The organism is Shewanella eurypsychrophilus (assembly GCF_007004545.3).
GTDB lineage: Bacteria > Pseudomonadota > Gammaproteobacteria > Enterobacterales > Shewanellaceae > Shewanella > Shewanella eurypsychrophilus.
On sequence record NZ_CP045503.2, the window covers coordinates 5712227 to 5827569 of the forward strand.

The 115343-nt window shown below is 44.4% G+C and carries 104 protein-coding genes, 1 tRNA gene and 3 rRNA genes (1 of these 108 cut by a window edge); 42 read left to right on the top strand and 66 right to left on the bottom strand.

The genetic code is table 11. From position 1 onward, the window contains the following. The 6 genes from FM038_RS24610 to FM038_RS24635 all read right to left on the bottom strand — a co-directional run. On the bottom strand, window positions 1-799 hold the beginning of the coding sequence (locus tag FM038_RS24610; RefSeq protein WP_142873364.1) for a formate dehydrogenase subunit alpha. Its footprint begins 2051 nt before the window's first position; only the first 799 of its 2850 coding nucleotides appear in the window; the start codon lies at window positions 797-799; the stop codon falls past the left edge of the window. Between the two features lie 63 nt (window positions 800-862). Continuing rightward, window positions 863-1063: a twin-arginine translocation signal domain-containing protein gene (locus tag FM038_RS24615; RefSeq protein WP_142873363.1), complete on the bottom strand. Its 201-nt coding sequence runs from the start codon at window positions 1061-1063 to the stop codon at window positions 863-865. Between the two features lie 153 nt (window positions 1064-1216). After that, entirely contained in the window at window positions 1217-1903 is a 687-nt protein-coding gene (locus FM038_RS24620) for a TorD/DmsD family molecular chaperone (protein WP_142873362.1), read from the bottom strand. A gap of 10 nt (window positions 1904-1913) precedes the next feature. After that, window positions 1914-3599 (bottom strand): 4Fe-4S binding protein, encoded by a 1686-nt coding sequence (locus FM038_RS24625; RefSeq protein ID WP_142873361.1) that lies wholly within the window; start codon window positions 3597-3599, stop codon window positions 1914-1916. 205 nt (window positions 3600-3804) lie between these two features. After that, complete coding sequence (locus FM038_RS24630; RefSeq protein ID WP_142873360.1) at window positions 3805-4434, bottom strand: DUF3306 domain-containing protein; 630 nt, start codon at window positions 4432-4434, stop codon at window positions 3805-3807. Further along, window positions 4424-4903 (bottom strand): DUF3305 domain-containing protein, encoded by a 480-nt coding sequence (locus tag FM038_RS24635; RefSeq protein ID WP_142873359.1) that lies wholly within the window; start codon window positions 4901-4903, stop codon window positions 4424-4426. The genes FM038_RS24630 and FM038_RS24635 overlap by 11 nt, the downstream gene beginning before the upstream one ends. A gap of 359 nt (window positions 4904-5262) precedes the next feature. Here FM038_RS24635 and FM038_RS24640 point away from each other — a divergent pair, with 359 nt between their 5' ends. Next, window positions 5263-6102, top strand: a complete 840-nt coding sequence (locus tag FM038_RS24640; RefSeq protein WP_142873570.1) for a formate dehydrogenase accessory sulfurtransferase FdhD — start codon at window positions 5263-5265, stop codon at window positions 6100-6102. A gap of 66 nt (window positions 6103-6168) precedes the next feature. Continuing rightward, entirely contained in the window at window positions 6169-7074 is a 906-nt protein-coding gene (locus FM038_RS24645; RefSeq protein ID WP_142873569.1) for a helix-turn-helix transcriptional regulator, read from the top strand. A gap of 491 nt (window positions 7075-7565) precedes the next feature. Here FM038_RS24645 and FM038_RS24650 read toward each other — a convergent pair whose 3' ends face one another. The 3 genes from FM038_RS24650 to FM038_RS24660 all read right to left on the bottom strand — a co-directional run bounded on the left by FM038_RS24650 (window position 7566) and on the right by FM038_RS24660 (window position 10018). Further along, complete coding sequence (locus FM038_RS24650) at window positions 7566-8351, bottom strand: hypothetical protein (protein ID WP_142873358.1); 786 nt, start codon at window positions 8349-8351, stop codon at window positions 7566-7568. A gap of 90 nt (window positions 8352-8441) precedes the next feature. Then, entirely contained in the window at window positions 8442-8915 is a 474-nt protein-coding gene (locus tag FM038_RS24655) for an MAPEG family protein (protein ID WP_199242719.1), read from the bottom strand. Window positions 8916-9256: 341 nt separating this feature from the next. Next, a complete protein-coding gene (locus FM038_RS24660) occupies window positions 9257-10018 on the bottom strand; it encodes a TetR/AcrR family transcriptional regulator (protein WP_142873357.1) in 762 nt (253 codons plus the stop codon). A 225-nt stretch (window positions 10019-10243) separates the two neighbouring features. Between FM038_RS24660 and FM038_RS24665 the strand changes: the two genes are divergently transcribed. The 4 genes from FM038_RS24665 (at window position 10244) to FM038_RS24680 (ending at window position 14241) form a co-directional block, all read left to right on the top strand. Continuing rightward, window positions 10244-10852 (top strand): thioredoxin domain-containing protein, encoded by a 609-nt coding sequence (locus FM038_RS24665; RefSeq protein WP_185965805.1) that lies wholly within the window; start codon window positions 10244-10246, stop codon window positions 10850-10852. 1 nt (window position 10853) lies between these two features. Then, the gene (locus FM038_RS24670) at window positions 10854-11468 is read left to right on the top strand and encodes a disulfide bond formation protein B (protein WP_142873355.1); all 615 of its coding nucleotides are present in this window, start codon (window positions 10854-10856) and stop codon (window positions 11466-11468) included. Between the two features lie 175 nt (window positions 11469-11643). Further along, entirely contained in the window at window positions 11644-13422 is a 1779-nt protein-coding gene (locus tag FM038_RS24675) for an aryl-sulfate sulfotransferase (protein WP_142873354.1), read from the top strand. A gap of 48 nt (window positions 13423-13470) precedes the next feature. Continuing rightward, on the top strand, window positions 13471-14241 hold the full coding sequence (locus tag FM038_RS24680; protein ID WP_142873353.1) for an outer membrane protein OmpK: 771 nt from the start codon (window positions 13471-13473) through the stop codon (window positions 14239-14241). 234 nt (window positions 14242-14475) lie between these two features. Here FM038_RS24680 and rlmF read toward each other — a convergent pair whose 3' ends face one another. Next, the gene (gene rlmF / locus FM038_RS24685; RefSeq protein ID WP_142873352.1) at window positions 14476-15738 is read right to left on the bottom strand and encodes a 23S rRNA (adenine(1618)-N(6))-methyltransferase RlmF; all 1263 of its coding nucleotides are present in this window, start codon (window positions 15736-15738) and stop codon (window positions 14476-14478) included. 69 nt (window positions 15739-15807) lie between these two features. Then, window positions 15808-16263, bottom strand: coding sequence for a flagellar basal body-associated protein FliL (locus tag FM038_RS24690; protein WP_223292964.1), 456 nt, complete (start codon window positions 16261-16263; stop codon window positions 15808-15810). Between the two features lie 101 nt (window positions 16264-16364). Here FM038_RS24690 and FM038_RS24695 point away from each other — a divergent pair, with 101 nt between their 5' ends. After that, window positions 16365-16928 (top strand): chorismate--pyruvate lyase family protein, encoded by a 564-nt coding sequence (locus FM038_RS24695; RefSeq protein WP_142873351.1) that lies wholly within the window; start codon window positions 16365-16367, stop codon window positions 16926-16928. A 77-nt stretch (window positions 16929-17005) separates the two neighbouring features. Here FM038_RS24695 and FM038_RS24700 read toward each other — a convergent pair whose 3' ends face one another. The 4 genes from FM038_RS24700 to FM038_RS24715 all read right to left on the bottom strand — a co-directional run bounded on the left by FM038_RS24700 (window position 17006) and on the right by FM038_RS24715 (window position 23361). Beyond that, window positions 17006-19924, bottom strand: a complete 2919-nt coding sequence (locus FM038_RS24700; RefSeq protein WP_142873350.1) for an immune inhibitor A domain-containing protein — start codon at window positions 19922-19924, stop codon at window positions 17006-17008. Window positions 19925-19947: 23 nt separating this feature from the next. Continuing rightward, the gene (locus tag FM038_RS24705) at window positions 19948-20280 is read right to left on the bottom strand and encodes a hypothetical protein (RefSeq protein ID WP_142873349.1); all 333 of its coding nucleotides are present in this window, start codon (window positions 20278-20280) and stop codon (window positions 19948-19950) included. Window positions 20281-20473: 193 nt separating this feature from the next. Further along, entirely contained in the window at window positions 20474-22627 is a 2154-nt protein-coding gene (locus tag FM038_RS24710) for an MGH1-like glycoside hydrolase domain-containing protein (protein WP_142873348.1), read from the bottom strand. Between the two features lie 128 nt (window positions 22628-22755). Further along, the gene (locus FM038_RS24715) at window positions 22756-23361 is read right to left on the bottom strand and encodes a YhgN family NAAT transporter (protein ID WP_142873347.1); all 606 of its coding nucleotides are present in this window, start codon (window positions 23359-23361) and stop codon (window positions 22756-22758) included. A 277-nt stretch (window positions 23362-23638) separates the two neighbouring features. On the opposite strand from FM038_RS24715, the gene FM038_RS24720 reads away from it, so the two are divergent. Together FM038_RS24720 and FM038_RS24725 are read left to right on the top strand one after the other, a co-directional pair. Further along, window positions 23639-25198 carry a metal transporter gene (locus FM038_RS24720; RefSeq protein ID WP_142873346.1) on the top strand — a complete coding sequence of 520 codons (1560 nt, stop codon included), beginning with the start codon at window positions 23639-23641 and terminating at the stop codon, window positions 25196-25198. A 153-nt stretch (window positions 25199-25351) separates the two neighbouring features. After that, window positions 25352-26113: an NRDE family protein gene (locus tag FM038_RS24725; RefSeq protein ID WP_142873345.1), complete on the top strand. Its 762-nt coding sequence runs from the start codon at window positions 25352-25354 to the stop codon at window positions 26111-26113. A 45-nt stretch (window positions 26114-26158) separates the two neighbouring features. Here the strand turns inward: FM038_RS24725 and FM038_RS24730 are convergent, their stop codons facing one another. After that, a complete protein-coding gene (locus FM038_RS24730; protein WP_142873344.1) occupies window positions 26159-26581 on the bottom strand; it encodes a YybH family protein in 423 nt (140 codons plus the stop codon). 111 nt (window positions 26582-26692) lie between these two features. Here FM038_RS24730 and FM038_RS24735 point away from each other — a divergent pair, with 111 nt between their 5' ends. Both FM038_RS24735 and FM038_RS24740 read left to right on the top strand, forming a co-directional pair. Next, a complete protein-coding gene (locus FM038_RS24735) occupies window positions 26693-27244 on the top strand; it encodes a lysophospholipid acyltransferase family protein (RefSeq protein WP_142873343.1) in 552 nt (183 codons plus the stop codon). 110 nt (window positions 27245-27354) lie between these two features. Further along, a complete protein-coding gene (locus FM038_RS24740) occupies window positions 27355-27981 on the top strand; it encodes a LysE family translocator (protein WP_142873342.1) in 627 nt (208 codons plus the stop codon). A 51-nt stretch (window positions 27982-28032) separates the two neighbouring features. Here the strand turns inward: FM038_RS24740 and FM038_RS24745 are convergent, their stop codons facing one another. Continuing rightward, complete coding sequence (locus FM038_RS24745) at window positions 28033-29289, bottom strand: mechanosensitive ion channel family protein (protein ID WP_142873341.1); 1257 nt, start codon at window positions 29287-29289, stop codon at window positions 28033-28035. A gap of 197 nt (window positions 29290-29486) precedes the next feature. Here FM038_RS24745 and FM038_RS24750 point away from each other — a divergent pair, with 197 nt between their 5' ends. Together FM038_RS24750 and FM038_RS24755 are read left to right on the top strand one after the other, a co-directional pair. After that, a complete protein-coding gene (locus FM038_RS24750; RefSeq protein ID WP_142873340.1) occupies window positions 29487-30023 on the top strand; it encodes a porin family protein in 537 nt (178 codons plus the stop codon). A gap of 243 nt (window positions 30024-30266) precedes the next feature. After that, window positions 30267-30929 (top strand): DUF3157 family protein, encoded by a 663-nt coding sequence (locus FM038_RS24755; RefSeq protein WP_142873339.1) that lies wholly within the window; start codon window positions 30267-30269, stop codon window positions 30927-30929. 136 nt (window positions 30930-31065) lie between these two features. Here the strand turns inward: FM038_RS24755 and hutH are convergent, their stop codons facing one another. From hutH to hutC, 3 genes are all read right to left on the bottom strand, one after another. Beyond that, complete coding sequence (gene hutH, locus FM038_RS24760; protein ID WP_142873338.1) at window positions 31066-32598, bottom strand: histidine ammonia-lyase; 1533 nt, start codon at window positions 32596-32598, stop codon at window positions 31066-31068. Between the two features lie 2 nt (window positions 32599-32600). Further along, on the bottom strand, window positions 32601-34277 hold the full coding sequence (gene hutU / locus FM038_RS24765; protein ID WP_142873337.1) for a urocanate hydratase: 1677 nt from the start codon (window positions 34275-34277) through the stop codon (window positions 32601-32603). Window positions 34278-34409: 132 nt separating this feature from the next. After that, window positions 34410-35111 carry a histidine utilization repressor gene (gene hutC, locus FM038_RS24770; RefSeq protein ID WP_142873336.1) on the bottom strand — a complete coding sequence of 234 codons (702 nt, stop codon included), beginning with the start codon at window positions 35109-35111 and terminating at the stop codon, window positions 34410-34412. 219 nt (window positions 35112-35330) lie between these two features. Between hutC and hutI the strand changes: the two genes are divergently transcribed. Then, window positions 35331-36557 (top strand): imidazolonepropionase, encoded by a 1227-nt coding sequence (gene hutI / locus FM038_RS24775; RefSeq protein WP_142873335.1) that lies wholly within the window; start codon window positions 35331-35333, stop codon window positions 36555-36557. Between the two features lie 1041 nt (window positions 36558-37598). On the opposite strand, the gene FM038_RS24780 is transcribed toward hutI, so the two are convergent. The 5 genes from FM038_RS24780 to FM038_RS24800 all read right to left on the bottom strand — a co-directional run bounded on the left by FM038_RS24780 (window position 37599) and on the right by FM038_RS24800 (window position 43463). Continuing rightward, entirely contained in the window at window positions 37599-38162 is a 564-nt protein-coding gene (locus FM038_RS24780; RefSeq protein ID WP_142873334.1) for a porin family protein, read from the bottom strand. A gap of 199 nt (window positions 38163-38361) precedes the next feature. After that, complete coding sequence (locus tag FM038_RS24785; protein WP_142873333.1) at window positions 38362-38841, bottom strand: hypothetical protein; 480 nt, start codon at window positions 38839-38841, stop codon at window positions 38362-38364. 279 nt (window positions 38842-39120) lie between these two features. Next, complete coding sequence (locus FM038_RS24790) at window positions 39121-41499, bottom strand: FtsX-like permease family protein (protein ID WP_142873332.1); 2379 nt, start codon at window positions 41497-41499, stop codon at window positions 39121-39123. After that, window positions 41489-42196, bottom strand: coding sequence for an ABC transporter ATP-binding protein (locus FM038_RS24795; RefSeq protein ID WP_223292965.1), 708 nt, complete (start codon window positions 42194-42196; stop codon window positions 41489-41491). Before FM038_RS24795 ends, FM038_RS24790 begins: the two co-directional genes overlap by 11 nt. After that, entirely contained in the window at window positions 42189-43463 is a 1275-nt protein-coding gene (locus FM038_RS24800) for an efflux RND transporter periplasmic adaptor subunit (protein ID WP_142873331.1), read from the bottom strand. The genes FM038_RS24795 and FM038_RS24800 overlap by 8 nt, the downstream gene beginning before the upstream one ends. A 166-nt stretch (window positions 43464-43629) precedes the next feature. Here FM038_RS24800 and FM038_RS25355 point away from each other — a divergent pair, with 166 nt between their 5' ends. Next, window positions 43630-43764 (top strand): hypothetical protein, encoded by a 135-nt coding sequence (locus tag FM038_RS25355; protein ID WP_272877521.1) that lies wholly within the window; start codon window positions 43630-43632, stop codon window positions 43762-43764. A gap of 67 nt (window positions 43765-43831) precedes the next feature. Then, window positions 43832-44311, top strand: a complete 480-nt coding sequence (locus FM038_RS24805) for a hypothetical protein (RefSeq protein WP_142873330.1) — start codon at window positions 43832-43834, stop codon at window positions 44309-44311. Window positions 44312-44370: 59 nt separating this feature from the next. On the opposite strand, the gene FM038_RS24810 is transcribed toward FM038_RS24805, so the two are convergent. Continuing rightward, a complete protein-coding gene (locus FM038_RS24810; RefSeq protein ID WP_142873329.1) occupies window positions 44371-45570 on the bottom strand; it encodes an alpha/beta hydrolase-fold protein in 1200 nt (399 codons plus the stop codon). A 255-nt stretch (window positions 45571-45825) separates the two neighbouring features. On the opposite strand from FM038_RS24810, the gene mtnC reads away from it, so the two are divergent. Beyond that, window positions 45826-46503 (top strand): acireductone synthase, encoded by a 678-nt coding sequence (gene mtnC / locus FM038_RS24815; protein WP_142873328.1) that lies wholly within the window; start codon window positions 45826-45828, stop codon window positions 46501-46503. Between the two features lie 153 nt (window positions 46504-46656). Beyond that, window positions 46657-47100 carry an acyl-CoA thioesterase gene (locus FM038_RS24820; protein ID WP_142873327.1) on the top strand — a complete coding sequence of 148 codons (444 nt, stop codon included), beginning with the start codon at window positions 46657-46659 and terminating at the stop codon, window positions 47098-47100. A gap of 86 nt (window positions 47101-47186) precedes the next feature. On the opposite strand, the gene FM038_RS24825 is transcribed toward FM038_RS24820, so the two are convergent. The 5 genes from FM038_RS24825 to FM038_RS24845 form a co-directional block, all read right to left on the bottom strand. Continuing rightward, the gene (locus tag FM038_RS24825; RefSeq protein ID WP_142873326.1) at window positions 47187-47594 is read right to left on the bottom strand and encodes an acyl-CoA thioesterase; all 408 of its coding nucleotides are present in this window, start codon (window positions 47592-47594) and stop codon (window positions 47187-47189) included. Window positions 47595-47990: 396 nt separating this feature from the next. Continuing rightward, window positions 47991-49787, bottom strand: a complete 1797-nt coding sequence (locus FM038_RS24830) for an AMP-dependent synthetase/ligase (RefSeq protein WP_142873325.1) — start codon at window positions 49785-49787, stop codon at window positions 47991-47993. A 129-nt stretch (window positions 49788-49916) separates the two neighbouring features. Continuing rightward, entirely contained in the window at window positions 49917-51236 is a 1320-nt protein-coding gene (locus FM038_RS24835) for a hypothetical protein (RefSeq protein WP_142873324.1), read from the bottom strand. Continuing rightward, window positions 51233-52090: an ABC transporter ATP-binding protein gene (locus FM038_RS24840; RefSeq protein ID WP_142873323.1), complete on the bottom strand. Its 858-nt coding sequence runs from the start codon at window positions 52088-52090 to the stop codon at window positions 51233-51235. Before FM038_RS24840 ends, FM038_RS24835 begins: the two co-directional genes overlap by 4 nt. Window positions 52091-52121: 31 nt before the next feature. Further along, window positions 52122-52490 carry a GntR family transcriptional regulator gene (locus FM038_RS24845; RefSeq protein WP_142873322.1) on the bottom strand — a complete coding sequence of 123 codons (369 nt, stop codon included), beginning with the start codon at window positions 52488-52490 and terminating at the stop codon, window positions 52122-52124. Between the two features lie 160 nt (window positions 52491-52650). Between FM038_RS24845 and FM038_RS24850 the strand changes: the two genes are divergently transcribed. From FM038_RS24850 to FM038_RS24865, 4 genes are all read left to right on the top strand, one after another. Then, entirely contained in the window at window positions 52651-54189 is a 1539-nt protein-coding gene (locus tag FM038_RS24850; RefSeq protein ID WP_223292966.1) for an alpha/beta hydrolase, read from the top strand. Beyond that, on the top strand, window positions 54182-54916 hold the full coding sequence (locus FM038_RS24855; protein WP_142873320.1) for an ABC transporter ATP-binding protein: 735 nt from the start codon (window positions 54182-54184) through the stop codon (window positions 54914-54916). Before FM038_RS24850 ends, FM038_RS24855 begins: the two co-directional genes overlap by 8 nt. 76 nt (window positions 54917-54992) lie before the next feature. After that, window positions 54993-56153: an ABC transporter permease gene (locus FM038_RS24860; protein WP_142873566.1), complete on the top strand. Its 1161-nt coding sequence runs from the start codon at window positions 54993-54995 to the stop codon at window positions 56151-56153. Window positions 56154-56227: 74 nt separating this feature from the next. Beyond that, complete coding sequence (locus FM038_RS24865) at window positions 56228-56464, top strand: hypothetical protein (protein WP_142873319.1); 237 nt, start codon at window positions 56228-56230, stop codon at window positions 56462-56464. Window positions 56465-56537: 73 nt separating this feature from the next. Here FM038_RS24865 and FM038_RS24870 read toward each other — a convergent pair whose 3' ends face one another. The 9 genes from FM038_RS24870 to FM038_RS24910 all read right to left on the bottom strand — a co-directional run bounded on the left by FM038_RS24870 (window position 56538) and on the right by FM038_RS24910 (window position 66224). Next, window positions 56538-57551, bottom strand: a complete 1014-nt coding sequence (locus tag FM038_RS24870; RefSeq protein WP_142873318.1) for a GlxA family transcriptional regulator — start codon at window positions 57549-57551, stop codon at window positions 56538-56540. 407 nt (window positions 57552-57958) lie between these two features. Beyond that, entirely contained in the window at window positions 57959-59617 is a 1659-nt protein-coding gene (locus FM038_RS24875) for a methyl-accepting chemotaxis protein (RefSeq protein ID WP_142873316.1), read from the bottom strand. Between the two features lie 364 nt (window positions 59618-59981). After that, window positions 59982-60515, bottom strand: a complete 534-nt coding sequence (gene mog, locus FM038_RS24880; protein ID WP_142873315.1) for a molybdopterin adenylyltransferase — start codon at window positions 60513-60515, stop codon at window positions 59982-59984. A gap of 184 nt (window positions 60516-60699) precedes the next feature. Continuing rightward, entirely contained in the window at window positions 60700-61170 is a 471-nt protein-coding gene (locus FM038_RS24885) for an NlpC/P60 family protein (protein ID WP_223292967.1), read from the bottom strand. A 283-nt stretch (window positions 61171-61453) separates the two neighbouring features. Then, complete coding sequence (locus FM038_RS24890; protein ID WP_142873314.1) at window positions 61454-62500, bottom strand: hypothetical protein; 1047 nt, start codon at window positions 62498-62500, stop codon at window positions 61454-61456. Window positions 62501-62757: 257 nt separating this feature from the next. Then, window positions 62758-63942: a BaiN/RdsA family NAD(P)/FAD-dependent oxidoreductase gene (locus FM038_RS24895; protein WP_142873313.1), complete on the bottom strand. Its 1185-nt coding sequence runs from the start codon at window positions 63940-63942 to the stop codon at window positions 62758-62760. A gap of 114 nt (window positions 63943-64056) precedes the next feature. Continuing rightward, window positions 64057-65076 carry an NAD(P)H-dependent glycerol-3-phosphate dehydrogenase gene (gene gpsA / locus FM038_RS24900; RefSeq protein WP_142873312.1) on the bottom strand — a complete coding sequence of 340 codons (1020 nt, stop codon included), beginning with the start codon at window positions 65074-65076 and terminating at the stop codon, window positions 64057-64059. 107 nt (window positions 65077-65183) lie between these two features. Beyond that, window positions 65184-65678 (bottom strand): protein-export chaperone SecB, encoded by a 495-nt coding sequence (gene secB, locus FM038_RS24905; protein ID WP_142873311.1) that lies wholly within the window; start codon window positions 65676-65678, stop codon window positions 65184-65186. Window positions 65679-65789: 111 nt separating this feature from the next. Continuing rightward, on the bottom strand, window positions 65790-66224 hold the full coding sequence (locus tag FM038_RS24910) for a rhodanese-like domain-containing protein (protein ID WP_142873310.1): 435 nt from the start codon (window positions 66222-66224) through the stop codon (window positions 65790-65792). Window positions 66225-66432: 208 nt separating this feature from the next. Between FM038_RS24910 and gpmM the strand changes: the two genes are divergently transcribed. Genes gpmM through FM038_RS24930 form a run of 4 tightly spaced genes read left to right on the top strand, consistent with a single transcriptional unit; the run spans window position 66433 to window position 71177 of the window. Next, a complete protein-coding gene (gene gpmM, locus FM038_RS24915) occupies window positions 66433-67977 on the top strand; it encodes a 2,3-bisphosphoglycerate-independent phosphoglycerate mutase (RefSeq protein ID WP_142873309.1) in 1545 nt (514 codons plus the stop codon). Between the two features lie 58 nt (window positions 67978-68035). Then, complete coding sequence (locus tag FM038_RS24920) at window positions 68036-69121, top strand: murein hydrolase activator EnvC family protein (protein ID WP_185965804.1); 1086 nt, start codon at window positions 68036-68038, stop codon at window positions 69119-69121. Window positions 69122-69153: 32 nt separating this feature from the next. Further along, window positions 69154-70371, top strand: coding sequence for a S41 family peptidase (locus FM038_RS24925; protein WP_142873307.1), 1218 nt, complete (start codon window positions 69154-69156; stop codon window positions 70369-70371). A gap of 44 nt (window positions 70372-70415) precedes the next feature. Then, a complete protein-coding gene (locus tag FM038_RS24930; RefSeq protein WP_142873306.1) occupies window positions 70416-71177 on the top strand; it encodes a divergent polysaccharide deacetylase family protein in 762 nt (253 codons plus the stop codon). A 19-nt stretch (window positions 71178-71196) separates the two neighbouring features. Here the strand turns inward: FM038_RS24930 and FM038_RS24935 are convergent, their stop codons facing one another. The 7 genes from FM038_RS24935 to ccoG form a co-directional block, all read right to left on the bottom strand. Beyond that, window positions 71197-71652, bottom strand: coding sequence for an Rrf2 family transcriptional regulator (locus FM038_RS24935; protein WP_142873305.1), 456 nt, complete (start codon window positions 71650-71652; stop codon window positions 71197-71199). A 21-nt stretch (window positions 71653-71673) separates the two neighbouring features. Continuing rightward, a complete protein-coding gene (locus FM038_RS24940; protein WP_142873304.1) occupies window positions 71674-71925 on the bottom strand; it encodes a YkgJ family cysteine cluster protein in 252 nt (83 codons plus the stop codon). 822 nt (window positions 71926-72747) lie between these two features. Beyond that, window positions 72748-72824 (bottom strand) — tRNA-Asp (locus FM038_RS24945). A gap of 104 nt (window positions 72825-72928) precedes the next feature. Beyond that, a 5S ribosomal RNA gene (gene rrf / locus FM038_RS24950) occupies window positions 72929-73044 on the bottom strand. 148 nt (window positions 73045-73192) lie between these two features. Further along, window positions 73193-76097 (bottom strand): 23S ribosomal RNA (locus FM038_RS24955). Window positions 76098-76421: 324 nt separating this feature from the next. Further along, window positions 76422-77968 (bottom strand): 16S ribosomal RNA (locus FM038_RS24960). The 16S, 23S and 5S rRNA genes sit together here with 1 tRNA gene alongside, the layout of an rRNA operon. 607 nt (window positions 77969-78575) lie before the next feature. After that, window positions 78576-80006 carry a cytochrome c oxidase accessory protein CcoG gene (gene ccoG / locus FM038_RS24965; RefSeq protein ID WP_142873303.1) on the bottom strand — a complete coding sequence of 477 codons (1431 nt, stop codon included), beginning with the start codon at window positions 80004-80006 and terminating at the stop codon, window positions 78576-78578. Window positions 80007-80094: 88 nt separating this feature from the next. Between ccoG and FM038_RS24970 the strand changes: the two genes are divergently transcribed. The 9 genes from FM038_RS24970 to fliB all read left to right on the top strand — a co-directional run bounded on the left by FM038_RS24970 (window position 80095) and on the right by fliB (window position 87501). Beyond that, a complete protein-coding gene (locus FM038_RS24970; protein ID WP_142873302.1) occupies window positions 80095-80448 on the top strand; it encodes a hypothetical protein in 354 nt (117 codons plus the stop codon). 122 nt (window positions 80449-80570) lie between these two features. Beyond that, complete coding sequence (locus tag FM038_RS24975) at window positions 80571-81476, top strand: 1,4-dihydroxy-2-naphthoyl-CoA synthase (protein ID WP_142873301.1); 906 nt, start codon at window positions 80571-80573, stop codon at window positions 81474-81476. A gap of 168 nt (window positions 81477-81644) precedes the next feature. Further along, the gene (locus tag FM038_RS24980) at window positions 81645-81845 is read left to right on the top strand and encodes a DUF2061 domain-containing protein (RefSeq protein ID WP_142873300.1); all 201 of its coding nucleotides are present in this window, start codon (window positions 81645-81647) and stop codon (window positions 81843-81845) included. A 463-nt stretch (window positions 81846-82308) separates the two neighbouring features. Next, window positions 82309-83118: a phosphate ABC transporter substrate-binding protein gene (locus FM038_RS24985; RefSeq protein WP_142873299.1), complete on the top strand. Its 810-nt coding sequence runs from the start codon at window positions 82309-82311 to the stop codon at window positions 83116-83118. Window positions 83119-83223: 105 nt separating this feature from the next. Beyond that, window positions 83224-84129, top strand: coding sequence for a phosphate ABC transporter permease subunit PstC (gene pstC / locus FM038_RS24990; RefSeq protein WP_142873298.1), 906 nt, complete (start codon window positions 83224-83226; stop codon window positions 84127-84129). Next, window positions 84129-84989 (top strand): phosphate ABC transporter permease PstA, encoded by an 861-nt coding sequence (gene pstA, locus FM038_RS24995; protein ID WP_142873297.1) that lies wholly within the window; start codon window positions 84129-84131, stop codon window positions 84987-84989. Before pstC ends, pstA begins: the two co-directional genes overlap by 1 nt. A 14-nt stretch (window positions 84990-85003) precedes the next feature. After that, the gene (gene pstB, locus FM038_RS25000; protein WP_195873171.1) at window positions 85004-85753 is read left to right on the top strand and encodes a phosphate ABC transporter ATP-binding protein PstB; all 750 of its coding nucleotides are present in this window, start codon (window positions 85004-85006) and stop codon (window positions 85751-85753) included. A gap of 137 nt (window positions 85754-85890) precedes the next feature. Beyond that, a complete protein-coding gene (locus FM038_RS25005) occupies window positions 85891-86169 on the top strand; it encodes a hypothetical protein (protein ID WP_142873296.1) in 279 nt (92 codons plus the stop codon). A 135-nt stretch (window positions 86170-86304) separates the two neighbouring features. Further along, window positions 86305-87501: a flagellin lysine-N-methylase gene (gene fliB / locus FM038_RS25010; protein ID WP_195873172.1), complete on the top strand. Its 1197-nt coding sequence runs from the start codon at window positions 86305-86307 to the stop codon at window positions 87499-87501. Window positions 87502-87573: 72 nt separating this feature from the next. On the opposite strand, the gene glmS is transcribed toward fliB, so the two are convergent. The 19 genes from glmS to mioC form a co-directional block, all read right to left on the bottom strand. Next, complete coding sequence (glmS, locus tag FM038_RS25015; RefSeq protein WP_142873295.1) at window positions 87574-89403, bottom strand: glutamine--fructose-6-phosphate transaminase (isomerizing); 1830 nt, start codon at window positions 89401-89403, stop codon at window positions 87574-87576. Between the two features lie 51 nt (window positions 89404-89454). Next, window positions 89455-90225: a DeoR/GlpR family DNA-binding transcription regulator gene (locus FM038_RS25020; RefSeq protein WP_142873294.1), complete on the bottom strand. Its 771-nt coding sequence runs from the start codon at window positions 90223-90225 to the stop codon at window positions 89455-89457. A 204-nt stretch (window positions 90226-90429) separates the two neighbouring features. Beyond that, window positions 90430-92577: a TonB-dependent receptor gene (locus FM038_RS25025; protein WP_142873293.1), complete on the bottom strand. Its 2148-nt coding sequence runs from the start codon at window positions 92575-92577 to the stop codon at window positions 90430-90432. A gap of 274 nt (window positions 92578-92851) precedes the next feature. Further along, on the bottom strand, window positions 92852-94234 hold the full coding sequence (gene glmU / locus FM038_RS25030; RefSeq protein ID WP_142873292.1) for a bifunctional UDP-N-acetylglucosamine diphosphorylase/glucosamine-1-phosphate N-acetyltransferase GlmU: 1383 nt from the start codon (window positions 94232-94234) through the stop codon (window positions 92852-92854). Between the two features lie 348 nt (window positions 94235-94582). Then, on the bottom strand, window positions 94583-94939 hold the full coding sequence (locus tag FM038_RS25035; protein ID WP_142873291.1) for a DsrE/DsrF/TusD sulfur relay family protein: 357 nt from the start codon (window positions 94937-94939) through the stop codon (window positions 94583-94585). A 663-nt stretch (window positions 94940-95602) separates the two neighbouring features. Beyond that, window positions 95603-96031 carry a F0F1 ATP synthase subunit epsilon gene (locus tag FM038_RS25040; RefSeq protein WP_142873290.1) on the bottom strand — a complete coding sequence of 143 codons (429 nt, stop codon included), beginning with the start codon at window positions 96029-96031 and terminating at the stop codon, window positions 95603-95605. A gap of 59 nt (window positions 96032-96090) precedes the next feature. Then, entirely contained in the window at window positions 96091-97467 is a 1377-nt protein-coding gene (gene atpD / locus FM038_RS25045) for a F0F1 ATP synthase subunit beta (protein ID WP_142873289.1), read from the bottom strand. Window positions 97468-97502: 35 nt separating this feature from the next. Further along, window positions 97503-98363 carry a F0F1 ATP synthase subunit gamma gene (gene atpG / locus FM038_RS25050; protein ID WP_142873288.1) on the bottom strand — a complete coding sequence of 287 codons (861 nt, stop codon included), beginning with the start codon at window positions 98361-98363 and terminating at the stop codon, window positions 97503-97505. Window positions 98364-98411: 48 nt separating this feature from the next. Next, window positions 98412-99953 carry a F0F1 ATP synthase subunit alpha gene (atpA, locus tag FM038_RS25055; RefSeq protein WP_142873287.1) on the bottom strand — a complete coding sequence of 514 codons (1542 nt, stop codon included), beginning with the start codon at window positions 99951-99953 and terminating at the stop codon, window positions 98412-98414. A 14-nt stretch (window positions 99954-99967) separates the two neighbouring features. Continuing rightward, window positions 99968-100501: a F0F1 ATP synthase subunit delta gene (gene atpH / locus FM038_RS25060; protein ID WP_142873286.1), complete on the bottom strand. Its 534-nt coding sequence runs from the start codon at window positions 100499-100501 to the stop codon at window positions 99968-99970. 16 nt (window positions 100502-100517) lie between these two features. Next, a complete protein-coding gene (gene atpF, locus FM038_RS25065; RefSeq protein ID WP_142873285.1) occupies window positions 100518-100988 on the bottom strand; it encodes a F0F1 ATP synthase subunit B in 471 nt (156 codons plus the stop codon). 37 nt (window positions 100989-101025) lie between these two features. After that, entirely contained in the window at window positions 101026-101277 is a 252-nt protein-coding gene (gene atpE, locus FM038_RS25070) for a F0F1 ATP synthase subunit C (RefSeq protein WP_011639455.1), read from the bottom strand. 66 nt (window positions 101278-101343) lie between these two features. After that, entirely contained in the window at window positions 101344-102180 is an 837-nt protein-coding gene (atpB, locus tag FM038_RS25075) for a F0F1 ATP synthase subunit A (protein WP_142873284.1), read from the bottom strand. Window positions 102181-102192: 12 nt separating this feature from the next. Next, on the bottom strand, window positions 102193-102576 hold the full coding sequence (locus tag FM038_RS25080; protein ID WP_142873283.1) for an ATP synthase subunit I: 384 nt from the start codon (window positions 102574-102576) through the stop codon (window positions 102193-102195). Between the two features lie 225 nt (window positions 102577-102801). Further along, window positions 102802-103689, bottom strand: a complete 888-nt coding sequence (locus FM038_RS25085) for a ParB/RepB/Spo0J family partition protein (protein WP_142873282.1) — start codon at window positions 103687-103689, stop codon at window positions 102802-102804. Between the two features lie 15 nt (window positions 103690-103704). Next, a complete protein-coding gene (locus tag FM038_RS25090; RefSeq protein WP_142873281.1) occupies window positions 103705-104493 on the bottom strand; it encodes a ParA family protein in 789 nt (262 codons plus the stop codon). 90 nt (window positions 104494-104583) lie between these two features. Next, a complete protein-coding gene (rsmG, locus tag FM038_RS25095) occupies window positions 104584-105204 on the bottom strand; it encodes a 16S rRNA (guanine(527)-N(7))-methyltransferase RsmG (protein ID WP_142873280.1) in 621 nt (206 codons plus the stop codon). 119 nt (window positions 105205-105323) lie between these two features. After that, window positions 105324-107216 (bottom strand): tRNA uridine-5-carboxymethylaminomethyl(34) synthesis enzyme MnmG, encoded by a 1893-nt coding sequence (gene mnmG, locus FM038_RS25100; protein ID WP_142873279.1) that lies wholly within the window; start codon window positions 107214-107216, stop codon window positions 105324-105326. Window positions 107217-107673: 457 nt separating this feature from the next. Further along, complete coding sequence (mioC, locus tag FM038_RS25105; RefSeq protein WP_142873278.1) at window positions 107674-108114, bottom strand: FMN-binding protein MioC; 441 nt, start codon at window positions 108112-108114, stop codon at window positions 107674-107676. Window positions 108115-108657: 543 nt separating this feature from the next. Here mioC and FM038_RS25110 point away from each other — a divergent pair. From FM038_RS25110 to FM038_RS25140, 7 genes are all read left to right on the top strand, one after another. Further along, window positions 108658-109215, top strand: coding sequence for an NAD/FAD-utilizing enzyme (locus tag FM038_RS25110; protein WP_142873277.1), 558 nt, complete (start codon window positions 108658-108660; stop codon window positions 109213-109215). A gap of 236 nt (window positions 109216-109451) precedes the next feature. Beyond that, window positions 109452-110906 carry a c-type cytochrome gene (locus FM038_RS25115; RefSeq protein ID WP_142873276.1) on the top strand — a complete coding sequence of 485 codons (1455 nt, stop codon included), beginning with the start codon at window positions 109452-109454 and terminating at the stop codon, window positions 110904-110906. Further along, complete coding sequence (locus FM038_RS25120; protein ID WP_142873275.1) at window positions 110903-112693, top strand: cytochrome c oxidase subunit I; 1791 nt, start codon at window positions 110903-110905, stop codon at window positions 112691-112693. Before FM038_RS25115 ends, FM038_RS25120 begins: the two co-directional genes overlap by 4 nt. Then, window positions 112693-113373, top strand: coding sequence for a cytochrome c oxidase subunit 3 (locus FM038_RS25125; RefSeq protein WP_142873274.1), 681 nt, complete (start codon window positions 112693-112695; stop codon window positions 113371-113373). The genes FM038_RS25120 and FM038_RS25125 overlap by 1 nt, the downstream gene beginning before the upstream one ends. A gap of 11 nt (window positions 113374-113384) precedes the next feature. Further along, window positions 113385-114089 (top strand): heme-copper oxidase subunit III family protein, encoded by a 705-nt coding sequence (locus tag FM038_RS25130; protein ID WP_142873273.1) that lies wholly within the window; start codon window positions 113385-113387, stop codon window positions 114087-114089. A 138-nt stretch (window positions 114090-114227) separates the two neighbouring features. Next, the gene (locus tag FM038_RS25135) at window positions 114228-114587 is read left to right on the top strand and encodes a cytochrome C oxidase subunit IV family protein (protein WP_142873272.1); all 360 of its coding nucleotides are present in this window, start codon (window positions 114228-114230) and stop codon (window positions 114585-114587) included. 44 nt (window positions 114588-114631) lie between these two features. After that, the gene (locus tag FM038_RS25140) at window positions 114632-115318 is read left to right on the top strand and encodes an SCO family protein (RefSeq protein WP_142873271.1); all 687 of its coding nucleotides are present in this window, start codon (window positions 114632-114634) and stop codon (window positions 115316-115318) included. The last annotated feature ends 25 nt before the right edge of the window (window positions 115319-115343 follow it).

Below are 115343 nucleotides of genomic sequence, written 5' to 3' on the forward strand. Positions count from 1 at the left end.
CATCAGACTTAGCTGCTGTACGGGTGAAACGTGGATCAACAACGATGATTTTCGCACCGCGTTCTTTACCTTCTAAAATATGCTGCATCGCAACAGGGTGAGCTTCACATGGGTTAGACCCAATGAACATCATTACCTTAGAGTTACGCATATCGTTGAAAGAGTTAGTTTGCGCACCATAGCCCCAAGTGTTTGCAACACCGGCTACAGTGGTAGAGTGACAGATTCGAGCTGAGTGATCGATATTGTTAGTACCCCACATCGCTGCGAATTTACGGTACATGTAAGCTTGCTCGTTTGAGAACTTAGCACTACCCATGAAGAATACCGAATCAGGACCAGATTCCTTGCGGATCTGCAATGCCTTATCGCCTACTTCTTCAATCGCTTGATCCCAAGAGATCTTCTTCCACTTGCCGCCTTCCAGCTTCATTGGATATTTAAGACGCTTCTCACCATGACCGTGCTCACGTAGTGAAGCACCTTTCGCACAGTGACCACCAGCGTTAAATGGGTGATCGAATGCAGGCTCTTGTCCTGTCCACACACCATTTTGAACTTCAGCATAGATACCACAACCCACTGAACAGTGAGAACAAATAGTACGCTTTACTTCAGTCGGTGCATTATGAGGCACCTCTTTAGCTTCAGCTTTACGCATCATACCTGCGCCAAGCATTGATACCGCTGCAATTCCACCAGTTGCAAGACCTGCAGACTGAAGGAACTGACGACGGTTTAGACCTAAGGCTGGCTTGCTAGCCGTTTTTACCTGGCCTGTATTGCGAGTTAGTCGCATCACACACTCCTAATCTTATTGATTTAATATTGATAAATTATTTATCAGATCAAAAAGCTACTATTACTTACCACGCAAAGATGCGTAGTAGCTGCGTACATGGTCAGTCTCTTGGTAGCCGTCATTTTTAGCTGTAGTAGGTACTACATCCGCTGATGCCGCTAGCGCTTGACCACTGACAGTAGCAACTGCTCCAGCCGCACTACCTACTGCTAAAGCCTTTAGCAATTGGCGACGACCCATATCGGAAGCTTGCTTCTTCATAGTGTCTCCTAGTTTTCACTCGGTGTTTAAATTTGGGTCAACAATTTGATGACCCGACTATTTTTGAAGTTTGACCTTCAGTTTTCTTGTCTATCCGCTCGACATATTGACACTCGAGCAGACTGACATGATTTAGTGACTCAAACTCGCAGCTTACGACGCGAGTTCTTGCTTGCTAGATTCAACTTCACTCTTTTCCACTTCAGTGTTTACCGCCTCAGAACCAGGACAATTAACAGGAATATCTAGCTGTAACTGTTCAAATTCGTTAGCTTCTGCCTCAAAGAAGGCTTTCGCTAACTGGGCAACTGTCGCATAAAATGCCGCACTGGGTGTGTCGGCTAATGTGGTGCAGAAACGTGCTATCCAGCTACTGATATGACGCTGATAAAAACCAAGCTGACGATAGCCAGGCGCTTCAAGGATCAAACAGCCCATCACTTCACAAAGTGCAGCAACATGATCTTCAGGCTCTTTGACATTCTCTTCGCGTTCGAAACCAAGCTGCATCAGGTCCTGACGCAACATAGCCAGCGGCTTATCCATCAATGAACCTGTCATAAACCAGCTGGCATACGGCATAATTTCACCGCTACCTACACCGTAGAAGATATTGAAATATTCCTCTTCTAACTGTGCACTCGTGAATTGATTTGAGGCTAGCTTGATCGCTGACCACGCCTTGGTCATCTCGCTAGCGTCACTGACATCCAGTTCAAGGTTGGCAAGAAACTGCAATAACTCTGCGCTTGGTTGGCTACGTAGTAGCGCAGCCAATAGCTGATAGATGTCGGCTCTTAACTGATCGTTTTCTGATACTTCTCTTACTAATTCGGTCATAGCTACACTCTTATCGCAATTGCTTTTCTGGGTCTTGAAGGATGTCTTCAAACATATCTTTCACGCGGCAGTCACTACACATCTCTAATCGCTCAGTGTTAGCGCTAAATGCGCTATGTCCGCCGATCACTGCTTGCATGCGCTCAATCATAGATTTTGTCGCAAAAGGAGTTCCACAACGAATGCAATCGAATGGTTCCTCTTCTTTCAAGGTTTTACAGGCTTGGCGCTCTTCTTTATCGAAATTCATCTGCGAGGTCAGACTGATGGCATTCTCAGGACAGGCTTTTTCACACAATCCACATTGCACACAATCTTGCTCAAGGAAGTTTAATGCTGGTTTATCACCGCCATCGGTCAAAGCTTGTGTTGGACAGGTCGACACACAAGAGAGACATAAGGTACAGCTGTCAGAATTAACGCTGACTTTACCGTAAGGCAGGTTACTTTGAGTCAAACAGCCCTCTACTGAAGCCGCTTGCTCATTTAAGTGATCAATCGCTGCGTACAAGGTATTACGCTTAGTCGTCGAAGCAAATTCACCGGGTACAATCACCGGCCAATCTGAGCTGATAGCGATTAAATCTGTTAGAGAATTGATACTCGATTCATCAATCAGAGTGATCCGCTGTGGCTGGCCCATCTCATTAAGAATGTCATTAGCTAGCTTTAGCTCGCCTTGTAGCATTTGCGTCAAGGTTGGCGCTGTCGCTGCAGTGTTAAGCACTAATATTTGGCGTGCTCCCCATGCGAGTGACGACATCCAATGGTCAATACTAGCAACCGTGATCTCTTCCATAGCGACCGGAATAATGGCGCCAGGTAAGTCATTGGTTATCAGTGCCGCACCGTTAGCTTCATCATGAAACAGAATCACTGGAGCGACTTGTGCCTGCTCTCTGAAACGGGTGACTAGCTTGTGTAGGTATGAATGCATCGCTTGTGGCGTAGGCAAGTCATAGCTGATGGCGCCTGTAGGACAGGCATTAGTACAACTACCCGCACCATGACAAAGATAAGGGTCAATCTCGATCATCTTATCGATGCTTTGAATCGCATCGGCTGGACAGAAGTTTAAACAACGGTTACAGCCATCGATACCGTTACGGGTATGGGCACAGATTTCGCTGTTCACTTTTACGTAGCGTGGCTTATCAAACTCACCAATCAAGTCAGGCAGCTGACTAATAGCATCAGCCAGCTTAGCTTCGTCCTGACCTACGTAGAAGTAGCCAGGTGGTAACATTTCTAAGTTGATACAAGGAGACTGACTCAAGTCTAAAATAAGATCGAAGTGCGCTTTGCGAATCGCCACTAAGCTCAAGTCAGTTGCAGTGTCATCAGTATCATTGCCTGAATCGACTTTAACCTGGAACTGTCCAAGAAAACCTTTAATCTCGATAAGCTTGTTATAGAAGCTCTCAACATCTTCGGCAGCAGTCATTACTTTTTCAAGATGGTCTTCATCTTGGCTGGTAATTGACTCATTGGCCAGAATGGCAAGCTTGCCCATATTTGACAATTTACCCGCCGCTAAACGAGCCAGATCTTCTGGCCCAATAACGAGTACATTGCCCTCAGTGGTGTAGCTGACGGTTGGCGGGATCAGGTTTTGCAGCACCTGAGTATTCGCCAACACTTGCTGCCGAACTCCTTGAAGTTCAACTTGGGGATCATTTTTCAAATTTATGCTCACGTTGCGTTCCTGAACAGTTTGGCTGTTGCCATCGGCTGATCGCTATACTCTTATTACATGTCGGTTAGCGTTTCATGTTCAACCCTTTGGCTTCATCAGGGCCAAGGTTTCATACCGATTATTGCTAAACTCTTTCGCTTTATAGCTAAAGTAATTAGCAATTCACATACCAATTCTGTGGTTATTAAACTTCTCTAAAATGACGTTAAACGACCGCTTCCTTTGTCTCACCTTCGGAATCTGGTGCATTTTGGGGCATGTCATCATTTTCGATGTCCAAAATGTCCTCAGGTGCTTCACTATTTAAATTGGTCTCATCTAACTGAGTATTTGACGCTATGTCGCTATCACTCTTGGCAGCCTCATTGGCCAGATCTTGCTCTTTTTCCTCTTCCTCTTTCTTAATCACATGACGGAAGATTTTTTTAGCAATCTCAGCCGACTGCTCAGCACTGAGCTTAGGTTGATTGCTGTAATCAAGAGCATACTCAAGCAAGCCGTCGATCTCGTTATATTGCGGCTGCTTCCATAAGGCTTTTAAGGCTGCAGCTTTAGCTGTTGGGTCCACATTGGCCCCCATAAAGCTAGCAAAACTGCCACCCACTTCAATTTTGTCCGGATCTGGCAGGTCTTCTGCCGTCAGTACCTTGCCGTCTTCAGCGGTCTCAGACGATTGCTCTTGCTGAGATTGAGCAACCTCTAGCTCACTAAACGCTTGCTCATCTGTTTCAGCCTGTGTTCTCGCTGTGGCATTTTCTTCGGCCAATCTTTCGTCTTCAACTTGTTGACGACGTTGATTCCAACGAGATAGTAATCCGCTCGATTTATCGCTCATTAGCTGCTCTACTCAAAATTCTGTTTGCACTTGGTCCTTCATTCTTACGGCGATTAACATGCTTACGACGATGCGCACATATCTCCACTTCACCATGACGAGTAATAAAGGCTTCGATCCAACAAGCGAGCGCTTTTGGCATGGGTAGATTCAAAACAGGTGTATCACCTTCGAGACATCCTGCTGCGACATTTTGGTCGGCAGAGATCATTGCAGGCACCCAAGTACCATCTTCGAGTTCGTCACACACTATGTACAACATGGCGTTGTCCATATCTAGGTTTAATCGATAGCTTGCTCGCTCATCTTTATGTAACTCGAGTAGCACGATTTTTGAGTTTTCTGGGGCTTCATGGGTCGCGGGTAAGATTTGATCTAACTCCCAGCTCACTGAGGTCCAGCGCCCGACTAACTTTTCGATTCTCTTAAGAGAAACATGCATGGGCCATTCGCTTTCGGTATGTTTCATTCAGTCTCCACCTTACTTATAGCGGGCTTGTCTATTCGATAACGCCCCAGGCTGATAGCGAGTTCTTAGCAATGTTTGCTTGAATACTCGTTCAATATCTACTTAGATATCTACTAATACCCATTAACAAAGCAATATTTGTGCCAGCGAAATATTAATAGTAATTTGAGCTAGATCATCAATTCCACACTAAGAGTAGGACATTTTGTCCACGCCAGCAGATTAAGTAGGACATAAATGGGCATTTTAGCAGTCCGTAATGAGAGAGATCACGCATTCATCCAAGGGTTCAGCGTCTAGGTACAATAATTGCTAAGCTGAATGAGCCAATTTTTAATGATGAGTGATAAACCTTGAGCATGCACAAGCCAACCTTGATAAAAACAGCCACTGAGGTGCCGTTAACCATTGCCGTTAAAGCAATTAATGAAAGCGGTGAATTGGTAGACAAGCATATCGCCTGCGAGCGACCATTGACCGTCTACCTTAACTGGCAGCCGATTGTCACCTTAATGACCTTAGGTGCTAGAGCCGAAGCACTGGCCCTTGGTTATCTTAAAAATCAAGGCTTTATCTCTGAGCTAGAAAAGCTTGAATCTGTGATTGTCGACTGGGAAGTCAGTTCAGCTGCGATTATCACCAAAGAAAGCACCGCCGATTTAGATGAAAAACTATCGGAAAAAACCGTCACCTCGGGTTGCGGTCAAGGGACTGTTTATGGCGGTTTTATGGATGGTCTCGATGAGATTAATCTACCAACACCACAAATCAAACAGAGCACCATATACAGTCTGCTAAAAAATATCAGCGAGTATAATGAAACCTATAAGAATGCCGGCGCGGTACACGGTTGTGGTTTATGTCGTGGCGATCAGATCGTCGATTTCGTCGAGGATGTTGGCCGTCATAATGCGGTAGACACCTTAGCCGGTGAAATGTGGTTAAAAGAGACTGTTGGTGAAGACAAACTCTTCTACACAACGGGCCGTCTCACCTCTGAAATGGTGATAAAAGTCGCCAAGATGGGCATTCCAGTGTTGTTATCCCGCAGTGGTGCAACTCAGATGGGGCTAGAGCTGGCGCAGCAGCTGGGGATCACCATGATTGCCCGTGCTAAGGGTAAGCACTTTCTTATCTACAATGGTGCCGACAATGTAGAGTTAGATGCAATACCGCCAAAGCGACCTGAAAAACAGTAAAAACAATAATTTTTGATACCTATTGGCTAAAAATAAAGCCAAGGTTAGCACTTAATGGAAACAGCAATGACAGAGCCGAGTAAACTCGTCTACATGAGCGCCAAACAGGTCGCTGAGTATTTAGACCTTAACGAAAAAAAGGTCTATGCCATGGCGAACGACCGCATTCTTCCCGCCACAAAAGTGACCGGCAAGTGGCTTTTTCCTAAGATATTGATCGATCGCTGGGTGATGGACTCCTGTCATAGCGGCATGCTGTCAGACAGGATGCACATCACCGGCAGTGATGACCCACTATTATCTATGCTGGTCTCTCGGCTGATGACTCAGATAGGTAAAAGCGATCTGATCAGCTATAGCTCCACCGGATCTCGCATGGGATTGGACTTATTGTCCCGTGGCTATGCCGATGTTTGTACCTTGCACTGGGGCAGTGTCGAAGAACGTAATATTCGTCATCCAGCTCTGCTAAAGGGTTATCCCAACCATCTACAATGGGTGATGATCCACGGCTACACACGTAAACAAGGCTTGATGATGCGTGCTGAGATGCACCAACTCTGCCAAGAAGAGGACAAGATCATTTCCCTTCCGCTACGTTGGGCAGACAGGCAAGCTGGCGCAGGCAGCCAGCAGCACCTTGAGCATTGGTTAATGAAACAGGGCGCGGCTTTGTCTCACCTTAATGCCAATGTCACCGCCTACAGCGAACGAGAACTCGCTGCCTACATCGCCCGCGGTGATGCCGATATCGGTTTCGGCTGTCAGTCTGTCGCGATGGAGAGTGGCCTATGCTTCGTACCTCTGATCACTGAGTCATTCGATTTCGTGATGCCACAGGGGATCTACTTCAGGCGCCAGCTGCAGCATCTGTTCGATATGATTTCGAGCACTCAGACTAGGCAGTTGGCCGCAACGTTAGGCGGTTATGATCTGACGGATTGTGGCAAGTTGCTTTGGAATCCTTCGTAATCGGATTGTCAGTTAACAATTTTCTAAGTAACTTCTGTTAGCGTCTGACTTTATGGCTATTTAATTGGGTCGATGTGAACATTGACCCTTTTTGTCCTTTGCTTTCAATCGAAGCATTTTCGGTACTTAATAAGCGATGATAAAATCATAACCTTACTTTTATCTATCACCTGCCGTGGGCTTAAGTGCAGACACTTCTGCGAGACGCCGTGAACACATCCTTGTGGGCTCTACGATTTCATCCCTGAAATCGAAGCTCGCAGCCGCATCTACACCGGGTTATCAATCTCTTCGACTTGGCACTATTAACTGAATTGTTAACGATTACTGAAATCACTTTCTAGCGTCTAGCTTTTGAAGTATTTGATTGGGTCAATTTGTACATGACCCTTTTTGTAACCTATCACCTGCCATGTGTGCCGTGCATAGTCTTCTATGTCTGAAACATTATCGGCCATGTTTTGGAAGCTCGCAGCCGTAATGACACTGAGTTATACTTTTTGTGTTTCAACCAGCTTTTGAAATTCTTTCGCGATCAAAATATGGCCAGCACCATTAATTTTTTTAAAGTCATAATCAAAACTTGCTTGAACTGATGATAGTTGAAAACATATGTGCACAAGGTTTATATCCATTTCAGCCTTGTAGTGATGTAAATCAATCATCAATGAAATATATTTATTAGCATAATATTTAACGAACATTTTATCCTCAGACATCTCACTCAATTCCAGCAAAGCTAAAGAGTAACGTGTTAGCCGAAGTGTTAAATTTTGTGTCATTGTACGATAGACTCCATCAGACTCCTTGATCCCAAGCTTTGTTAAATGGGAAATAAATTCGTCTATCGAGAGTTCAGGATTAGCACATCGACTAAAATAATCGCATGCAGCACCTAAGTTCGCGTGATGTGATAGTTTATTTTGTAATACAACTATCACATCTTTAGGAGCTATTTTCTTAGCTAGAATGTCCTTAATTTCGTCTTCACAGCGAAACAGTTCATTTGTTAACTGACCATAAATAAATGCTAATCTCGTTCTATGTATATTTTTCACTACAGCCCAAATAGAGAAAACAGCGACTGCAGCAGAAAGTAGTTTTATAGGGAAAGAATACAAAGTAAGAAAAAATGAAAAACCAGCGGAAGTAAAATCAAAAACAAGCTCTTTTTCTGAAAAAACGATTAACATGGAGCTAAGTAAAACAGAAATAGAAAGCAGAGCTATACATCCTAAAAGAACTACATCTATTACCTTCATAGCATTTTTGTTCATCAATTCCTCTTTAAATATACTCTGAGAATTAAGTTACTGTAACCTACTGTTAATAAACAGCATACCAACCATATTCCTTGTTATCAATACTCAACTTAGCGACAAACCAACTAGGCCAGCCAATTGATAGATAACAATCGTGATCATCAGTAACACACTTGGGTAGAAGGTTAAGGCAAAACCAAAGGCTCTGGCTGGTGCGCCATGGGCATAACCTTTGAAGAAGGCAATGCGGCCGATGGCAAACAGTAGCGAACAGAGGGGAAGCACTGAAAACCAGGCTGTGGGCATGGTGAATGTCCAGATGCTGTAAACCATGACTGTCATCAACAACTGCTCTAGGGTATTTTGCAGCAAGCTCTGCAACACACTCGCTTCATGGCTCGCATTCGATAAGGCGCAGCCATCGATATCTTCGGGGCTAAAGAAGCGGTATTTTGCCAAGCGGCCAATAGATGCAATAAGAAAAACCACAGGCAAGATCAACGATTGCCCCAGCACAGCTAGCTTATTACCTGTGTCCTCTATTTGCGCATAAGAGAAAGGGTCAAAAACAATCCCCATCGCAATAACGACAACAGCCCCATAGCTGCAGCCATCCCCTTAAACACCCCAAACTGCTTAACAGACAACGCCATACCCACTCCTTCCTTTTCTTCCCAAAACTGAACAAAGTAAAGAATTCACACTCTTTGCTGGAAGCGATAGATAACAGCAAGATGAGAACCTTATATATGCTACCAATGTCATTGCTAGAATGAAAAATAACGGCTGAATAAGCCGATGAGTGGTGCAATCACTTATCTAAAATGGCTACAACCCGTATCTTCGGGTGAGTCAATCCAGCTAACTCAAACGCGGTGAGAGTAGACTCCATATCGATAATGATATGGAGTCCGTTATACCTAGATATCTAGAGTATCATTAAGAGTATCATACGCTGTCCTGCAGTTAAGCGAGTCATCACCTATAGACACCCCTGTTATGCATGAGACATCCTGAATCATCCCATCATACGAGTCACACTTAGTATCAAGCCTCCAGTCGAGCAGATCTAGGATTGAGCATAAGAGGTTATATATAGATCTCAATCTGCAATTATGCCCATTCTGTCGTAAGAACCTGTTCTGCCCCACGACTATCCCACCTCGCTCTACTAGCCTTATATGGAAGATACATTCCTGTATCTCTTGTTTACTGGCATTAAGCTCTCCACTTCTTAAGGCCGACCTCCACACATCCTCGACCTGAGTCTTTATTTTCATAAACACCACATTAATATCACCCTCTATCTCTTGCCCTGCATGCTCGTAAATATGGGGATTGACGCCTAAGAAATTAATACAGAGATCACCTTTGCTAGAATTCCAGCACTTAATGTTTTCATACATCAATATATAGAGGATCTTCTCCCTCGAGGAGAGATGTTTCTGGGATATGATCTGCTCATAATGATGAATACTGTCAGTTACCGACTTAGTAAACAGTGCGGCTATGATGTCCTCTTTAGATTTAAAGAAACCATAGAGTGTTTTCTTGGAGCAACCAACCAGTTCTGCGAGAGAAGACATTCTAAACGAACATAATCCCTTCTCAATAACAGACTTCTCAGCCTCCTCGAGAATAGCGGACCTAACCCTATCGTACTTACTTAAGTCATTGTTCATAAAGTCCCTTATAACTTTATCAATCTAGATGGTTACACAAAAAATCCTTTCCCATAGCCAGAATATATCTGAATCGTGAGCCTCGTTGTTAAGAGGTTAAATATGTGATTTACCTCCTCGAAAATGAGAACAAAATGTTCTCATTTATAGCGTCATTTCTCACAACGACCGTTTTTTCGATTGGCTAATATGCCCTCCAGACAAAGTAAATACATCGAAGGGCACATGAAAACCAAACTACTCACACTAGCCGCCGCAATGTTCATCACGTTCTCCGCATCAGCTGTGGACATCATTGAACTGGATACGCCATCACTAGATAACACCGTTCAGAAGGTTTATTCCGTCTACTGTCCGTTTTGTTATAAATACGAAAAGGCTGTTACGCCGAATCTAATAAAGAACCTACCTTCAGGGACTACTTTTCAGGCCATCTGCTTGGAAAACAAAGGGGCGCTTGGTGTGGAGTCCTGCGAGGTTCTAGCCGCCGCACAGGTACTTAGCCATAAGAAGTACAAGGCAGCCAAGCTGGCTATGTATGCGGCCGTCCATGACCAAAAGTTAAAGAATGTGAAAGGTTCAGGCGCTATTAAGGGCGACTTAGCAGCTATCGGGATGAAGGCTGCGGGAATGTCTCAAGCTGAATTCAAGAAGGCGCTTCATACCGACAAAGCACAAGACAAGCTGGCATACGACAGAACGATCGCTCTGACCATCGCCAAGAAAAAGGGTATCCCAGCCATCGTCGTTAACGGTAACAAGATGATTGATACCAAGACAGTTGGGTCTCTCAAGGCTCTCGATAGTGCAATTGAGCAGTACCTAGGGGAATAACATGCTGAACAACTTAAAACAGTGGTTCGCAGACCTTAAAGCTTATCCGCTACTCACGTTAGAGCAGACGCAAGAAGGCCGTGCAGTCTGGGCAGTAATGGCTGGTGCGTGCGTATTCCTTCTCGGTTCGGCGATGGGTTTCTTCCAGGTGTTTCTTGAGATGGACCCTTGTGAAAACTGCGTATACATCCGCTTCAGCCAGTTCTGCATCCTGATCGCTGGTGTACTGATGGTTATCACACCGAAGAACAAGATGATTAAGATTCTAGGCCTGGCGCTTGCCTGGTATGGCATCGTCTACGGCCTAGATAAGGCAATAATATTGGCTGGCCAACACGTCTCAAGCCACGCAGCGGATGCTGGTCTGGACCTATTCCAATCAGGCCAGGGCGCTAATGCGTGCTCCCTAGAACCTACATTCCCACTTGGATTACCACTTCATGAGTGGCTGCCATTTGAGTTCGCACCATCAGGCATCTGCGGAGAGGACGATTGGACTCTTCTCGGTCTTAACATGGCTCAATACTGCATCATCTCTTACACAGTATTCATAGCCTGCGCCCTTCCTCTAACCATTGCGTTTATCACTAAAACACTAAGGGAAAAGAACAGATAAAAAAGCTCATTGCAGTACTAGCATTCCCGACCTTGCTGAGCATGAAGATGGGCGTATTACATGTTTAATTGTGACCGTCTATTTAACTGAATACATAGAAATAAATGACAAGTCAGTTTGTCGTTTTATAGGTTAAAACTAAAAAATACGGGTTAGATCCCGAAGGATGATAAGAATGATTAAGAAGACGATGATAGCAACGGCCATAGCGGCAGTATCTCTAGGTGCATCAGCAGCAGGCTTTAAGCCAGCACCAGCAGCGGGAGAGCTGGGCGCGGTGCTAGTGGATCCATATGGGACATCTCCATTAACGGCGTTGATTGACCTGAAAAGCAAGAGACCGACGAACGTAGTTGTCACCGTAAAAGGTAAAGGCCGTAAAGGTGTAGACATCACTTATCCAGTGGGTCCACAGACTCTTAATACCCACGATGGTATCCCAGTCTTCGGCCTATATGCTGACTACAGCAACACCGTAAAAGTGACCTATAAGTTAGACGGTAAGAAGGTATCTGAGAACTATAAGGTTTTGACTGGCACAATCACTAACAAGTACATGGATAACCGAAATATAACGACGATGCAGGAGATCCAAGTTAAGAAGGTTGCTTCTGGCTTCGAAGATCGTCTGTACTTAGTAAATAGCTCGACCTATAACCATCAGGGATCAGACCTACATTGGTCAGGTCAGAAGTCTAAAGATGCCAGCCTCTTCGCAGGTTCGCCAGCGATGGGGGCACTACCTTTCGAAATGCCTCCAATCAACTATGTAACTGATACTCAAGGTGAAATTCGTTGGTGGCTCGATCAGGATGCCACCTATGATGCGACTAACTTAGATATCAACAAGCGCGGTTACCTAATGGGCCTTCATGACACAGGTAACGGCGATATTACATTCGTAGCTGGTCAGCGTTACGGTACGTTTAACCTACTAGGCCAGATTGAAACTAAGCGCCTACCACGCGGCTATATCGATGCTTCTCATGAGCATAACATCATGCCTAACGGCCATAGCTTAGTGCGTGCCGCCAAGGCTAACTATGTGAACAAGCATGGTGATACCGTCCACACTGTACGTGACCATATCTTAGAGATAGACGCCGACGGAAATTTGGTTGATGTCTGGAACCTAACAGAAATCCTCGATCCTAATCGCGACGCGCTGCTATCTGCGCTTGATATGGGTGCGGTATGTCTGAACGTCGATATGGATCATATGGGCCAAAAGGCCGGCGAAATGAAGGTCGATGCCCCTTATGGCGATATTCCTGGCATTGGTGCTGGACGTAACTGGGCTCACGTAAACTCAATTGAATATGATCCGAGCGATGACTCTATCATCCTGTCATTCCGCCATCAGGGCGTTGCCAAGGTTGGTCGTGACAAAGAGGTCATCTGGATCCTAGCGCCTCATGAGGGTTGGAACAAAGAGCTTTCTAAGAAGCTTCTTACTCCTGTCGATGAGAATGGCAAGAAAATAACGTGTACCGACAAGGGTGTTTGTGAAGGCGACTTCGATTGGTCTTACACGCAGCATACTGCATGGCTTAATGAAACCAACGGTAACGTAACGGTACTCGATAATGGCGACGGCCGCGCCCATGACCAACCTCCAATGCAAGAGATGAAGTACACCCGATTTGTCGAATATAAGGTCAATACTGACAATATGACGGTTGAGCAGGTGTGGTCTTACGGTAAGGAACGTGGATTCGACTGGTACAGTCCTATCACCTCTAATGTTGAATATATGGCAGACCGCAACACTATGTTCGGCTTCGGTGGTTCAGTTCACTTGACAGTACCTGGGGCTAGAACTATCGGTAAGATCAACGAAATCGACCACGATACCAAGCAGGTTATGGTTGAGATTGATGTCTTATCAGAAAAAGCTAACACACCTCACTACAGAGCAATCATCGTTAATCCGACTAGCCAATTCGGTAAGTAAATCAATATTGCAAGGGGCTTTCTAGCCCCTTTCTATAAGGTTTTTATAATGAATAAATTACTAAAAATAGCAGTACCGACCTTATTAGCTTGTGCGTGTGCCTCGTCGATGGCTCAAGCTGAGGTGTTTGTTCAGAAGACTATGGTAAGCACTGGGTATGAAGCTCTTGTCGGTGATGCAGCTGACAATAATCCTACACAACAGGATCAGATATTTGCTCGCGTAGCAAGCGTAACGGTTGCCGACTGGGGCTCCGCGATTGGCTGGCTGAAATTCGAAAACTTTGCTGAAGGTGCCGAGGCTGGCAACGGTGAGTCCTATGTAACCACTAAAGCATGGATGAAGGTCGATAAGAATATAGGTGACACTCCATTTAATCTGTGGATACAGTCATTCACTATCGGTAATCAAGCTACTTTCGAGGAGAACCTATATCTAGGAGCTTCTTACGATGTAGGTCTTGGCCCTGTCAAAGGTACTGTAGGTTTAGGCGCACAGTATGCGTATGGCCACATGAGCCAAGGCCCTGCTAATGGGTACTCTTTCGCTTCGATGTCTGGGTACGCATTAGTCCTGCAACTAGGGATGCCGATGACAAAAGAGCTATCTGCAAAGCTCTACTATGAAGGGCAATTCAACCGTAGTGAGGAACACCAAGCTTTAGGGTACGACGATACAGGCTTTCAGGCGGCTGTAGGCGCAGTCTATAAACTGCCGTTAGGTTTTACGACTGAGCTAGTATATAAATATCGTGATAACTGGGGAGGTCTGAAGGATACTGGCGGCCTACTTTTTGCGGAGGTTAGTTACTCGTTCTAGAGTGACTGTCGCGTCTCGGTGCTCCCATAGGCGCGACACTCTACTTGAGTGAACTATAATGAGACCACAATATCAATCTCTAACTATGTGGCCATATTATCTATGCTACTTCAGCGCGTAGTCCCCCAGCAATTAAGAAGGGAATAGAACTCCACGACGTCCATTCTTTTAAATGAGTAAGCGAAGTTTAATAATAAACCATTCAAAGATTAAGAACCCACTCAACCCCGACTCTTAGCTACGGTATTTGGCCCATAACGCCTGCTGTTTGGGCGTGAGGTAACTCCAAGCCAGCACTCTTGTAAGCTTATTGCCTTGGGCCATATCTATAGTCTTAACCGTAACCGCGCCTGCTTTTTCGAGGGCGGCGTAGCTAGGTTTTAGGTTTTCTTTCTTCGATACTAGGCTGGTAAACCATAGGCATTGGGTCTTAAAGTCAGCGCTCTCGCGGATCATATTGAGCAGAAACTGCTTCTCACCGCCGTCACACCAGAGTTCGGCTTTCTGGCCACCGAAGTTAAGCCCCTTGGTGCTTTGCTTGTCTTTGCTGACTGTGGACTTTGCAGGCTTAGGCTCGTGTCCTTTAGCTGCACGGTTAGCAGCCAAGTTGTTAAGTTTACGCTCACTGCCTGCACTCGCTTCAGCCAGTGATGAGTGAAAAGGAGGGTTGCATAGAGTGATATCAAAGCGATCTTCGGGCTGAATAATTCCAGCAAATACTTTTTGATGATCGGTTTGCAGGCGAGTTTTAAATTTCTTCTGCAAACTTGGATTGCCGCTGATAATGACTTCCACATTAGCAAGAGAAAGCGGGTCAACATCACTGGCGGTAAACTGCCAACCATAAGCTTGAATGCCTAAAATCGGATACACACCGTTAGCGCCCGTGCCGATATCTAACGCCTTAATTTTAGGGCCTGTGGGGATTTTGTGCGTTGTGGCTACCGCTTGAGTAAACGCATCATTTACCCTGGGGACATTTTGTCCATTTTGGCTTCCAACTGATGATTCTTGGCTTTCTTGCTGAATATTTCCGGCAAGCAGATCTGCCAGATAATGAATATAATCGACACGGCCAGGAATGGGCGGACAGAGAAATCCTTGGGGTATATCCCAAAAGGTAATTTGGTAATCCGCCTTAAGCAGGGCCAAATTGAGTGCTTTAACCGCTTGTGGGTCAGCAAAGTCGATAGAAAGATTGCCATAAGGGTTAGGCCTTACAAACTCCTTTAACTCCGGACTCGCTTCAATCAGTCTGTCAAAGTCATAGCCGTCTTTATGCAGGTTTCTCTGATGCAGACCTTTCTTATCGGTAACCTTTGCAGGTTTTAAACCCTGCTCACCTCGTCGAACTTGCTGTTTGTGAGAGCTAGACTTGGTATGAGACGATTTGGGTGGCTTGCGTTGAACCGAAGCACTCTTAGCGCTCTTGAGTTTAGAATGAGTCTTAGCGCTGACATTCGATTTAGCTGGCTGGTTTGACGTTGATTTTGTCATAGGATCTCAGCCGTTAACTCATGCATTAACGGCGGGCATAAATAAGTAAAATAAATTTAATAGGATTAATTAATCGTACAGATACTTAGTAAATAATAGATTAACGATCATCGACTTACCTGTTTCTTGCTCTATAAGCCGATTAAGCGTGTCGTAGCATTCACGGCGGATCTCTTCACGCCCAGTCAACGACTTAACCTTATCGGACGTCTGACTGCCCATGATCTCTAATAATGCTGCACGCAGCAGTGGATCATGGTGCTCTAATGCCAATAAATCATCAGGGTCCTTGACCATCAACTCTATGCCTATGCGTACAAAACCCAGTTTCTTACCAGTAGGAATGTAATTAGTGATCAGATCAGGTTCGAACCCATAATAGGCATAAGTATCGATTATCTCTTGTTTCTCTTCGTTTTCTTCATCTTCGGCATAGGCACCTAAGCTCACAGTGCTCATGGCAGCGATGAGTAATAAGCTAGCAATCCTTGTTAAATAGCCTGATGTCATATCGAACCTTTTCATATAGAAATGTGTCTCCTTTGTGCCCACTAATCTTTCTGACTATCGCATAGCGACATGGTAGACTGCAGCTGTTTGACAGCCAGTATAGTACCGAGAAATAGATGAGTGTGACTAGGTTAAGCTTCCCCTATGGTGAATCAATTCAATGGTTTTCGCCAGATAAAATCGCCGAACTCCCCGATTCCCCATTAAGTAAATGGTTACTTTCTTCAGGAAGTTTAACCCAAAAATTACGTTCTCACTGTACCAAGTTCGAAGTAAAAGTACTCGGAGAGGGCACTATCACCCCTTTTAATGGCGAATTCCCTAACCAGAGACAGGCTTGGGTACGTGAAGTCTTACTCTGTCTCGACGATGTGCCTTGGATTTTTGCCCGTACTCTTATCCCAGCTAATTTACTCGATATGAAACAAGCAGACTTTCTCTCCCTCGGTACTCGACCATTAGGAGAACTGCTTTTTACTACTGATGATTTTACCCCAGGTAAAATTGAAATTGCCCACTTTACTCCTTGTAAGCAACTCGCAAATTTGCTGAAAACCCTTGATCAAGCCGTCACAAAGGAGCTATGGGGGCGTCGTCGCTATTTCTCCTATAACGATACAGAGCTCATCGTCAGTGAAACCTTTTTACCTGCTGCGCGCCAACTCATAGAGCAGATGTAATTTTATTTTTTATTAAAGTTAATCCTCAGAAAACAAAAACGCCCATCAGGGCGTTTTTTAGTTTCAACAACTACGAGTTACCGGTTAGATCTTCTGAATCCCAGCAAAGCGAGCAGACTCAAACTTAGCCAACCAAGGCTACCTCCCCCAGAACCTCCTGATGACGGTGTGACCACAGGTGGGGTAACCACAGCAGCTGTCACGGTAATCGATGTACTTCTGTTACTCTCTATCCCTAGGCTATCAGTTACTGTCATTATCACAGTGTAACTGCCAGCTGCGGCATAAGTATGAGTAGGCGACTGGGCTGTACTAGACTGCCCATCACCAAAGTTCCATAGGTATGTCATCGCACCTTCACCACCAGTCGTGGTATCAGTGAACGTCACATCAAGGTCGCTCGTCACAAAGGTAAAGCCTGCAATTGGTGCCACAGGCAAATCTACTGTTACAGCCTGAGTACTCTCCACACTTGCACCTTGCCCATCGGTGACAGTCAGAGTGACAAGATAACTACCTGAATCTTGATAGGTATAGGTTGGCGCCTCTTCAGCACTGGTGGCGCCGTTATCACCAAAGTTCCACAAGTATGAGTAGTTGCCATTACCACCAGAGACAGTCGCAACAAAACTCACCGTGCCAATCACCTCCTGACTGAAGCTGAAACTAGAGGTTAAATCTGAGGCTGGAGGCGGAGTTGTGGTGCCTGCAAAATTAAATCTAACCGTGGCAGTAGAGGAATCACTACTCTGCGCTAATACTTCCATCGTTAAGCCAAGCTCTGGCAAAATAATGCCTGATTGAGGCTGAGTCGGTGCGCTGTAGTCTTGGCTATCATCGAACATAGAGACTGATGACAGGTGATTATCTTCGAAGTAACTCGACTGATTAAACATACTAAAGCTCGCATCACGAACCTGAGTACTGGTGCTATTACTACCAATCAAATTTTGATCTGCATCGATAACGCCAATCAAGCCTGTACCTGGGTGAGTACTAGAGTTGTTATCTGTGTTGCTGAAGTTTTCTAACCACATCAACACACCGGGTTCATAGGAGTGACTGTCTAGCCCTGCATCGACACCATTGTGACTTCTAAGCTGAACAATATAGCGGCGAGAAGCACCAGGACGCTCATCATCAATACGTGAAAAACCATTGAGAACCATGGTATTTACCGTCTCTGCATCATCACTATGAATAACGGTTGTACCATTGCTGATCTGCAGATTATCGAAGACAAATCCATAATCGCCCGCAGCCTGATCGGTTTTATAGATAATGCTGATCTGAGTATTCGCTCGGCCAGCATAAGCCGTTAAGTCATATTCAAGATCGACCCAGTTATTAAGGCCTTCGGCGCCAACTATGTCACCAGAGTCTCCAGTAATAATGTCTCGAGCCGTGTTAATCGTATTGCTTGCTTTAGTGTGATTTCCGGCTATCACTACGCCATCAACCATAAGCTGAGCATAATCATAATCCAGCTCGATATTCCAATGGGCCTTCATCGTCAAAGTTAATGGCGTCGAGCTTGGCAAGTCGATATCGAACGATAATGCATTGTTAATCAGGTGTCCCTGACCCGAGTAATACTGATAACTTCCCCCATAAGGCTGCTTAAAAGGGATCGTCGCCGCAGGCAATGGGATAGAGAGTTGGTTTACTAGCGAATGATTAACCGCTTCATTAATCACTACATCCAATCCCGACGAGCCAATACTGCTGAGCAAAACCTCCTGCTCGTTAATCCAACGTCCTTTATATCTATCTTGCAGATATGAACGTGCATAAGGACTAAATCCTGTTGGTACCGTTCCAGCTATTGCTCCAGTCCAGCTACCACCAGACATCACAGACCAAGACCCCACAGGAGAACCATCCCCTGTATTAGTTGTATCGTATTCATCGGGCAAACCTAAGTCATGGCCAAACTCGTGCACAACAACACCCGCTGCGGCATCAATGGGTTGCACCGTATAACCAAATACTCTTATGTTCTTACCAGGGATACTATAACCAGGTGTATTACCGGTATAAACGAAGAATCTGTGTGACCAGATAGCATCATCGGCTAACACACCGCCACCCGCTTCTTCACCTATGCTCGAATGAAATAGCATGACATGATCGATATCACCATCGGCTTCATCAAAGTTACCATCGCCATCTAGATCGAAAGGATCTTCCACGTCATAACTCGCTAGCTCAGACTCAGACATGCCAGCAACAGCTTTGATCACGGCTTCTTTCACCAGCTCAGGAACCGCCTTATCATCATCGTTATTATCGGCATCATTACCACCATAAAAAGCGGCATTATTGGCTGCGGTGAACCAGCCTTTAACATCACCGGTAAATTCGAAGCGTTGACCCGATTCTGCTTGATAATATTGATAACCAGTCATCAAGCTCTGACCCTGAGGACCAGTAAAACCTGTGGTAGAGAACATTAAGTCATTGTAGTGAGTCACTGGATAGTTAGGATAAAACATCGCCGTATCGCTAGCAGACAAGCGGTTATCGTCAAACGGCAGATCCGGGAAATCGATTAAGATACCTAAGACCTTTACTGTTTTGGTGATATCGGCGTCGGCTAAAGTGCCAACCATGTTATCCATCTTGGCAATCGAGTTGCGCTTAAGCTGCTTACTCTGGATCAGTGATTTGATCCTGGACTTTTCAAACTGAGCCTCAACCAAACGTCCCTTGCTCTGAAAACTTGTAGCACGATGAGTAAACTGCTCGACAGCAGCCTGCTTCTCGGCATCACTCGCAGATGGGGAAACTTCTCCGCGTTTAATCAGCCAATATAAGATACGCTCTTTATTGATCACTCCGGCATCGGCCAAAGTGCCTGAATCCAAGGCTGACAAATTCACGGGCGTGATATCGATAGGCTTTGCCAGTGCGCTCGATGATGCGCTAATGCCTAGTATCAGCGATAATGACAAGCTGGCTAGTGAACCTGCGCCAATGCTTTTTACGCTCTTCATATTATTGAGTTCCTTCTGACTTTTTATCGACAATCTTCAAACGCTTGCTGTTTCTTACGGATAAACTCGGCCACTTTTTCATCTGCTTCTACTTGGCTCATTTCTGGGGTTATAACCCCGTTCTTCACCAAGTTGGCTTTAAGTTTAGACCTATCTTGAATGGGTGGCGTGGAGCCACAAACAATTTTTCGCTTGTTATGAAGAGAAGCTTCAGCAGCGTTTATCTCTACACTCGCTTGATTAACAGGCACAACACTTTGTACAGTGTGAGACGGAGCTTTTATCTCCGTATCAGAGCTGCACGAAGCCAGAGCCAGCAGAGGAATAACGCTCAACCAAGTAATAAGACTTCTCATACATCACCAGGACAACATAAACAGCACAAAACCTTAACAGCAGTTTACTCTGAATGACAACAAAAAAACCAACATTTACTCTGCTAAATACACTTATATTCAGTAAGCCACCGAAAACTATGAAGTTATCAAACATCACTGGCTAAACAATGGCTTACGAATGTTAATGACCATAATAAATCAAATAGTTAGACTATTTATTCAACCAGTCTTGATAGATGAGCAATAAGACAGAGGCAGACCAACTAAAGTTGGTGCAATGCAGACCATCACCGGTCAGTGGATCATAGTTCTCCCTGATCGGCGCTTGGGAAAGGATCCCTTCTCCCTGCTCTACCAAGCGTTTCGCCAGTGTTTCGGCCTCACTGTGGTAGCCATATCGCTCTAGTCCTAGCAGACCAAATAATGCCTGATCTAACCACACCGGCCCACGCCAATACTGAGTTGAAGCAAAATTAGGACTATCGGCACTCACAGTAGGAAATGGGATTTTAGTCGAAAACTGTTTATCGCTAAGTTGACGTTCAACCATTATTTTCGCTTGCTCGGCAGTGGCTGCGCCAGCCCAAAGCGGCAACCAACCTTCGACACCTTTACCTGCATCTATCAACAAATGGCTCTCGTTACCCTCGAAGCGAATATCGTAGAAAAACCCGGTTTTATCATCGAACATCTTGGTCTGAATTTGCAGTTTTAACTTATCGGCCTGAGTGGACCAATCATTCGCTTGTGTATCTAGTTGCTGTAGCAGTGCCATCTTGGCCAAGATCACTTTCTCGGCAAACAAATAGGCATTGAGATCGACAGACTCCTGGGATAATGAGTAACCGATCACTTCACCTTTGTCGTTGCGGTTCTGCAATACTTGCACGCTGGCATCATCATCGAACCTGGGGGCATTATCCATGCCTGACTCCCAGGCAGCCGCTTCAATGATCGCCTTTCGGTTTAACTTGCCAGCCGTAAGGTGAGCCGGATGTAAGTTAGCGCCATACTCAGCCAAACCATTAGCATTATGATCCCGATTGCGATACCACCACAGGTGATAAGCCACTAACTTGGGGTACATCAGTCTTACAAAGTCCAAATCTTGGCTTTGTTGATATATCTCCCACACCGCCCAGGCAGCTAGAGGCGGTTTACCATTACGTTCATTCCAGTTGCCGCCTTCTCCACCTCTTGCCGGATCACGGTTATAAAAAATCGCATCGGGCAAGTTACCTACATCTTGAGGTCGCACGTTATCTTGTGCTGTAAACTGATAATCAAACATAGAGAGTACATTCGATTTAGCCAGTTCAGGATCGAAATGAGACAGCGCCACAGCCTGCTTCCAGCTGTCCCAAGCCCAAACACCGTTAAACCATTTATAGGTGATCGATGGCGTTACCGCATCATGCAATATCGCCCCCGCTGGACTACGCCAGTTGTGCACTAAGGTCAGCATGCTTTTTGCGGCCAGCTTACGATACTTAGGCTCACCTTTATCTATTCCCTTCGTCAGCCTTTGTTGCCATGCTTGGCGATTTTCGGCCAACAGAGCTTGTTGCTGGCTCCAATTCACAGTCCCTCTAAGCAGCTTTTCTTCTTGAGTATGAAAATATCTCTGCGCACTCAATATTTGCAGGCTCTTACCAGCGCTAAGCTCCATGACTGATGTTTTGGCTTGATAGCCATTATCTTTGTTGATCTCGATCTCAACCTCGGGACTAAACCATAGCTCGAAACTCGCATCAGCTAACTGAATGTTCCAGGTATCCATCACAGGATTGAGCTGCCAGGCAATGCCGTTACTCCAGCTATTAACCTGCTTAATTAACTGATATTTTTCTAGTTTAGGATGAGACTGAAACGGCGTACCAGACCAGCTCAGTTGCCATTGCTGATCTGAATCGGAGCGATTAATCAGTTGTGTTGTGACCATCGAGGTTCGGTTGTCGGTATAATTCAGAGACAGTGAAACGGTGATCTCTGGCCAATCAAACTCTTGATATAGGCCATCAGGACGACTGTAGATTTGGCTATTTTCCGCCTGACTAAAATCCAAAGTCTGGCCAGTGCTAACATTTTTAAGCCCAAGCTTCATCATGTTGTCACTCAAGTGCAGACTGTACTCTTGTGCGATAAATAGTGGGCCAGTGAAACTGCCGTAATGCTCCGGAGCATCAGGAAGATGAAAACCGTGCCAAGCTCCCTTATCGACATAGGTCGCGCCGATTTCTAGGTTGCCCTTATCATCCCTCTCCTCCATAGAGATTGGCGTCCCCTGATAAGGAAGCAGATCACGATACTCAGCAGAATCGAGCAGCGCTAGACTGGAGACACACAAAAAAAGACAAGAAAGCATGAAGATACCGACAATTGAATATAATATACCGAGTATGTCGAGTTCTAGGTTTTGATGCAAGAAAGATCAGCAAAGGTTAAATAGACTTTAGTTCCTAGGGTCTAGATCCTAGGAACTAGAAACTCGCTCTACAGGGCTATCTGCCCCATATGAGCCATATAACTCGCGACGCCATCGAGGAACATCTGCACAGAGATCATCACCAGCACCATCCCCATTAAACGCTCTACTGCGGTAAGGCCTTTCTCTCCCAACACCTTAGTGAACACTTTATAGAAGAGTAAGATCACTGCGCTCACGCCCCAAGCAGCTAATAAGGCAATGGTCCAATCCAACATACGAGAGCTATCGGTATGGGCTAACAAGATAAGCGCGGCTAAAACCGAAGGCCCAGCCATAAGGGGAATCGCCATAGGAACAATAAATGGCTCCTCGCCAGCCGCAAGACCCACCACGCCACCGGGCTGAGGGAAGATCATTCTAATGGCGATTAAGAACAGAATGATTCCGCCCGCAATACTGACTGACTCAGATCTTAAATTCAAAAAGTTGAGTATGGCTTCACCCGCAAACAGAAACAGTAGCATGATAGCCAGTGCAATAAGCAGCTCGCGGATCAGCACTCTGCGTCTTTTTTTAGGTTCAATATGACGCAAAATAGACGCAAATATCGGCAAATTACCGAGAGGGTCCATAATAAGAAATAACATTACAGCAGCAGAAAAAATATCCATAAGAGCTTAGGAAAAAGAAAACTATCTACATATTCTAAACTTTTTAGAAACAAGCAGATAGATAAATTACACAGGAAAGACCACAAGACACCCAATTAGTAGCCAAACGTTCAAAGTCTGATGCAAGTTCAGATAAAAATAAGCCAGTAACCCCGTAGAAGTCACTTTCAACCTGATAAATCCTCTCACTTGATGTAAATAATGCGACCTAACCTGCTTATTTCCCAGAAACTGGTATACTATCTCGTCGTTTTCTCTGGTCCCAGCTAAACAAATCATGCTCTATCTATTAGCCAGTTGCATCGCTCTACTATTAGGCCCTCTCTTCTATCGATTCCTTTCGACAGAAAATGGTCTACGAAAAGGTCTGGACGGATTTATATTCGTATCACTGGGCGGGCTTGTGCTACTGCATATTTTACCTGAGCTATTAGAGCACGGCGGCTTCTTGGCGATCATCTTCGTCATAGTAGGCATGTGGGGACCGACGGCCAGTGAAAAGCTATTCCACCGCTATTCCGAGGTCACACACAAATTCACCCTATTTCTAGGCGTCGCCGGTTTACTGCTGCATACCATTACAGATGGCGGTGCCATGGTACTTGCACAGCAGGACAATACCTCGATTCTGTTAGCTTTAGGCATCATATTGCATCGTCTTCCTGTTGGATTGGCTATCTGGTGGTTAGTGAAACCACAAGTTGGCAGCCGTTGGGCCATGGCCGTGTTAGCCGCCATGATGATTCTGACTGGCGCAGGCTATTTCGCCGGTGAGCAGATGTTAACGCAACTAAGCCTAGATAATACCGTCTACCTACAAGCCTTTGTAACAGGCTCAATTTTACACGTGGTATTGCATCAACCTCATGCACATGACTCAAGCAGTAACAGCAATACAGTGCATCCAGAAAAATATGAGTACCATGCTGGCATAGGCAGCTTGCTGGGAATTGGCTTACTCTGCGTGCTGTTAATGATGGACTCAGGTGGTGGTCATGAACATCATCATCACGATCATAGTACCGAGCAACTCCTTGATTGGATGCTGACCTTAGCCCCTGTCTTGTTACTCAGTTATGCCGTTGCCGGACTGCGATTTAAGCTCGGCCTATCACCACAAAGCAAACATCTTGGAAAGCGTTGGTTACAGCGACTCGCAGGACCAGAAGCCTTGATCATCACGGCATTTTTGCTTGGACCTTTAGTGGCATTATTTCAATTGATTGGCTTATTGATTATCGGTGCACTGCTGACCTTTAGTAAAGTTGAGCCCACTGATCCGCACCTTTCAATTCCGACATCACCGCTACGCTTTGGTTTCGCCCACATCATCGACAGAAGTGCACCTTGGGTATTACTCAGTCTAATTTTAGCGAACTTGATCGGCCACCCTTCAGTTCCACTCGAAAACCCTATTATTCAGGTTGCTGTGCTGATGGTGTTATTCCTACCTATGCGATTCTGTAATTTAGGTGGCGCCGTACTGGCACTGTCTTTAGCCTATAGCGGCTGGAGCATGCCAGCGGTAATGCTCGCTCTGATTGCCGCACCTATATTCAACTTGGCTCAGTTAAAGTTGATGAACTTGACCCAGAGAGTCGTGGTCATTGGTATTATCATCGCCAGCTTAGCGCTCACGGCCGCACTACAGCCAGAGTGGCATATCATGATCTCCATGCCTGAATCGATTAACATCATATCTCTACTGATCTTAGCCGGACTATTTGCTGCCAGCCTGCTGCGCTTAGGCCCAAGGAAGTTTCTCGCTCGCATCATGTTGTTAAAGCCTACGGCACACAGTCATGACTCACATGATCACGGGCACAAGCAGCACTAAAATTCTAGGACCTAGGTTCTAGGATCTAGGTTTTTCGCTTATCCTCGTAACTCGTCACCTTCTTCACTCTTTCCTTGCCAAAAGCAGCAAATAAATGGCTTTCAAGCACAATCAGGTTTAAATTCAGACAAAGGTCAGCTAACTTGAGTCCCTATGTGCATTCTGTTTATTGCTTTGAATAAGCATCCTAAGTATCCGTTAATAGTGTGTGCGAACCGCGATGAGTTTCATCACAGGCCGACAGAGCAAGCTCACTTCTGGCCGCCAAACAATGAGCTGCTAGCGGGTAAAGATCTCGAGGCTGGCGGCACTTGGCTAGGGGTCAATAAACGCGGTGATTTCGCGGCTTTAACCAATCTGAGGGATCCACTTAAGCAACAAAGTGATATGAGAAGCAGAGGAGAGCTGGTGATCAAAGCACTTGCCACTCGAAGTCCTATGACAGGGAGCTGGCTTCGTGAGCATAACGGTCACTACAATCCATTCAACTTTATTTTTGGCAATGCCCGTGAGCTTTATTGTTTTAATAGCAAAACTAACGCCATGACACAGCTAACAACTGGCTTCCACTCTATCAGCAATGGCGCACTAGATGATATTTGGCCTAAAATGGCTCGAGGAACCTTGGCGCTTGAAAAGGCAATTTCAGCGTGCAGCGAACCTAATATCGATGAGTTGCTAGGACTAATGCAAGATGAAAGCCGTGCAGAAGACTCAGATCTTCCCGAAACAGGCATTAGTTTTGAATGGGAAAGAATGCTCTCATCGATCTATATAAAACATCCACAATATGGCACTCGTTCAACCAGTATTATTTTACAAGACAGCAAGGGTAATACTCAGTTTACAGAAGTCAGATATGACGGCAAGGGCCGTAATTTAGGCCGGCAAAACTTCGCTATTACGGGCAGTTAACTGGCACTATCACCTCATCGTGAGGTGAGGATATATGAGATAAGATTAGTCTGATGTATGGTCGTGAGTGATCACCCAACGGTCATCTATCTTCTCAACCAGCAGGGTAAAAACCCCATTGGGCTTATCTTTAGCCCGAGTTAATTGCCAGCGTCCTACGACAATTGCGGCATAATTACTCAGCATCTTAGTTTCTTTAATCGTGAACTTAAGTGTGCCTAAAGTCGCCTTGTCTGGATAGTTCCTTTTATAGGCGGCTAACGTATCCTCCCAGCCATAACGAAACTTTTTACCAGACACGAAACGCATCTTCTCATTATTCCAATAGCCTTGCATATAAGCATCGAGATCGCCGCGATTCCATGCTGATTCCTGCTCGGATATGACTTGCGCAATTTCATCTGTTGGCACAGCAGTGACGCTAAATGCGAGTAGCATCAGCAGAGCCGTAAGTCCTTTTTTAAACATGGTTTTCTCCATAAACACGAGATAATATTGCTATAATATCTTAATTAAAGCACTCTCGCCTCGACTAATATCACTTGGCCAGAGTTCCCCTTGACATAGTATTGAGTATTTATGTTCCAAGTATTCTGTAAGTTCATCTTAAAACTGTCTGGTTGGAAAATATCCGGCTCACTGCCAACGGATCACCAATTTTTGGCTATCGTCGGACCACACACCAGTAATTGGGATTTTGTTATTGGTGTATTAGCCCGTGGAGCCCTAGGCGCTAAAATTAACTTCCTCGGCAAGCACCAGCTATTTATTCCTCCATGGGGCTGGTTCTTCAAAGCTGTTGGTGGCACACCGGTAGATAGAAGAAAGAGCAACAACTTAGTCGATGGTGTCGTTCAGCTTTACCACAGCAATCCAAATTTCTCGCTGGCATTAGCACCGGAGGGAACTCGCAGCCCTGTAAAACGCTGGAAAACAGGCTTCTACCATATCGCCACTAAAGCCCAGGTGCCGATCGTGACCGTGGGACTCGACTTCGGCCATAAGACAGTAGTCATTCCCGAAGGTTTTCAAACAACTGACGATATGCAGCACGATATGAATAAAATAATCGACTTCTATCGCTCAATAAATGGACGTCACCAGAAGGTGATCCCAGATTTCATTCGATGATGGCCACTCATCTGCCTAAATAACAGTATTGGATATTGCATAAATAGCTTGTTCATTAAACAGCTGGCGGCTATAGTGCCGCCATTATTTACCCAGCGAATATGCATGCTATGAGTCTTGATACTTGGTTACTCTATCTATTTGCGGTTCTGTTAATCGCCATATCTCCAGGCACTATGGCCGTACTGTCCATGAGTCATGGTATGCATTATGGTAAGACTCGTAGTCTGGCTACCGCTTTCGGTAGTGTGACTTCAGCATTGATCTTGATGATGGCTTCTGCAGCAGGCTTAGGGGCACTATTGAGTGCGACTGAGTACGGCTTTACTATTTTGAAGTACTGTGGCGCCGCCTATCTAATCTTTCTTGGGATAAAATTACTGCTAACTAAGGCCAGTGGCCAAGGCCTCGACCTGCAACACATCAAGAGCAAAGGCACACCTAAACAGATGTTTAAGCAGGCCTTTCTTGTCGGGATAAGCAATCCCAAAGATCTGCTCTTCTTTGCAGCCCTATTCCCGCAATTTATCAACATATCGGCACCACAAGGTCCCCAATTGGCAATTTTAGCCGCAACTTGGGCCGTGATAGATTTCAGCTTCGTGATGATTTACGCCAGCATGGCCAATGTACTGGCTCCAACTCTAAGAACCAGTAATAAACTGCATTGGTTCGACCGAACCAGCGGCGGCGTATTTATTACACTCGCAGCAATATTAGTTACCAGGGAAAGCTAGTTCCTAGGTTCTAGGTTCTAGGTTCTAAAAACTAGGACCTAGAACCTTCGTTTAAACTTCTTTCAAACTTCTAATATCCGATCCTGTTGGTCCCTGAAAAGCGCGTAATCCAAATTCAGGTAATATCGCAAATACGTGATCGAAGATATCACCCTGAATATCTTCATAAAAGGCCCAACGAGTATCGTTAGTGAAGATGTAGATCTCAATGGGTACACCTTCTTTCGTCGATGCAAGCTGACGCACGAGCAAGGTCATATCTTGGTGAACTTTGTCGTGATTAGAGACAAACTCCTTCAAATAGGCCCTAAAAGTACCGATATTGGTCAAATTACGACTGTTTACCGGTATATCTGCATCTGTTGTTTTGCTATTAAATTCAATCAGCTCTTCGCTTTTGCGCGCCATATACTCTTTCAGGTAATTAATCTTGCCTAAACGTTGTCTCTCCTCATCGGAAAGAAACCGAATAGAGTGGATATCGATAAGCACAGAACGCTTAATGCGGCGCCCCCCGGACTCAGACATGCCGCGCCAATTTTTGAAGGCATCTGACACTAATGAATAAGCCGGGATCATGGTAATAGTCTTGTCCCAGTTACGCACTTTCACCGTTGTTAAAGAGACCTCTTCAACGGAACCATCGGCGCCATACTTATCCATCTGAATCCAATCACCAGGACTCACCATTCGGTTAGCAGCGAGCTGAATTCCTGCAACGAAACCAAGAATCGTATCCCTGAAAACCAACATAATCAAACCCGTCATCACACCTAGACCACTTAGGAAGTAGACGGGAGACTGATCGGCTAATATCGAAATCGAGACGATAATTGAGACAAAGAAGAGGAAAAGCTTAAACAGCTGCACGAAGCTTTTAATCGGCAGACGACGGCTAACCAAATTAACATCTGCGATCTCATTGGCGGCATCTAACGAGCTGTATACCGCACGTATCAACAACACCAAGATCGTCACGCTAAGCAAGCGCTGAGTCATACTACTTAGCACTTCATGCTCGGTCAGTGCTAATGGCACTAAGATACTAAGCACGAGTGCCGGAACGATAATCGCGAACTTTTCCAGCACCCTATGGCGCATGAATATATCATCCCAGCTTACTTTCGAGCGCTGAATGACAATATTCATTGCCCTTACTACGCCACGCTTAACAAACAGGTAAACCAGCATGGCAATCACCAAACTGGCAAACACCATCACAGAGGTAGAGACACCATCAGATGGTGTCGTATTAATTCCCCAGTTAGATAACCAATGGGTGATCTGCAACCTAATTTCTTGATCCACGATTCACTTCCCTTAGAAGTACCAATATTGATAGAAGTCTTGTTAGCAACTGGCTAACACAAGCATATTTACCGAAAAGAAAACTCAACAAAAATGACACAAACATTTCTTTTATAAGAAATTTTAGCATTCTATATTGACTGGTGTACAAAGTTTAACAACAATCTATGTCTAAAGTCAGAGATAGGACAAACTAGATGACAAAATATTTAATCATGTTGGTACTTTTAGCAACGAGCTTGCAGGCTAATGCAAATATGCCCGCGGAAGATCCAAACCCAAGCTTCACGCCGAAAATCAGCTTAACTGCTGATTATATTCCTGCAGCCATTGATATGTATGGCATCACTTTGGCCCCCTATCACCATGACCGAGATTATGCTCAATGGGGTTATTACATTGGCTATGCTAAAAGTGATAAAGATCATGCTGATATTACCTTCCCTTCGGAGAGTTACACGCAAGATACTATGTGGCGATTTGGGCTAAGCTATAGCTTAACCAACAATTTTAGTCTCTATGGCGGGGCAAGTTCATATAATCATGAAACTCACTATACCTCAGGTAAAACACCTAAGATTGTGGATGGCGAGCCGATTTGGGAAGAGGAATCAGACACGACTTGGGGCGGCGAGGTAGGATTAAGATACATGATGGATTTTGGATTGATGATAAGCACAGGTTACAACTCTGCCTCTGAAACCGCTGTTTTCAGCCTAGGTTGGGCCATCTAAAACACACCAAGCCTGCAGAAGAAGCCCTTAGCCCCTCGAGTGCAGCTCAGCCTATGAGCTGCCTACTTCTGTGTTGAATTATGCCACCAAAAATAACTCTGAACTGACCACTGACTTATACCGATTGGTATTAATTCCTGTAGCCTTAGATCTCGAGAATTGACCTTCCCCATGTAAACTGGCTAACCTATGTATAATCGATTGGTATAAACTCAGTCATCAACTTTATTAGGTTCCTTAGTCATGCATAAACGTCTAAAATTTTTAAGCGCATTTGCTTTACTTGTCATAGCAGTTCCTAGCTTAGCAATTGCAGCTACAGAAACGGTTGCCAGCCTCACCCTAGAAAACGGCGCAAAAGTTCGTCTCAATGATGATTTCACTTGGGAATACGTGATCCTAGAAACTGTTCCAGTGGTAAACAGTGAAACAAAGTCCCAGACCCCTCTGGCGATTGCAGCGGGCACATCGGCCAGCATCGAGATAGCTAAAGCAGCTCCTCAAGCAACTCAAGCAACTCAAGCAATTAGCCAAACCATGACTGCGACCGCCATGTCACAAGCTGAGTTACTTAAATCGACAGCAAAAGCAGGTGTAAAAGTCAGCTTTGCGAAGGCTGAATGGGATGACGATGGTCGCCTAGGCCTCACCTTCGACTTAGCCAGCACCAGCTCTGAGCACTATGTGATGATAGAGATGGATGTCACCCTATACGATGACACAGGTAAAACCCTTAAGACAGAAACGCTCAAGGTGTGGAAAGCCATCTTCAGATCGGCAGATACTTACCTGCGTAAAGGCGAGCAGCGACAGAGCAGAACCTTCTGGATCGAAGGCATAGATGCCAGCCAGTGGTCTAAGCAACTGCTCAGCCTCAAAATCGGCGAGATGAATTCGAGAATGTGATTTTAGAGAAGGCACTAGGAACGAGGGAAAGCAGTTCCTAGGAGAAGACAGATAAAAACAAAAAGCCGGCACATAGATACGCCGGCTTTTGACTTTTCCTAAGACCTAGGAACTAGATCCTAGGACCTTATTTGATTTACAAACTAGGTAAAACACCTGCTGGTAAATAGCTGTTAAAGCTAGCTGTCAGTAACAAGTTTATCGATGCCTCGATATCCGGGCCGAAGAACCTATCCTTATCGTAATAAGAAACCACTTCACGTATTTCTGCTTTTGCCTTAGCCACTGCTGCACTTGGCTGTAATGGTGCACGGAAGTCTAAGCCCTGCGCCGAAGCTAGCAATTCGATAGCTAACACGCCACGGGTATTCTCAGACATATCACGCAGACGACGCGCCGCGAAGGTCGCCATAGAGACGTGATCTTCTTGGTTCGCCGATGTTGGCAAGCTATCAACCGATGCTGGGTGGGCATAGGTCTTATTCTCAGAAGCCAATGCAGCTGCAGTTACCTGAGCAATCATGAAGCCAGAGTTTACGCCGCCATTTTCAACTAAAAATGGAGGCAGTTTAGACAGGTTAGGATCTATCAGCAGTGCGATACGACGCTCGGCGATAGAACCGAGTTCTGCTAGGGCAATCGCCAAGTTATCGGCAGCCATAGCCACAGGCTCGGCGTGGAAGTTACCACCAGAGATAATGTCACCCGTATCTTGGAATACCAGAGGATTATCGGTTACACCGTTCGCCTCAGTTCCCAATACTTCAGCTGCATGACGAATTTGTGTTAAACACGCACCCAAAACTTGTGGCTGACAACGCAGAGAATATGGGTCTTGCACCTTCTCGCAGTTAAGATGATCTAGGCTGATCTCAGACTCTTCACCGAGTAGATGACGGAACAGACCGGCAGAATCTATCTGACCTTTCTGACCACGGGCTGCATGAATACGCGCATCGAATGGGCTACGACTGCCCATAGCGGCTTCAACACTCATGGCACCGATCACTGAACTTGCAGCAAACAGATCTTCTGCATTAAACAGACCTTCAAGCGCCAAAGCTGTCGAGGCTTGAGTTCCGTTAAGCAGGGCTAGTCCCTCTTTAGCAGCAAGTTCGATAGGCTCAAGACCCGCAATTTCAAGGCCTTCTTTGGCAGATATGATCTGTCCCTTATAGCTGACTTCACCTTCACCAAGCAGAGGCAGGCTCATGTGCGATAGCGGCGCTAAATCACCCGATGCACCCACAGAACCTTTTTCAGGGACACATGGGTACACTTCGGCGTTAACCAAAGCGATAAGGAAGTTGATCACCTCGAGACGGATACCAGAAAAGCCACGGCTTAACGAGTTAATCTTCAGCACCATCATCAGGCGAACAGTGGCGTCCTGCATGTATTTACCCGTGCCAGCTGCATGTGACAGCACAATTGAGCGCTGTAATAGTTGCAGATCTTTATCTTCAATCTTGGTATTGGCAAGCAGACCAAAGCCAGTATTGATACCATAAACGGTACGGCTTTCATCAATAATTCTCTGCACTATGCCTGAGCTAATATTGATAGCAGCAATGGCTTCATCGGCAAGCTCTAGGGTAATTTGTCCACGGCTGATGTCACGGATTTGTGTCAGCGTCAGCGTACCTGGTTTTAATACTAAATGGCTCATTTTTACTTTCCCTCTTCTAGCATCGGCAGGTCTAGGCTCTGCTCTTTTGCACAATTCTTAGCGAGTTCATATCCGGCATCGGCATGACGCATTACACCCGTTGCAGGGTCATTCCAAAGCACACGGCCAAGGCGAGCGGCAGCATCATCACTACCATCTGCAACGATAACCACACCAGAATGTTGGCTGAAGCCCATGCCTACACCACCACCGTGATGCAGAGAGACCCAAGTCGCGCCGCTTGCGGTGTTCAATAACGCATTCATCAATGGCCAATCAGAAACCGCATCAGAGCCATCGAGCATAGATTCAGTTTCACGATTAGGACTAGCAACAGAGCCTGAATCTAAGTGATCACGACCAATAACTACAGGTGCTGACAGCTCACCTGTTTTTACCATCTCGTTAAAGGCTAATGCCAAACGCGCGCGGTCTTTCAAGCCTACCCAACAGATACGTGAAGGAAGCCCCTGGAAAGCGATACGCTCACGCGCCATATCTAGCCAGTTGTGCAGATGTGGATTATCAGGAATAAGCTCTTTTACCTTGGCGTCAGTCTTATAGATATCTTCTGGATCGCCAGAGAGTGCTACCCAACGAAACGGTCCAATACCTTCACAAAACAGCGGACGCACATAGGCTGGCACGAAACCAGGGAAGTCGAATGCGTTTTCCACGCCTTCTTCGAATGCCATCTGACGGATATTGTTGCCGTAATCGGTTGTCGCTGCACCAGCCGCTTGAAGAGCTAGCATCGCCTTAACCTGAACCGCCATAGACTGCTTAGCAGCCTTAACGACTGCCGCTTCATCTTTTTTACGCATCTCGATAGCTTGCTCTAGGGTCCAACCCTGTGGCAAATAACCGTTTAATGGATCATGAGCAGAAGTTTGGTCAGTCACAACATCAGGTGTGATACCACGTTCTACCAACTCGGCGAACACATCTGCCGCGTTGCCAAGCAGACCAACAGAGACAGGCTTACCGCTCTTGTTAGCCTCATCAATCATGGCTAACGCTTCATCTACCGATGTGGCTTTCTTATCGACATATTTAGTCCGTAGGCGGAAATCGATACGCGTCTCATCGACTTCACAGGTCAATACAGAGTAACCAGCCATAGTCCCGGCTAGCGGCTGAGCGCCACCCATACCACCTAGACCACCGGTCAAGATCCATTTACCCGCAGATGAACCACCGAAGTGCTGATTAGCCATGGCAACGAACGTCTCGTAAGTGCCCTGAACGATACCTTGTGAACCGATATAGATCCAAGAACCCGCTGTCATCTGGCCATACATGGCCAAACCTTTCTTATCCAGCTCGTTGAAGTGTTCCCAGTTAGCCCAGTGTGGCACCAGGTTTGAATTCGCAATGATCACCCGTGGCGCATTGCTATGTGTCTTGAATACGCCCACTGGCTTGCCCGATTGCACCATCAAGGTTTCATCTTCTTCCAGACGCTGCAATACTTCGATGATCTTGTCGTAACATTCCCAATCACGGGCTGCACGACCGATACCGCCATAAACAACAAGATCTTCCGGACGTTCAGCAACATCAGGATGCAAGTTATTCATCAACATGCGCATTGGCGCTTCTGTCATCCAGCTCTTACAGCTTAGCTTGCTACCGTGCGGCGCAATAATGCGACGGCTTGGATCGTGTCTCTTATCCATCTTGAAAAACCTCGTATCAATTTGTTTGCTCTTTCTTTTATGAAAAGCGTTCTAGTTATGTTTTCTTTTACTTATAAAAATTTAGCTCTTACACCGCGAAGCGGTATCCATCGAAATGCGCAGCAGATCGATTTAGAACGTTAGATGACCACCCAAGCGGAACCTTGTGCCTGGATGGATTAATTTTGCGTAACTGACCACACCTTGGCGTGACCAGGTACGACGTAAAATTTGCAGACAAGGCTCGCTAGCCTCTATCTCAAGGTGCTGCTGATTATGCTTATTGGCGATCACCGCCTCTAAGGTATGTCTAGCCTCAGTAAGCGGTGCCACTAGTGACAGATATTCATGGGGTGTCTGAGCTGAAAAGTCCTGCAGCAAATAGTCTGGTACCAGCTTCGGATTAACGAAACGCTCTTCAAGCTGTAGCGGTAGCCCTTGCTCACAATGCACCAGTACCGAGTAGTAAACCGGACTGCCAGTTTCTAACCCCAGAGCAATGGCAATAGGCGCTATCGCTTCTATTTGTGTTAGCTCTAGCTGCTTAACGCTATAACCATGGCCTCTGTCTTTAATCTCATCGGAGATATTGCGGATCGCCATCATGGAAGATTGCGACTTAAGCTCGGCGACAAAGGTGCCTAGACCTTGGGTGCGCTCCAGCACACCATCATCGGTCAGCTCAGTTAATGCGCGGCGAGCCGTCATACGACTACACTCAAACAGTTCGGCCATCTGGTTTTCAGAAGGCACACGACTGTGCTCCTCCCATTCACCGGATTCGATACGGGCTAGAATATACTGCTTAATTTCTGCAAACTTTGGCGTCGCCATAGCAATCCTTTACTCTTAATTTTGCGATATCAGAACCTAGGTCCTAGAATCTAGGAACTTGTCTTCGAGCAATAACGCTTTTCAAATGATGAAATTTACCGCTATAATCCTAGCTTGTATATACAAGTAAATACAAGCTGGATCACAAACTTTCTTTTATTTAGTATTGAATAAGAAACAAAGTCAGCATAACAACACATCAAAAAGTGAGGGAAAAATATGTCTTGGGATCAAGTCTGGATTGACGTCAATGTGGCAACCATGTCTCCAGCTGTTTCAGCGCCTTACGGAGCAATAACTGATGCAGCTGTCGCAGTAAAAGAGGGCAAAATCGCCTGGGTTGGACCACGCTCAGAACTTCCTGAGTTCGATGTATTATCAACGCCTGTTTACAGAGGTAAAGGCGGCTGGATCACTCCGGGACTGATCGATGCTCACACTCATTTAGTCTTTGCTGGTAGCCGTGCCAACGAATTCGAACTTCGCCTCCAAGGGGCAAGCTATGAAGAGATCGCCCGCAGCGGTGGCGGTATTATTTCAACGGTTAAAGCCTGTCGCGAAGCCAGTGAGGCCGAGCTGTTCGAGCTAGGGCGCAAGCGCCTCAACGCCCTCGCAAAAGAAGGTGTCACCACGGTAGAGATAAAATCTGGCTATGGTTTAGATACAGAAACTGAACTCAAGATTTTACGTGTCGCTCGTGAACTCGGCAAGCATCATCACGTAGACGTGAAGACCACCTTCCTCGGCGCACACGCCATTCCGCCTGAATATAAAGATGACGTCGACGGCTATGTCGATCTTGTGATCAACGAAATGCTACCCGCAGTCATCGAAGAAGGGCTAGCCGATGCAGCCGATGTTTTCTGTGAAAACATCGCCTTCAGTGTCGAACAGACCGAGCGGGTGCTGACCGCAGCCAAGGATGCCGGACTGGATATCAAACTCCACGCCGAGCAGTTATCAAATTTAGGCGGCTCAGCCATGGCGGCCAAGCTAGGCGCCAAATCGGTCGATCACATCGAATATCTCGATGAGGACGGAGTTATCGCTTTAAGTAAGAGCGGCACCTGTGCCACCTTGCTACCCGGCGCATTCTACTTCCTGCGTGAAACCCAGATGCCACCCATTGAGCTACTGCGTAAGCATAAAGTGCCTATGGTATTAGCGAGTGATTACAACCCAGGGTCGTCACCACTATGCTCCAGCCTACTGATGCTCAACATGGGTTGCACTCTGTTCCGCTTAACACCTGAAGAAGCGCTTGCGGGTATGACGCGCAATGCTGCCAAGGCGTTAGGTATCGAGGATAAGGTAGGCGTATTAGAAGCCGGCATGCAGGCTGATTTCTGCTTGTGGGATATTACCACTCCTGCAGAGCTGTCCTACACCTATGGAGTTGGGGCTTGTGTCGATGTGGTTAAGAATGGACATCTAGTACATCAATGATTTGGCAACCTGAAGTAGTCAGCCTGAGCGATGAGGCTAGCTCATCGTTTTGGGTTGGTTTCATCTGGCCATGTGGGTAATTGGTGGTTTTATGGTGCCCATGGCCTTCTTTGTGTTTAATGCTTACACCAGCTACAGCATATGGATATGCGAACCACCTATCACTCCATGAAGACTCATTTTAAACATTAACTCGTAATGTTACCTATCACCTGCCGTGGGCTTACGTGCAGATACTTCTGCGAGACGCTGTGAAGCCATCCCTGGCCGCTTTACGGTTTCATCCCTGAAACCGAAACTCGCAGCTGCATCTACACTGGCTGAATGACAAGAAATATATCTCTTCGATTCTAGTTGGATCAACAATAAGTCATCGCTTTAATGCATTCGAAACTAGTAAGTATGATTTAGCCATACATAACCAAATTACCGTGTCGATACAACAAGTCCCCATTGGAAGGCGAGTAATCACCGTAGGTGGTTGTACTTATGAGCGAGAGCCAAGGATGGCGAACTGGCTAAGTAAATGGATTTACTTAGCCGATGGGTGTTGGAATAAATAGTGTGAGACCGACATGGATGTCGGACTAACTTTCGGGGGGGCTTGGGTGAATGAAAACATCGTTTTCCGCTTATGAACGAGAGGCAGGGATAGCCGAACTGGATGGAATTATAGGGATATAATTCGGATCATCGGAAACGTTAGCTATTTTCAAGTAAGACCGAAGGATCACAACTTCGCCGGGGCGTTTGGGTGGATGCAAGGGCGAAGGTCATGATAATGACCTCTCTGAGCGAGAGGTACGGATACCGAACTGGCTTTTAGACAGGGATGTTGTTGGCTAGGACGAGCAGTCCTCCTTGCCCTGGTGTGGAATGGAATTCCACGACTTTCTTCGGTCGTTAGACCGACATGCCTATCAGAGAAAAGCGATATAACTATCTCAGCGATAAGAGGCTGTTGCAGCCATGACAGTAACTATCAATCCAAACGAAGTTTGGAAAGCTAAAATTGATTAAATTTATGATCTCAGCATAAAACTAGAATCGATAATGTAGACCAAGTCCATATTGGACTAGACTGATATCGGCATAATACTTATCAAGCTCACCAGACTCTGGCTCTGTTTCATTGATCTCATAAAACACACGTAGGGCCAATGACTCCGTTAAGGTCACATCGACACCGGCGCCAAACAACCAGCCTGTACCTTTGTAACTCTCATCATTATCGTCATCGTCACTGTAAGTGGTATTGATGACTAATCCCGCCTTTAAGTAAACCGTGACACTGTCGGTAAAAGCATGTCGCACTACAGGTGAGATGCTCATCGCCGCCATACGAAAATCCCCTTCATCGACGAAGCTGTCAGTCGCGAAAATGCTCGTTTCAAGGCCAAAGCTATCATTGAAGTTATAGCCACCATAAACGCCGAGCCCTATCGCCGACTCATCAAACTTACCGATATTGTCTTCGATGCTAGTGCTATTAACTTGGCCACCCAGATAAAAACCTAGGTCTTTAGCGGCAAAAGCGGGGGTTGTTGCGGTGAGTAACATGCCTGTAATTAACATGCCTGCGAATAAATGAGTGTTGAGTTTCATTGCTATCCCTGTGTCGTTGTTCGTTACCAAATAACTTAATGGCAACTATCCTTAAAGTTAACTTATATTAACCAGTTACAGCTGTAAAAACAAAACATCACCAACAGAAACAAGCATAAAAGAGTGAATAAATTTCAGTGTAATCGAGTGACTATACTTCATCGCTCCTTTAACAAGGTGAGAGTAAGAAACCCAATAATTAACTCAGATGCGTTACTTTGCTCTTGATCAGTCTATTGAAACCATAAAGTAATAATACTGAAGACGAGGCTACAAGCGGGGTTACCGACGTATGAATGGCAAATAGTGAGCTAAAGTCGAATGTTGGCGATATAAGAAAGAAGCAAACGAACAACATGGGAAATTGCATTAGCAAGGCAGATAATAGGTTATCGGGAAACTTAGCTAGCAACTTTCGATAGCTAAAATAGAAAACAAAGGACAGAAAAACAATCAGGGTGACATCATGCAAGATCAACCAGAGATTCTCGATACTATTTATATGATAGTTCGGCACAGACTGTAAATATCTTAACATATGGTTTGCTGTATAACTGAATAGCTGCAAATTCGCTTCAACCAGCAACACCCCAAAAACAATCGCAGGTAAATACATGGCAAACTTGACGATTTTAGCTTTAACGCCTTGCCACTTTGTAACCAAGTTTACATTTTCCACTTGCTAATTTCCTTTAAGCAATACTGACAACAGAAGTGATCTCATCACTCCACAATATGCCATAGGATAACGTAAAATGATCAGCTGTAGTGAGTCTCCATTGCAAAGGATGATACAAAAGGAATGATGACCTTACTTCAACATTAGGGGAGAGATAACTCCCCCGTTCATATTCATTGAAGCGATATATATACCAATCGGTATTAGACTCTAGCGCAGCTAGAGCATCATGGGAGATTTGGAGTTAAGGGCAACATGATAGATTGCCAACAATTCAAACTACAACCTTAACAAGGTGCTGATATTTTGCCTTAGCACACCTCTGGCCGCCCACAGAGTGATAGCGATAATGAAGAGTAAGCTTAAAGTCACACACCCAGCCCATACTAGCGGCTGCAATAGAGAAACCCCCATAGATGCTTGACTAAAGCTGTCGAATATAAAGCTGATAAACACGCTTATCGTAATCGCAAACATAGTTAATGCCAGGTTCACCCATACCATACTCAGCATTAAGGTTTGCTTTTCCCCTCCGACAGCCAACATCACAGCCCACTTCATCTGCTCGCTTTTCACCGCATAGCTGAACTTGTTATAAAGGGTGCACACCACCAAAGCGAGAATAAACAAAGCCATCGCACTAGAGGTAAAAAACAGCAGCTTACCAGCGACATCGGTATCCACTATCTGTTGCACTAACGTATCGCCTGCACTGTAGCTCAATTTAGGTGATTGCAGCGAAGCCCAATCATTCAGATGGGATGATATTGCCACTCTATCTCCACCTTTGGTATAAAATACTGGTGCAATACGGCTGGCAAGAAGAGGATTTTGATCTTTTAGGTTCAAATAAATTAGCGGCTTCACGGTTTGAGCAATACCAAAATGAGGCTGAACAGTAACTATGCCCGCAATACGAACCTGTTTTTCATAATAGAAGCCTGACACCTTAAGCGCTAACCCTTTTGCGGCTCGCCAACTGCTTAAGTCCAGATCAGTCGCAAGCTGAGATGCCATGGTTTGATTGATCATCACACTATTCTCAAGCAGTTCTCCAGGGGTGGCGAGTCGAATACCGAGCAAACCAAAATAGTTTTCAGAAACATATAGGCCATTTATCGGCTTCTCTATACTGGTACCACTCTCCACTTGATACTTTAATGACTGAGCACCAAGTTGAGTAAAGCTTTTTGATGATATTGCTAACTGATTACCTGCAACCGACCACTGACCATTAAGCTGCTCAGCGCTCATAATCAAACTTAAGCCACCTTCCACCTTAGGTTGAAAACTTAAGATATCTTCAGCAATTTCAATAGAGGTGTATTTACGCCACTCCTCAGACATTAAGCTTAATGAAAGTACTGTGACCCCCGTAATGACCACTAACTGTAATAACAGAATAAATCGCGTAGCCCTTTGCTGAGCTTTGGTCATATGTCCCTGTTTACCCCGCGAGAAGGTGCCCTTTATCGCACCTTTTAGTGGCATCAATGCACAAACCATAAACAGACTAAGAGAGACACAAAGCGCGAGTAGCCACAGCCAGATATTAAAATTAACTCCATAACTAAAATATTGCTCATATACCGTGATACTGCTTGCATACTGAAGCACCACAAAACCGATAATAGGGCTAACAAGAGCAACGAGAAGCAAAGCAGAAAGATTTTCCCTTAACAGCTGATAAACCAGAGTTCTGCTATCGCCACCAAGCGCTATTTTAAGGCTCATCTCGGAGCGTCTAACAATACCTTGCTGTGTATAGGCCGACACGATGCCACTAAAAATAATAAAACCAAAGCCAGCCAATAACAGCAGTAAAATCCAAGCTTGACGTTGTAACACATCGCGGCCATTAGGATTCAGTTCCACCCCTTCAATTAACCATGGCTGATAGTGGTGATCGACAAAGCCGCCTTCAGGTCTAGGGGTCTGTTGCTTTAAGCTCGTATATGCACTCTGAAGTCGCTCCAGATCTTGTTTCTGTGACAGCTGTGCAAAACCATAACGGTTTGCTTGAGTCTTCAAAAAAACATCTGGGTTATCTTCAAACATATCTGGCACACCTAGCTGTAGAAAAGTATCTGGCAACCAGATATCTATCTCCATATCACCAAGCTTTTTCATAGAAACTGGGGCGCTGCCAGCAATTAAAAATGGGCTATCACGATAATATAACGCATCTTGTTGCAATGAAGCCGATGGCTCAAAATGCTGCTGCCAAAATTGATGTGAAACTATGCCTTGTTTTGCTTCAAAATTTGCCAACGAAAATGGTGCAGGTAAATCAAGCATCTCAATAGCATTCAGAGAGTAAAAGCCAATTGTTAATCTAGGCAACTCTTGCAACCCGAAGGTGATAGCACTGCGCTTGGTGGCAATGGTTGCCACCTTTTTAACACCAGATACTCCAAGTATCAGCTCGACCTCAAAGCCTGATGTTGGTTGCAGATTACCGTTCAGATCTTTATTAGCAATGGTCACTATCGGTTGGTTACTACCTACCCATTGAGGGCGATCACTATTGAGTAACCAAAAAAGGTTAATCACAAAACCCATTAAGCTGCAAAACAGGCATAAGCTAACAATTAGAGTCCCCCATATCCCACGCTGACCTCGCCACTTTCGCCAACCATATGCGAGATCAAACAGCATGTTTAAACCCCTGTTGCAAAATAGCTTGAATCTCTCCATCACAAATTTTATATGCTTTATGACAGTAAGCGGCAACGGCAGGATCATGAGTAATAATTAGCACCGTTCTGCCCTCTTGGTTTAAGCCACTGAGTAGCTCCATCACATTGTCAGAGTTAGCGGAGTCGAGGTTACCCGTGGGTTCATCGCATAAAATGATGTCTGGCTGACAGATAAGTGCCCTAGCGATTGCGACTCTTTGCTGCTGCCCACCAGATAGCTCAGCAGGAAAAAATGATTTTTTATCGTCTAAACCTATCTTGCTAAGCACCTCATCAATCTTCGCCTCATAGTCAACACGATTAACCGATTGATTAAAGCGTAAAGGTACAGTCAAATTCTCAGTTACTGTCATATCGGCAATCAAATTGAAGTTTTGAAATACCCAACCTATATGCCCATTTCGCAGCTGACTGAGCTGGTACGTTGATAGAGTGCTAACATCTTGACCACAGAGAAGGTACTGGCCACTATCGGCTTTATCTAATAACCCCATAATCGACAATAGGGTTGATTTACCACTGCCAGATTGCCCCAAAATTGCGACCATATCGCCACTATTAACCGAAAAATCGATCTGCTTTAAAACATGGTTCTCTCCAGCCCCATTAATAAATGACCGATTCAAGCCTTTTAGTTCAATGACGCAATTACTCATAGATATCAGCCACCATAATTTGAGACGCATTAGCGAGATGTTTAGGAACACGCATCAAAAACTGCTCACCTTGATATGCACCATCTAGCACCTGCATCTTTTCACCCGCTATATCACCAATATTGATACTACGCAGCTGAAATACCTCTCTCGATTCATCTAAAACAAACAGTGAATATTTATTATGTGGCCGAATAACACCTACAGGCCTATTTACCACCAAAGCATTCTCATGGTCTGCGATCTCTATACGTGCATTGACATCTATATTTGGCCTCACCGCCGCAGGGAGCTGTGTATTAAAACTAATATCTATTTCAACACTACCATTATTAACCGTTGGCTCTACTCGTGACACCTGACCAAATATCTCAACGCCCTTAAACTGAATACTGGCAATTAAACCTGAACTCACATACTCAGAATCAGATGCCGTAATATTAATACGCGCATAATAGGAGGAGAGATCGGCTATCATGCCTACAGCCTGACCTTCATCAACATGCCGACCAATATCAAGATCGTCAGACAGCTCTGTTAGCATCCCATCCATACTCGCACGGACATTAAGTTGTTCAACCTCAGAGACCAATAGTTCTCGCTGTTTAATCGCTTTTTCTAGTCGATACTGGCCCGAATCATCAATCGCCTTACGAGTTTTTTGCAATGTCTGCAGACGGCTGAGCTCCATCTGTAATATGGCATCCTCTTGCTCCCATGCCACCTGAGCTTTATGTAGGTCTAGCGTGGAAATAACCTGGTTCTCTTTAAGCTTTTTATGTGCAACTAGCTCAGCATTTGCTAATGCTAATCTCACCTTAGCAAGGCGTATCTGCCCTCGCTGATCATCAAGCGCCTGTATCGACTCCGCTTTTATACGTAGCTGATTCGCTTGCTCCTCAAGTAATGCTAACTCACTGGTTTCCATTAACCGCTCTAGTTTAGGGTTGTTAAGGCTTAATATAACTTGCCCTTTTTTGACTAAACTACCTGGTTTTTTAAACACTTCGACAATATGGCCGCCACTCAAGGCATTAATACCCCGTTGAGTACTGGGAACTAATTTGCCATAACCAGAAATAGTAACATTGAAGGGGGAAATGATGACTTCATCGATGAGATAGTCGTTATTGACACTGTCGGATGAGAAGGCTTGGTTACCAGAAAAAATAATTAACATCATTGAGATCGCGATTATCGACATTACAAAGGCAAACCAGCGTATCTTGCTATTTCGACTCCTATCCTTGGGGATCTCAAACATCATTAAATTCCATTTAATTTTAATACAACATAATAATTATAAACATACAATGACAAATTAACCAAAACAAAACAACATTGACAACATATTTTCTGTTTGATAGTTTATTTCACGAAGATCAAGGAAGTACTTCAATTATTTAACTCATATAAATTATATGGATATACCAATGTTTAAAACTGCATTAATTCTCTCTATTTTATTATTTACCTCTTCTAATGTTTTCGCTAAATGCACTGCAATTGGAGAAGGTGGAGGCGGTGGTGCAATTTGTTGTAGCGTTGATCGAAATGGCAATCTGTAATACTTTGACACTTTAGGATAACCGATTAAATCGGGGATTTAAAGCCCCCATGAATTAAAGAGAAAAAATGAAAACAATAATAACCATATTCACTTTTATATTATTCTTTGCAAATGTTCAAGCAAGCGAAAATCAATTAACAGCTATAGGTAATGGCGTAAAATCAAAACTAATGAAAACAATTTCAACGTCTACTGATAAACATAAATTTCCCGCTATATATGTTTATGACACCCAAAAACAAACCTTTCTAAGTAAACAAAACGCTGAAGCCTACCTGCTAACCTTAGGTGACAAAGCTATCTGGTCTAAACTTACAAGCCAATGGACAAAAGATACAAGTCAGTTTTCAACAACTAACGAGACTCTTGCTAAAGCCTTACCTATGCTGAAACTCGATCGTGAATTTCTTATTCTATACGATAATCTACCCACGCCGATGCTAGAGCAGTTTAAGGCGATGGACCCTGAGTTAATACTGAAAGATAGCACCCTAAAATCAGTCCTCAGCAGCCTTGATAGCTCAAGAAGCTACACCACTTATTAAGCGTCAAAACAAGGTTGAAAAGTATCCTAACAGTCATCGGATACTTTTTATTTAACTCGCTATAGATTGCTAGAACGACCACCTACTGAGGCTTGATACTTCTTTAAACGCTCTGAATACTTATTACGCCAAAATGGATGGTCAGTATTATCCAGTGCTAATTGCTCATGCTTAATAGCTAGCTCTAACTCTTCAGCATCTGCATAGGCTGAAGCAAGTGCATCTTGGGCAGTATGAGAAGTGGGGTAATGCTCAACGGCAAGCAGATAGATAGCTAATGCTTTTTCAGCTCCCTCGGGAGAACCATTAGCTATTTCAGCCTCGGCCAAGGCAATTAACGAATCCGTTGCTGGCACTTCGAAACCATATTTCTCTTCAGAGAGATATTTATAGTGATCGAGTATCGCTTGCGGGCCTAGTCGTGAGATCTCCGAATCCGCTTTTAGCACCTGATGGTAATCATTAAACAAGAGTTCGATACCATAGGCGGTCGCCAAAATCGGCTGGGTCATGTAATAGGTGCCGTCGAAGCGTTTGATGTGGTAATCCAAGGTGGATGAGGCACTGGTTCTAATTATGGCTTCCATCTCGGCAAAGCTGGCTAACTGCCTTTCCTCAAAGCTGGAGTCACTGGTACTCATAAATAGAAAGCGTGGCTTACCTTTCATGGCTGCCAGTTTCTTAGGGGCATCTTTGATGACGTAAGCAAAGTCTTTGCTCAGTACCGGGCTGGCAACGAAATAGGCATTAAACAACTCGGGACGGTTAATCAAAGTATATAAGCCAAGCCCTGCATTACCGGTAAAGCCATTCATAATGCGAAAACCATTGGTTCGATACTGAGTGTCGATGGCTGGCAGGAGCGCTTGCTCCATAAAGTCCAACAGTTTAGTATCACCGCGCTCCTCAATAGCTAACCCCTTCCAATCCCCTAAGGTTTTATCACCATCAGGCGCAGTCACGATAATAGTTTCCAACCAAGGCCAATCACCATTATGACTCATCCAATCATGCATGCCATTGAGATATGCCTGGCTACGGGGGTGAAAGTCGAACATGACCACATAGCGTTTATCTGGATTGTCGAAGTAACTCGGCGGCAAGGTCACATTGAAAGAGAGTGGCTTATCAGACAGCGAGCTAGAAACATCTAGACTGGTGTTCAGTTGCTGCGGGTCAATGCCCTGTGCTTGGCTATGAGCAGCAAATAAAGTCACAGCGAGGAGTAGAGTGATACCGAAAACAAACTGCTTTAACATAAGTTTCATCTTCCATGAAATAAGTGATAGCCATCGAAGCTAACACGCTTTATGCGCTTTTAAAAACGGTCAAACTAGTAAGAAGTTGATCAGGGTATTATCAAGAGACTTACCTAAAGCAGATTTTTGGTAAATTTAGTACAGTTTGCTCACCGAATAAGCTAGCAATAGTGGTCAATTCAGCTTAGGATCGACGCATAAAAGTATTGTTATCAGTTACTGAAATAGCAATTTCAGACACATTGTGGAGTAATCATGGGTATCAGAGCCATCGTTGTAGATACAGCAGGTACAACAACCGAACTTAGCTTTATTAAGGACACGCTTTTTGCTTACTCAGCCAAGGCACTCCCCGATTTTCTTAAAGAAAATGAGCATAATGTATTAGTTGAAAACTGCATCTGCGACGTGAGGGATATCGCCCTTGAACCTGAGGCCTCACTGGAACGTGTTACTGAAATTTTACAGCTGTGGGTTGCAGAAGACCGTAAAGCAACACCATTGAAAACGCTGCAAGGTTTAATCTGGAAGCAAGGTTATTCCCAAGGTGAGTTCACTGGCCATATCTTCCCTGACTTTATCGAGAGCATCGAAGGGATTAAGCAGCAAAATATGCGTTTATATAGCTTTTCATCAGGCTCAGCAGAAGCGCAGAAGCTATTGTTTGCCCACAGTGATGGCGGTGACTTAACCCCACATTTCGATGGCCATTTCGATACTCGTACTGGTAACAAGCTATTCAAACAAGCTTACTGCAACATCATCAACACCATCAGCTTAGCGCCGAAACAGGTACTATACATCTCAGATGTGGTTGAAGAACTCAAAGCTGCTGAAGAGGCCGGCATGCGTACCATGCAGATGGTTCGCTCAAACGATCAACGCACAGGCAGCCATAAGCAGATCACTAGCTTTACAGAGCTGACGTTCTAATCTTCGAACATACTTTCATATTAGAAAGCACTCTATATAGAGTGCTTTTTTTATGTCTGCAGTCTATAAAATTTGTTCAACTTGTTGCCACTATGACATGCTGCTATGCTGCCTCTCAAGTTAAACGCTTGTTTGAATAATAACGGAGTCACCATGTTAGAAAAATTTATCGCACAGCACCCTATCTACACAGAGATACCTGTTGCTTGGGGAGAGATGGATGCCCTTCAACATGTGAATAATGTGGTCTATTTCAAATATTTTGAAACTGCAAGAATCGATTTTTTTACTCAAGTAAACCTACTTAGCAATCTGCAAACGACTCAAGTCGGCCCAGTACTGAGTGATAACCATGCCCGCTATAAACGCCCGGTGACTTTTCCTGATACATTACTTGTCGGCGTTAAGATTAGCGATATTCAAGCCGACCGTTTCATGATGCACTACACAGTATTTAGTCAGGCGCAGCAAGCGGTTACAACTTTAGGTAACTCGCTAGTGGTGATGTTTAATTTTAAAACTGGCAAGAAGGCTACACTGATCCCAGAGCTATTATCGGCGCTAAGAGATCACGAAGAAGAGAAGACTGAGGCGTAAATGGTTTAAACTGGGCTAGATCGGCTAACCTCGAGATTGAGGCTAGCTGTTGGTACGTACAGAAGTTTCTATGACTCTATCTACAGCTAAACGCCTGTCAGTTGAGATAACTGCGCTTTTACACCATCAGAGATAGGCTGACTCTTATCTATACCGTAATCGTAATGCACCAATGTGGTCTTAGCTTCTGCGGTCATCTTGCCACCCTGCCAGCTCTGCTGGGCCACCTCGAAGCTGCTATTACCCACGCGACTAATCCAAGTTTTCACCGATACAGCTGAACCATAGTTCGTTGGCGACGTATAGGCTATGGTGAAACCCGCCACGATTAGATTCCACTGACTCAAATCTAGGCTAGGATTAAAAATCTCAAATATCGGCTCACGGGCAGCCTCAAACCACACAGGAAGCACAGTATTATTGATATGGCCTAGGCCATCAGTTTCATTAAATCGGGGCTGAATGGCCAAGCTGAAAAAGGTCTCAGGTTTCATACGACTTCCTACTTTTATTCTTATTTTTATACTTATTACTTTGTTTAGTCCCTGATGATACGCCACGAAGTGGCGTACATAGAGATGCGCAGCAGATCTATCTGCAGACGTTAGCGAAGTTTTCAGTGAGATGCAATGAAACAGAAATAACAGGAAAAGCAGTTACGAGTATCGAGGAGCAAGTATTAAGATCAATTTCTTTCCATCCATGGGAAAGTGACATAAATGCTCCTGACATTACTCCCCTCCTAGTACATCCTGTACTCTGGGGATAAGTACTTCCATGTACAAAAAAGGGATGCCTAAGCATCCCTCATATTCACACTGTAATTACAGCATCTTGGCTCTTTCTATAAAATCCGTCACGCAGTGGCCCTATAGAGATGCGTAGCAGATCTATCTACCATACATCGCACTGATCTCACGAGCGTACTTATTGTAGATCACCTTGCGACGTAGCTTCATGGTCGGGGTGATTAGACCCGCTTCCATCGAAAAAGCTTCCGGCAATAGCGTAAATTTCTTAATCTTTTCGAAACCAGCAAGATCACTTTGTAATGTCTTGAGACGCTGTTCAAAGTGCTCAATCACATAGGTATTTCTCAGCAGTTCCATCGGTGATTCATAATGAATCCCCTTCTCTTTAGCCCAAGCTTCAAGGGTTTCAAATGCCGGAACAATCAAGGCTGAAACATAGTTCTTGGCGTCTGCAACGATGGCAACTTGCTCGATGAATGGGCAGCAACCCACTTTGCCTTCTACGCGTTGCGGTGCAATATACTTACCGTTAGAGGTTTTCATCAGCTCTTTGATGCGATCGGTAATAAACAGGTTGCCATGCTCATCGATTCGGCCTGCATCACCGGTTTTAAGCCAGCCATTTTCAAACGTCTGCTCTGTTTCTTGTGGTCGATTGTAGTAACCACGCATGACGGTATCGCCACGTAATAGAATTTCGTTATCTTTACCTAGCTTTATCTCAATTTCAGGTAAAGCCGCACCATTAGATCCCGGCACTCGATTAGCTAGAGTATTACAAGTTGCGGTAGCGGTAGTTTCGGTCATACCGTAGCCACATAAAACTGGCACATCGATACTCTGGAAGAAGGCACTGACATTCGGGTCAAGCGCTGCACCACCACAAGGCATAAACTTAAGACGACCACCTAAGACCTGCTTCAGCTTGCTAAAAACCAGTTTATCGGCAAGTTTCCACTGTAAGCTTAAGCCCAATGAAGCTTTATGTCGGCCCTGGCCCACTTCGGACTGCTTATGACCAACAGACATGGCCCAAGCAAACATCTTCTGCCTGAGTTCAGGCGCTTTAATGACCTTATCCTGAACTGCGCTATATACCTTTTCTAAAAATCTCGGTACCACACAAAGCGTATGAGGACGCACCTGGACTATGGCTTCTTTGACCGCCATAGGGTTTTGTAAATAGACGTTATGACCGCCTCGACAAAGTACGTAGAAGCTCCAGCCTCGCTCGAAAACATGACTAAGAGGCAAGAAAGCCAGCGACACATCACCAGGCGTAAATGGCAGGAAGTTATCATGCTGCTTAACCATAGAAGCGATATTGCGATAATCGAGCATCACGCCTTTTGGGTCCCCAGTAGTGCCAGAGGTATAAATTAATGTTAGTAAGTCATCAAGATTTGCAGCTTCAAGACGCTTATCCAGCTCTATCAGCGTTTTTGATGGATAGCTTTCAGCAATAAGATCATCAAAATAGTGATGGTTATCATTATCCTGCAACGTCACATTTTTATCGAACACCACGACTTTAACTAAGCTACTACAGGTATTCGTAAGCTCACAGGCCATTTGGTAATGTGCTTGGTCACCGGCGAAAATCAATTTTGCCTTAGCATCATCGACAATATAGCTCGCCTGCTCAAACGTACTGGTCGGATAGATAGGCACCACGACCGCACGAGTCTTGAGGCTGGCTATATCGGCACAGGTCCATTGAGGACAGTTTTGTGCCAAAATGACGATCCGATCTTGGGCGTCGAAACCAAAATGAATCAAAGCTTGGGCAATCTTAGTGCTTATGCTGTCGAAATCACTCCAGCTCACCTTGTGCCATGGGGCCGCCATTTCGAATCCTTCGAGCGCGATAGCTTCACCTAGTTGTAGGCTTTGCTGCTTAATTAAACGTGTTAAATGATACTGCTCGAGTGACATACTTTTGCGACCTTTTTTAGCGTACAGGTGTTCCTCTTTTAAGGTATTTTACGCGAATGGCTCAAGAAAAATAAGAGCAATAGCTCTGTTTCTGCTAAGTAAGCCACAGTTTTTTTTAAATGAAAGTGGTTAGACCAGATCGCCATCCCACAGTTTTTTACTTCCCCACCATAGAGTTACACTAGATAAGGTAACTAAAGCAAGATCTCCAGCTAACCAAGGCCAAACACTGGTTTCTTCGGAAATAATGCGTAAAGAGCTAGAAACCCAGGCAGAATGAGCAATAATTATCAACATTGTAGTGGACAGGTGTAGTGCCGATTTACAGGCGCTGCCAGCGCCTAGCAGGAAGCCACAACCAAACAATGAGCTCAAAACAAAGTGTGACCAGATAGCCAATGTTATCGCTGGATTAAACAGTGATATCACGGCAGCAGTCAGCCCCATTATGAGCGTAAACAAGATCAGTAATTTAAATTGAGCACGATTAAACGCATCTATCATGCCTTGCTTACCGCTAAAACCCGGTAGCATAAACAAGGTTTCTACCGCTCGCCAGCGCTGAATTCGACTCCAGTGCACCATAGTGCAAGCTACGCAGCTGAACTGCACCAGCAAAAATAGTGCGGGGATCTGCACGCCTAATAATTGAGAGAAAATAGCGATGCCGAGCGTGATTAGCGGCATAACCAGAATGAGCATGGCTAACAAGGGGCCCATAAAGAAGTTGACCGGATGCAAGAATGCTTCGAGCTTACAGATCAACCGATAAGATTTAGCCGCTGGTATCCATATCCCACCCATTTCTAAAGCATTTAGATAGACAGTTCGTGCATCTGGGTGCCAATGACTTCGCGAAGATTTTTGCCACGATGCCCAAGCTAAGCCTAAGTTTATGGCAAGCAGAATGGCAATCATGACCTGCGATAGATATAAGGCAATCGACTCCATAAAGAGCAAACATAGGTAGAGTAAGATCGACAGGTAATAGACACCTGGCTTTATCTGGCACATATAGACAAACAACAGACCGAGTCCAGTTGCTAACAGAAGATGAACAAATGCCCCTTCATTGCCCACAATCAGAGAAAGCATCATACCAATGGCAAATGAAGCCAATAACATAAAAGCACTTTGAAACAGAATATTCTGTCGGTACTCGGGAATGAGTATCGACCATTCAGTCGCAGCCAATCGGTTAAGTTGCCAGGCTACCGCTGCGGACACAGAGACTTGAGTCAAACCTAACAGCAGCGGGATAATCTGAGGTTTGTTAAATGCCAAACTGGGTAGCGTCATCAATAGAGCAAGCACAGCCACACCCATAAAGCTGGCACTACCGAGATCGAAAAACCAGAAACGTGTCACACCTGACAGACGGCGCTTGAGTAGAGTTAAGCCTGTAACACCGTCACTGCCGACTGCGACATCAGTATTGGCGCTCTTCATCGGTGCAGCTCCATAAATAACTGCTCGAGGTTCAGCGATTCGGCGTGTATTGATTGGTGTTTTGCCGCATTAAAATTATCCACCAGCACTTTATTACCCTGATGATTCAGTACATGTAGATCGCCAGGCACTTCATCATCGGCACCTAGGCTCAATAATTTGACCTGTTCGCGGACACTATCCATCTCTTTAAAAAGTACCAACTTACCGGATTTCATCAGGGCTAGATGGCTGGCAACACGCTCTAAATCTGAGGTGATATGCGAAGAAAACAGTACAGCTGAGCCTGAATCTAATGCCAACTCGAACAGATCAGACATAAATTTACGTCGAGCAATAGGATCTAAACTGGCCACAGGCTCATCTAAGATAAGTAGCTTAGGTCGATAGGCCATGGCCATGATCAAGGCGAGAGACTGACGTTGACCCACCGAAAGGCGTTGTACTTGCTGAGCTGGATCCAGATCGAAACGTTCTAGCCAGGTATCTTCAAGTGCTCGGTCCCATTCAGGGTAGAAGCTGCGGTGTAATTCTAGCGAGCGTGAGACACTAAAACCTTCATAGCCAAAAGGCTGCTGAGGTACATAACCTATCTGCGCCTTAGCTGCAGAGCTCAGTTGATGAACTGGCTCACCTAAAGTGGTAATTGAACCAGAATTAGGCTCGATAATCCCCAGAGCACAACGCATCAAGGTCGACTTACCAGCGCCATTTTGCCCCAAAAGGCCGACAACCATACCAGGATAAAGCGACATGCTCAGTTCATTGAGCGCTGTTTTATCGGCTGTAGCCTTAGCTGAGAATCGTTTAGTCACTTTGCTAAACTCGAGAATCGGCGCTTGGTTCACATCCATCAGTTCAATCCTTTGTTTTATTTGGTTTTCACTACCAACAACTTTCGATGAGCTTTATCAGTTCATCTCGGCTTATTCCTAGCTGTTTGGCCTGAGACAACAGATTGTCGACGTCCGGCTTAAGTAACTGAGCACTCGAGGTGGTCTCACTCGGTTCACGTTTTGCAACCCGTGTCGGTTGGCCACGTCGCCTCTCTAACCAGCCTTGCTCAACCAGTTGCTGCACCGCTCTGGATACCGTCATCGGGTTCACAGAAAGATGCTCAGCCATCTGCCGCACCGAAGGCAGCACTTGTTCTGTTTCTAGTTGGCCACCCACAATCAAACGCACTATCTGTTCGCTCAACTGCCGATATATAGGTTCGCCACTACTGGGGTTGACATTTATTAGTTCTAACATTAGCCTTTAGATACTGTATTAATACATTGATACACCGATACAGTAATAATCTAACATAGATTGAATAATTTTCAACAAAGGAATTGGCAACATGTTGTATGGAAAGCTAGACAGGTCCGAGGCAGTAGAAGCCGTCAATACAATTAAAGGGAAGCCGTTGATGACATTGATTAGCACGTTACTTGTTAGTAGCGTTATTTTGAGTCTGCCAGCCTTTGCATCTGTCGACTCAGATAGCAGCAAGCAGGATGCACAACAGTCGCACCAAAATGAAAGCCACTGTTATGTGGATGGTCTATCTGAACAACTCAACTGCGGCTTTATCACAGTAGCCGAAAATCCAGCTAAGCCAGATGGAAAGCAGATTGAGATCCATTATGTGGTGTTGCCAGGGATTAAAAATAGCGACCATACTCAAGCATTTCTCGCTATTGCTGGCGGTCCTGGCCAATCAGCGATCGACAACGCTGCGGGCTTTAACCGCATGTTCAGTAAGGTACGTCAAAAAAGAGATATCCTACTTATCGATCAGCGTGGCACTGGCCGCTCTAACATTTTAAATTGTGAAGGTGAAGGTTTCGACAGTGCACTGGCGATCAACGAAGCTGATTTCGATGTTGCCGAAGAGACTCAAGCCTGTCTGGATAAAATTATTGATTCGGATGTCACCCAATATGGCAGCCTTAATGCGCTGAACGATTTCGAAGCGGTGCGTAAACACCTTGGCTATCAAAAATTGCATGTTTATGGCATCTCTTACGGCACACGCATGGCTCAGCTATACCTGCGTCACCACCCAGAAGTATTATCGACAGTTACCATAGATGGTGTAGTCCCTATGCAGCAAAGTGTGCTTGCTATAGGGAATGCTATCAGCCGCGCCTTCGACCTCTTGATTAAAGATTGCAATAGCAGCTCACTGTGTGGTGCTCAATTTCCAAATCTTAAAGCTGACTTAGACAGTGTCGATGCCAAACTCACAATCGCTCCGGTTATCAGCCAAGTTCGCGACCCATTAACTGGCGAAGCAACCCAGCTCACCATGACCCGCGCTAAATTTATGGGTGCCATAAGAATGGCCCTTTATATGCCCAATGTTCGAGCGCTTATTCCCCATGCAATCAGTGAAGCTGCCAAAGAAAATTATCAACCGATCATGGGCCTATACTCCCTCACTATAGATAGCACAGGTATTGCCATGGGCATGCACGCCTCAGTGATCTGTGGTGAAGACTGGCAACGTATGACAGCCGAAGAGCGGGAATCGGCTAACTCCACCTATTTCGGCTCTGAGATGATAAAGACATTCGAGCAATCTTGCGCCATCTGGAACATGCCAGCAGTCGCTGCCGACTTTTCAGCGCCCATTAGCAGTGATATTCCCATACTCGTACTATCCGGTGAGTTAGACCCTGCTACGCCACCAAGTTGGGGGGAACTCGCCATGGAAAAACTGACCAATGCGCAACACTTTATCGCCCCCTATGCGACTCACGGTGTCGCCCATCAATCTTGTGCTAATGACCTTATTGCCGAGCTTGTCGAAACGGGTAGCGTAAAAGAGATAGATGGAGAGTGTCTCAACAAAGATGTCAGCCGTAACTTCTATCTCAATGCCAGTACGGTTGAGGCGATTCCCTCTACAGAGCAAGAAAACCAACAAGTAAAACCAGCAGCCCAAGGAGCGAGCCATGATTAAAGTATCAAATCTATCAAAGCGTATTTGCGAGGTTCAGGCACTCGACAATCTTAGCTTCGAGGCTAAAGATGGCCAAATCACCGGACTGCTTGGTCCAAACGGCGCAGGTAAAACCACTTGTCTAAGAACCGTTTTTGGTCTGTTGCAGGCCGATGAAGGCAAAGCCGAAATCGATGGTATCGATGTGTCTAAGTTCCCGATTGAGGCCAAACAACAATTAGGGCTATTTCCCGATCCATTTGGTCTTTATGAGCGCTTATCTCCGCGGGAATACATTAGTTATTTCGCAGAATTAAATGGCCTGTCTCGTAAAGAAGCTAAAACTGCCACCGCTAAAGTACTCACCCAGCTGCATATGGATGATATCGCCGATCGTCGCTGCAAAGGCTTCTCTCAGGGCCAACGCATGAAGACAGCTCTGGCTCAAGCCATCGTCCACCAGCCGACAAACATCATACTCGATGAGCCAACCCGAGGCCTGGATGTGATGAGTACCCGCGTGCTCAGAGATCTACTCAAGGCACTAAAGGACCAAGGTCACTGCGTGCTCTTCTCTAGTCATGTGATGCAAGAGGTCGCCGCACTGTGTGATCAGGTAATAGTGATGGCTGACGGCAAAGTCGTTGCCACCGGTAGCCCGGATGAACTATGCCAACAGACAGGCAAAGAGTCACTTGAGGATGCTTTCATCAAACTAATCGGCACAGACGAAGGAATCGCAGCATGATGAACAAGATAATCAATTATAGAGATTCGAATGGGCCGAGCTGGTTAGCTGGAAGCTTTAGAGGAATCGCAGCATGATGAACAAAATAATAACTATGGTTCGAAAGGAACTTATCGATGCAGCGAGAGATAAGCGATCGGTAATGGCTGGACTCTATTACGCTATCGGTACACCTTTGATGATGTGCGGCATGTTTATGTTGCTAATCGGTCAGATGTCGAGCCCGGAAGATCTCAACATCAAGATAGACAATGCTGACAATGCACCGGATCTTATCAAGTATCTCTCAAGCCAAGGCATAAGCCACGGCGATAGCCAAAGCACCAATGATGAAGGTGACAAGCTGGACGTTAAAGATATTCGCTTAGTGATCAGTGATGACTATGCCGCCCAGATGGCCAAAGGTATGAGCGCCGAAATCACGCTTATCGCCGATAAATCTAACGAGAAACTACAAAACTCAATCCGCCGCCTTGAACGTAACCTACAGACCTATAGCGCAGAAATGGGCAGCTTACGCCTGATAGCCAGAGGAATAGATCCAAGAGTGGTGCAACCCATTAAGATAAATGTTGAGGATCAGGCCACGCCGGATTCGAAAGGCGGAGTGATCTTAGGCGTTGCCACTATGACCATGATTTATGCTGTATTTATTTCAGGCATGAATTTAGCGATTGATACCAGTGCTGGTGAGCGAGAACGTAACTCGTTATCTCTGCTACTCAGCCATCCTGTATCAACCCGCAGCATAGTGTTAGCTAAGGTGTTTTCCGTTACGGTATTTGCCATGTTAGGCCTGCTGTTAACCCTGATTATGTCCAAAATTTCCTATGCCTTTGTACCTTGGCAGGAACTTGGATTTACCGTCAATATCAGCACTGACTTCATCTTACTCATGATGTTGATTGGTTTGCCGATTGCCATGATGGCAGCCAGCTTACAGCTGTTTGTTTCCTTTATGGCCAAGACGTTTAAAGAGGCGCAGTCCTACCTAACTTTAGTCTTGATAGTCCCTATGATGTTATCTATGGCTGCCAGCTACAATATTGCACCTGACACCTTGCAGTGGCTGCCAGTATCAGGCCAACAGCAAGCATTAATCGCCTTTATCAAGGGTCGAGAGATCCCTATGTTGCAGCTACTACTGTCATCGTTAACGACATTAATCATAGCGGCAGGCCTCACTTTTGGCATGGAAAGATCACTCAAGAGCGAGAAGATAGTTTTCGGTTTATAGATAAGAAATGTTGAGCCCGGGGTGTTCGTGCACCGGGCTTATACCGCTTGGTATTAATCAAAAGGAGAAACGTCATGGAAAAAGAACTCATCATCATGGTTATCATGATCGTAGCAATTGCCAGTGTGACCTTCACCGAAGGTTTTAAACAGTATCTCAGGCTTAGAAAAGTAACCAAGATGGAAATTAACCAAGATGAATTGGAATTGCTACGTAAGCAGAATCGTCATCTCGAATCCAGAGTGCAGACTCTCGAGAAGATAGTCACAGATGGCAGCTATGACCTAAAGCAGCAGATTAACTCACTCTGATGTATGCGACTTAATACTACTGACTTGCACGCCCTGGTAAAACAGGGATCTACGGCTCTGCCAACAGAAAAAGTTAGCAGCAGCTGTGGGTATTAAACTTCTCTCTATAAGCCCTTGGCGATAAGCTTGTCAGCTGAATAAACAGCTTTCTAAATGAACTCACATCTTCGTAGCCAACTCTATCTACGATCTGCTCTAGGGCCAGTTCAGTGGTTTCGAGTAATCGCTTAGCCTCATCAACACGCAAACGCTGCATATAGCTAGCTGGCGTCTCATTAAGTGCCTTCTTAAAACGCCTGATCATAGTTCGCTTACCCACAGCAAACTTATCGGCAATATCATCGAGTAGGAAACTCTGCCCTATGTGTGCCTGCATCCAGTTTTGGATTTTAGACACCAACTCATCTTTGTGATTACTCACCCCAACAGATAGCTCCATAGACATGAAAGGTTGCTGCGAGGTTCTATTAGGGTCGATTAACAGTATTTTGGCCATCTGATGGGCGATCTGTTCACCGGCAAGAATACCAATCAGGTGAAGTGCCAGACTCAGGTTTGATGTCGTCGCCCCAGCGGTATGAAAGTGTTCGTCGGAAATAACCAGTTTATCCATACAGAGATCCACATCGGGAAAATTCCGCTCAAACATCTCCCTTAACCACCAAACGGTCGTTGCCCTGTGGCCATTGAGCAAGCCAGAGGCGGCTAACATCAAGGTACCGGAGCAATAAGCCGCCACGGGTTTACCACTGGCTGCAAACACTCTTAGTGGCTCGAATAAAGGTTCAAACTCATTGAGGTATGCTTGAAACTCCTCTCTGCTAGTCACAAAGGCTGACGCCAGAATAACCGCATCGGCTTGCAGAATATCTTCGGGTTTATCCAGGCCTATGGCAGGAATTTGAATATGCTGATTGGTATTCACCGGCTGGCCATCATATGAAACCACATGACAATGAAACAGATCTTCTGTTGCCTCAGGGTTCATGCGTCGCCAATAGACATTGCAGAAACTGAACACATCCAGAAAGCTGACAATACCACCAGCAACGACATTACCAGCAGCCAGTATTGTGATCTTCTTCATGCAGTCTCTCCTCAAGTTCAATCATCACAACAAAGTGATGATCAAAGTAAATTGTCACTTTTAACCCTTATTTTGTCAATAATGACACTTTCGAGAAGTTTGTCTAGTTTTTATACTGAGTCCATAGCAATTAATGCTGAGGTTGAAAGCAACCTTAATCATTTTTCAGAAAACAGTACTAGTCACAATCGGTAGTAAACCGTAGGAGTAGATAATGTCACAATCGAATAAGCACCTGATGATGAGTCTGAGTTATCTAGGAATAAGCTGGGCTTTGCTATTTTGGCTACATTTCAGCACCGAGCCTAATATCTTTGCGCATTTGGTCGCTATCCCCAGCTTACTTATGTTCACCGGGTATAGTGCCTACCAAATAATAAAGAAGGGTGTTTAGCTAGGTCGTATAACTAAAGCTTAAATTGCTGAACCAGAAGCTGCAGCTCTTTAGCCATCTCGGCTAATCTCTCACTCTCGGTTGACGTAGAGTTAGCACCTTCAGCAGCTTCTTCAGCAGCATGACTAATATTGACGATATTAGCGTTAATCTCTTCAGATACAGCCGATTGCTCTTCGGCTGCTGTAGCAATCTGAGTGTTCATTTCAGTTATTGTACCAATTGACTCTGTGATCATCTTCAGCGCTTCACCAGCAGATTTTGCGTGATTCACGCTGTCATCTGCATATTTTCGACTATCTGACATCACATTTACAGCCACTTTAGTACCGCTCTGTAGCTTCTCAATCATAGACTGAATCTCTTCGGTCGACTCTTGGGTTCTGCTTGCTAACGTTCGAACTTCATCAGCGACAACGGCGAAACCTCGACCTTGCTCACCGGCTCTTGCTGCTTCGATCGCGGCATTTAATGCCAGTAAGTTAGTCTGCTGAGCAATACCTTTAATAACATCCAGAATGGTACCAATCTGATTGCTGTCCTTTTCTAGGTTTTGTATTACTTCCGCAGCACTTTCTATCTCAGCCGCTAAACCAACAATCGTATCCACTGTATTATTGACGACTTTCATACCATCTTTAGACTGACTATCGGTTTCGTTAGCTGCATCAGCTGCATCATTAGCATTTTTAGCCACCTCTACAACCGTGGCTGTCATCTCATTCATCGCAGTAGCCACCATATCCAGCTCATGCCTCTGAGTTTGTACCGAAGTTGCTGTTACCGAGGTAACCTGCGCCATGCCTTCGGCAGATTGAGCCAATTGCATAGACGTATTAGACACACTGTTAATGCTGGTCTGAAACTTATCCAACATCAAATTGAATGCATTTGAGAGGGCTGCAAACTCGTCCTTGCTGGTAACTTGAGTACGTTGTGTCAAATCTGAGTTACGTTCAATATCATCAATAGAGCGAGTTAAACTACTAAGAGAATTTAAAATTGTACGAGCAACAAAAAACAGGATCAGTCCACCAATCACAAACGAAGCAATGGTAATGATAATAAGCTGCTGTTTCATATCAGACATAGAGACGATTGCAGCTTGTTGTACTTCGCTTCTGGCAGCCTCTTCGGCGTTAACTAACTCTTTAAAACTACTTCTTGCCTTGTTAGCAAAAGGACTTGCTCCTGTTCGATAAGATGCCCATGCTGCTTGCAGCACTTCTGGCGTTCGGTCGACAGACTTAAGCTGCAACATACGTGTGCGGCCATCTTCTAAAAAGGTTTTTGTGGCCTGCTTAGAATTTGCAGCAAGTTGACTGAGACGACTTCTGGCATTCGAATCTGAAATAAGATTGAGTGACTCTTCAAGATGATCAAAATGGCTATAAATATCTCTGATCCGGGTATCGAGAAGTGAATAGTTTTTACTAAAATCATCCCCTAGCATGATGCTTCTGGATAATCGGGAGACATAATTCATATCACGGCTAATGGATAAGACATACTTCTGGCTACTCACACCAGCTTGATCGTATTCATTGAACTTATCCGCCACAAAATTAGTGTTCACTATGACATCAAGCAGAATAGTCATTCCAGCGAGTCCGAACACTAACATCACAGCCATCAATTTACGTTTGATGCTCCATGAAGATAAAAACTCCATTTATCACTCCTAGTTACTGATATTAACCTAAAAAGTATAGGCCATCATTTGATCCTTAAGAGTAAAACAAATGACGTATAGAAGGAGCTGCTAATTTATGCGAAAAGGATAAAAAGTTGTGAAAAAATGTAAAAATATCCATCAAATCGATACTGTATGGAATGGCTGGGGGAGATAGAGAGCGCATCTAGACACGCTCGTTGCTTTCTTTAAAGTTAGATTACTTAGCTTTAGGCCTAAACGGCTTAATTACTAACTCGTCGCATTCTAAAAATGGACCGTCTATGAAATCGATGCAGTAAGGAATAGCAGGGGGAGATAGAGCGCGCATCTAGACGCGCTCGTTGCTTACTTTAAAATCAGATTACTTAGCTTTTGGACGGAAAGGCTTGATCACTGATTCGTCACATTCTAAAAATGGACCGTCCATGAGATCGATGCAGTAAGGAATAGCAGGGAACACAGCATCAAGACACTCACGAATCGACTTAGGCTTGCCTGGCAAGTTAACGATCAAAGTATCACCACGCAGACCCGCTGTCTGACGTGAAAGAATCGCAGTGGGTACAAACTTCAATGACTCGGCGCGCATCAATTCGCCAAAGCCAGGCATCATACGATCACAAACAGCTTCCGTAGCCTCAGGTGTCACATCACGCTTAGCTGGGCCTGTTCCACCCGTTGTCACGATTAGGCTACAGTTTTGCTCATCAGCCATCTTAATGAGTGTTGCAGAGATGACATCAGCTTCATCGGGGATCACCTCATAAACAGGCTCCCATTCAGAAGTAAGGTATTCGTTTAGAACATCAATAATCGCTTTACCAGAAAGATCTTCATAGACACCAGCACTGGCTCTATCACTGACGGTAACAATACCGATTTTTGCTTTGCTCATTATCTTTTCCTCTACATCAAGTAGGCAATTCAGGCTTCAGAGCTAATCACTCAGCTCAATATGGGCTATAAAGTAGCATAAACAGATAGAGTTAAACTTGATAATTATCCTCTCTATCGCTAAAAAGGCCGCTAGCTAACAACTTCAGCTGTGAACGAGTGAATTCAAGCTGCCGATAAAGCAGCTACAAGCCTCTAGAAAGCCAATATTTACTCTGCCAATAGCTGTTATCTAACCGAGATATCATCACACCTTGGCTCGTTGAGGCATGTAAAAACTTAGAATCACTCAAGTAGATGCCCACATGACGCGTCGACCATCCGGTTTTGAAGAATACTAGGTCACCGGTCTTTAAGTTTTGCTTAGCAATCTTATGGCCTACACCTTTCTGTTCAATCGTCGTACGGGGTAGGTTTATCCCTAGAATATTCTTATAAGCCAATACAACAAAACCGGAGCAATCTACGCCTCGCTTACTCATGCCACCATAACGATAGGGCGTACCTTTCCACTCGCTATGGTAAGCCATCAACTTCTCTTCTAAGCCGTGTAAATGCTGATTGCTAGCAGAGCCTTTATTGAAGTCTTCAGTAGGTTGGTTCGAACACCCCACTAAAATAACAAAAATAGAGATGCAGAAAATAGATCTAAACAAGGCAGGCCTCGGGACATGTGACGTTAAACGAAAATAATTGTGAGCCCCTATTTTAGCACTCTAGAGATTAACAGAAGGTGAAGTCAGTATGATATGTCCCCTCTTGGAATACTTGGAGGTGAGTAGGAAATAAGAAACATTCCCTAAATTTACTATAACCAAGCATTGGTTTTAATTATTTAGCAGAGTGTTGGCGTATTTAACTGATTAAAGCCCTATCAAATGAATGTGTCTCTACAGAGAAATAGCATAGGTTTATGTACCATATAAAACGATGAGCACATTAATGAAAAAGCAAAATAAACATTGCGATACCGTGTGAAATCAGAATACTGGTGACGAATGCAGCGGGAATTAATTTTATGGTGGAAGAGCTGTCCCTCCCCAATAACGCCATTAAATTTAATGTGATAGAACACAAAGCGCTTAAGCAAGCAATATTGAGAATAATAAATACCGTTGACAGTTGTTCTCCAGCTGTCATTGTTAGAAAGTAATCTGACTCAGCAAGCTTTATCATTGATAAATCACGACTACTTACCGTTTTTAATAGCCAAAACTCAGCCAAAATAATACTCGTTTGTTCAAAGAATCCGATAAGCTGAAACCAACTAACCAAAAAGTATTCTAGTGATTTAAAAATGGCATAAAGCGTGTCCTTAAAAAAATATCCAATCACTTCAAAAATAGCAATCAATGCAGCACGATTGAAAATTATTTTGTAACCTCCAATAAAATACATCTTTAGCCTTTCTTTAAAGCTTTTGCTATCAATGTGCCAACTTATAGGTAGTGCTTTAGGGTCTGATCCTAATATACATGGTAGTAACAGCGCTGCGATAATTGGAAGAACAGTAGAAACTAGCAGTAAGTGCATGAAAGGATAACCTAAAGCACAAAAAATTAAGCAGGTTAAGCCTCCTGACGAGCAAAAACCTATCGTTAAAATGCAAAACCTTTGCTTGTAAGAGCATTGGCTCAATACAGGTTTAAGGATCAGGTGGATATTTGAAGCCCCCATCACTGTTGATAACAAGCCAGTAAAAAGTGTTGTTTGATACTTATCTCTTATAGGCAGATTACTGTTAGGAGTTATTTTTGTGAGACCATGATGAATCATAGCGATAAAAAGCACTAAGATCATAAGCAAAGGACTGACATAGGCAAGAAACTTAATTGTTACACTAAAAAAAATGGCTAACTCAGAGGTACCACCAATTAGCTCTTGCCATAGTGAAAATGAGAAAAGAAAAAAAACAATTGAAAACTCAATAACCCCCCTATAAATATAAAGTATTTTTTTTATCGTGCTACCATTCTGTGTATACAAGTAATTTTGATATCCTACTTGTCCAAATCTATTTTTTCTGTGATCAAAATACGTTTAACAACAAGGTAAAGGCATAATTATAATTCCTTGGCAGGTTCACCGAGCTTTATATATTCTAGCTATAGAGATAGAGAGAGCAACTTAGCCGTTGCTCAACAATTGAAATTTGCAGACAGTAATAATTTTAGACGTTCATTTAAGCGGTCGACTGGACAATTACCAAATCAACTTAGAGATTGGTTGGTTACACTTAACAATTAAACCGCTTGTCCCGCTGCGACTCCCGATGACCATGCCCACTGGAAGTTGAACCCTCCTAGCCAGCCGCTGACATCCATGACTTCCCCAATAAAGAACAGCCCGGGTACAGATTTAGCTTGCATGGTTTTCGACGACAGCTCGTCGGTATCCACACCACCTAAAGTAACTTCAGCAGTACGATAGCCTTCAGTGCCATTCATCACTATTTTCCAAGACTCAAGATCGACTGCTAACTGCTCTAGTTCACTATGAACTAACTGATTCAATGCCTTGTTGAGTAAGGCTTCATCGAACAGCGCCTCGACTAGGCGCTTAGGTAGCCAATGACTCAGGGTATTTCTTAGACTCTGTTTAGGATGGTTCGCCAGCACAAGTTCGATAGCGGCTCTGGCATCGATACCAGGAAGCAGATTAATACTAATGCTTTCACCCGGCTTCCAGAAGTTTGAAATCTGCAAGATTGCAGGCCCAGATAAACCACGGTGAGTGAAGAGCAGAGCTTCACTGAACTGAGTGCCATCTTTCGCGGTGATCGTACTAGGTACGGCAATCCCGGAAAGCGGTTCAAATTTCAGCTTCTGGTCGGCATGCCAAGTAAAGGGGACTAAGCCTGCACAGGTCGGCAGCACTTTTAAACCGAACTGCTCAGCAAGGTGATAACCAAATGGGCTTGCACCGAGTTTAGGCATTGAAAGGCCGCCAGTAGCTATCACCAGCGAATCACAGGTATAGGTCTCTTTATCTGTCGCCAGCTTAAACTGACCAGACTCTAGCTTAGCTATGTCACCAATCTCAGTCTTAAGCTGAATTTTAGCGCCGGCCCATTCGCACTCAGTCTTCAGCATGGTCACTATCTCTTTGGCTGAATCATTACAGAACAGTTGACCATGGTCACGCTCGTGATACTCGATGCCATGACGCTCTACTAGCTCAATAAAATCACTGCTGCGATATCTAGCGAGTGCAGATTTGACGAAATGAGAGTTGCTACAGACAAAATGATTAGCTTCGACTTTTTGATTGGTGAAGTTACAACGCCCGCCACCACTGATCAATATCTTACGACCCGCTTGCTTGGCATTGTCGAGAACCAGAACATCACGGCCACGATAGCCCGCACTAGCAGCACACATAAGCCCTGCAGCACCCGCACCGATAATAATTACATCATGATGTTTCACTCAATTCCCCTCAACTAGCCACGTAACTTTGGCGCGATTTTTATATAAATATGGCAAAAAATAAGGGCGCTATTTTAGCACCCTTTATTCATTTACCGGAGTTAAAGATAGACGTTACTCGCTATCTTCGGTCTCTGATTTTTTTTCTCTGGCTAACAATGATTTAGCAGCTTCATGAGGCGTACCACCTTGATACAGCACCTTGTACACTTGTTCGGTGATAGGCATTTCTACACCTAAACGCTTAGCTAAGGCATAAACCTCTTTGGTATTGCGGTAACCTTCAACGACTTGACCTATCTCTTCCTGAGCCTCCTCGACACCTTGTCCTCGGCCTAAAGCCAGTCCAAAACGACGGTTTCGAGATTGATTATCAGTACAGGTCAGTACCAGATCACCTAAACCAGCCATTCCCATGAAGGTACTCGTTTGGGCCCCCATAGCCTCACCTAAACGAGATAACTCAACTAATCCACGGGTAATGAGTGCTGTTCTGGCGTTTGCGCCAAAGCCTATGCCATCAGACATACCAGCGCTGATAGCAATAACGTTCTTCACCGCACCACCAAGTTGCAGCCCAATGAAGTCATCATTAGCATAAACACGCAGACGTTTAGGACTGTGTAGCAACTCTACCAAATCTTCGGTAAACACATCATCAGTTCCTGCGACTGAGATAGCCGTCGGCATCCCTGCTGCTAACTCTTTAGCAAAAGTGGGTCCAGACAGTACGGCTAAGGGATATTTATCACCTAGCACATCTCCAGCAACCTCTTGCAGTAGGCGTCCGGTCTCAGGCTCGAGCCCTTTAGTCGCCCATACGATACGAGAGTCTTCACGCAGCAAGGGTTTAGCTTGCTCAAGAACCTGACCAAATACATGGCTGGGAACAACAACGAGAACATTATTAGATGCGGCAAGTGCAGTCGCAAGATCGACTTCAGGAATCAGCAGTTCAGGAAAGGTTATCCCAGGAAGAAAGGCTTCATTAGCGTGATCACGCTTAAGGTTTTCGATATGCTCAGGATCATGACCCCAAAGCAAGGTTCGATGGCCATTACTGGCTAGAGAAATAGCAAGGGCGGTGCCATAAGACCCCGCCCCTAATACCGTAATATCGGCAGTGTTTTTCATATTACTACTCAGTTTGATGCTATTTCATCCAATTTTAGCATTCGGATGAAATAGCTGCTATCTGAGCAGCGACTGAAAAATGCTGAACAGATTTGTTCAGTTTTTTATTACGCGCTTGCTTCTTCTGTCTTTTCAGAAGCAGCTTCTTCAGCACCAGCTTGACGTTGATTAACGTACTGAGCGAAAAGTGCATCGAAGTTAACTGGTGCTAGGTTTAGCTGTGGGAAAGTACCACGGCTAACTAAGCTGCCCACTGCTTCACGAGCATATGGGAAAAGAATGTTAGGGCAGTATGCACCTAGAGAGTGAGCAAGTTGTTGCTCTGTCAGACCGTTGATAGCAAAAATACCAGCTTGCTGAACTTCACATAGGAAAGCAGTTTCTTCACCGTTCTTTGCGGTAACAGTTAAAGAAAGAACAACTTCAAATACGTTGTCTGCTAGCTTAGCACTACGAGTATCAAGATCTAACTTAACTTCTGGGTTCCACTCTTTCTGGAAAACAGCTGGGCTGTTTGGCGTTTCGAAAGAGATATCCTTGGTGTAAACACGCTGGATATTGAATTGAGGATCTTGTTGTTCGTTGTTTGCTACTTCAGCCATAATTTTTACCTATCCAATTTATTAGGCTTCAAAATTGAAGCCAATTTAAAGGGCTTTTGTTACTTGAGGCTAGAAATCGCACTCAGACACCATCCCAGGTTTTAGTTATTTCTATTTCTTACTCTTTGACACTGGTAGATTATTTGATTGCCAGTCACCCATACCACCTTTGAGGTTATGTACAGATTCGAAACCTGCTTTAACCATCAACTGCGAAGCTTGTGATGAAACCATTCCAGCATTACATACCATTATAATGGGACTAGCTTTAAACTTTTCAAGGGCAGAAAGTTGATTATTTTTAATTTCAGATAAAGGCACATTTAACGCGCCGACAATATGGCCCTTCTTAAAGTCTGCTTTTTCCCTAACATCTACCACTTTTGCATCTTGCTTATTAATCAGCAAGGTCGCTTGTTGATGATCAACAGTTGTCACCTTAGAGACGGTAGATTTGAAAACGCTAACGATCAGACCAATCAGTAAACCTATCCAGGCGAGGCTCAACATAGGGTTAGCTTTCAAAAATTCAATATATTCTTGCATATTAATCTGCCTACTTATAAGGGCTATATGTTCAATAAGGGCACAGAGTATACCACCCTAAATGCCGTGGATTGAAGCATGTTAACCATATCTAGGTAAAGTCGATGATCACAATCTAGGTAAATTCCTTTTTCAACTCCGTCTTACGTAGTAATATTTAACCAATTTCTGATTTCAACTCTATCTTTCAAACTTAGAAGGTACCACCATGACGACACGCAAACGCCCGTTGGCACTGCTGATCCTCGATGGCTGGGGACATCGTGAAAACACGGATAAAAACGCCGTTTTTCATGCCAACACCCCAGTACTAGATCGACTCAATAACCAATACCCAAATAGCTTAATTTCAGGCTCAGGACTGGACGTAGGTTTACCCGACGGACAGATGGGTAATTCTGAAGTAGGCCACATCAATATCGGCTCAGGTCGTATTGTTTATCAAGAACTAACACGAATTGGCAAAGCCATTGATGATGGTGAATTTGACAAAAACCCTGCACTATTAGCTGCTATCGATCATGCCATAGCTAAAGAGGGTGCCGTACACATTATGGGGCTGCTTTCTCCAGGTGGTGTTCACAGCCATGAAAACCATATTGAAGCTATGTGTCGCCTAGCTGTTAAACGGGGTGCTAAGCAAGTTTATCTGCACGCCTTCCTCGACGGTCGTGACACTCCACCAAGAAGTGCTAAATCTACTTTGGCCCATTTTGATGATCTGTTTACTACATTAGGCACTGGCCGCACAGCATCTTTGATCGGTCGTTACTATGCCATGGACCGTGATAACCGCTGGGATCGAGTCTCACAGGCATATGATTTAATCACCAGTGGTGAATCTCAGTATCAATACACAAACGCTGTAGATGCATTAGAAGCCGCGTACTCACGTGATGAAAATGATGAGTTCGTTGCAAGCACTGCAATCGTCGACAGCCAAGGTCAGGCGGCTAAGCTTACCGATGATGATGCACTTATCTTCATGAATTTCCGCGCCGACCGCGCACGACAGATCACCCGCAGCTTCGTCGAACCAGATTTCGATAGCTTCGAACGCAAGGTGAAAACAAAAGCACATTTCGTGATGCTGACTCAATATGCAGCTGATATTCCAGCCGCCATTGCTTACCCATCAACAGAATTAGTAAACACACTAGGTGAAGTTCTACAAAAGAATGAAAAAACACAGCTACGTATCTCAGAAACAGAGAAATACGCCCATGTGACCTTCTTCTTCAATGGCGGTAAAGAGGAAGCATTTAAAGGTGAAGATAGAATATTAATTCAATCACCTAAGGTTGCTACTTATGATTTACAACCTGAGATGAGCTCTGCTGAACTCACAGATAAATTAGTCGCCGCTATCGAATCGACCAATTACGATGTGATTATTTGTAATTACCCTAATGGCGATATGGTTGGCCATACCGGTAGTTTTGAGGCCGCAGTAAAAGCCTGTGAAGCAGTCGATACTTGTATTGGCCGTGTCGTAGATGCGTTAGCTAAAGTTGACGGAGAATGTTTAATCACTGCCGATCACGGTAATGCAGAGCAGATGACCGATGTTAATACCGGGCAGGCTCATACCGCTCATACCAGCGAATTAGTTCCACTGATTTATGTTGGGCGTGACGCAAGTATTGAAGATGGTGGACGTTTAAGCGATCTTGCTCCGACTATGTTAACCTTGATGGGACAAGATGTGCCTGCAGAGATGACTGGCCGTTCAATTATCACATTGAGTGAGTAACCAATAATTGCTTATCCGTTGTTTGTTCAATAAAGCCAGCATCATAGCTGGCTTTATCATGCTTTCTTCGCCGCTGCTTGCCTCAGACTTACAGCAGCGTCAATCCGATCTAAAAACACTGCAATCTCAAATCAGCAAACAAGCATCAGATCTGAAGAGCACCAACAAACAGAGAGAGAAGTTAGTATCCCTGTTAAAGCAAGATGAAAAAGCCATTGCGGCTGCAGCCAAAAAAGTAAACCAAACTCAAGTGTCTTTGGACGAGACAGATCAAAAGTTAAACGAACTAGAAAACCGTCAAAACAAGTTAATAAAACTAAAAACAACTCAACAAAAAACTCTTTCTAATCAGCTTGCTAGTGCGTATTTAGCCGGTAATCACGATTATAGTAAGATGTTACTGAACCAGCAGAGCCCAGCAAGCATCGAGCGCCTACTAGCCTACTATCAATATTTGAATAATGCCCGAATGGCATCTATCAATGAGCTGCAACAAACCATGGAAGAGCTTAATGATATTCAAATAGCCCAAATTAACCAAAAGACCCAGCTAAATAAGCTCATCCTCAATCAGCAGACACAATCGAAACAACTCAATTTAGAGCAGACACAAAGACAAAACACCCTGACTCAACTGCAGAGAACCTTAAATAGCAGTGGTGTAAGACTTGAACAACTACAAATCGAAGAAGCCAGCTTAAAGCGAGTCGTCGAACAAGCCATCACAGCCATGAAAAGTAGCCCAAGCATGGAAGGTTTATCGAGCAAGAAAAAGCTTAATTGGCCAACTAATGGCAGAATAAAATCAGGTTTTGGCAGTCGCCGTTCTGGTCAGGTCAAGTGGAAGGGTGTCACTATGTCAGCTCCTGAAGGACAACAGATTAAAGCTATTTTTGCAGGTAAAGTCATCTACGCAGATTGGCTCCGCGGATTTGGTATGGTGCTAGTACTCGACCATGGCAAGGGCTATATGAGCCTATATGGTCATGCTCAAACACTTTTAAAAAATGCTGGAGACTCTGTAAACAAAGGAGAATCTATCGCATTAGTTGGACGTTCGGGTGGACAGACTGAGCCTGGCCTATACTTTGAGGTAAGGCACAAAGGGCAAGCAGTCGATCCAGCGAGATATTGTAAGCGCTAGGATCTGCAAAGCCCTAATATAAAGGGGCTGCCATGAAACCATTTATCCGCTATTTTTGTAGTATTCTTTTCGGTATTGCACTCGGTGTATCTGTGACCTTATCCGGCCAGGAAAACGCTCAACAGTATAAACCCAGCTTAAACTACCCTCTGCTACTTGATGTCATCGACACCATAGAAACTTATTACGTCACCGAACTGAGTCAGGATGAACTGATAGCCGCAGCTATTGAAGGGGTATTTACTAAATTGGACCCCTACTCTAACTTTCTCGACAAACAAGAGTTTTCTAATATCAGAGATGCAAACAAAGGCGAATACTTTGGTTTTGGTATAGAAATCGCAACAGAAGATGACAGAATTACTATCGTTACCCCTTTTCCTAACTCCCCAGCAGAACAAGCGGGTATTAGAGCAGGCGATCAAATCGTCAAACTAAATAATCATAATGTAGACCCCAGCAAACTCGCTTCACTGCTTAAAGAGATTAAAAATCATAGTCAGAACAATCAATCTATCGTACTCGCCTTAACTCATCTCAATATGGACAGTATTTATGAGGTCACTCTTAAACCCACAATTATCTCAGTTCAATCTGTTACTGCTGAATTATTAGAAGATGATATCGGTTATATCAGACTAGCCAGCTTTCAAGACAACTCGACTAAAGAGATGGTAAAGCAACTCACCCAGTGGAATAACTTAGAGTTAACTGGCTTAATTTTAGATCTAAGAAATAACCCAGGCGGATTACTGGATCAGGCGATACAAATTGCCGATATTTTTCTAGCCAAAGGTAGGATAGTTTCTACCGAAGGAAGATTTTTTGATGCAAATTCTGATTACTATGCCTCACCCCAAACCATGCTTAGTCATGTACCTATGACAGTATTGATCAATAAAGGCTCGGCTTCTGCTTCGGAAGTACTTGCTGCTGCATTACAGGAAAACAACAGAGCTAAACTTATTGGTGAGACCAGCTTTGGCAAAGGAACTGTTCAAAGCTTGATCCCAACCTTAATGGAAGGCAATGCAATAAAGTTAACAATAGCGAAATATACCACCCCCACAGGGCGAGATATTAATAGCAAAGGGATCGAACCAGATATAAAACTTGAACTTGATACTGTAACAAATGATAAAACTGTGCCTATAATCGAGAAAACAACAATCCATGCCATTAAAGCTAAAAGTGCCGAGACAGAATTATTCTTAAACTCAGCAATAACATGGATAAAAACTCATTCTTAAAGCCTTAAGTCGTCATATAAAAGGCTCGGATAATATTAAACACAGTGCGCATTTTTATATTTTTTATTGCTTTAGCCGTTTGTACAACTTATGTAAATGCCGCCCAGGTTGCGATCATCATTGACGATATTGGATATCGTCAATCCGATGAAGCCGTGCTGTCTTTACCTGATAACATCACCCTTTCAGTATTACCTCATACCCCACTAGGCAGTTCAGTAGCCCAAAGAGCTCACAGTAAAGGCTATGAAGTGATGCTTCACCTACCGATGCAAGCGCTTAATGGTAAAAAGCTTGGTCCCGGTGGTATCACCAATATTATGAGTGAATCAGAAGTAAAGAACACCATAAGGCTGGCGTTTGAGAGTGTACCATTTGCAAAAGGGGCCAATAACCATATGGGGAGTCTGATGACTCAACTTGAGGAGCCTATGCAGTGGGTAATGGAAACACTAAAACAGAAAGAACTCTATTTCGTTGATAGCATGACAACTAGATATACTAAAGCTGGAGAGGCTGCAGATAGGCTCGGTATCCCACAACTCAAGCGACAAGTGTTTCTTGATAATGATGTATCAACAGCAAGTTTAGAACGGCAATTTACTCAATTGATGGCTTTAGCTCACCGGCAGGGACAAGTCGTAGCCATCGCTCACCCTTACCCAGAAACCATTGCATATTTAAAACACAACTTACCAAGATTGCACAAATCAGGGATACGCTTAGTTAAAACGTCAGAGTTATTGCCCTATAGAATCGCCAACAAAGAGAACAAGGGGAAAAGCGCTACAATCAGGTTAAAGTAACGCCACTTATCATTTTAGCCTAGGCAAGCTCTAATACAGGAATAGAAAGCTCTGGCAGTAACTTTAACAAGCTCTCTCTGTTACTCGCTATATCGGCTAGGGAATATTGGTCTAAAACTGCTAGATAAGCGGTAACCGCTTCTGCTAATACACCTTTTAGTTGGCAAGAAGGGGTGAGTCGGCAATATGGTTTGCTGCAATCTATTGGCGCTAACGAATTTTCTAAAGCCCTTACTAGCTGTCCAATATTAATCTCTTGTGGCGATTTACCTAAGCGAAAACCACCACACTTGCCTCTGATCGTTTCCAAATAACCTAGCTTACCAAGATGATGAACTATTTTTGAAACATGATTGGGAGATAATTCGAAGACTTCCGTTATTTCAGAAATTCTAAAAAGGGTTTCTCTTTCAGGCTGAATAGCCAGATACATTAAGGTACGGATACCAAAATCGGTATATCGAGTTAACTGCATTTAACACCTTCCAAAATTAACCTAACAGGTTTGAGCTTCTAAATAAGAGATCAAGCGAATAGCATCAGTATTCGTCGTTCCACAAACATCTGTAGTCGCAGTAAAGGAACTACACACATCCGGACGTTCATCTAGTCCAAATATTTTGCACAAATTGTCATCAGATAGCTGTATACATCGCTCACCTGCAGGTTTGCCATTGGGCATACCTGGAATCGGGCTAGTAATAGACGGGGCAATACAACATGCACCACACCCTAGACGACAATTCATAAATTAATCCCTTGCAAGATATTATACCTATTATTGAGTAACGTAGTAGCTGTTATGATCACAGCACCTTCTAATAAAGCGAATTCATTTAGACTAGTTTACTATTTTTGTAATCCTTACGCCCTGATATTAATCATTAGAAAGCCAATTAAGATCTATAACTAGCCTAGAGTAACAGCTGTAATAGTCGTGAGTTCCAAATGCTGTTGGACTGGACGGCCGCGACACATATAAGTGCCAAAAAACAGATACAAAAAAGCCCTAACACTCCTCGTTTATAAGAATTGTTAGGGCTTATCGTAACGTTGGCAAAGCGGACAATCTCTTTTTAAAAGACGAACCCGCGACTCCCGGCGTGACAGGCTGCTTTCTATTCAAAAGAAGCTAACCAACTGAACTACGAAGTGCATGGATGCACAAATGTCACGTAGACCATGGATGGTCGAGAGTGACCGCTCCTTTAGCAAAGTTCTTGTGCAGAATGTTGAATGCTTTTTCGTCGTTTCTACTCAAAAATAGACACGAAAAAAGCCTCTACACTCTCAATTGATGAGAAGTGTAGAGGCTTTCGTCTTTGTGTTGGCGGGTGAATATCACGCAGTGATGAGCTCATGAACGAGAGGCATGGATGCCGAACTGGGCTTTTAAGCATGGATGCTGTTGGACGGGACTCGAACCCGTGTGCCTTCGGCACGCGTGACAGGCCGCTTTCCGTTTAATAAAGAGGCTAACCAACTGAACTACCGCTCTGCTTTTATTTTTCCTACTCAAAAATCAGACACGAAAAAGCCCTAACATTGCTGTTAGGGCTTATCGTAATGTTGGCGGAGCGGACGGGACTCGAACCCGCGACCCCCGGCGTGACAGGCCGGTATTCTAACCAACTGAACTACCGCTCCTTTAGTAAAGTGCTTGCGCATATTACTAAATTCTTTATAGTCTCTGATTTGTCACTATCAGTAGACTTTGTCTTCACTTTCTAGAAAGTGGAAACTAATTAGGCGCCTGGAAATGACCTACTCTCACATGGGGAGACCCCACACTACCATCGGCGCAATTGCGTTTCACTTCTGAGTTCGAGATGGGATCAGGTGGGGCCACAATGCTATGGTTTCCAGACTAATTTGGCAAAATTTCGAAAGCTGGCTATTCAGAAGCATTAACGCGTCTAAATCGCAAAATAATTGGTCTAACTTAAATCAAATACGTATTCTTTTGTGCTTATGAAGTAATACACACACTAACTACACAAACCCATCTGGGTTGTATGGTTAAGCCTCACGAGTCATTAGTACAGGTTAGCTCAACGCCTCACAACGCTTACACACCCTGCCTATCAACGTCCTAGTCTCGAACGGCTCTTTAGAGGAATTAAATTCCTAGGGATGACTCATCTTAGGACTCGCTTCCCGCTTAGATGCTTTCAGCGGTTATCGATTCCGAACGTAGCTACCGGGCAATGCTATTGGCATAACAACCCGAACACCAGCGGTTCGTCCACTCCGGTCCTCTCGTACTAGGAGCAGCTTCCTTCAATCATCCAACGCCCACGGCAGATAGGGACCGAACTGTCTCACGACGTTCTGAACCCAGCTCGCGTACCACTTTAAATGGCGAACAGCCATACCCTTGGGACCGACTTCAGCCCCAGGATGTGATGAGCCGACATCGAGGTGCCAAACACCGCCGTCGATATGAACTCTTGGGCGGTATCAGCCTGTTATCCCCGGCGTACCTTTTATCCGTTGAGCGATGGCCCTTCCATTCAGAACCACCGGATCACTATGACCTACTTTCGTACCTGCTCGACGTGTATGTCTCGCAGTTAAGCTGGCTTATGCCATTGCACTAACCGTACGATGTCCGACCGTACTTAGCCAACCTTCGTGCTCCTCCGTTACTCTTTGGGAGGAGACCGCCCCAGTCAAACTACCCACCAGGCACTGTCCTCAACCCCGATTCAGGGGCCAGAGTTAGAACATCAAAACTACAAGGGTGGTATTTCAAGGTTGACTCCACAAAAACTAGCGTCTCTGCTTCAAAGTCTCCCACCTATCCTACACATGTAGGTTCAATGTTCAGTGCCAAGCTATAGTAAAGGTGCACGGGGTCTTTCCGTCTAGCCGCGGGTATACGGCATCTTCACCGCAATTTCAACTTCACTGAGTCTCGGCTGGAGACAGCGTGGCCGTCATTACGCCATTCGTGCAGGTCGGAACTTACCCGACAAGGAATTTCGCTACCTTAGGACCGTTATAGTTACGGCCGCCGTTTACCGGGGCTTCGATCATGAGCTTCTCCGAAGATAACCCAATCAATTAACCTTCCGGCACCGGGCAGGCGTCATACCGTATACTTCCTCTTGCGAGTTTGCACAGTACTGTGTTTTTGATAAACAGTTGCAGCCACCTGGTATCTGCGACTGCCAGCAGCTTAAGGAGCAAGTCCCATCACCGCCGGCAGCGTACCTTCTCCCGAAGTTACGGTACCATTTTGCCTAGTTCCTTCAGCCGAGTTCTCTCAAGCGCCTTGGTATTCTCTACCCAACCACCTGTGTCGGTTTGGGGTACGATTCCTACTAACCTGAAGCTTAGAAGATTTTCCTGGAAGCATGGCATCAACTACTTCATCCCCTTGGGGACTCGTCATCAACTCTCAGCTTTGCAATTTAATGCGTTCACCCGGATTTGCCTAAGTGAACAGCCTACAGCCTTAAACGCGGACAACCAACGCCGCGCTAGCCTAGCCTTCTCCGTCTCTCCATCGCAGTTAGTAGAAGTACGGGAATATTAACCCGTTTCCCATCGATTACGCCTTTCGGCCTCACCTTAGGGGTCGACTTACCCTGCCCTGATTAACATTGGACAGGAAACCTTGGTCTTTCGGCGAGGGAGTTTTTCACTCCCTTTATCGTTACTCATGTCAGCATTCGCACTTCTGATACCTCCAGCGTGGGTTACCCCTTCGCCTTCAACGGCTTACAGAACGCTCCTCTACCGCTTGCTAGTAAACTAGCAAACCCATAGCTTCGGTGTATTGCTTAGCCCCGTTAAATCTTCCGCGCAGGCCGACTCGACTAGTGAGCTATTACGCTTTCTTTAAATGATGGCTGCTTCTAAGCCAACATCCTAGCTGTCTAAGCCTTCCCACATCGTTTCCCACTTAGCAATAACTTTGGGACCTTAGCTGATGGTCTGGGTTGTTTCCCTTTTCACGACGGACGTTAGCACCCGCCGTGTGTCTCCCGTATAGTACTCATTGGTATTCGGAGTTTGCAAAGGGTTGGTAAGTCGGGATGACCCCCTAGCCTTAACAGTGCTCTACCCCCAATGGTATTCGTACGAGGCGCTACCTAAATAGCTTTCGAGGAGAACCAGATATCTCCGAGTTTGATTGGCCTTTCACCCCCAGCCACAAGTCATCACCGCATTTTTCAACATACGTGTGTTCGGTCCTCCAGTTGATGTTACTCAACCTTCAACCTGCCCATGGCTAGATCACTCGGTTTCGGGTCTACACCTTGCAACTAAACGCGCAGTTAACACTCGGTTTCCCTACGGCTCCGCTATTCGCTTAACCTTGCTACAAAATGTAAGTCGCTGACCCATTATACAAAAGGTACGCAGTCACGGTCTCAAGGACCGCTCCCACTGCTTGTACGTATACGGTTTCAGGTTCTATTTCACTCCCCTCACAGGGGTTCTTTTCGCCTTTCCCTCACGGTACTGGTTCACTATCGGTCAGTCAGGAGTATTTAGCCTTGGAGGATGGTCCCCCCATGTTCAGACAAGATGTCACGTGTCCCGTCCTACTCGTTTTCATCTATAGTTAGTTTTCATGTACGGGGCTATCACCCTGTGCCGCTGAGCTTTCCAACTCATTCCACTAACACCCTATAGACTTAAGGGCTAATCCCCGTTCGCTCGCCGCTACTAGGGGAATCTCGGTTGATTTCTTTTCCTCCGGGTACTTAGATGTTTCAGTTCCCCGGGTTTGCCTCACATACCTATGTATTCAGTATGTGATACTCACTTATGTGAGTGGGTTTCCCCATTCGGATATCGTTAGCTCAAATGCTTGTTACTAGCTCGCCAACGCTTTTCGCAAGTTACTACGTCCTTCATCGCCTCTGACTGCCAAGGCATCCACCGTATACGCTTAGTCACTTAACCATACAACCCACATAAGTTTGTAACCTATATGCACTGTATCGCAACTAATGGTGTTTACTTTCGCCAAAAGAATACTCTTGAAGTACATTGCTGCACTTCGGCACTTGATTTAAGTGTTTGAGAACTCAATTATTTTATATTTCGCATTAATGCTACTAACAACCAATCACTTACGAATAAGTTCATCGCTGTCCCTTTCACATTAACACTATCAGCTTTCCAAATTTTTAAAGAACAAACATCACCGCAAGGGCATGTTTCTCGCTCTAACAAGAACAAGTTATCTGTGTGAACACTCAGCAAATATTGAGTTAGTCGTATAGGTAAGGAGGTGATCCAGCCCCAGGTTCCCCTAGGGCTACCTTGTTACGACTTCACCCCAGTCATGAACCACACCGTGGTAAACGCCCTCCCCGAAAGGTTAAGCTATCTACTTCTGGTGCAGCCCACTCCCATGGTGTGACGGGCGGTGTGTACAAGGCCCGGGAACGTATTCACCGTAGCATTCTGATCTACGATTACTAGCGATTCCGACTTCACGGAGTCGAGTTGCAGACTCCGATCCGGACTACGACCGGCTTTGTGGGATTAGCTTGACCTCGCGGCTTTGCGACCCTCTGTACCGACCATTGTAGCACGTGTGTAGCCCTACTCGTAAGGGCCATGATGACTTGACGTCGTCCCCACCTTCCTCCGGTTTATCACCGGCAGTCTCCCTAAAGTTCCCACCATTACGTGCTGGCAAATAAGGATAAGGGTTGCGCTCGTTGCGGGACTTAACCCAACATTTCACAACACGAGCTGACGACAGCCATGCAGCACCTGTCTCACAGTTCCCGAAGGCACCAAGCTATCTCTAGCGAGTTCTGTGGATGTCAAGAGTAGGTAAGGTTCTTCGCGTTGCATCGAATTAAACCACATGCTCCACCGCTTGTGCGGGCCCCCGTCAATTCATTTGAGTTTTAACCTTGCGGCCGTACTCCCCAGGCGGTCTACTTAATGCGTTAGCTTGGGAGCCCAGTAACTAAGTTACCAAACTCCGAGTAGACATCGTTTACGGCGTGGACTACCAGGGTATCTAATCCTGTTTGCTCCCCACGCTTTCGTACCTGAGCGTCAGTCTTTGTCCAGGGGGCCGCCTTCGCCACCGGTATTCCTTCAGATCTCTACGCATTTCACCGCTACACCTGAAATTCTACCCCCCTCTACAAGACTCTAGTTTGCCAGTTCAAAATGCAATTCCCAGGTTGAGCCCGGGGCTTTCACATCTTGCTTAACAAACCGCCTGCGTACGCTTTACGCCCAGTAATTCCGATTAACGCTTGCACCCCTCGTATTACCGCGGCTGCTGGCACGAAGTTAGCCGGTGCTTCTTCTGCGAGTAACGTCACAGCTATAGTTTATTAAACTACAACCTTTCCTCCTCGCTGAAAGTGCTTTACAACCCGAAGGCCTTCTTCACACACGCGGCATGGCTGCATCAGGCTTTCGCCCATTGTGCAATATTCCCCACTGCTGCCTCCCGTAGGAGTCTGGGCCGTGTCTCAGTCCCAGTGTGGCTGATCATCCTCTCAGAACAGCTAGGGATCGTCGCCTTGGTGAGCTATTACCTCACCAACTAGCTAATCCCACCTAGACTCATCTAATCGCGAAAGGCCCGAAGGTCCCCTCCTTTCCCCCGTAGGGCGTATGCGGTATTAGCAGTCGTTTCCAACTGTTATCCCCCACGACTAGGCAGATATCTAGGCATTACTCACCCGTCCGCCGCTCGACAGCAAAGGTAGCAAGCTACCTTTCTGTTTCCGCTCGACTTGCATGTGTTAGGCCTGCCGCCAGCGTTCAATCTGAGCCATGATCAAACTCTTCAATTAAAGTTTTTTGATGCACTTCCTTTCGAAAATGACATCGGCTCAACGAATTATACTGTTTCATCAATCCGAAGATTAATGAAGTTTACATATTGCTATGGTCACTCAGTAGTTCATTGAGTAAATTTTTGATTGCCTACATTCCGAAGAACAGAAGGCAATTTCGAATAACTCAACACCTGTGAGTGCCCACACAGATTTCTTGTTTTGAATTGTTAAAGAGCGTTAGCATCAATCTTTCAGATGCTGCCGTTAGACGCTAGGTCGTTGGCTTGAGGAGGCGTATTCTACACTCTCCGTGGTTGGCGTCAAGGGCTTTTTTAAAATGTTTTTAAAATCGCTTAACTCGTTGCCCTGACTGGCTTTGGTCTTACCTAGCTTTCTGCTTAGTAGGACTGGTTTGCCGTGTCAGTGGATGCGCATTATAGGGATGTTAGCCTTGAGCGCAAGGGCTTATTTAAAGAAAATGATGATATAAAGGCCGAGTGGCCACTTATCATTCGATACGTTTATATAAGATACAAAATAGCGCCATTTACGCTTGGTAAAAGCAAAAAAGGAGCCATGGGCTCCTTTCTCTATCTATTTACTGTCTCGTACAGAGATGAGACTACTGACTAAAGAAGCGAGATTCTTGTTGTGCTTCTATTAGATCTCCAGCTGCTGTTTCTGTCTTTACCTTAAAATCGACTTTTAGCATCGGTCTTGAAAGATTAACCGGATCTACAGCAACACTCACTGGGAGTGTTAGTACCTCACCCCCCTCTATCTTCACTTTCTGTGGCCCATACCATTCATAACTAGGCAAGCCTTCTACCGTCAATTGATATTCGTGAGTTTCTTCTGTCTTATTTAGAATCTTCAATGTGAAGGTATTCTCAATCAAGCCATCATTATTCTCTCTGAACAGCTGGTTTCTATCTCGTATGATATCGATTCTCACAGGTGCTATGGTCGCGCTCGCATAAACAAAAACAACAATCATAGTTATTAGGGCTGCACCATAACCAACAAGCTTAGGTCGTAATACTTTTTCTTTAATACCATCCAGTTTATTCTCGGTCGTATAACCGATCAGGCCTTTTGGATAATTCATCTTATCCATGGTGTTATCACATGCATCTATACATGCACCACAGTTGATACATTCATATTGCAATCCATTACGGATATCTATGCCTGTTGGGCAAACCTGAACACATAAGTCACAGTCAATACAATCTCCGAGTCCCATCTCCTTATGATCTGCTTTTCGAGATCTAGGCCCACGGGTTTCCCCTCTCTTTTGATCATAACCAACTATATAAGTGTTTTTATCAAACATCGCCGCCTGGAACCTGGCATAAGGACACATGTGAATACACATAATCTCTCTCATCCAACCAGCATTACCATAGGTCGCTAATGTAAATAGAACAACCCAGAAGTAGATACCGCCACTTGCATTTAAACTGAATACATCGATATAAACTTCAGAGGTTGGTACAAAGTATGAAACAAAAGTCATGGCCGTTAGCAATGATATGCCTATCCATGCGGCATGCTTAGCCGCCTTTCGCCATAACTTATTAAAGGTCCAAGGCATCTGGTCTAACTTTATGCGCTTGTTTCTCGCCCCTTCTAACTTTTCTTCAAACCAAATAAAGATAAACGTCCACACAGTTTGAGGGCAGGTATAGCCACACCAGACACGGCCAAGATAAGTCGTTACAAAAAAGAGTCCAAATGCAGCAATGGTTAATAGGGCCGCTAGCAAAGTTAAATCTTGCGGCCAGATTGTTAGGCCAAAAATATGAAACTTCTGTTCGGCCAAATTAAACCATACAGCTTGACGGTCACCCCAAGGGATCCAAGGTAATATGAGAAAAAACAACATAGCAACCCAACCAAGTCGTCTTCTAAGCTGAGTCCAGACTCCTTCTATTGCTCGAACGTAAATTCTATTCCTTGGGTTAAACCTATCGGCTTTACTCGCATCTGGTTGATGGATCTTGATTCTTTTTTGCTTCGAATAATCCTTTTTCTCAGACTCTGTGCTCATCTCTGTAACCTTACCGCTTTAATATTGCACGAAAAATAGCTTATGATACCTGTATATTACATCTTATTGACTAAAGTTGGGCTGAATAATGAGAGGCTGGATCATATTAGGTTTAGGCGCTGGCGTACTTTACTACCTTGCTACTGAAACCAACAAACTAGATGAACCCATTGCTAGAACAGATGCTCTACTTGTGAAAATAGAGCGTAAGTTGCATGCCATGACGGGCACAAAAATCATTAAGGTTGATAATAAAGTATCTCAACTCAAAAAAGAGATCTCTTCACGCATGTCGACGGGTGAGCTTGGCGCCTTAGACGATATTTTAGAATCTGAATTTAGTGTGCAAGCTTACAAGGATGATTTCTGTAATGGTTCAGCGCCTCGACACGAAAGCCTAAGTAGAGATAACGTTCAATACATTTGTGATAAGCTCAGATAAACACTTTTTCAAGTATCAGATTCAATCTGCATTTATGCTTGTTGATGATTGACCTTCACTTTGTTTCAGCCTAGCCTTTGAGCATTAATTTCAAGCGATATCACGTTGCAAAGGCAATTATCATGACTCAACAGGTTTCAGATATATTTGATCCTACCCTATGGGATCAAGTTTCCGGTTTTGACTTCGAAGACATTACCTACCACAGAGCAAAAGATCAGGGCACGGTTCGTATAGCTATTAGTCGTCCAGAGTGTAGAAACTCTTTCAGGCCAAAAACTGTCGATGAGTTATACATGGCACTCGATCATGCAAGACAATGGTCCGACGTAGGTTGTGTTTTGCTTACAGGTAATGGCCCCTCAGCTAAAGATGGTGGTTGGGCATTTTGTGCTGGCGGTGATCAACGCATTCGCGGTAAAGATGGCTACAAATATGAAGGTGCGGAAGGAGGTAAACCCGATCCCGCTCGCATGGGTCGCCTACATATACTCGAAGTACAGCGTTTAATCCGCTTCATGCCTAAAGTCGTTATTGCTGTTGTGCCCGGTTGGGCTGTGGGTGGTGGTCATAGCCTACACGTTGTTTGTGACTTAACTTTAGCCTCAAAAGAGCATGCCATCTTCAAACAAACAGATCCTGACGTAGGTAGCTTCGACTCAGGTTACGGCAGTGCATACCTTGCTAAGATGGTCGGCCAGAAACGGGCTCGTGAAATTTTCTTCCTTGGTTTTAACTATAGCGCCGATGAAGCATTCGATATGGGAATGGTTAACCGCTCTATTCCACATGCAGACCTAGAAACCGAAGCATTAAACTGGGCCAGAGAGATCAACTCTAAGTCGCCCACCGCAATGCGTATGCTTAAGTATGGGTTCAACTTACCCGATGATGGCCTTGTCGGACAACAACTATTCGCCGGTGAAGCAACACGCTTGGCCTATGGAACCGATGAAGCCAGGGAAGGTAGAGATTCTTTTCTCGAGAAGAGAGAGCAAGATTTCAGTCAATTTCCTTGGCATTACTAATAGCAATTTAATTCCAGCCAGTCCCTCTTATATAAAGCCATCTCTTTGATGGCTTTATAGCCAGAATGCATGACTAATCGATATTCTAAATTAAACGAATCTAACAACTCCTCTTTACAATCTAGATGATAATGAATATCATTTACATAAATTAATGAGGACATCACTATGACTAAAACATTCACATTTGCAATACTACACTTTGGCGTGGCATTCACTGTTACCTACTTACTAACAGGCAGCATAGTAATCGGTGGCACAATCGCATTACTCGAACCCGCTATTAATACAGTGGTCTTTTATTTCCATGAGAAAGTCTGGAAAAAAATCGAAAGCAATAACACCGAAACAGAAACAATCATCGCATAGACTTCCTCCATGCTTTGATTAGATCACTGAGCGATTAACATGCCTGAGGCATTAAAAATCAGCTTGTCACAAAAGCTTCATAAAAAATTTATCTCTTCCCCCTTAAATCGACACCTTAACAATAACCGCGCTCAAACTTAAAATAAGCTTAAACCTAGATAAAAAGTTAACAGTGAAAGTAGTAAATTAGCCGTTTAAATTTTCTCTTTCCCCTATCGTTGTTAGCCTTCCGCTATATATAACGACTTAAGCTTTTATCGTATCAAATACATTACAGCCACAAAAAAGAAAAACATCTACGCAACACAAAGCAAACAATTCAATTTAATTGCTCTGCCCCGGCAAAGCTCACCAAGAACGCTGTAACTTAGCTGTCATAAAACTCTGTCTTAATGCGTTTGCTTCCAGAGAGGAAGTCCTAATTTTAAATGTGTATTACGACTTAATAAGAGTGGAACTTGTGATGAAAAAAGTTATTGGTTTATTAGCCGCTGTAAGCTTTATGACAGCACCACTTGCTCAGGCAAGCACAGTGACAGTATCGGGTTCGACTTCGGTTGCCCATGTTATGGAAGTACTCGCAGAGAATTATCAAAATACCACTAGAAAAAATGTTGAGGTACAGAGTACAGGTTCTTCAGCTGGGATCCGTGCAGCGAAAGACGGTACTAGCATGATAGGTATGTCTTCTCGTAACGTAAAAGACAGCGAGTTGAACTCAGACACTAAAGAGATAGTCATCGCTCGTGATGGTATTGCAGCAGCTGTAAACAATGCCAACCCAATACAAAATCTAACCCAAGAGCAGATTTCAAAAATATACCGTGGTGAAATTAAAAACTGGAGTGAAGTCGGCGGAGAGAAAAAGCCTATTGTCGTCGTCACTCGTGAAAATGGTTCAGGTACTCGTGGGGCTTTCGAAGAGATCATGAAACTACAACGTACTGTAAATGGCCACAAGGTCACGGCAATTTCTCCAACGGCTCAAGTTGGCAATGGTAACGGCATGATCAAGACTATTGTAGCTAACAATCCATATGCTATTGGCTACATCTCACTAGGTAGCGTCGATGGCTCGCTGCGAGCAGTAGATGTAAATGGAGTTGCAGCAACAAGTAAAAATATCGCAACCGGTGACTACCAGATAGCTCGTCCGTTCATCGTACTGATGGACAAGAATGCCCACATCAATGCTCATGACTTTGTTAATTACATTCTTTCTGAAGATGGACAGAGCATAGTTGCTGAAGAGGGCTACATCCGAGTCCAGTAATTCAATCCAGCATTCATTGTTTAATTCAGAGGAACATCTATTCCTCTGAATTAGTTTTAGCTCATTTACTCACAATAAATTAAAAAGTGCTCTCGAGGCAAAGTGATGAATACAGCAAGTAAAGCCTGCACCACTGGACTACAACTCGCACCAGCAAAAGTTATTGATTGGAAAGAATTCTTTTTCCACATACTTTTTCTAGCCAGCGCCATGGTGGGAGTTATCTCTGTCGCCACCATAGGTTGGTTTGTATTTCAAGAAGGTCTACCCGCATTTAAAGAAGCCGGTGTAGTCAATATGGTCCTAGGTAGAGAGTGGTTGCCACCAGCATTATATGGCATCTTCCCGATGATCATTGCCACGCTAATCTCTACTACGGGAGCTGTGATCATCGGCGTACCGATTGCCATTTTAACCGCAGTATTTCTGGCCGAACTTGCTCCTAAATGGTTAGCCGATATCATTAGACCTGCTGTAGAACTTCTCGCAGGAATTCCATCGGTAGTTTATGGATTTTTTGGCTTAGTTATTATAGTCCCAACCATAGAAACAATTTTTAATATTCCAGCAGGTAATACTCTGTTGGCGGGCATAATAGTTCTGGCAATAATGATTCTGCCTACGGTTATCACCATTTCAGAAACTTCTCTTCGAGCACTACCACCTGTTTATAAAGAGGGAGCTCTGGCACTCGGTGCTTCACATATTTACAGTATATTCAAAGTACTTATTCCAGCGGCTCGAAGTGGTATTTTCACCGGCGTAGCACTCGGAATTGCTCGTGCTATTGGCGAGACAATGGCAATTATCATGGTAATGGGTAACGCTCCAGCTATGCCAGGCTCGATACTTGAACCAGCGAGAACGTTAACCGCCAACATCGCCATGGAGATGTCTTATGCAACCGGCATTCACTCCAGCGCACTTTACTCTACAGGCATAGTGTTATTGGTGTTTATAGTGTTACTCAATGCAAGTTTGTTATATCTAAACCGTAAGAGGAGCTACTAATGCTTCAAGATAAACGTATTTTAAATCGAGATGTCCAAGACAAACTATTGCTCGCTGCTATCTGGGGCTCTGCAGCAATCACCATCCTATTTCTACTTTGGGTTGTATGGCACATATTAAGTAATGGCTTAGCACATGTGAGTTGGGAGTTTGTCACTGGTGCATACACGCGTATTGGTGAGGCTTCGGGGATCTGGGCCATGATAGTCTCTACTGTCTATATGGTTGGCTTATCCCTCGCAATAGCTGCGCCTATTGGCATAATGACGGCAATATACTTAACTGAATACGCCAAGCCAGGCAGTAAGATAGTCAAGACTATCCGCTTCTGTACTGAATCTCTAGCAGGGATCCCCTCTATCGTTTACGGCCTATTTGGTATGACATTTTTCGTCACCACTTTAGGCTTAGGTTTCTCCATTTTGGCTGGTTCTCTCACACTATCGATGTTGATCCTTCCGGTACTGATACGTACTACGGAAGAGGCACTTTTAGCCGTGCCCATGAGTTATCGTGAAGGTGGTTATGCATTAGGCAGTTCTAAGATATACACCATATGGCGCCTGATATTACCCAGTGCCATGCCTGGTATAGTCACTTCAGTAATTTTGAGTATCGGTCGCGTCATAGGTGAATCGGCTCCGGTATTTCTAACCGCGGGTATGGTGACCCAAATACCTGAATCAGTATTAGAGTCAGGTCGTACATTAACCGTACACCTCTATAAACTCACCCAAGAACTCTTTACTCAAAATGAATGGGATCAAGCCTATGCAACAGCAACCGTCTTGATTGTACTCGTTCTAATGTTAAATCTGGCAACCAAGTTTATTGCCTCACGTATTAATAAATCATCTTAATGAAGGCCTGAAACATGAATAAGTTAGAAGTGAGTAATCTCAATCTTTTTTATGGTGATAACCATGCATTAAAAGATATTTCATTAAAGATCCCATCACGTCAAGTGACAGCACTGATTGGTCCTTCTGGGTGTGGCAAGTCAACACTGCTTAGAACCTTGAACCGTATGAACGACTTAGTCGAAGGGGTAAAGATCACCGGCGAGGTTAAATTTGAAGGTAAAGATATTTACTCGGACGTCGACGTAAAACAATTACGCATGCGTGTAGGTATGGTATTTCAAAAGCCTAACCCTTTTCCGATGAGCATCTATGAAAATGTCGCCTTTGGTTTAAAAGCCCAAGGTATCAAAGATAAAAGAAAATTAGATGAGGTTGTGGAAGAATCTCTTCGCGGTGCTGCACTTTGGGATGAAGTAAAAGAGCGCCTCAACAGTCCCGCTTTCGGTCTATCTGGCGGGCAACAGCAACGACTCTGTATCGCACGAGCAATATCAATGCAGCCAGAAGTCATATTAATGGATGAACCTACCAGCGCATTAGACCCTATCGCCACCCATAAAATTGAAGAGTTGATGGACGAATTACGCAAGAAGTTCACTATCGTTATAGTGACCCATTCGATGAATCAAGCAAAACGAATTTCAGATAAGACAGCATTTTTCTGGATGGGTGAGCTAGTAGAACACGGTGAAACTTCCCAAGTATTTAATCAGCCAAGCGATAAGCGCACTCAGGGGTACGTTAGTGGCGAGTTTGGCTAATGACTTTGGGAGCCTCATACGTCATTTGATGAAAACTGACTGAATTGAATGACGTTAGACTTAAAGGTAGCTTGTTTAAATAATGTTAATGAGATAGCTTCGGAAGTATGGGTTTATCATAAAAAGGACAAGTTCATATGGAAAGAATTAGAGAAGCTCAAGAACACCTTAAAAATGAATTCGAAATCTATAACAACGCAGCATCTAAAAAGCTACCTCCTATCGCTATCAATGACGTAGCGAGTCTAGAAGTCATGCTCGAGTGTGTCACCCGGCGTGAGTCTTTAGGCCAAACCAAAAAACTAGGCTTACCGCCATCAACAAAATTGAAAGCCGCAATTGCCGATACCCTGCTTTTACTGGACAACTTCGATATTAAAATATCAAAAGATAAAGGTGCGGCTGAAAGCAAATAGCTTGCATAGATATAGACCCCATAAGCCTCCGATATAGGAGGCTTTTTAATACCCCCTTCAAAGTTAAATATAAATTTTAGAAGCATCATTAAAGTGTCGACCTGATTACTTAATTAGCCCAGATGAGACTCAGAGATGGAAGGCGCAATAATAAGACCAGGCTTTGTCAGTGAATTCAGCTGTATAGGTTCAGACTGTGAAGACAGTTGCTGTTATGACTGGGGGATCCACATTGATAAACAGAGTTATAAACAGACCTGTGAACACCCGCAGCTAAAAGATAAAGCCAAACAGGTACTAAAAAAAACCAAAAAAAGTGACTCTAACTGGGCAACTGTGAAACTTAATACTAATGGTGGCTGCCCATTTCTAAATGAAAATAAGTTATGTCAAATTCATGCTACAGCGGGTGAAAAACTATTAAGTCACACCTGTAAAACATACCCCAGACTCAATACGATAAGAGACGGCGATAAGTATGAAAGCCTGTCACTTTCCTGCCCAGAGGCTGTTAGAAATGTACTCTTCAAACCCAACGCATTCAACTTTGAGCGTATTCAGAGTGGTTCTAAACAAAAAGCAAACCCCACGCCAGCTTGGGCTTCAAAAGGTCATGATTACTCAATCCAGTTATTACTCAACAACAAGCTAACCTGGGAGCAGTCTCTCCTCTCTATCGGTATCCTAACCAATACCGTGGAGTCGAGTCGGATCAGTAATTCTGGTACCGAGAATATCGACGCCATGTTTAATCAACTTACTCAACTGATAAACAATGGAACTTTGCAAAAACAATATGATGATTTTATCAATAACAATATACATCAGATGCATGCTTTTGAGTCGATACATCTGTGGTTAAACACAAATAGAGCCGCAAGAGGTCAGGCAAGATTTGAGATAATCAACGAGGCAATAAAATCACTTGCTGCCAATAAAAAAATCACCATGGATAGCATTAACCACGCTTGGTGTAGCATAGCTAAACCTGCACTAGCCAAATATCCCGAATTGTTCGATAGATACCAACTTTACTATATGTACAACATGAACTTTCCTATGGTCGATAAGCTCTCACCGAGCCAAGCTTACCGCTTGATGCTATTAGATAGCTTTATGATCCGCTGCTATCTAGCCGCTATGGCCGCATACAAGGGGGATCTATCAGAGAGTGATATTGTGCTTTGCTTCCAGGTTTATCATACCAATCGACAACACAAACTGAACTTCAGTACCTATGTGGTCGACATATTGGAAAAATCAGGCTTTAGCGATGTCGCCTCCGCCATTAGCTTACTGCACTGTGACCACACACCGCCAACAGCTCACTAAACATAGTTAGTGTGTTTATATAGACAATAAAAAACCGCCTTTATGGCGGTTTTCATCTATTTAAACTGATATTTACTCTACAGTCACAGACTTAGCTAAGTTACGTGGCTGATCCACATCGGTACCTTTGATAAGTGCTACATGATATGAAAGCAACTGCATTGGAATGGTATAGATAAGCGCAGCCATAAACTCATCGCAATGCGGTACAGGGATAACCTTCATGGTGTCATCAGACTCAAACTCGGCATCTTGATCGGCAAATACATACATCAGACCACCACGAGCACGCACCTCCTCTACATTAGATTTAAGCTTTTCTAATAGCTCATTATTTGGTGCAACTACTATCACTGGCATATCGGCATCGATAAGCGCTAGTGGACCATGCTTTAGTTCACCCGATGCATAGGCTTCGGCATGAATATAAGAGATCTCTTTAAGCTTTAACGCACCTTCCATGGCGATGGGGTATTGATCACCACGGCCGAGAAATAACGCATTATGTTTATCGGCAAAATCTTCTGCAAGCTCGGCGATGGCATCATCTAGCCCAAGTGCCTGCTCAACTTTTGCAGGCATTGATTGTAAGCTTTGAGTGATCTTAGCCTGCAGATCTTCACTCATACCGTTATGACGACCAATCACAGCCGTTAACATCAATAGTCCAGCGAGTTGAACCGTAAAGGCTTTAGTCGAAGCGACACCAATTTCGGCGCCCGCTTTCATCATATAAGCCATATCGGATTCACGAACCAGTGACGATCCGGCAGAGTTACATATGGTCATAGTAGCCTTATAACCCATCTCTTTCGCCAGACGAAGCGCAGCTAAGGTATCGGCTGTTTCACCAGACTGAGAGATAGTGACTAGCAAGCTATTAGGGAACATATGCGACTTGCGATAACGAAACTCAGAAGCAATTTCCACGTTACATGAAACACCAGCCCAATCTTCTAACCAGTAGCGTGCGGCCATGCCCGCATGATAACTCGTGCCACAAGCGATGATCTGTACATGTTTGATGTCTTTCAGAAACTCAGCAGCATTATCACCAAAGGCTGTATCTAATACCTGCTTATTGGCGATACGTCCCTCTATGGTGCGACTTAAAGCCAATGGCTGCTCATAGATCTCTTTGAGCATGTAATGACGATATTCGCCCTTATCACCGGCATCATGGGTAACTTCAGACTCTTTAACCTCACGCTCAACCGCATTACCGTCGACATCATAAATATCAACGCTACGACGAGTCACCTCAGCAACGTCTCCCTCTTCCAGAAAAGAGAAAGAACGGGTAACAGGAAGTAGTGCCAGCTGATCCGAGGCGACAAAGTTCTCACCTAGGCCATAACCGATAACTAAGGGACTACCCGAGCGAGCAACTATCATGCGATCACTGTCGCGGCGATCAATAACTACTGTGCCATAAGCGCCTTCCAGCTGCTTAACCGTTGTCTGAACTGCTGCCAGCAGAGTCTTATGGGACTTAAGCTCATGGTGAACTAGGTGACAGATAACTTCGGTATCTGTATCAGATGCGAAACTATAGCCTAACCCTTTTAGCATCACGCGCAACTTGTTGTGGTTTTCTATAATGCCGTTATGGACAACCGCAATATCGCCTTGTGATTGATGTGGATGTGCATTACGTTCACTCGGCTCACCATGGGTTGCCCAACGCGTATGAGCGATACCTGTTCCACCGCTTAGAGGCGCAGCGTCCAGAGCACTGGATAGTTCCTGTACCTTACCCACACGGCGAGTACTGGTTAACTCAGTGTTATTAATCACGGCAACACCCGCTGAATCATAACCGCGATATTCCAGACGACGTAAACCTTCTACCAGTATTTCAGCCACATCTCTTTGCGCTACCGCGCCAACAATTCCGCACATATTGATACCTAAAATTTATATAAGTTGAAAACTTAAAATAGAAAAATGAAATTAGCTTGAATAAGGCGCCACGATCACACGTACGCCTTGTTCGGAAATTTTTTCTGCCGCCTCGTCGGGCAAGTTGTCATCGGTGACGATAACGCTGATCTCACCCCAAGGTAGTTCCAGATTAGGAATACGTCTGCCTATCTTGTCCGATTCCAACATAACAATGACTTCACGAGAAACTTCGGCCATCACCTTACTAAGCCCTGTCAGCTCATTGAAAGTCGTAGTGCCACGTTCGATATCGATACCATCGGCACCGATAAATAGTTGATCGAAATTATAGGAACGCAATACCTGTTCGGCCACTTGGCCTTGGAAAGATTCAGAATGAGGATCCCAGGTTCCACCTGTCATCAAGAGTGTCGGCTCATGCTCTAACTCATGGATAGCACTGGCGAGTTGCAGAGCATTGGTCATCACAACCAGACCACGTTTACTGCTTAGCTCTTGAACTAAACCCGAGGTGGTGCTGCCGCTATCAATGATGATGCGATTATGATCTTTTATCAGTCTGGCAGCCGCCTTGGCTATATTTAGCTTGTTCGCGGAAATAGCTTCGGTAACAACTTGGGTCATCTCTCGAGGAACAGAAACCGCGCCACCATAACGACGCAGCAGCAAGCCCGTTTTTTCTAATGCCGTAAGGTCTTTACGTATTGTCACTTCAGACGTTTCGAAACGTAGTGCTAATTCATCAACATTCACCTCACCCTCCTCATTAATCAAGGAGATGATGGTATGACGTCGCTGCTGCGTATTACGTTTGGTCATTGAAGTTTCAATTAAGTTTCGTTTCGAAAGGTGGATTATAGACAAACGAAACATATTTGCAATTTATTAGACAAATTATAGCCAAACTAATTGATTAAATTGTCTTCATAAGCTTTTAGATAATATTAAATAAAAAGCCAAAAATGACAAAGGCAGCCAATAGGCTGCCTTTGTTAGAGTCTAAAATATTCATCTACGCGAGATTTAGAACTTAGCTTCTAATGCTAGACCAAAGTGACGTCCTTCACCGACAGTAACATCTGTCGTTGTGCCGCCAGCTAGGTATTCTTCATCGAATAGGTTCTTCACATTCAGACGCACGCTAACATCACTGCCCATCACATCCATGGTGTATGCTGCGCCCATATCGAAACGTACATAGCCATCTTTAGTCACTGTGTTGCTAGTATTGGCGAAGCGTTCACCCACATAGATAGCACCGAAGTTGAATGCCAGATTATCTGTCATCTCATAACGGGTCCAAATGTTAGCCGACCACTCAGGTGCATCAACAGGAGTCATACCGTCTAAGCTTTTCTTATCGCTGGCGCTTGTTACGTACTCAGCTTCTAAATACATCATTGAACCTGTCATAAACCATTGTTCACTGACCTGACCCTGAGCGCCCATCTCAAAACCTTTATGACGCTGCTCACCTTCCTGAGTTGTCATGTAGATATTGCCTTCAGGATCTGGGGTTTCAAGTTCCTGCTGAACAGTAACATTTGATACCGTGATATCGAATACCGCACCAGTTAGTAATAGGCTACCGTCAAACAACTCCCATTTAGTACCGATCTCATACTGTTCACCGTACTCTGGGTCAAGATTCATCCCATTGCTAGCATCTTCATCGTTGTTAACGATACCCTGCGGAGTGAAACTCTTAGAGTAGTTAACATAGATGCTACCGTTAGCTGCTGGAGAGTAAATCACACCAAATTTAGGTGATACTGCGTAGCTATTGTTACCCGCACCCTCTTTCTTCTGCTCGTCATAACGCACACCAGCCAATACCTGCCACTCATCATTAATGGTGATCAAATCCTGAACATAGAAACCATAATGCTTGTATTCGCTCTCGTAAAGAGTTTCATCATTGTTGTAATCGAGGTCTGGTTTAGGCAAAGGCTGACCTGGCATCACAACTTGTTTCTTCTCACCCGACTCTTTTAGCTGACCATAATAGTAATCCAACATGTTAGCGCCGAGCAGGAACTGATGATCTAGTCCACCTGTTGAGAAGTTACCGACAAAGTCGATATAGCCTGTCTTATGCTGCCAATCATCGTAGCGATCGAATGGACTCACATAGTAACCATCGCTAAATGGATCTTCTGAGCCACTCATTAGTGACGGTGAAGAATCTAAGCGCTGGCGATTAAATTGCTGATCATTAAAACCTGCTTTTACCTTCCAATCATCACTGATGAAGTAGGTAATATCTGCGCCCATGTTAGTAATAGTATTATCGGTAAAGGCCCATGGCTGATCCCAGATAATATCTTTGCCACCTATCAAGTCACCATCTGAATCTAACCAGCCACCACGGTCGATACCTGTCTTGTCTTGGGTGTGGTCATACTTAAGTGACAAAAGCAGATCATCGGTGATATCAAATTCAAGGTTTAGATAACCTAACCAGCGATCACGCTCTTGGTTAGTGCCATCTTGGTACTCTCTCCAATAGGTAGAGTCTTGCTTGACTAGCACAGTGCGGTAACGAATCGTCTCGGCTTCATTGATAGCACCGCCAGCATCTAGTTGAAAGCGTGTAGAACCATGTTCATCGGTATCGAAACCAAGGTCGAAAATTGTCTCAGTGGTTGGCTTCTTAGTCACCATATTGATCAAGCCACCTGGACCTGATTGACCATAGAGCATGCTTGAAGGACCTTTTAATACTTCAACCTGCTGCAGAGTTTCAATAGGCTGTACATAGTGAGACCACTGCTGCTGACCATTAATTAGGTATCCTGAACCTGAAGAAAGCTCGAAGCCACGAATACTAAATACCTGACGGTTCCACTTCTCAGAGCCACCAGTCACACTTGAATCATTGACCAATACTTCAGACAGGTTAGTTGCCAATTGCTCATCGGTAACAAAGTCAGGAATAACAGCAACAGACTGTGGGGTGTCCATCAAGTCAATGTCACCACGCATCGCACCTGAAGCACTGCCAACCTTGTAATCATTGAAACTGCGACCGGTTACCGAGATGCGCTCGATATTAGTAGTAGAAACGGCTTCAGCGGCTGCCTCTTCCGCAACTGCAGGAGCAAGACTAAGTGCAGAGACAACGGCGACACAAATTGGTGACACTTTAAAAGAACGAGATAGTAATGACATGGCCAACCCCAAATATGGATATCAAACGAAAGTTGGCCGTAATATAAATGAGAATAGTTTTTGTTTAAGCTTCTTTACGGAAATTTACAATTGGCTGTGAGCTAGTACTAAATTACTAGATAATTCCTCCATATTTTGCAAAATATTTCATTATCACAACAAATTATCTAGTCTTGATAATGGAGGTTTTTCATAAAGCAGATACAAAAAAAGCGACCCGTTAACGTCGCTTTCAAACTCTTTACTTCAATAATAATTGAAGTGATTTCATCAACTATTTAGGCTTTTTTACTGGTCTTACCCAGCCACTTAGATGACGTTGCTTAACTCGGGTAATAACAAGTTCATTAGCTGCAACATCACGGGTTATCGTAGAGCCTGCACCAAGTGTAGCTCCCTTGCCTATTGTCACCGGAGCAACAAGCTGGGTGTCACTACCGACAAACACATTATCTTCGATAACGGTGAGATGTTTATTAGCGCCATCATAGTTACAAGTGATAGTGCCAGCGCCTATATTCACTCCTGCACCTATTTGTGCATCACCAATATAAGCCAGATGACCCGCCTTGGAGCCCTCACCTAACACAGCCTTCTTAATCTCGACGAAGTTACCGACATGAGCATCTGTTTTCAACTCAGCTCCTGGGCGCAAACGCGCAAATGGTCCGGCACTGGCTTTAACACCGACCTTGGCACTTTCAACAATAGAGTAAGGTTTGATCTCGGCATTGTCGCTAATCTCACAATCGATAAGGATTGCACCGGCACCAATAGTGACGTTATTACCTATGGTCACTTTGCCCTGAATGATGACGTTGATGTCTATCATTACATCCATCCCCACAGTGACATCACCACGGATATCGATGCGTGCAGGATCTCGCAAATTTGCACCTTCGAGCATCAACTTCTCGGCAGCACGAGCCTGATAGGCACGCTCTAGCTGAGCAAGTTGCACTCGGTTGTTGGCACCTTCCACTTCAACTGCCGATTCAGGCTGCGCCGTTGTGATAGCCACCCCGTCTTTATTCGCCATAGCGACGATATCGGTAAGATAGTACTCACCCTGAGCATTATCTGATGATAACTGTCCGAGCCAGTCTTTTAACTGCTTACCCGGAGCCGCCATGATGCCGGTGTTAACCTCTTGGATCAGTAACTGCTCCGCACTAGCATCTTTCTGCTCGACAATACCGACAACCTTGCCCAGTTCTTGACCTTCACAAGGAGTACGCACGATACGACCATACCCTGTTGGGTTAGGTAAGTTCACCGTTAAAATCGCCAGGCCATTATCTTCACGGGCAGCAAGCAGATCATCAAGTGTAGATGCTTGAATAAGCGGCACGTCACCGTAAAGAATAAGCACGGTATCGTCATCATTGATATTTGAACTAGCCTGAGCCACCGCATGGCCAGTGCCCAGTTGCTCAGCCTGCAGAACCCAATTAAGTTGCTGTTCACCTAAGACACTCTGTAGTTTTTCTGCACCATAGCCATACACCAACTGGATCGCATCGCTGCCCACGTCATGGGCGGTATCAATCACATGCTGCACCATGCTTTTATGCGCAATAGGGTGTAAGACTTTAGGAAGATCTGAGCGCATGCGGGTTCCCTTGCCTGCGGCCAAAATCACTACGTTCAATGCCATGGAGTTATCCTTGAGCTAATGCTGATAAAAATAATAAAGAAAAATGAGGAAGAATTTTTTGTGGGGCTGATTTTAACGGAAAAGCAGGGGAAATAGAAGGCAGAGACGACGCTTGCGCAGCAAGCTGATGGTGCAGAGATGACGGCTACGCCTGATTGACGCCAACTAGTTGGCTAAATGATGGATTCCGGCCTGCGCCGGAAAGACGAGAAAGAGAAGTATGACAAGCTCTCTCATAGCCTTGCTATTCTGTTACTTATAGAGAGCGTAGCGAACGTCCTTATAGCGAAGCGTCTTACAGGGCAAAGCCCGTCCTTAAAGCTTGCGCAGCAAGTGTCCTTCTTAAAGTTAAAAAGTTACCGTTTTATCTGTTGTTAATACCCATTGAGCAAGATCATCCATGGTCGAGAGCTCGCAACCCTCAATAACGGCTAATGCTTTCAGGCCACGAGCATGTATACAAGTTCCACAGTATTTCACCTCACTACCTTGTGCTAAAATTATCTCCAACATCTGCTGAATATTGTAACCCTCAACAGGATTCTGCTTAGGCAACACAGCGGTTACAGCATCAGATAGCAGAAACAGACTCACCTTAGTAGGTGGACACTCCTGCTCATTAAGTTGAATAGCTAAACGCAAAGCATTAAATAACCGCTCAGAGCCGTAAGGCGCGTCATTGACGATAATTAAAACCTGTTGCATAGGAATACTCTTGCCATAAATTAGTGACTAAATGGTAACACCCAAGTCTTTGTTAGATCTCAGCATAGATCACGCTATGAGAGGCTATAGGAAGAAGGGCTAAGACGACGCTTGCGCAGCAAGCTGATGATGCTGAGATGACGGCTGCGCCTGTTCGACGCTTACAAGTAAGCTAGTGGATGCCAACAAGTTGGCTAAAGGATAGTAAAACTATGACGACGCTTGTGCAGCAAGCTGATGGTGCTGAGATGGCGGCTGCGCCTATTCGACGCTTACAAGTAAGCTAGTAGACACCAACAAGTTGGCTAAAGGATAGTAAAACAAAGACGACGGCTCGCCTACTCGACGCTTACAAGTAAGCTGGTGGATGCCAACAAGTTGGCTAAAAGCATGGATTCCGGCCTGCGCCGAAAAGACGAGAAAGAGAAGTGTGACAAGCTCCCTCATAATTTGGCCACTCTTTTACTTACAGAGAGCGAAGCGAACGTCCTTATAGCAAAGCGTCTTACAGGGCGAAGCCCGTCCTTACAGCTTGCGCAGCAAGCGTCTTCTTTTAGACACAACGTCAATTTCTTTCCATCCATGGGAAATTTACATAAGTGTTCCAGACACAAAAAAGGCGCTCACCTTTCGGAGAACGCCTTTTTTCATCAAACAATAACCTTATCTGGCAATGTTCTTCTTGATGGTATCGACAACACGCAACTGAGCAATAGCCTGGGCTAGCTCAACTGCTGCAGCTGCATAGTTAAAGTCTGCACCTGCATCAGCCATTGAGGCCTCTGCACGTTGCTTAGCTTCAACAGCGGCTTTTTCGTCAATATCATCGGCACGCATAACGACGTCAGCCAATACTGAAACAGAAAAAGGTTGAACTTCCAGGATACCACCCGAAAGGTAAAACACCTCTTCTTTTCCATCTTGCTTGACGATGCGCGCCATGCCAGGTTTGATATTGGTCAGTAGTGGCGCATGACCAGGCATAACACCTAGATCACCTTCTCCACCAGTCACTTGTAGGTGTGCTACAAGGCCAGAGTAGATGCTACTTTCTGCACTTACAATATCAAGCTGTACTGTCATGGCTGCCATCCGTTCTCCTTAAACTAGTCCTCTGCACTAATACTTTAATACTAGTGCAGAACACCTAGTTATTTTTTGTTAGCTTTCTCAACGGCTTCGTCGATTGAACCAACCATGTAGAACGCTTGCTCTGGAAGGTGATCGAACTCACCCTCTAGAATGCCCTTAAAGCCACGAATAGTGTCTTTAAGAGAAACGTACTTACCTGGAGAACCGGTGAATACTTCTGCTACGAAGAAAGGCTGTGAAAGATATTTTTCAATCTTACGAGCACGAGCTACGGTAGTCTTATCTTCATCAGATAATTCATCCATACCTAGAATCGCAATAATATCTTTCAGCTCTTTGTAGCGCTGAAGTACGGTTTGCACACCGTTAGCAACATCATAATGCTCTTGACCGACTACCAATGGATCTAGCTGACGCGAAGTCGAATCCAATGGGTCAACCGCTGGGTAAATACCCATAGAAGCGATGTTACGTGACAATACAACAGTCGCATCTAAGTGAGCGAAGGTTGTTGCTGGTGACGGATCCGTTAAATCATCCGCAGGTACGTAAACGGCTTGCACAGAGGTAATAGACCCTGATTTAGTCGATGTAATACGTTCCTGAAGTACACCCATCTCTTCAGCCAAAGTTGGCTGGTAACCTACTGCTGATGGCATACGGCCTAGCAGTGCAGATACTTCAGTACCTGCCAAGGTGTAACGATAGATGTTATCAACGAAGAAAAGTACATCTTTACCTTCGTCACGGAACTTCTCAGCGATAGTAAGACCAGTAAGTGCCACACGTAGACGGTTTCCTGGAGGCTCGTTCATCTGACCATAAACCATGGCCACCTTATCGAGTACTCCTGAATCTTCCATCTCGTAGTAGAAATCGTTACCCTCACGAGTACGCTCACCTACACCGGCAAATACAGATAAACCTGAGTGTGCTTTTGCGATGTTGTTAATAAGTTCCATCATGTTGACGGTCTTACCAACACCAGCACCACCAAACAGACCAACTTTACCACCCTTAGCGAATGGACAAATAAGGTCAATAACCTTAATACCTGTCTCTAAAAGTTCAGTTGTGCTTGATTGATCTTCATATGAAGGAGCTTCACGGTGGATCACATAGCGATCTTCTTCACCGATTTCACCACATTCATCAATAGGCTCGCCCAATACGTTCATGATACGGCCTAGAGTCGCAGACCCAACCGGAACAGAAATTGGTGAACCTGTGTTTGTTACCTCAAGACCACGACGCAGACCATCTGAAGAACCCATGGCGATAGTACGAACTACACCGCCACCGATTTGCTGCTGGACTTCCAGCACCAAGCCTTCACTTTCGATCTTTAGAGCGTCATATATCTGAGGTACGGCATCTTGTGGAAACTCAACGTCCACAACCGCGCCAATAACTTGGACAACAGTACCTGTGCTCATGATAAATCCTCTAAAACTTGTATTCGTTACCTAACCTAAACGGCAGCGGCACCTGAAACAATTTCCGACAGTTCCTGCGTAATCGCAGCCTGACGGGCCTTGTTATAGACCAACTCCAAGTCACTGATAAGATCACCAGCGTTGTCTGTTGCAGCTTTCATAGCAACCATACGGGCCGCTTGCTCAGATGCAATATTCTCGACAACACCTTGGTAAACTTGAGACTCCACATAACGCACCAATAAAGTATCCAAAAGTTCTTTTGGATCTGGCTCGTATAAGTAGTCCCAGTGATGAGAAATCTCATCTACTTCTGACTTAGGTAAAGGTAGTAGCTGCTCGATCACAGGCGTTTGAGTCATAGTATTCACAAATTTGTTGAATACCACGTACAAACGATCTAGCTTGCCTTCATTGTATGACTCTAACATCACACGTACTGTTCCAATCAAATCAGCTAACGCCGGAGCGTCACCTAAACCTGATGCAGAAGCAGGTACTGTTCCGCCAAAGTTAGTGAAAAATTGTACGCTTCGTGCGCCGATTGGGCAGAATTCAACTTCTGCACCAGCATCACGTTGCTTTTTCACGTCTGCGATAACCTTCTTGAAAAGGTTAACGTTCAGACCACCACAAAGACCACGGTCGGTTGACACAACTATGTAACCAACACGCTTGGCTTCTCGCACTTCCAAATAAGGATGCTTATATTCGAGAGAACCTTGCGCCACGTGACCGATCACCTTACGCATATTTTCTGCATATGGACGACTTGCAGCCATGCGTTCCTGCGCTTTACGCATTTTGCTGGCAGCAACCATTTCCATTGCAGATGTGATCTTCTGAGTGTTTTGAACACTCGCGATCTTGGTTTTAATCTCTTTAGCGTTGGCCATCTTAACTCTCCAATCTGGACCTGAGGTGCCTTACGACACCTCTATCGATTACCAGGTTTGGGTTTCGACGAACTTATCGAGGCCAGCCTTCAACTCACCTTCGATCTCAGCATTGTAGTTGCCGGTTTCGTTGATGGTCTTCATAAGGTCAGCATGCTCGCTGTTCATGAAAGAGAGCAAAGACGCTTCGAAATCACCAATTTTATTAAGCTCAACACTCTGGAGGTAACCTTTTTCAGCTGAGAAAATAGACACAGACTGATCGGCAACACTCATAGGAGCATATTGTTTTTGCTTCATAAGTTCGGTAACACGCTCACCATGCTCAAGCTGAGCACGTGTTGCATCATCTAAATCAGATGCAAACTGTGAGAACGCTGCAAGCTCTCGATACTGTGCTAGTGCGCTACGAATACCGCCTGACAGTTTCTTGATGATCTTAGTCTGAGCCGCACCACCAACACGAGAAACCGAAATACCTGGGTTAACAGCAGGACGTAGTCCAGAGTTAAACAGGTCAGTTTCAAGGAAGATCTGACCATCGGTAATCGAAATTACGTTAGTCGGTACGAATGCAGATACATCACCCGCTTGAGTTTCAATAATCGGTAGAGCAGTCAAAGAACCTGTTTGGCCTTTAACTTTACCTTTAGTGAACTTCTCAACATACTCAGCGTTAACACGTGAAGCACGTTCTAACAGACGAGAGTGAAGATAGAATACATCACCTGGGTATGCTTCACGTCCTGGTGGACGCTTAAGTAGCAATGAGATCTGACGGTAAGCAACTGCTTGCTTAGAAAGATCATCATAGACAATCAGTGAATCTTCACCGCGGTCGCGGAAATATTCACCCATTGAACAACCAGAGTATGGAGCCAAGTATTGTAGTGCAGCAGCTTCAGAAGCTGTAGCAACAACAACAATGGTGTTCGCCAAAGCGCCATGTTCTTCTAGCTTGCGTACTACGTTAGCAATTGTAGATGCCTTTTGGCCTACAGCTACGTATACACACTTAATGCCAGTATCTTTTTGATTGATGATGGCATCGATCGCTAAAGCGGTCTTACCGATTTGACGGTCACCAATAATCAATTCACGTTGTCCACGACCGATTGGGATCATAGAATCAACGGCTTTATAACCAGTTTGCACTGGCTGAGATACAGACTTACGTTCAATAACACCTGGTGCGATTACTTCAACAGGAGAGAAACCATCGTTGTCGATAGGTCCTTTTCCGTCGATTGGCTCACCCAATGTGTTGACTACGCGGCCTAATAGACCACGGCCAACTGGGACTTCCAAAATACGACCAGTTGTTTTTACTTTGTCGCCTTCAGCCAAAGAGGCATAAGGGCCCATGACTACGGCACCGACAGAATCACGTTCTAAGTTCAACGCGATTGCAAAACGGTTACCAGGCAGTTCGATCATTTCACCCTGCATAACATCGGCTAGGCCGTGGATGCGAATGATGCCGTCACTAACTGCAACGATTGTACCTTCGTTGCGAGCTTCACTAACGACTTCGAACTGCTCGATCCGCTGTTTAATCAGATCGCTGATTTCAGTGGAATTCAGTTGCATGCTCAAACTCCCAATTATGACTGCAGCATATCAGACAGACGCGAAATTTTTCCGCGGACCGAGCCATCTATGACTAAGTCTCCTGCCGTGATAATTAAACCAGCAATAAGGCTGGCATCTATACTGCAAGTCAGTGTAACTTTGCGTGCTAGACGCTTCTCTAAAGAAGCACTAATTTCCTGTTGTTGTACTGAAGTAAGCTCAACAGCTGAAACTACATTAGCTTCAATCTCTTTTGCCCATTCAAGTTTCATCTCAACAAATTGTCGAGAAACAGCAGGTAGCGCTTCTAAACGACCGTTTTCAGCCATTACCTTTAACAAGTTCTGACCTTGCTCATTGAGCTGCTCACCACAAACTCCAATAAAGAGTTCTGCAAGCTTATTGCTAGCTAAGGCGCCAGCAAGCAGAGGCTTCATGGTTTCGTTTTCACTCACCATAGCCGCGAAGTTCAGCATTTCTGCCCAACTATCTACTGCATTTTTCTCAATAGCAAAATCAAAAGCTGCCTTTGCGTAAGGACGAGCGATGGTAGTTATTTCAGCCATAACTCAAACTCCTTATTTAAAGTTCAGCGACTAGTTTATTAACTATGTCACTGTGGGCGGCTTCATCAATCGAACGCTCAAGAATCTTTTCTGCGCCAGCTATTGCTAGTACAGCGACTTGCTTACGCAGGTCTTCTTTCACGCGATTACGTTCAGCTTCAATTTCTGCTTGACCCTGAGCGATGATTTTCGCACGCTCAGTGTCTGCTTCGGCTTTTGCTTCATCGACGATCTGAGCTTTACGTTTGTTCGCTTGCTCAATGATCTCGTTAGCAGTAGCTTTGGCGTCTTTTAGCTGGTCAGTGGCTTTCGCCTGTGCCAACTCAAGGTCTTTTACGGCGCGGTCAGCATCAGCTAAACCGTCGGCAATCCTTTTTTGACGCTCTTCGATGGCATTCATCAAAGGGGGCCAAACAAACTTCATGCAGAACCACACGAAGAGAATAAAGGCAACCGTCTGACCGATTAGGGTAGCGTTGATATTCACAACAGCCTCCTATTTAGTTTAAAGACAGAAGCGTTTATTACAGCATTGCACCAAGAGGGTTAGTGAAAAGCATGAATAATGCGATACCAACACCGATCATAGTTACAGCATCAAGAAGACCCGCAACAATGAACATTTTAACTTGCAGCATAGGAGCCATTTCTGGTTGACGCGCAGCGCCTTCCAAGAACTTGCCACCTAGTAGGCCAAAACCGATAGCGGTACCTAGAGCACCCATACCAATTAGTAGAGCAACAGCAATAGCTGTCATGCCTAATACAGTTTCCATCTCTATCTCCAAATATTCTAAATCTAGTTAGTTTATGATTTAGTTAATAAAAATTTACAGCAGTCCTTAATGATCTTCATGTGCCATGCTTAAATAAACAATGGTTAACATCATGAAGATAAACGCCTGTAAGGTAATAACCAAAATATGGAAAATCAACCAACCTAGCTGTAAAGTTACACCTAGAGTTGAAAGTGCCATATTTGCACCGTACATCAACGCAATAAGGATGAAAATCAACTCACCTGCATATAAGTTACCGAACAGACGCAATGCCAATGAAATTGGCTTAGCGATCAAAGTTACAGACTCTAACAGTAAGTTGACGGGTATCATTGCCCAATGGTTAAAAGGCTGCATGGTCAGTTCTTTAACAAAACCTGAAATGCCTTTGACTTTAATGCTGTAATAAATAATCAGCAAGAACACACCGATAGCCATGCTAAAGGTAATGTTTAAGTCGGTCGTTGGAACAACTTTCATGTAAGGGATGCCAACTAAAGCAGCAGCACCCGGGATCCAGTCAACTGGAACCATATCCATGAAGTTCATCATGAATACCCATACAAAAATAGTTAATGCCAACGGAGCAATAACAGGGTTGCGGCCATGAAAGGTTTCTTTCACGCTAGAATCAACAAACTCAATGATCATCTCGACAAAGCATTGAAGCTTGCCAGGAACACCAGTGGTTGCCTTTTTTCCTACGCTACGGAATAGCCACAAGAACAGAACACCAAGCCCAACCGAAAAGAACAACGAATCAATGTGCCATGTCCAGAAATTCCCTACACACTCAGGAGCGTTTAATGCTAAACCATTTTCGGTAGCACAAACCTGAAGATTAGTAAGGTGGTGCTGGATATAGCCCTGCGGTGTTAACGCTTCACCAGTTGCAGCCATGATTCATCCCACTTAACTTTGCTTGAAATATAAAGGAGCAGTCCAATGAACGATTAACGCTAAGGTATAACATACAAAAAGTGGCATAAAGCCGATTTTCATATTGATAAACACTAACGAAAACATTGCCATTGTAAGCAGCAACTTTACCGCTTCCCCCCAGTAAAAAGTCTTTACGACCTTAGCTGATGAACTTGCTCCCGTATGGGAAAAAGCGAGGGTTGCGAATACAAAATTAGGAAGTACAGCTATTGCACCACCTGCCAAAGCAGATAATCCAGACTGTGCTCCCCACATGGCGAAAAAGAAAACAGAAGCAATTCCAGCTACCGCCGCCTGCATCAATACCAATTTATAGGCTGACCACCGGCCACGACGAGCTAAAACTTTACTCAATTTATCTTCTCCGCATTAACGCTTTTTGTTTCGATGACCGGATTATATTTATCCGACCACTGTCGAGCGACAAAAAAGCTTGCGAAAGTATACCTTTTCAGGCCCTCAAAGCAAGTTTAAGCAGAGGAAAACCGAGTCTTTTAGCGTGATCTAGCGCCAAATATGCAAAAGTGTAAAATTAACAGTTGTCACAAAATTACGTAATATGGCGTTAACTTGGGAATTTTAGTTGATTTTACTGATAATACCGTCTAATTCAGCGAGATCTTGATAGTTTATTACCAATTTCCCCTTACCCTTTTTATTATGGGTAATGGAAACTTTCGCACCTAGCCTTTCAATTAATTGGCTCTCGAGCAGGGTTACATCGTGATCTTTTACTGGCTTTTCGACGATTTCAGCTTGGTTTAAGGTTTTATTAACTAATCGTTCAGTTTCGCGAACAGTTAATTCTTTAGAAGAGACTAATCTGGCAATATTAGTTTGCTCATCACCTTCGATGGCAAGTAAAGCTCTGGCATGGCCCATATCAATATCACCATACTCGAGCATACGTTTTACAGGCTCATTGAGGCCATTTAAACGCAGTAAGTTAGACACTGTTGCGCGCGATTTACCCACAGCGGTCGCTATCTGTTGATGAGTCAGGTCAAATTCGCGCATTAAACGATCGAGTGCAATCGCTTCCTCCATCGCATTGAGATCTTCACGTTGGATGTTTTCGATTAATGCGATGGCTATAGCAGCTTCATCGGGCACCTGCTTGACGATACAAGGTACTTTTTCAAGTTTTGCTATTTGTGCTGCGCGCCAACGACGCTCACCAGCAATAATTTCATACTTACTAGCAGATATCATACGCACAACAATGGGCTGAATGATACCTTGAGCTTTTATCGACTCAGCAAGCTCTTCAAGAGCCTCTGAAGACATATCTTTACGCGGTTGGTACTTACCTGGCTGCATCAAATCTATGTCTAGCATTAACAAGTCATCTGTTTTTGCCGTAACTTCAGCAGCTTCTTCAACAGAATTAAACTTCTTGCTTGCCGCATGGCTAGTACTGAGTAATGCGTCCAGACCTTTACCCAGCCCACGTTTTTTCAATGTCATTTCCACTGCCTTTATTTAAGCTTGCTCTAGCTCTTGATGCTGTTCCGCTCTGCGAATGATTTCGCCTGCCAGGGCTAAATATGCCTTAGCGCCTGCACTAGTCTTGTCGTAATACATGGCTGGTGCACCAAAGCTAGGCGCCTCGGCCAACCTGACATTCCTTGGAATGACGGTACGATACACTTTTTCACCGAAGTGTTGCTTGAGCTGATCGGATACATCATTAGCTAAACGATTTCTAGGATCGTACATGGTACGCAGGATCCCTTCGATATGCAGACCTGGATTGACCATGGCACCAATCTTACTGATGGTATCCATTAAAGCTGTTAGGCCCTCCAGTGCATAATATTCACACTGCATGGGAACCAGAACCGAGTCTGCAGCCGACATGGCATTCACAGTCAACATGTTCAGCGAAGGAGGACAATCGATAAATATAAAATCGTAATCGTCTTTAATTGGTGCTAATGCATTTCTTAACCTGATTTCTCGAGCAAAAAATTCCATTAGTTTGATCTCTGCCGCTGTCACGTCTCCGTTACCTGCGATCAGATCATACTTTCCACTGGTTTCTCTATAAACCACTTCATCAAATGACTTTTCATCGACCAACAACTCATAAGCAGTGTTTTCAACACTGTACTTATCAATCCCGCTACCCATGGTTGCATTACCTTGAGGATCGAGATCAATCAAAAGCACTTTACGCTTAGTCGCAGCCAAAGATGCTGCTAAGTTGACACAAGTTGTTGTTTTTCCGACGCCACCTTTCTGGTTAGCCACGGCAATCACTTTACCCACAATACCATCCTGTATGTCGTGTAAATATTATCGACACAATTGAAACCTATACCAAGTTGCTTGAAACATAAAAAGAATGCAACTGTAACGCTACTTTTTAACCACTCTTAATAAATGCCTTTGTTCATCGAGACAGGGAACGGTCAGTTCAATAACATCTGTGACTTCAAAGCCTTCAGGTAATTTAGCCATTTCATCATCGGCTAATTGACCTTTAAGTGCATAGTAACAACCATTTTCGGTAGGCAGATGATGACACCAATGCAGCATATCTTCGATTGAAGCAAATGCTCGACTCAGTACACCATCAAATTTGACTTCAGGTTCATAGGCTTCAACACGACTCTCTACTGAGCTAATGTTGTTAATGCTAAGTTCATGTTGAACTTGCTTCTGAAAACGAATTCGTTTGCCCAAGCTATCTAACAAGACGAAGCTTTTGTCAGGATTCATGATAGCTAAAGGGATCCCTGGTAAACCAGGACCCGTTCCGACATCAATAAAATGCTCACCAACAAGATGTTCAGATACCGCTAAGCTATCCATGACGTGTCTGATCAGCATCTGCTCGGGATCTCTGACAGCTGTCAGATTGTAGGCTTTATTCCACTTATTGAGCATCTCAACAAAACCGATAAGCTGCTTTTTTTGCTGTTCGGTAGCAGTCAGGTTCATTTCAGCTAGATATTCATCTAATTGGGCTGATAACACAGGATTAATCCTTAATAGAAAAGCTAGTCATTACTAACTGGCTATTATGAGGCGCTGTACGGACTAAGGGAAGCGCAAAAGGCTTCCCTTAGTAATAATTCATTAAAATGATGAGTAAATTAAGACGCTTTTCTGCGAAGTAAACCACGTCTTTTAAGATGAACCAGTAAAATTGAGATTGCAGCAGGTGTCATACCAGGAATTCTCGAAGCCTGACCTATGGTCTCTGGCTTATGTTCATTCATCTTAGCGATCACCTCATTCGACAGTCCAGGCACCTCTTGGTAATCCAGATCTAATGGCAGTCCGGTAGTCTCGTGTTTAAGCGCCTTGTCAATTTCATCTTGCTGACGTTGAATATAGCCAGAATATTTTACTTGGATCTGTACCTGTTCGGCAGCACGTTGATCCTCAATTCCAGGACCAAAACCTTCGAGTGACATCAATTTAGGATAATCCATTTCCGGACGACGTAGCAGATCTTCAAAAGTCGCTTCTCGTGAGATAGGCGTATTCAACTCAGGGTTTAATACATCGAGTAACGGTGAATTTGGGTGAACCCATAGGCTTCTCAATCGTTGCAGTTCTAATTCGATAGACTCACGTTTCTGATTGAACTGGCTCCAACGATTTTCATCGACTAAACCAAGCTCATGACCTTTTTCAGTTAAACGCAGATCGGCATTATCTTCACGCAGCAACAAACGATATTCGGCACGGCTGGTAAACATACGATAGGGTTCTTTAGTTCCTAAAGTTGAAAGGTCATCAACCAATACACCTAGATAAGCCTGATCACGGCGTGGACACCAGGTTTCTTTCTGCTGAACTTGCAATGAAGCATTCATTCCGGCTAATAAGCCTTGAGCACCAGCTTCTTCGTAACCAGTAGTCCCATTGATCTGTCCGGCGAAAAATAATCCATTGATCGTTTTAGTCTCTAGCGAATTTTTCAGATCTCGTGGATCAAAGTAATCATATTCGATGGCATAGCCTGGCCTAATGATCTGCGCATTCTCCATGCCTTGAATCGATCTCACTAAATTGAGCTGAACATCGAAAGGTAAGCTTGTGGAAATACCATTAGGATAGATTTCATTAGTATTTAATCCTTCTGGCTCGATAAATATCTGATGTGAAGATTTATCGGCAAAACGATTGATCTTATCTTCGATAGAAGGGCAGTAACGTGGACCGACACCTTCAATCACTCCTGAATACATAGGACTGCGATCTAAACCGCCACGAATAATGTCATGAGTACGCTCATTGGTATGAGTCACATAACAAGAAATTTGGCGAGGATGATCTTTAACATCACCGATAAACGACATCACAGGTAAAGGCGTATCACCTTTCTGTTCAGTCATCAGATCGAAATTTATGGTATTGGCATCGATTCTTGGTGGTGTACCAGTCTTTAAACGACCGATCCGGATCGGTAATTCTCTTAAGCGATCTGCAAGTGCGATCGATGGGGGATCACCAGCGCGTCCACCGCTGTAATTTTGTAATCCAATATGGATTTTACCACTAAGGAAAGTCCCAGCAGTTAACACCACTGCAGGGGCTTCAAAAGCGAGTCCCATCTGAGTAACGACACCAGTGACACGACCATTTTCAACAATCAGATCGTCTACAGCCTGTTGGAAAAGTCTTAAATTGGGCTGGTTTTGTAGTATTTGTTGGATCTTGGCTCTGTACAGGGTTCTATCGGCCTGAGCACGAGTGGCTCTCACTGCTGGGCCCTTGCTTGAATTTAAGGTTCTAAATTGAATTCCTGCAAAATCAGTCGCTGTCGCCATTGCACCGCCAAGTGCATCGATCTCTTTTACCAGATGTCCTTTACCGATCCCACCAATCGCTGGATTACAGGACATCTGTCCTAACGTATCAATGTTGTGTGTCAGCAACAGGGTCTTAGATCCCATTCTAGCAGCGGCCAAAGCTGCTTCCGTTCCGGCATGACCACCACCAACAACAATTACATCAAACCGTTCATGAAAATGCATTACAAAACCTTAAATTAAAACTGACGTCGATAAAGATCTACTGTGAATTTGAGATGCGCATTTTAGCACCTGAATGACAGAAGGTGAATGATCATTTTAGCTCGAAAGATCGCAAGTGGATCTGCTTAATAGATCTTAAGATCTTTATATAGATCCTTATTATGTTTATTATTAAGGGAGCTATTTTCTGTGGGTAACCGTTTTTTCTCTTTTATTATCATGAGTTAATCGCGATCGAAACTTGTGATCTAATCTAGATCAAACTGGCTTAAGCTTGTGGGTAGATCGGCTACTTATCCACAGGGGCGATCATTGACCAGATCGGACCTTGAATAATACAGAGGTTGATCAGAAGAAAATAATAGGTTATCCACAGATTTATCATTTTAGATCGTAATATGTGGATAACAACGATCTAAATTGTGAATAGATCCTTTTGTTATCCTTTTAAATGATCTTAAAGTTGATCTTGCCATTGTGCTAACCAAGCTAACGCGGGATCTTCTGGGGTATGATCGTACTGTACATCGATCTGGATCTTATCCACATAGACTTTTGCTTGGCATTCTTCTAATACTTGCGCTAATTTTTCGGGTCCTTGACAGAAAGTGTCGTAACTCGAGTCACCGATCGCACAGATGGCATATTTTGTATCACTGAGATCCGGTTTTTGGATCGATATTTCATCAAAAAATGGCACTATATTGTCCGGAAGATCGCCAGCGCCATGTGTAGAAGAGACGATCAACCACAATGATTTAGGGTCTAGATCGGCAAGTTTTGGGGTCATATGTACGATGTTTTCATGTCCTAATCCGCTTAGAACTGTCGAAAATTCGTCTGCAACGTACTCCGCATTCCCTAAAGTTGTGCCCACTAGAATGTCTATTTTTGACATGTTTATTCCTTATTTAGCCTAAATATTCAGTACAAAATAGCTATTTTTAGCCTCATTTTGCTCTGATTAGAGCTTATTACTGGCTTAAATGATTGAGTATCTGCTGTACATATTAAGTGAAAAACCGACTTGGATCTTGTGACTTAATAGGATTTACATCAGAATTTTGATAGATAAAGCCTAGGATCTAGACCTAATAAGCTTCAGTTTTGGCTGGTTTTGTCGCAAAAAGTAAGTCGTTAGCCTTAGCTATCTCTTTGGCCGCACCAAGGCCGGTATCGTTACTGGAAGTTATTTTGCTCCTATCTAACACCATATTTATTTTAAAAACGCATTATTAATATGATTATATCAAGTCTTTGCCTGCTCTATTAATCCTTATCACAGCTAGTTATCCGCTCTTTTTCACACATTAGCGAATGATGAATCACTGCTATACTTGAGTTATTGACTCGGGTACTTTTCATTGTTTGTAATACCAACTATAGGTGTAGCTCAATCGTTTCTGACAAGCGTGAAAAGATCTATTGTGAGGGTAAGAGCATGTTAAGGCATTACTTTATATCTAATGATCTTGATGATCTGGAGAAGGTGGAGCAGGAACTTGAAGCTGAAGGGATCACAGAGCCACAAATTCATGTATTAAGTGAAAAAGATGCTGACGTTGAAAATCACCATCTACACGAAGTAGAGCCCGTGCTGAAACTCGACGTGGTTCATTCAACCGAAGTAGGCGCTGTGATAGGTTTAGTGGTTGCTTCGGCCACACTGATGATTGCCTACCAGATGGGTTGGACCACAAGTGAAGCGGGTTGGTTACCATTCATTTTTCTGGCAATAGTCATACTTGGTTTTTGTACCTGGGAAGGCGGTTTCATCGGTATTCAAAGAAACAATATTCATTTTGAACGCTTTCAAGAGCTACTACATAAAGGTAAACATGTGTTATTTGTCGATGTCGATGCTAATCAGGAGCCTGTATTTTCCAGAGTTGTTAATGCTCATCCAAAGCTAGAACCCGCGGGTTTAGGAGAAGCAACACCGCACTGGGTGGTTCGTTGGCAGGATAAATTTCATATTTTCATGAAGACTATGCCTTAGTAAAGAGAGCTAAAATCTAAGCTGGTTTTATGTTGTAACTGCAATTTTTTTTGACGTTATTAAGCGCCTGTCAGGCGCTTTTTTATTGCTGATGTTTAGCCCTAGATCAGGAGAGATCTTCATTTATAGTCTATGGTATTAAGTAGTCAGAAAAACGTTTTATCTCGTTATTTTAAGTGTGGGCACTCTAGAGTTCAGCTGCTTTAAGTGTTTACTTTCTTATAGGGATGGGTGGTATGGCTATCGCGGTCGTTATCCTGCTATTAGTACTCGTATCAGTAATATTTCATTTCGCTAGCCCTTGGTGGTTTACACCAATAGCGTCAAATTGGACTGCCATCGACGACACCATTAGCATCACCTTTTGGATCACAGGTATTGTGTTTATTTTGGTCAATGCCTTTCTTGCCTTCTGTGTTTTCCGCTTTCGATTCAAAAAAAATCATCGTGCTGACTATGAACCTGAAAATAAAAAATTAGAGGTGTGGCTGACGGTCATCACGACTATAGGAGTCGCTGCTATGTTAGCGCCTGGCTTAGTCGTGTGGGGGCAATTTGTGACAGTTCCGGAAAATGCCAAGATATTTGAAGTTGTTGGTCAGCAGTGGCACTGGAGTTATCGGTTGCCCGGCAAAGATGGTGTATTAGGCCAAAGTGCGGTTGAGTTAATTAGTGAAACTAATCCCTTTGGCCTTAACCCAGATGATTTAAATGCCCATGACGACATATTGATCCCCAGTAATGTGATGCATATAGTTATCGATCAACCGGTAAAAGTCATGCTGAGATCGAAAGATGTATTGCATAACTTTGCCGTGCCACAGTTTAGGGTGAAGATGGATCTGGTGCCAGGGATCGAGACCTTTCTCTGGTTTACACCAACACGACTTGGTCGTTTCGAGATGTTATGTGAAGAGTTGTGTGGCATGGCTCATTACACTATGCGTGGTCAGATTGTGGTGGACACGGCCCAAGACTATCAAGCTTGGCTGGATAAACAGTTCACCTTCAGAGAGTCACTCGATGCACCAGCGGGGGATCTGCAGTTAGGTCAAAGTTTATATGCCAGCTGCGCCGTCTGTCATGGCAATAATGCACAGGGCAATGAAACGCTCAATGCACCTATGCTAGCGGGGCAGTCTGCTTGGTATTTAACCCGGCAGTTACACTATTATCAGAACAAGATTCGTGGCAGCAACCAGCAAGATACATATGGCCAGCAAATGTCTGCTATGGCCAATACCTTAGTCGATGCTAAAGCGATAAAAGATGTCACGGCTTATATTGCATCATTGCCAGCTCTGGCTATCTTTCCTGCCTCGGTGAATAACGACTCTCTGGCTCGATCCATAGAGAGTGGTCAGCGGCTATTTACCAATTGTGCCTATTGCCATGGTGATAATGCCGAGGGGAGGTTTGCCCTCAATGCGCCAAGACTTGCGGGACAACACGCTTGGTACTTAAAGCGTCAATTACAACATTATCGAGCTAGCATCCGTGGTTCTCACCGTGAAGACATCTACGGTAGTCAGATGCTGTTAATGTCCCGTTTATTACAAAATGAGCAAGCCATAGATGATGTGATTGCCTATATAAGTCGATTAACGCCATCTTTAGCGAAACAAACTAAAAAAGTGCAACCAGAAAAAGTGCTAGGGCTAGATCATAAACAACAGGAGGTGAGCCAATGAGTTTCACTGCCATTGCCGATCAAACCGATAATTCTCACCATCCGACTAGTTTCGTTACTAAGTATATCTGGAGCCAAGATCACAAGGTGATCGCAATTCAGTACTCTATCACCGCCATTTTTGTCGGTCTAGTTGCTTTAGTTTTATCGGGGATGATGCGGTTACAGCTTGGGTTTCCTGATAGCTTTTCCTTTATAGAACCCAGTAGTTACCTGCAGTTTGTCACTATGCACGGCATGATCATGGTTATCTATCTTCTTACCGCTTTGTTGTTAGGTGGGTTTGGTAATTATTTGATCCCCTTAATGATTGGTGCGCGTGACATGGTGTTTCCCTATCTTAATATGTTGAGCTACTGGACTTATCTTCTTGCAGTCATTGTATTGTTAGCTAGCTTCTTCGTTCCCGGTGGGCCGACAGGGGCTGGTTGGACTCTATATCCGCCGCAAACTATTTTACCTGGTACGCCAGGAAGTGATGGTGGCATTATCTTAATGTTGGTATCGCTGGCAATATTTATCGTCGCCTTCACCATGGGGGGCCTCAATTATGTCACCACCATATTGCAGGCTCGCGCCAAAGGCATGACTCTGATGCGTATGCCATTGACTATTTGGGGAATATTTATCGCCACCATCTTAGGCCTGTTGGCATTTCCAGCCTTGTTGGTGAGTGCCATTATGATGATGTTAGATAAGTTGGTGGGAACCAGCTTCTTTATGCCTGCTATTTTGTCTTTAGGTCAGCCCTTAGATTATACCGGCGGCAGTCCGGTGCTATTCCAACACCTATTCTGGTTTTTCGGTCATCCGGAAGTCTATATTGTGGCACTGCCTGCTTTTGGCATGGTATCTGATGTTATTGCGACTCATGCGAGAAAAAATATCTTCGGCTACCGCATGATGGTTTGGGCCATAGTAGCCATAGGAGGCTTGAGTTTTGTAGTCTGGGCCCACCACATGTATGTCAGTGGTATGAATCCTTATTTTGGATTTTTCTTTGCCACAACCACCTTAATAATCGCGATACCTACAGCGCTGAAAGTGTATAACTGGGTACTGACATTATGGCGCGGTAATATTCATATGACAGTACCTATGATGTTTGCCATCGGCTTTATTTTTACCTTTACTCACGGTGGATTAACCGGGCTGTTTCTGGGAAATGTGGTGGTCGACTTACCTCTGTCGGATACCTATTTTGTGGTGGCACATTTTCATATGGTGATGGGGGTTTCACCTATTATGGTGCTGTTCGCCGCCATCTATCATTGGTTTCCTAAAGTAACGGGTCGTTATCTCAACTCAGGTTTAGGTAAGTTTCATTTCTGGATGACCTTTCTTGGGACTTACTCTATCTATCTGCCCATGCACTATCTGGGCTTTCTTGGGGTGCCACGGAGATACTTTGCTATGGGGCCAACCGAGTTCATTCCCGAGTCGGCTCAATCTCTGAATGCAGGCATTACCATATCGGCGCTGATTGTCGGCGTGGTGCAACTGATATTCCTGTTCAACATTATCTGGAGCACATTTAAGGGGAAATTGGCTGGGCCTAACCCTTGGAATGCCACTACGCTGGAGTGGCAAACTGAACACACGCCACCAAAACATGGTAATTGGGGCAAGGCTAATCCTGTGGTTTACAGGTGGGCTTATGATTATAGCGTTCCTGGAGTAAAAGAGGACTTCATCCCGCAAAATGTATCGCCAGGCGATGTTGTGATGCAAACAGAATTGCCTGATGAAGATATAAAGCCAAGGCAGATGAATAAGGAAGCCGAGTGATGAATATTCTCAAACAGCTTACTGAAAAGCCTTGGTTAGCACAGCCTGCAGGGGTCATTGATAAAGCCCTCGTTGAATATCAGCCTGGCTCACCGGGTAAGACGGCTTTGTTATTTTTTATTGCTGTGGTCACCGTGATTTTCTTTCTGTTTACGGTCACTTATTTATCACGTTCTCAGTATGCCGACTTTCAGGCTCTGGGGGGCGAACCTTGGTCACCTCTGTATCAACCTATGTGGTTATGGATGAATACGGTTTGGTTATTTATGGCTAGTCTATGTCTGCAGCTTAGCGCTACACAGGCTAAAAAACAGCAGCTAAATAGCTTACTCATGTTGTTAACTGCGAGTGTTCTCTGTTCTCTGTTGTTTTTATTTGGTCAATGGAGTGTCTGGCAACAACTGAGCTCGCAAGGATTTATGATTAACTCTAATCCCGCCAATAGTTACTTTTACCTGCTTACAGCTATTCATGGTTTGCATCTATTTGGTGGCTTGTTTGCCTTGGCTAGGGTCGTGGTAATTTTTGCAGGTAAAACTCAACTAGAGACACTAAATAAAAGCCTAAAGCTATGTGCTTGGTATTGGCATTATTTATTCCTGGTTTGGTTATTCCTTTTTACGCTTTTAACTGCTTCGCCCAGTACCTATAACACTATCGCAGCCTGGTGTGGCTTGTAGGAGACGGCAATATGAGTGTCGAAGATAAACCCACAAACAGATCCACAAAAAACGCTACCCATGCCGATCCGGATAATTGGCAAGGTGCTGTGAGCGATTGGGGAGGAGATAAACAGGTTTTCAATATGCCTTGGGGTAAGTTGATGATGTGGTTGTTCCTGCTCAGTGATACCTTTATTTTTAGCGTTTTTTTGGTCGGCTATATGAATGTGCGAATGTCCAGTATGGATGCTTGGCCTCTCACCAGTGAAGTATTTGCCCTAACGATTGCCGGACATCATATTCCCCTAGTGCTTATAGCCATCATGACATTTATTCTGATCACTAGTAGCGGCACCATGGCGATGGCTGTTAATTATGCTTATCGTGGTGATAAGAAAAAGACCTTCTATTTTATGTTAGCAACCGCGCTGCTTGGGGCATCATTTGTCGGTATGCAAGCTTTTGAGTGGTCCAAGTTAATCATTGAGGAGGGAGTTCGCCCTTGGGGTAACCCTATGGGCTCGGCGCAATTTGGTGCCACCTTTTTCATGATCACTGGCTTTCATGGTATGCATGTTACTGCTGGGGTTATTTTTATCTTGGTCATTGCCAGACGCGTTGCTAACGGTCATTACGAAGGAAAAGGCTATCATATCGTCGAGATAACGGGTCTCTATTGGCACTTTGTTGATCTCGTTTGGGTGTTTATCTTTGGGCTTTTCTATCTCTGGTAAGCGATATAGAAAATAAGTTTTAAGATTTTCAAAGTAAAAAATTTATTGGACGCAACTATGGTTTGGTTGTTTATTTTGATAAGTGATAAGTGATAAGTGATAAGTGATAAGTGATAAGTGTACTGATTGAGGTGGTGTATGAGTCAGATAACAGATAAAGATACTGTGCCGAACGAGGTGGATAAAGCGCAGCCTAAGCTTCATCCTATTAGTCTCTACCTGAAAATCTGGGGGCTGCTCTTTGTGCTCAGTACCATGTCGTATTTGGTCGACTTTTATCAAGTGCAGGGGATATTGAGATGGACACTGATCATTGTATTTATGCTGTTAAAGGCTGGGCTCATCATCACTATCTTTATGCATGTCAGATGGGAGCGGCTGGCATTAAAGCTGCTGCTATTTATACCACCACTGGCTATCGTTGTGCTGATTAGCTTGATGGCGATAGAGGGAGATTACACTTTAGTTAACAGGTTAATATCCTTCCTCTCGGTATAAAGCGGCACAGCTCAAGGCATAAATAGTTTATTGGGAATCTCTATATGAGGATTAGCCTGCATACCAAGTTTACGCTCAGCATAGGCCTGATAATTATGGTCTTGTTAGGCTTGTTCACAGTATCATTTATGTATGTAAGTACCAGTAGTTCGGCTCATCAGTTACTTCGAAGCGCAACTTTGCTAGAACAGCCACGGGCCTTAACCAGCTTCACCTTAGTCGATCATCACAACAAACCATTCACTCAGTTCGATCTACAGGGGAAGTGGCATTTGCTGGCCTATGGTTTCCTCAATTGTGCCGATATTTGCCCCACCACTCTGATATTACTAAATCAACTTCAGCTTCGCCTGCAAGCAGATAATAAATATCAGGATATTCATCTGCTGTTCTATAGCATAGATCCTGAGCGTGACACGGTAGATAAGTTGGCGGAGTATGTGCCATTTTTTGGGCCTAACATCATTGGGTTGAAGCCTGCAGAGTCAGAATTAGTTAATGGAGCGTCTAAGCGGTTTGAACAGGAGTTGGGAATAAGAGTAAGAATAGAGATTACTGAGGGAGATAAAGACGCCTATAAGGTCAGCCATGGGGTCGCCATCTATCTTATCGACCCACAAGGCCGGCTCCACGCAGTATTTAAACCGAGTGTGGATCCCTTCGGTATTAATCATTTTAACCATGAAGATCTCTATCATGATTATGTTCTGATACGTAAACTTGCTTATTGAAAAGGTATCGCTGGGCTCAAGTTAG

Bases quoted from the DNA above. Each gene is read 5' to 3' on its own strand.
- FM038_RS24615 (WP_142873363.1), bottom strand. From the start codon at position 1,063: ATGAAGAAGCAAGCTTCCGATATGGGTCGTCGCCAATTGCTAAAGGCT.
- FM038_RS24620 (WP_142873362.1), bottom strand. From the start codon at position 1,903: ATGACCGAATTAGTAAGAGAAGTATCAGAAAACGATCAGTTAAGAGCC.
- FM038_RS24630 (WP_142873360.1), bottom strand. From the start codon at position 4,434: ATGAGCGATAAATCGAGCGGATTACTATCTCGTTGGAATCAACGTCGT.
- FM038_RS24635 (WP_142873359.1), bottom strand. From the start codon at position 4,903: ATGAAACATACCGAAAGCGAATGGCCCATGCATGTTTCTCTTAAGAGA.
- FM038_RS24640 (WP_142873570.1), top strand. From the start codon at position 5,263: ATGCACAAGCCAACCTTGATAAAAACAGCCACTGAGGTGCCGTTAACC.
- FM038_RS24645 (WP_142873569.1), top strand. From the start codon at position 6,169: ATGACAGAGCCGAGTAAACTCGTCTACATGAGCGCCAAACAGGTCGCT.
- FM038_RS24650 (WP_142873358.1), bottom strand. From the start codon at position 8,351: ATGAACAAAAATGCTATGAAGGTAATAGATGTAGTTCTTTTAGGATGT.
- FM038_RS24655 (WP_199242719.1), bottom strand. From the start codon at position 8,915: ATGGGGATTGTTTTTGACCCTTTCTCTTATGCGCAAATAGAGGACACA.
- FM038_RS24660 (WP_142873357.1), bottom strand. From the start codon at position 10,018: ATGAACAATGACTTAAGTAAGTACGATAGGGTTAGGTCCGCTATTCTC.
- FM038_RS24665 (WP_185965805.1), top strand. From the start codon at position 10,244: ATGAAAACCAAACTACTCACACTAGCCGCCGCAATGTTCATCACGTTC.
- FM038_RS24670 (WP_142873355.1), top strand. From the start codon at position 10,854: ATGCTGAACAACTTAAAACAGTGGTTCGCAGACCTTAAAGCTTATCCG.
- FM038_RS24675 (WP_142873354.1), top strand. From the start codon at position 11,644: ATGATTAAGAAGACGATGATAGCAACGGCCATAGCGGCAGTATCTCTA.
- FM038_RS24680 (WP_142873353.1), top strand. From the start codon at position 13,471: ATGAATAAATTACTAAAAATAGCAGTACCGACCTTATTAGCTTGTGCG.
- rlmF (WP_142873352.1), bottom strand. From the start codon at position 15,738: ATGACAAAATCAACGTCAAACCAGCCAGCTAAATCGAATGTCAGCGCT.
- FM038_RS24690 (WP_223292964.1), bottom strand. From the start codon at position 16,263: ATGAAAAGGTTCGATATGACATCAGGCTATTTAACAAGGATTGCTAGC.
- FM038_RS24695 (WP_142873351.1), top strand. From the start codon at position 16,365: ATGAGTGTGACTAGGTTAAGCTTCCCCTATGGTGAATCAATTCAATGG.
- FM038_RS24700 (WP_142873350.1), bottom strand. From the start codon at position 19,924: ATGAAGAGCGTAAAAAGCATTGGCGCAGGTTCACTAGCCAGCTTGTCA.
- FM038_RS24705 (WP_142873349.1), bottom strand. From the start codon at position 20,280: ATGAGAAGTCTTATTACTTGGTTGAGCGTTATTCCTCTGCTGGCTCTG.
- FM038_RS24710 (WP_142873348.1), bottom strand. From the start codon at position 22,627: ATGCTTTCTTGTCTTTTTTTGTGTGTCTCCAGTCTAGCGCTGCTCGAT.
- FM038_RS24715 (WP_142873347.1), bottom strand. From the start codon at position 23,361: ATGGATATTTTTTCTGCTGCTGTAATGTTATTTCTTATTATGGACCCT.
- FM038_RS24720 (WP_142873346.1), top strand. From the start codon at position 23,639: ATGCTCTATCTATTAGCCAGTTGCATCGCTCTACTATTAGGCCCTCTC.
- FM038_RS24725 (WP_142873345.1), top strand. From the start codon at position 25,352: ATGTGCATTCTGTTTATTGCTTTGAATAAGCATCCTAAGTATCCGTTA.
- FM038_RS24730 (WP_142873344.1), bottom strand. From the start codon at position 26,581: ATGTTTAAAAAAGGACTTACGGCTCTGCTGATGCTACTCGCATTTAGC.
- FM038_RS24735 (WP_142873343.1), top strand. From the start codon at position 26,693: ATGTTCCAAGTATTCTGTAAGTTCATCTTAAAACTGTCTGGTTGGAAA.
- FM038_RS24740 (WP_142873342.1), top strand. From the start codon at position 27,355: ATGAGTCTTGATACTTGGTTACTCTATCTATTTGCGGTTCTGTTAATC.
- FM038_RS24750 (WP_142873340.1), top strand. From the start codon at position 29,487: ATGACAAAATATTTAATCATGTTGGTACTTTTAGCAACGAGCTTGCAG.
- FM038_RS24755 (WP_142873339.1), top strand. From the start codon at position 30,267: ATGCATAAACGTCTAAAATTTTTAAGCGCATTTGCTTTACTTGTCATA.
- hutH (WP_142873338.1), bottom strand. From the start codon at position 32,598: ATGAGCCATTTAGTATTAAAACCAGGTACGCTGACGCTGACACAAATC.
- hutU (WP_142873337.1), bottom strand. From the start codon at position 34,277: ATGGATAAGAGACACGATCCAAGCCGTCGCATTATTGCGCCGCACGGT.
- hutC (WP_142873336.1), bottom strand. From the start codon at position 35,111: ATGGCGACGCCAAAGTTTGCAGAAATTAAGCAGTATATTCTAGCCCGT.
- hutI (WP_142873335.1), top strand. From the start codon at position 35,331: ATGTCTTGGGATCAAGTCTGGATTGACGTCAATGTGGCAACCATGTCT.
- FM038_RS24780 (WP_142873334.1), bottom strand. From the start codon at position 38,162: ATGAAACTCAACACTCATTTATTCGCAGGCATGTTAATTACAGGCATG.
- FM038_RS24790 (WP_142873332.1), bottom strand. From the start codon at position 41,499: ATGCTGTTTGATCTCGCATATGGTTGGCGAAAGTGGCGAGGTCAGCGT.
- FM038_RS24795 (WP_223292965.1), bottom strand. From the start codon at position 42,196: ATGAGTAATTGCGTCATTGAACTAAAAGGCTTGAATCGGTCATTTATT.
- FM038_RS24800 (WP_142873331.1), bottom strand. From the start codon at position 43,463: ATGATGTTTGAGATCCCCAAGGATAGGAGTCGAAATAGCAAGATACGC.
- FM038_RS25355 (WP_272877521.1), top strand. From the start codon at position 43,630: ATGTTTAAAACTGCATTAATTCTCTCTATTTTATTATTTACCTCTTCT.
- FM038_RS24805 (WP_142873330.1), top strand. From the start codon at position 43,832: ATGAAAACAATAATAACCATATTCACTTTTATATTATTCTTTGCAAAT.
- FM038_RS24810 (WP_142873329.1), bottom strand. From the start codon at position 45,570: ATGTTAAAGCAGTTTGTTTTCGGTATCACTCTACTCCTCGCTGTGACT.
- mtnC (WP_142873328.1), top strand. From the start codon at position 45,826: ATGGGTATCAGAGCCATCGTTGTAGATACAGCAGGTACAACAACCGAA.
- FM038_RS24820 (WP_142873327.1), top strand. From the start codon at position 46,657: ATGTTAGAAAAATTTATCGCACAGCACCCTATCTACACAGAGATACCT.
- FM038_RS24825 (WP_142873326.1), bottom strand. From the start codon at position 47,594: ATGAAACCTGAGACCTTTTTCAGCTTGGCCATTCAGCCCCGATTTAAT.
- FM038_RS24830 (WP_142873325.1), bottom strand. From the start codon at position 49,787: ATGTCACTCGAGCAGTATCATTTAACACGTTTAATTAAGCAGCAAAGC.
- FM038_RS24835 (WP_142873324.1), bottom strand. From the start codon at position 51,236: ATGAAGAGCGCCAATACTGATGTCGCAGTCGGCAGTGACGGTGTTACA.
- FM038_RS24840 (WP_142873323.1), bottom strand. From the start codon at position 52,090: ATGGATGTGAACCAAGCGCCGATTCTCGAGTTTAGCAAAGTGACTAAA.
- FM038_RS24845 (WP_142873322.1), bottom strand. From the start codon at position 52,490: ATGTTAGAACTAATAAATGTCAACCCCAGTAGTGGCGAACCTATATAT.
- FM038_RS24850 (WP_223292966.1), top strand. From the start codon at position 52,651: ATGACATTGATTAGCACGTTACTTGTTAGTAGCGTTATTTTGAGTCTG.
- FM038_RS24855 (WP_142873320.1), top strand. From the start codon at position 54,182: ATGATTAAAGTATCAAATCTATCAAAGCGTATTTGCGAGGTTCAGGCA.
- FM038_RS24860 (WP_142873566.1), top strand. From the start codon at position 54,993: ATGAACAAAATAATAACTATGGTTCGAAAGGAACTTATCGATGCAGCG.
- FM038_RS24865 (WP_142873319.1), top strand. From the start codon at position 56,228: ATGGAAAAAGAACTCATCATCATGGTTATCATGATCGTAGCAATTGCC.
- FM038_RS24870 (WP_142873318.1), bottom strand. From the start codon at position 57,551: ATGAAGAAGATCACAATACTGGCTGCTGGTAATGTCGTTGCTGGTGGT.
- FM038_RS24875 (WP_142873316.1), bottom strand. From the start codon at position 59,617: ATGGAGTTTTTATCTTCATGGAGCATCAAACGTAAATTGATGGCTGTG.
- mog (WP_142873315.1), bottom strand. From the start codon at position 60,515: ATGAGCAAAGCAAAAATCGGTATTGTTACCGTCAGTGATAGAGCCAGT.
- gpsA (WP_142873312.1), bottom strand. From the start codon at position 65,076: ATGAAAAACACTGCCGATATTACGGTATTAGGGGCGGGGTCTTATGGC.
- secB (WP_142873311.1), bottom strand. From the start codon at position 65,678: ATGGCTGAAGTAGCAAACAACGAACAACAAGATCCTCAATTCAATATC.
- FM038_RS24910 (WP_142873310.1), bottom strand. From the start codon at position 66,224: ATGCAAGAATATATTGAATTTTTGAAAGCTAACCCTATGTTGAGCCTC.
- gpmM (WP_142873309.1), top strand. From the start codon at position 66,433: ATGACGACACGCAAACGCCCGTTGGCACTGCTGATCCTCGATGGCTGG.
- FM038_RS24920 (WP_185965804.1), top strand. From the start codon at position 68,036: ATGCTTTCTTCGCCGCTGCTTGCCTCAGACTTACAGCAGCGTCAATCC.
- FM038_RS24925 (WP_142873307.1), top strand. From the start codon at position 69,154: ATGAAACCATTTATCCGCTATTTTTGTAGTATTCTTTTCGGTATTGCA.
- FM038_RS24935 (WP_142873305.1), bottom strand. From the start codon at position 71,652: ATGCAGTTAACTCGATATACCGATTTTGGTATCCGTACCTTAATGTAT.
- FM038_RS24940 (WP_142873304.1), bottom strand. From the start codon at position 71,925: ATGAATTGTCGTCTAGGGTGTGGTGCATGTTGTATTGCCCCGTCTATT.
- ccoG (WP_142873303.1), bottom strand. From the start codon at position 80,006: ATGAGCACAGAGTCTGAGAAAAAGGATTATTCGAAGCAAAAAAGAATC.
- FM038_RS24970 (WP_142873302.1), top strand. From the start codon at position 80,095: ATGAGAGGCTGGATCATATTAGGTTTAGGCGCTGGCGTACTTTACTAC.
- FM038_RS24975 (WP_142873301.1), top strand. From the start codon at position 80,571: ATGACTCAACAGGTTTCAGATATATTTGATCCTACCCTATGGGATCAA.
- FM038_RS24980 (WP_142873300.1), top strand. From the start codon at position 81,645: ATGACTAAAACATTCACATTTGCAATACTACACTTTGGCGTGGCATTC.
- FM038_RS24985 (WP_142873299.1), top strand. From the start codon at position 82,309: ATGAAAAAAGTTATTGGTTTATTAGCCGCTGTAAGCTTTATGACAGCA.
- pstC (WP_142873298.1), top strand. From the start codon at position 83,224: ATGAATACAGCAAGTAAAGCCTGCACCACTGGACTACAACTCGCACCA.
- pstA (WP_142873297.1), top strand. From the start codon at position 84,129: ATGCTTCAAGATAAACGTATTTTAAATCGAGATGTCCAAGACAAACTA.
- pstB (WP_195873171.1), top strand. From the start codon at position 85,004: ATGAATAAGTTAGAAGTGAGTAATCTCAATCTTTTTTATGGTGATAAC.
- FM038_RS25005 (WP_142873296.1), top strand. From the start codon at position 85,891: ATGGAAAGAATTAGAGAAGCTCAAGAACACCTTAAAAATGAATTCGAA.
- fliB (WP_195873172.1), top strand. From the start codon at position 86,305: ATGGAAGGCGCAATAATAAGACCAGGCTTTGTCAGTGAATTCAGCTGT.
- glmS (WP_142873295.1), bottom strand. From the start codon at position 89,403: ATGTGCGGAATTGTTGGCGCGGTAGCGCAAAGAGATGTGGCTGAAATA.
- FM038_RS25020 (WP_142873294.1), bottom strand. From the start codon at position 90,225: ATGACCAAACGTAATACGCAGCAGCGACGTCATACCATCATCTCCTTG.
- FM038_RS25025 (WP_142873293.1), bottom strand. From the start codon at position 92,577: ATGTCATTACTATCTCGTTCTTTTAAAGTGTCACCAATTTGTGTCGCC.
- glmU (WP_142873292.1), bottom strand. From the start codon at position 94,234: ATGGCATTGAACGTAGTGATTTTGGCCGCAGGCAAGGGAACCCGCATG.
- FM038_RS25035 (WP_142873291.1), bottom strand. From the start codon at position 94,939: ATGCAACAGGTTTTAATTATCGTCAATGACGCGCCTTACGGCTCTGAG.
- FM038_RS25040 (WP_142873290.1), bottom strand. From the start codon at position 96,031: ATGGCAGCCATGACAGTACAGCTTGATATTGTAAGTGCAGAAAGTAGC.
- atpD (WP_142873289.1), bottom strand. From the start codon at position 97,467: ATGAGCACAGGTACTGTTGTCCAAGTTATTGGCGCGGTTGTGGACGTT.
- atpG (WP_142873288.1), bottom strand. From the start codon at position 98,363: ATGGCCAACGCTAAAGAGATTAAAACCAAGATCGCGAGTGTTCAAAAC.
- atpA (WP_142873287.1), bottom strand. From the start codon at position 99,953: ATGCAACTGAATTCCACTGAAATCAGCGATCTGATTAAACAGCGGATC.
- atpH (WP_142873286.1), bottom strand. From the start codon at position 100,501: ATGGCTGAAATAACTACCATCGCTCGTCCTTACGCAAAGGCAGCTTTT.
- atpE (WP_011639455.1), bottom strand. From the start codon at position 101,277: ATGGAAACTGTATTAGGCATGACAGCTATTGCTGTTGCTCTACTAATT.
- atpB (WP_142873284.1), bottom strand. From the start codon at position 102,180: ATGGCTGCAACTGGTGAAGCGTTAACACCGCAGGGCTATATCCAGCAC.
- FM038_RS25085 (WP_142873282.1), bottom strand. From the start codon at position 103,689: ATGACATTGAAAAAACGTGGGCTGGGTAAAGGTCTGGACGCATTACTC.
- mnmG (WP_142873279.1), bottom strand. From the start codon at position 107,216: ATGCATTTTCATGAACGGTTTGATGTAATTGTTGTTGGTGGTGGTCAT.
- mioC (WP_142873278.1), bottom strand. From the start codon at position 108,114: ATGTCAAAAATAGACATTCTAGTGGGCACAACTTTAGGGAATGCGGAG.
- FM038_RS25110 (WP_142873277.1), top strand. From the start codon at position 108,658: ATGTTAAGGCATTACTTTATATCTAATGATCTTGATGATCTGGAGAAG.
- FM038_RS25115 (WP_142873276.1), top strand. From the start codon at position 109,452: ATGGCTATCGCGGTCGTTATCCTGCTATTAGTACTCGTATCAGTAATA.
- FM038_RS25120 (WP_142873275.1), top strand. From the start codon at position 110,903: ATGAGTTTCACTGCCATTGCCGATCAAACCGATAATTCTCACCATCCG.
- FM038_RS25125 (WP_142873274.1), top strand. From the start codon at position 112,693: ATGAATATTCTCAAACAGCTTACTGAAAAGCCTTGGTTAGCACAGCCT.
- FM038_RS25130 (WP_142873273.1), top strand. From the start codon at position 113,385: ATGAGTGTCGAAGATAAACCCACAAACAGATCCACAAAAAACGCTACC.
- FM038_RS25135 (WP_142873272.1), top strand. From the start codon at position 114,228: ATGAGTCAGATAACAGATAAAGATACTGTGCCGAACGAGGTGGATAAA.
- FM038_RS25140 (WP_142873271.1), top strand. From the start codon at position 114,632: ATGAGGATTAGCCTGCATACCAAGTTTACGCTCAGCATAGGCCTGATA.